Source organism: Pseudoalteromonas sp. SR41-1 (assembly GCF_014164015.1).
Lineage (GTDB): Bacteria > Pseudomonadota > Gammaproteobacteria > Enterobacterales > Alteromonadaceae > Pseudoalteromonas > Pseudoalteromonas distincta.
The window spans coordinates 83,212-170,731 of record NZ_JACJEK010000011.1; the positions used below are offsets into that span (position 1 = coordinate 83,212).

Sequence of the window (87,520 nt, forward strand, 5' to 3'; positions counted from 1 at the left end):
GATGGGCTATTCATAAATGCAGTAGGAAAAACTAACGTAACCCCTTTTGGGTTGATTATTTTTTGCCACGCCTGAAGCTCTGGGCAATTAAGCGCGGGCCAGTTATTTTTAATTTTTGTTTTTAGCCATTTATAGCGTGCTGGAAACCGACAGCGAGATTGTGTTGTTTTTGGGTCAGTATTTTTACCACTAAATGCGGCTATAGTGGCTTCAAGTTCGTCCAGTGGACTTGTTTTACCTATAGGAGATAAAAAAAACTCAGCACTATCTACTTCACTTTTCCAACCACCTAATGTGGCCCCACGGTAATGACCTAATTTGAGCCAGTAAGGGTCGGTTGCTAAGGTGTCATTTTTAAAACTTTGAGCGTTTACGTAAGTACTAAACAGCGCAATTGATAAAACAAAGAATATTTTTTTCATAATCACTAAACAATAAAAGCCGCTAGAGAAATACTCCAGCGGCTTTATTTATACGTATAAAACCGGCTAATTTAGCTGATTAAGAAAGAGTATAAGAAGCAAGTTGTGCGTTACTTGCAAGAACAGTGTTTAGGTTTTCTAAAACTGTTTGCGAAGTTACGTTTTCAGAAGTAAATACTGAAGAAAACTGTGCTTGAGCAAGCGCGTTGAATGCTGCTTTATCTTGATCTGCAACACCCCAAGCTTCAGCTAGAGTAGCTAAAGTTTCGCCTTCACCTTTTGACATATCACGAGCAAGTTGCTCCATGTTACCGTCAATGAATAAAGCAATTTTTTCTGAAGAAGTTACTGTACCAGTACCATCACAACCTAAAGTACCAAAAGTGATACCAAAAGTTTGGTTACCAGAAGTACCGTTTGTTGTAGCGCCTAAAATTTTAACGCCTTTACCTTGCTGACCTGCAAATAACATAGAACCAAGACCACAACCAATATCTTGGTCAGCCATAGCATTTGAGAAAGGTAGTAAAGATAGTGCAGCTACTGCGATTAGTTTTTTCATTTTCATAAATCCATATATGATTGTCTTTATTTAGGGTAAATAAAGTTCGCGAAAGATTCTAACAGACTTGCAGAGAAAAAGAACAGCTTAAAACATGAATATTTTACACTCTAATTTCTCTACTATATTAAAGCGAAAGCTGGGAGAAACTAGACCAGCTCAATAATTTTTTATTGAACTGGTGGTGGTTTTTTACTTCTTGGGGCACCTAACAAAATACAGGTATGGCAAATACATACAGATAAAAATGCACTAATACCTAGTGCACCACCGTAGCCGTCAAGTTTTGGTACAAGAAATTCAAATAATATTGAAAATAAAACAGATGAGCTTGCTACCGTATAAATACCAAAACGATGCGGGGCGCTCATGCCAATAAATGTACCGCCAAAAAATATAATCGCGTATAAATCGGGGTTTAAATTCAATGCGCTAAAAATTAAGTAAGCAATAATAGAAAGTGAAGAGGATGCTCTTATACCATCAAAGCGACTATGTTTAGCTAAGTAAAACGTTAAAAAAGCACCAAGCAGTACAAGTAATGGGTATTCAATACTCATAGTACGATTCCTTTAGCTAATACAAAAAGTGCCACGCTTGCAAAAGCGACACTGCCAAGTTTGCCACCAAAGCCTGTAAACATATTCATAGTAAGCACATACAAACTTGAGCCAATAAGCGAAATAATAGCAATTTCCCAGTAACTGGTAATTAAATGGGTTGAACACATACCGGCAAAACTACCAGCATAAATTGCAGCATAAGGATGGTTTTTATAACGCGCAGGAAAAGGAATAAAAGAGCCAATAAGCCCCGTTAGCGCGGCAGAAATTACTAAAGGCAGTGCAAAAGTAGTGTGCATAGCAAAGCAAGCTACAAAGCCTAAAAAGAAAGTAATGAATTTTAAAAGTAAGAATTTAATCATAGCGGCGCATTTTAAACTAATCCTTTTGCGCTTTCTAATACTCTCTAACAAATAAATGTTATAAGTAATTACACATTTAAAAAGCGTGTTTTTTAAACGACTCTTAGGTATTAAATATGCTTAATAGCGTTGCTGTTAATGTTCTATAAATCACAAATTATGTATAATGGCGATAATTTAATGTATTAAAGTGTTAACCAAGGGTTATTTATGTCTAACTGTTTGCATCTGGCTATTCCGGCTGGCGATTTAAAAGTGGCTAAAGCGTTTTATTGCGACGTACTAGGCTGTAAAACGGGTAATAGTGAAGAAGGTCGCTGGGTAGATATAGATTTTTGGGGCAATGAACTTACCTTACACCAAAGCGTTGAGCGCCTACCAACAGTTCGCCATGATGTTGATATGGGAGCCGTAGCAGTACCTCACTTTGGTATTCACTTATCTGAAGATGAATTTAACGGGTTAAAAACACGTATTGAAGATGCGGGTATTGAATACCTAGATAAACCATACCGCCGTTTTATTGGTGATGAGTTTGAGCAAGAAACGTTTTTTATTGAAGATCCAAATGGCAATGTGCTTGAAATGAAAACCATGGTAAACCCAGAGGTTTTATTTAAAAAAGTATAAATGCTGTTGCTTAAGTTAAGCTAAAAAACCACTTCAATAAGTGGTTTTTTTATAACTATTAATCAGTGTTTTGATAAATTAGTTAATATTTACAGGTAAAAAAATTACGCTACATACATGATTTTTATTCACTCTACAATATAAGTATAGACACCTAGACTTAATTTCAGCTCTCATATTTTATTGTTATTTATGCTGCTTAAACTCATAATTGCACCTTTGCTTATTTTACTAATAACATTCGCCCAAAAACGCTTTGGTAGTTTTGTTAGCGGCATAATTCCTGGTTTGCCTATTACCTCTGGCCTATTTCTTATTTTATAGCATTAGAACAAGGTAAATTATTTGCAGCTAACTCAGCGGTGGCCTCTCTTTATGGTATGAGCGGTATAGGCTTATTTTGTTTTAGTTACTTGGTTGTTTCACAAAGATTTGGAATGCTTAAATCGCTTTTTACAGCGTTGAGTATTTGGTGTGTATTTAGCGTTATTACTTTATTTTTACCAGTGAATATTATTGTGGCGAGGGTGATTTCGCTTTGTATTTTACTCGGTTTAGCTATTATCTCTACAAGGCTAAATATATCAGTTGATGCAAAACCATTAAATGCCCGCTGGGAGCTTTTGGTAAAATGATATTAGTGACGGGCTTTATCGTACTTGTTACGTTTATATCACAGCATATAGGGTCTGCGTGGAGCGGTTAATCTCTACCTTTCCGGTTATTTTAGCGGTAATGGGTAGTGTTGCCCACTTTATTGGCAAACAAGCCTCAACGTTATTTACTATTATTTTTAGCCACTATATAAACCGTAAGCAGTTTGCTAAGCCAGCTACGGTTTTAAATACTTAAAGCTAGCTATCAACTAAAGTGAGCGGCTTTACTTTACGCTGTAGTTTTTCATGATACATAGCGGTGTCGCCGGCTTTTAAAATTTCGTCAATATTTTTAGGAGGCTCACTAAATACGCTGCTACCAATGCTTGCCTTTATAGCAATAGGCTGGTCGTTATGCGTGATGGCGAGTTTATCTAACTCTATTTTTAGATGGTGTGTTTTTGGGCTTACTTGCGCTTTGCTGTAAAAGTGGGCAAGTACTACAAATTCATCGCCGCCTAAGCGGCCGACTGCATCGCTGGTGCGTACAATACTTTTTAAACTGGCGGCTACTTTACATAAAGCTTCATCGCCTACGGCATGCCCATAATTGTCGTTTATCTGTTTAAAGTCATCTAAATCTATATACATTAAACATAAAACTCCGCCTTTTTTTGCATGCAGCTCAATCAGCTCTGATGATTTTTTACCCCAGCCACGGCGGTTTAAAATGCCACAAAGGTGATCGTAATCGGCTTCGGTTTCGGCGCGTTTTTGTGCGATTCGCATACGGCTAATACGCCTAGAAACAGCTACTGCTAGTAAAAATGACTCCACAGCGAAAGCCAAAATAAATCCGTAACGTTGCATAAATGGGCTTTGATTAATAAGTAATACTCTAAATATCATGCTTACGAGCACCAAGCTCAATGCTACAAAAACAAGCGTTGCTTCGCGTATTCCTTTGCGAGCCTGTTGTGCCGCTAAAACAAAAATAACAGTCACAATAATTAATGAGCCGTAAGCCATGATGTTGCCAGCTATTTGCCAAATCAAAGTGTTACTGAACAATATTTTTATTAAAGAAAAGCACATAACAATACCGGCCATAATTTTTAAAATCTTACTTGTTTTTGGCCATCTATTGTTTAGTTCAAGTAATGCGCACATAAACCATGTAGCACTGAGTACTGTTAAACCTATGCTGAGTAAGTATAAATCAAATAGGAGTGATGAAACGTGGTCAGTTATAAATAAATAGAGTTGGCCTTCTTGAAGCAAAATAAAGCTGCCAATACAAAAAATATAAGCGCTGTATAGCTTAAATATCTTGTCGTGAAGCCTGTAGCCCATTATAAATACGTAAAAAATGAGTGTGATACACAGCCCATAAAAAGCACCCATAATGAGATTATGTTGCTGTGTTTCTTTAAAAAAAACTTGTGTATTTTGCCACTTAAAGCGTGGTGTATAGTTAAGTTTTGACTCAACTGTAATAATGGCTGTAAAGTTTCCTGAGTCCATTAAAAATGCCACTTGTGCCGATTTTAATGGCTGCTTTATTACACCGTTTTGCTGCCATGTAAAATCATCAAGACCTGGGCGCAAAAACGAAAGTACGCCGCCACGCTTTAACAAGCAGTTAAGCTGAAATTGGTTTGTACCGCGTTTTGCCTGAAGTTCAGAAGTTGTATTAGGTTGTAAAGATGATGGAGGGGACTGACTATTTAAGGGGGTAATATCGCAAAAATCGCCTGCATTGCTATTAAATGCTATTAAGTAAATAAAAAAAAGAAATACGTATTTAGCACCTCCGTGTAAAATATTAGGAACTGTATTTTTATGATGTTTTTTGTCAGCCATAAGCACTTCCAAGCTCAACTACATTTTTTTATACTAGCAGAGCCCACCTATTTAGCTATTAGTTAATTAGTTAAATTAACTGTGTAATTGAGTTAATACTTCGCTAGGTGTTTTATTAAAGTGGCGTTTAAATTCGCGGCTAAATTGCGATGGGCTGGTATAGCCAACCTTTAATGCAGCTTCGTTGGCTTTACTTCCACTAGTGGTTATAAGTTCTTTAGCCTTAGCTAAGCGTACTTTTTTTAAATACTGTAGAGGGGATTCAAACGTTACTTGCCTAAAAGCACGATGAAACGACGATACGCTCATGTTTACATCTTCAGCTAACCCTTCAACCGTAATTTGATTGGCATAACTACTGTGCATAGTTGAGAGCGTGCGGGCGATACGTGCATAATGCCCATCATGCATAGCAAGCCCTATTAAAGTATGTCCTTGTGGACCACAAAGTACGCGATATACCAATTCTTTTACTATATCCTCGCCAAAAATGTCAGCCTCAATGGGGTTATTTAAAACAGCTAATAACCGGTGAGTAACGAGCTCCATTGCTGTATCTAAAGTTGCCGACTGTACTGCGCCAATTTGTGCAGAAGACGATGATGCTGAAAGAGGCTTATGCTGCATTATTTGATTAACGAGTTTGTGTAGCATTGCAGGGTTTATATCTATGGCAATGCCCATAACAGGTAAGTCGTTATCAGTAAATGCTTCACACTCTAATGGCACCGGTACGCCAAGGACTAAGTAGTCGCCTGCGCCGTATTTTATTTGATGTTCAGGAAAGTGAATTATTTTATGACCTTGCCCAACAATAATAATACCTGAGTTATATATAAGCGGCTGGCGCGGCGAGCTTTTAGTTGCTCGATGAAAATACACGCCTGGAATGATAGTTTCCATGGTGCCTTCAAAGCTGAGTAATTGATTATGCTCGGCGTATTGTTGCAACATATTGGCTATGGTGGGCATAAAAGGCATCTTTAATTGAGTGTATTTTACGTAAAATAACAATGTTAGTAGTTTTAGGCAAGCTTTTGCGAGTTATTGGGCTTTTTTTATGTTTGTTTTGCTACTAATATGCACTCATTGGAATTTAGCTTAGCTAGTGTCTAAGCATTCTATTTAGTATTTAACCGTCACCTAGGAGCAAAATAATGAAATTTAGCTACGTAAATCCAACTCTTATCCAATTCGGTCAGCAACAAATTGCGGCACTATCTGATTTGATCGCAAAAGATCAAAAAGTACTTGTAGTGTACGGCGGCGGTTCAATTAAAAAGAACGGCGTGTACGACCAAGTTGCAGCAGCACTTGAAGGCTTTGACTGGGTTGAGTTTTCGGGCGTTGGCGCTAACCCAACAATTGAAGTGCTAGACCAAGCAGTAAAAATTTGTAAAGAACAAGATATTGACTTCGTATTAGGCGTAGGCGGCGGTTCAGTGATCGACGGCGTTAAATACATTGCCGCATCAGCCGTTTATGATGGCGAAGGTTGGGATATTCCTACTGGTAAGCATACTATTACTAGTGCATTACCAATCGGTGCAATATTAACATTGCCTGCAACGGGTTCTGAATCTAACCAAAACTCAGTTGTGAGCAAAGAAGCAACGAAGCAAAAACTACCGTTTGCATCACCAGAAGTACTTCCTAAATTTGCGATTATGGACCCTGATGTAATGAAAACATTACCGCAGCGCCAACTTGTGAATGGCTTAGTAGATGCATGGGTTCATACATGTGAGCAGTACCTAACATTCCCTGAAACGGCATTAGTTCAAGAAGGTTACGCTGAAGCACTTTTAAGAACGCTTAAAACATTAGGCGATAACTTTGAAAACCAAGATGACGCATGGCGTGCAAACCTTATGTGGGCTGCTAACCAAGCACTTAATGGTTTAATTGGTTCTGGTGTATCGCAAGATTGGGCAACACACATGATTGGTCACGAGCTTACAGCGGCTTACGGTGTTGATCATGCACGTTCACTTGCTATTGTTCAGCCTTCTTTATTACGTAACCAATTTGCAGTTAAAAAAGCAAAGCTTGAGCAAATGGGTAAAAACGTATTTGGTCTTGAGCAATCTGAAGATTTAGCAGAGAAAACAATTGCAGCAATTGAGGCGTTTTACCATAGCCTCGACGTAGCGACCCAGCTTACTGAACATGGCGATGATAAAGCCGCTGCTATTGACAATATTATTGGTAAACTTGAAGCTCACGGCATGGTTGCTCTTGGCGAAAACCAAGCTATTACGCTAAAAGAAAGCCGCGAAATTTTAGAGCAAGCGGTTGCTTAATTTTCAAAGCTAAGCGCTTACTTAAATATACTAGGGCGTGTTGATCTTTGGTGGGTGAATTTGCAGCAGTATGTTTGGTTTTTAGGCAAGGCGGAGCCTATGTAGTGTGGTTATTCCCCATGAATAGGCGATAACGCAGCATAAATACCAAACATGCGCTGCCCTTTGGGTTCTTTCTAGGGACGATTAACTCTTTGTTGCTCGGTTTTTACTTAGCCCACTAGGTTACAAACCTCGCGCCGCGATTTAATCGCCCCTAGATTGAACAAATTTCAATCCACAAAGATCAACACGCCCTAAGTAATACGTTAATAAAAAACCGTCAACCTTTGGGTTGGCGGTTTTTTTATGGATTATTATAAATACTGCGTTGCTAATTAACCAATAAATTTCGTATTAATGTTTTTTAATGATGATAGTAAACTGTGCTCAACGGTTAGGAAAAACCTAACGATTAAATAAATTTAAACAGGACTAAAACTCATGAAATTACTAAACACATTACTTAGCTCAAAAGCAGGCGTAGCAGCATTAATTTTACGAGTACCAGTTGGCCTTATTTTAGCGGCGCATGGTGCACAAAAGCTATTTGCTTGGTTTGGCGGTTACGGGCTTGAAGGTACAGGCCAATGGATGGCGAGTATTGGTTTAGAGCCTGGCTATTGGTTAGCAATGATGGCAGGTAGCGCTGAGTTTTTTGGTGGCATTGCATTAGCAATTGGTTTGTTAACTCGCCCAGCTGCTGTAGTTGCCGGCTTTACTATGCTGATTGCTATTTTTAGCGTACATATTAGTAATGGCTTATTTATGGCAAACAATGGCTATGAATACGCATTAACTTTACTAGTAGTAACTGTAGTTTTAGCAATTCAAGGAGCGGGAAGCTTTTCTCTTGATAACGTATTAGCTAAAAAGCTCGCTAATAAATAGAGTGTGTTAATTAAAAAAATAGCGGCCAATTTGGCCGCTATTTTTGTTTAAATTATTCAGCAGATAATGTTAAAGAATAACTGTACTGCTTTTGCTCAAGTAAATATTCTTTATGGGTACTTGGGCTCCATGAATCATCGCCACCAACCCCCATATGTTGATGATCAATGTGTACATGTACGCAATCATCAGCAATGAGTTCGTTAGTGTGTTTCGCTTGCGTTAACATACTTTGCGAATACTCACTGGCGGCAAATAAAAACGCACCGGTTACGGTTAAATTATTAATACTCAGTAATTGGCAATCACTACGCAGGCCATTATCAGTTGGGAAAATATACGGGGTATGTAGCTCATTTAAACTTAAGCTGTAATAACCTAAACGTGCTGCGGCTTTGCGATCTGGGTAGTTTTCAAAAGGCCCTAAACCACGCCAGTTTACTTTTGTATCGCTTTGCTTGTTAAGCGTTGTACTTAGCCCTATACGCGGCATTGGCGGAAGTGTATCGTTTAAGTGCACATCAACATTTAAGCTAATATTGCCGGTATTATTTAGTGTATATAGCCATTGTGTTTTTGCTTGTAGCACGCCGTTAAATTCATAATTAAATACACAAGTAATACGTATATCAACGCTTGATTGAACTGCGTGAATTGAGCTACATGTGCGCTGCCATTGCCCTATACCTGCACGTAACCAACGTGCCTCCCATGCATTAGGGTCTAGGTTATCTACTTCGCTTACGCCTATGTCGTTATCAAGCGGGGCGCGATAAAAGTTATCAACCAGTGGGCTACTAATAACCTGAGTATCGTTTTGTAACCACTGCTCTATAAGCCCTGATTGCTTGCTAAAAACAAGTTTAAACTTATCGTTTTCAATACATAGGTGGGAGTCGGTTTCGTTAACACTTATAGCGCTTTGCTCTGTAGTTGATGCAAATGATTCACTGTTTAAATTATTACTATTTATAAGCTTAAACTGCTCGGTGTTTAATACATGCTCGGCACTTGCAAAGCTACAATCGTTAATTAGTGCTACATCTAAATTAAGGTGGTATTGCGCACCTTGCTCAAACGTTGTTTTAGTTTTAATTGTTAACGTGTGTGTACTTTGCGGAGCAATATTAAGTACATGCTCGCCTTGTTCAACACAGATGCCATTTTGCATTAACTGCCAAACGAGCTTTTCGTTATCTGTGTGTCTAAATACGTAATCGCTAAATATATCAATGGTGTATTGATTTTTAGTTTGCTCGCGCAGCGTAAATTGTAAATGCTGCTGGCTGTATTTTGCTTCAAACAGGCTAGGGTGCGGCGTGCGGTCAGGGAATAATAAGCCGTTAATACAAAATTGGCGGTCATTTAGTTCATCACCAAAATCGCCGCCGTAAGCCCAATAATGCTCACCATTTTCATCAGTTTTAGATAAACCTTGGTCTACCCAATCCCAAATAAAGCCACCTTGCAGGCGAGGGTATTCTCTAAATGCTTGCCAGTAATCGTCAAAGCTACCTAGGCTGTTACCCATTGCATGGGCGTACTCACATAAAATAAGCGGGCGCGTTTCACCCGGTAGGCTTAGCCATTTTTTTATTGAATATTTTGGTACGGCGTCATCGGCAACATGTGTATCTACACGGGCATACATAGGGCAAATAATGTCGGTTGCTGTGGTATTTGCGCCGCCACCTTCGTATTGCACTGGGCGAGAAGGGTCAAAGCTTTTTGACCATCCGTACATAGCATCGTGGTTGGCGCCGTGTCCGCATTCGTTACCCAGTGACCAAATAATAATAGAGGCGTGGTTTTTATCGCGCTCAACCATTTGTGTATAGCGCGACATAAATGCGCCAGCCCACTGCGGATCGCTTGCCAAACGCCCCATAGGAAACATGCCGTGGGTTTCTATGTTTGCTTCGTCCACTACGTATAAACCTAGCTCGTCACACAGCTCGTAAAAACGCGGGTGGTTAGGATAGTGAGCAGTACGCACGGCGTTAAAGTTATTTTGCTTCATCAGCTTAATATCTTCAATCATATCGGCGGTAGTAACTGTATGGCCGTTTTCTGGGTGATGCTCGTGGCGGTTAACACCGCGAATTAGTAGCGGTTTGCCGTTTAAGCAAAGCTGCCCGTTAAGCATTTCCACTTTTCTAAAACCAATGTTATAGGCTTCAACATCTACTGTGTTGCCTTGCTCATCTAGCAGGCTTACAACGCAGCGGTATAAGTATGGGGTTTCGGCGGTCCACTTTTTAGGGCTTTGTATATCAATTGTTTGAAATACAACATCGCTCCAGCCGCCTTTTTCATCAACGCGTTTATTGTTAGTGCTTTGTATGTCTGGCTCGCAGAGTGCTTGCTCATTATCAAAAACCTGTACTGCTACTTGGTAGTTATTTGGCGCATTTATCGCGGTTTTTATATGTAGCGTTGCATCGCGATAGCAAGCGTCTAAATCGGGGGTTATAAACACATCACGTATTTGGTTTTGTGGTTTTGTAAGTAAGTTAACATCGCGAAAAATACCGCTTAGCCACCACATGTCCTGATCTTCTAAATAACTGCCATCGCTCCAACGAATAACCATAACCGCAATACGGTTGGTGCCTACTACTAACAGTTCGCTTAAATCAAATTCGCTTGGTAAGCGGCTATCTTGTGAGTAGCCCACCCACTGACCGTTACACCAAAGGTGAAACGCCGAGTTTACGCCTTCAAAAATAATATGGTTACGCTGCGCTAATTGATCCGGTGTAATAGTAAACTCAGTGCGGTAGCAACCTGTTGGGTTATCGCTTGGTACAAATGGCGGGTTAACTGCAAATGGGTATTTAACATTACAGTAAATTGGTTTATCAAAGCCGTGTAATTGCCAGTTAGAAGGCACTGTAATGCTTTGCCAGTCTTTGCTTAGTGTTTCACTTAGTAATGACTCATCAACCGCTTCGGGTTTATCAAATAATTTAAAATCCCATTGGCCGTTTAAACTTTGTTTTTGTGATTGTGTGTTAGTACGGGCATGGTCAACGCTTTTAAATCCATTGAGTGGGCTGTGCGCTTTTACTTGATTAACTTGTACTGAAATTGGGTTTTCCCAATCACGGCGATTAATTATGTGTTGTAGTGAGTTCATTAGTGTCCTATTGCATGTATGGCAATTATAGTGGCTTAAATATAGCTAAAATAATGCGTTGGGGTTATGCTTAAAGCTCTCTTTTATTTGTCCAAAACTATCATTTTAAATTATGCGCAACACTATTGTAGATGTACTCGATATTGGCCCAGAGTGTACAGAGCGGTTTATTGATTTAACGACGCTTTCGCAAATGCCAAACCTTGAAATAGAGCTGGCAGGTTGCTCTAATTTATTGGGTGGCTATTGTGTTGCACGTACTAACCCGCTCGAACACACTCTTTTTTATACTTTGGCTGGTCAGGGCACACTTAAAACAGTTAATAACCAATACTCATTAACTGAAAATAGCTTAGCTATATTGCCTGCAAGGCAAAGTTTTGAGGTTAAAATAGCAAGCGAAAAGTGGGATGTTATTTGGCTAAACCTTGCAAACACTAAACGCTGGCAACACTTGAATTTAGCACAGGCTAAGGTATTAACTAATCAGCAATTAGCGCCATTACATTTAGCTATGGAGCTTTTATATAGCGAAAGTAACGCTACTTTGCGCGAAGGTGTTATGCCTATTTTAAGCCACTATTTAAACACTACGCTTCAAAGCGAGCCGCAAATAGGTGGGCAAAACAGATTAACCAGCTTGTTTTTAGAGGTAGAAGAGCGCTTACAGTTTGATTGGACAATAGAAGTTATGTGCGAGCACGTGCATTACTCAGCACCGCATTTACATAGGTTATGCCAAGCGCAATTTGGTAAAAGCCCTATGCAGCAGCTTATTTATTTACGCATTAAACGAGCTAAAAGCTTACTACTAAATACCCGCTGGCCTGTTGCCCATATTGCTGCTTACGTGGGGTATCCTAATATATTTAATTTTTCTAAACGGTTTAAAAAATCAGTGGGTGTATCACCAAGTGAATTTAGAAAATAACGTAAGCGGCTCTCTACATTTGAATAAATTTAAGGTATTGTGCGATTTCTTAAATTGCATTTTAGAGTTTTTAGGTAGGTAATGCGCTCAAACTACTTTTTAGTCGTGATACTTTTAGTGCTTGTGCACAGCTTTATTAGCTGTGATGCGGCGGCGTATCACCTGCAAGAAGAAGTTGATCACGTTACGCATGTTCATTCTCAAACAAATGCAAACGATGAAGATGCGCAATCACCTACTGAAATACATGCCCATCAGCATTGCCACTGTGGTTACTACAGTACGCTAAATCACTCTATAAGCCCTGAGCAAAGCCAAGCTACACTGCCTGCGTGCTATAGCGGTTTAAACTATCCACCAGATGTTCCGCCACCAAATTTTTATAGCTAGTTTTTAATTTTAAACACTTTGTAAATAACTGCCTGCGCCTGTGCGCTATAAGGCTAGTTATGTACATATTTAGGTTGCTTAATTGCGCTTGTTTTTAAAATAGGCGTAGTGATTAAGTCAACTCTGTTTGTTAAAAAACGGACATGCTATATGAATAAAAAACCACTTATGCTGGTGGCGCTACTGTGCGCATTACCTGCAATGAGCGTTTTGGCAAAAAATGAGCCTCAAAACGTATTAACGCTAAAGCAAGCGCTTAAAAATACCGAGCAGCAAAATGCTGAACTTAAACGCTACCCGTATCATCAAAAAATATTAACGGCGCTTAAAACCCAAGCTGCGCTTTCACCTAATCCTGAGCTGAGTTTTGAAGCTGAAAATTTTTTAGGAACCCACGGCTCCCATGCGTTTTCGGGGGCGCAGTACACGCTGGCTTTAAGCCAATTAATAGAGCTGGGTAATAAACGGCAAAACCGCATTAACTACGCCACGGCAAATATAAAAGCGCAAACAATTGAGTATAAAAATACTCGGTTAGCACTTTTAGCAACCACCGCTGAGCGCTATTACCAAATACTTAAATTTCAGGCGTTAATTGCTTTAAATAGTGAGCGTAAAAACACCGTTAAGCAGGCACTTAACGCAATTGAAAAACGCGCTAAAGCGGGTGCAGCCTCAAGTGCTGATGTAACCCGCATGCGTTATGCATTAAGCCAAGTAGATTTAAATACGCTGATGCTAAATAGCGAATTTGAGCGTGCGCGCTTAGCTCTAACCGAGCTTTGGCAAGAGCCGCAAGTGAGTGATTACTATGCTGGCGATTTATCACAAATAGCTGCTGTTAAAAGTGAAGCAGTGCTACTTGATGCGGTAAATACAGCACCTGAATTTGCACTGCTGCAGCAGCAATATATGCAGCAAACGGCTAATTTATCGCTGCAGCGCTCAAGCGGGCAAAGCGATTTAACCCTGGGTGGTGGCGTGCGATATAACCAGCAAACTAATGCCAGCTCGTTGGTGTTTTCTTTTTCAATGCCACTGCAATTAAGCAATTCTAATAGCGGTAATATTGAGGCTGCAAAGCATCAACTTACGCTACTTAATGAGCAACAAGGGCAATTACGTGTTCAGCTACGCCAGCAAATACGCACGCTCTATGCGTATTACCAAGGTAAAACTGCGCAGGCACAGCTATTAACACAGCAAGTTATTCCACAAGCACAAACGCTTATAAAACAAAGTTTAAAAAGCTATCAACAAGGGCAAATATCGGTGTTGCAATTACTCGACGCACAGCAAGCTTTATTTGATTCTAAACGCGCACTTATCAACATCCATAGCGAGCTATATCAAGTGCTGCTTACCCTTGAGCGTTTAACTGGCCAACCTTTAATTGAGACTCATCAATCATGAATAACACTCTTATCGCATTATTTATAACGCAATTATTTACATTCCCATTTTTAAGTAGCACGGCTATGGCATCTGATAGCCATCACGAAAAAGGTCACGAAGAAGGCCACAAAGACGAACACACACAAAAAGGCCCACACGGCGGATTTTTACTAACCAATAACGCCCTTGATTTAGAGCTTAAGTTAACCCAGTTTGCAGGTAATACCGAGCTGCGAATATATGGCTTTAATAACAATAAAGCCATTGATATAAACCAGTTAGACGTAACCATAAACGTGCAGCGTTTAAGTGAAGAGCCACAGCTTATTCGTTTTAAAGCTGAAGATGACTATTTAGTAAGTACCGTGAGCGTAAACGAGCCGCATTCTTTTAAGCTTGATGTAATGGCACGCTATAAAGGCGTTGAAATAAATTATCATTATGAGCAAGAAGAAGGGCGTACAACGCTAAGCTCCCAAGCAATTGAACGCGCAGGAATTAAAACCGACATTGCAAAAGCAGGTAGCGTTGAACTAACAGATACTTTATTTGGTGTTATAGCACCCACCGCGCACGGCACCGTTGAAGTAATGGCGCCTTATACCGGCTTAGTTAACGATATCTTTGTAAGCATTGGTCAAAACGTTAAAAAAGGCGATAAACTTGCCAGTATTACCAACCGCGAAACCCTACAAAATTACACCATAAAAAGCCCAATTACAGGCGTTATTACCGAGCAATATTTAAAGCGCGGTGAGCTTGCCAACAGCGCATTAATGCAAATAGTAAACCTTGAAACCGTATGGGTCGAGCTCTCGGCTTTTCCTGAAAATATTGAAAAGCTCGCCATAGGACAAAGCGCAAAAGTGTACGATTTACATCATCATTTAAATGCGCAAGGTGAGGTGTTTTACATAGCCCCGATGATGAGCGGCGGGCATATTGCGCGTGCGCGAATCGAGCTTACAAACCCTGATGGTCATTGGCGTCCTGGTATGCATGTTAATAGCGACATTAGTACTGCAAAAGTAGATGCTGCAGTGCGAGTAAAGGCTACAGCTGTGCAGGAATTTAACGGCAAACCTAGTGTGTTTATTAAAAGCGGCAATGTATTTGAAGTACGCCCTGTAAAGCTTGGTGCTAAAAACAGCGAGTGGGTAGAGGTACTTGAGGGGCTCTCGCCAAATAGTGAGTACGTAACGCAAAACAGTTATGTAATTAAAGCCGATATTTTAAAAAGCGGCGCAAGCCACTCACACTAGGAGGCAGCATGATTGATTGGATAGTTTCTTTTGCGGTTAAACGCCGAATGATGGTGCTTGCGCTCACGCTTTTATTTGCTGGGTTTGGTGTATACAACACACAAAATTTAGCCGTTGATGCCGTACCCGATATAACTAATGTGCAAGTACAAATAAATACAAAAGCGCCTGGGTTTACCCCGCTTGAAGCAGAGCAGCGCATTACCTATTTAATTGAAACCGCTATGGCGGGCATACCAAAGCTTGATTACACTCGTTCGATTTCGCGTTATGGACTTTCGCAAGTTACCGTTATTTTTAACGAAGGCACCGATATTTACTGGGCGCGCCAGCAAATATCAGAGCGCATTCAAAGTATTCGCTCAGACTTGCCAGCCAATATTGAGCCAAACTTAGGGCCAATTGCCAGCGGGCTAGGGGAGATTTTTACTTACTCTGTGCATGCAAATAAAGGCGCATCAAAAGACGATGGCACGCCATTTAACGCAGAGGATTTACGTACTCTGCAAGATTGGGTTATTCGCCCGCAGCTATTAAAAGTAAAAGGCGTTACCGAAATAAACAGCCAAGGTGGCTTTGAGCGCCAGTACCAAGTAGCGCCCATGCCTGAAAAACTACTCGCTTATAAGCTCACGCTAAGCGATGTAATTACTGCACTTAAATTAAATAACAGTAATCAAGGCGCAGGGTTTATAGAACGTTTTGACGGACAATATTTAGTGCGCTCGCCAGGGCAATTAAAAACCATTGATGACATCGCTAACACGGTTATTGCTAAGCGAGATGATGCACCGGTACGGATTAAAGATGTAGCAAATGTGCGTTTAGGTAAAGAGCTTAGAACCGGCGCTGCTACTTATAACGGTAAAGAAACCGTGCTCGGCACCGCCATGATGCTAATTGGCGAAAACAGTCGCGTAGTGGCAAAAGCCATGGCTGATAAACTCAAAGACGTACAGCTAAGCTTGCCTGAAGGTGTTGTGGTAGAAGCAGTTTATGACCGCACAACCCTTGTTGATAAAACCATAGCAACCGTAAAAACCAACCTGTTCGAAGGCGCGGTGCTAGTGATTGTTATTTTGCTGCTGTTATTAGGTAATGTAACTGGTGCGCTTATTACGGCAATGGTTATTCCGCTTAGTATGTTATTTGCCGTTACCGGTATGGTAGGTAATCGTGTATCGGGTAACCTAATGAGCCTAGGCGCAATCGACTTTGGTTTAATCGTTGATGGCGCTGTAATTGTGGTTGAAAACTGTTTAAGGCAACTTGGCCTTGCGCAGCATAAACATGGCCGGCTACTTACATTAAATGAGCGTTTAAGTGTTGTAACCGCCGCTACTAAAGAAGTATTTAGCCCAGCGGTGTTTGGCATTTTAATTATTATGCTGGTTTATTTGCCGCTGTTTGCGCTTAGTGGGGTTGAGGGAAAAATGTTTCAGCCAATGGCATTTACGGTTGTAGCCGCACTAGTTGGCGCACTTATTTTTGCTGTTACCTTTGTACCTGCCGCTATTGCGGTATTTGTGCGAGGAAAAGTAAGCGAGAGCGAAAATGCCGTTATGCGGGGTATTAAAAAAGGCTACAAACCACTGCTTGGTTTATCGCTTAAGTTGCCGTGGGTGATGTTAAGCATTGCTGCTGTGCTTGTAATTGCACTTGGCTTTAAAGTTAAAAATATGGGCGCTGAATTTTTACCGCAGCTTGATGAAGGCGATATAGCCATGCACGCACTGCGCATTACCGGCACCGGTATTGAACAATCGGTAAAAATGCAAAAAGAGCTAGAGCAAGCCATTTTAGACATACCTGAAGTTGAAAAAGTATTTTCAAAAATTGGCACCCCAGATGTAGCAAACGATCCTATGCCACCTAACGTTGCCGATACCTTTTTAATGTTAAAGCCGCGTGAACAATGGCCTGATCCCGCTTTAAGTAAAGAAGAGCTGGTTAAGCAAATTCGCCATTTAGTAAATGAAGTACCAGGTAATAATTATGAGTTTACGCAACCTATAGAAATGCGTTTTAACGAGTTAATAGCAGGCGTGCGCGCCGACGTTGCGGTGCGTATTTATGGCGATGATTTATCAACATTAAAACAGTATGGCGAAAAAGCCACAGCCTTGGTGCAAAACATTACAGGCGCAACTGATGTACGCCTTGAGCAAATGGAAGGTTTGCCTACACTTTCGGTAACGCCGCTTCGCGATCATATGGCGCTGTTAGGTTTAACAGTAACCGATATACAGCAAAGTGTAAGTGCTGCGGTAGGCGGTGTACAAACCGGGCTTATTTATGAAGGCGATAAACGCTTTTCGTTATTAGTGCGTTTAGATGAGCGCTGGTCAAACGATGTATCACAGCTTGCGCGTTTGCCAGTGGCCGTGCCCAAAAGTGCCAACCCAGACCTTGCATTTGTTCCGCTTGGCGAAGTAGCAAATATTAGTATTGATAAAGGGCCTAATCAAATAAACCGTGAAAGCGGTAAGCGTAATGTTGTTGTTACTGCAAATGTAGAAGGGCGTGATTTAGCAAGCTTTGTAAGTGATGCACAAGCCGCTTTAAATTCAGATCTTAATTTACCAAGTGGTTATTGGATTGAATACGGCGGTACATTTGAGCAATTAGAATCGGCAAGTAAGCGGTTATCGCTGGTGGTGCCAGTTACTTTATTGCTTATATTTGGCCTGCTTTACAGTGCGTTTAATTCACTTCGTGATTCGTTAATTATATTTAGCGGCGTACCACTTGCACTGACCGGAGGTGTGCTTGCGTTACTATTACGCGATATGCCGTTATCAATATCGGCAGGCGTGGGGTTTATAGCGCTAAGTGGTGTAGCGGTATTAAATGGCGTGGTTATGCTGTCGTTTATTAAACAATTAAGAGCCGATGGGCTCAGTTTAATCGATGCGATACAAACAGGTGCACTTTCGCGCCTGCGTCCAGTACTTATGACCGCTTTAGTGGCAAGTTTAGGGTTTATTCCTATGGCGCTAAATACAGGCACCGGCGCTGAGCTACAAAGGCCGCTGGCTACGGTTGTGGTTGGCGGGATTATTTCATCAACCTTACTTACGCTATTAATATTGCCTGCACTTTATAAATTAGTGCATGCAAAGTTTAATAGACATCAAGCAGCTTAGCCAGTTGAAGCTCAATACATAACGTAAAAAGCAGCTGAAATTTCAGCTGCTTTTTGTTGTTAAGTAAACTTTGCAGGTTAATTATATTGAAAAAGGTTATCCCAGCGCTCATCCAAAATAGTTTTTGCGTGTTCCAAATTTGTTGCGCTATACACATCATTAGTGCACGTTACTAAGCGCATACGCTCCAACTTTTCAAGCGCATCGCTAATTTCAAAATCAAGATCGCACTGGTATTTGCTTTTAAACCAATGCTCTATTTGTTCATCAAGCGTTTGGGCGGTTAAGCCGTTTTCTGATTTTAGTAAAAACGTATACGCAAGCAGCGCTTCTTTTATGTCTTCCTCTTCGGCGGCGTCTATAAGGGTGTGAAAAACACCGGCGTTATTATCAAGGTTTTTAAAGTAGAGGTTATCGCTAAGCGCTTTCATAAATTTAATTTTACGGTTTTTAAACTTACTCCACTCTTTAAAAATAAAGCTGCCAAATACTCCCATGCCAATAGCAAAGGTAATAAAGTGTTGTTGCGTCATTTCGACAGCTTCACTTCTAAAGCCCCCCCAAAAAGCAAACAGAGCAAGCAATAATACGATTGATGCGCCAAGTTTAGTTATAAGTACCACTGCACCGCCAACTAAAGCCGATGAGCCAATAATTGCTTTATCAATAGGGCGCATACGTACTTCACTATTAGGAAATAGCATTTCGAGATCGGCCTTTGGCACATTTTGAAACAGCTTAACTATGGTCGAACTTGGCTCAAACCCTAAAGGCATTTTATTTTTAGCTTCAAAATAAGCGCTGTCTTTAAAGCGAATAAACACGGCTACTCGGTCGTAATTAGTAAAGTGCAGCGGTTTTTTACGAAGGCCCCAAAAGCTGGTTATGGTTTCAGTGAGTTGCGACTCGCCACGGCGATAAAAAACCACTTCTTCAAAGTCATCAAATTCAACCTCAAGGCGCACCTTAAATAGTGACTCTTCGTTCAATGCATCTTGTAAGTCTTCATTGGTGATCACTTCAAAGTTAGCTGCATTAAGTACCTTAGCAAAATCTTTAGCAAAATCTCGTTGGCACTGCGCTTTTTGATCCTCCGATACTGGCGCTAATGATCGCGTGTCACTATTGGGATCAAAAGGGGCGTAGTTGTTTTTAAGTGATTCAAGTGTTGCGTGGTAATCGTAATGAATAAGGCTTGCTAGTAAATCGCAAAATTGTTTAAACGATGTTTTTTGTGTACTGCTTTTAAGCTCTTCGCTACACATATCGACAATATCTTGCTTTCTAAAGGGAATAAAACGCGCACTTTGCATAAGTTTTTAACTGCTTTGGTAGGTATTTAACTGCATTGACACATAATAAAATATTCTTATGGATATTACTAATTTGTTAATGCAGTAGGGCGTATTGATCATTGGTGGTTGAATTTGCAGCTGTGTGTTTGGTTTTTAGGCAAGGCAGAGCCTATGTAGTGTGGTTATTCCACATAAATAAGGCGATAACGCAGCATAAATACCAAACATGCGCTGCCCTTTGAGCTCGATCTAGGGACGATTAACTCTTTGTTGCCTACATGGATGTAGGTAAGGGGGTGAGCATGACGCGGAAGCTTTGCTCGATTTTTACTTATTCTTACATGGATGTAAGCCAGTAGGGTAACGCAGGAGCAGTTACCGAGCCCACTAGGTTACAAACCTCGCGCCGCGATTTAATCTTCCTTGGATTGAACAAATTTCAATCCACAAAGATCAATACGCCCTAGGACCTGATAAATTTACTACACTGTTTTCAGCGTGTATTAACCTAAATGTGTAACTATTGGCTTATTGAATACTCTTGTTCTTACAGATAAGTGAAAAGGATTTACTATGGCAATTCAAAAAAAGCTAAAAGAAAAAACGCGTAATTTTATTGACTCTAAGCATATGCTTAGCGGTATTACAGTGGCGTCGTTTTTAGAGTCAACCATAGTGCCTATTCCACTTGAGGCTGTATTAGTACCGCTAATGCAAGCTCGTAGAGAGAAGCTATGGCTTATCGCCTTAATGGCGACTTTAGGTTGCATAGTGGGTGCATTGTTTGGTTATGCGTTGGGTTATTATTTATTTGATGCGGTTGGTGATTGGATTATTAATACGTTTTCGAGCCCTGAGCAATTTGAAAACGTTAAGCAGCAAATGCAAGATCAAGGTTTTTGGTTTGTTATAACGCTTGGCATTGTGCCAATTCCGTTTCAAATAGCGATGCTTGCAGCAGGCGCGACTAAGTATTCTATTTGGCTATTTTTATTGGCCTCAGGTATCGCGCGTTCTATTCGTTACTTTGGTCTGGCTATTATTGTTTATTATGCAGGTAATGAAGCTGAGCGAATCATTAGTAAACACAAAACTAAGGCAATGGTTTTAATAACGTTACTTGTGTTAGGGGTTTGGGGATTAAGCTTGGTGATTTAAGCTCATTATTAAAGATTATTAACCACCTTATTCTAATAAGCCTTTTTGGTAATGTGCTATAGTTTTTTAATATAGTATCGAAAAGCTTAGGGTTAATATGATTGAAACTGTAAAGCTCACTATCAGGCTTTCTAATTTTTTTAAAATGAGCTGGAAAAATAAAACTGTAAGCCTATTTTTATTAGCTTATATTGTTATTTTTTCAGCCTACTCCCTAACTAACTTTCCTCCCTTACAAGTTCAAAATAATGTTTACGGTTTTACAACTGATTTTATTAATTTAATTGTTCTTATTTTTTTATTTTGGATGGTTCAGTGCTCCAAACTTTCAAAGCTTGCATATACATTTTCGACTCTCGGATTAATGCTCTGGTCCATGGGTAATACAGCTGATTTAATCGATGAGATAGTGATACAGCCTTACTGGGTAAGTATTTATTTTGAAGATTTATGCAGAACCAGCGGCATGCTTTTAACTTCCTATGGTTTATTTAAAACTATGCGCTTTGTACAAAGTATTAATAACCGATTAGCGCGTGAGCTCATTATTGACTACATAATAGACGTTATTTTTATCAGCACGCTAAAGGTGCTCAGCACTCACCTTACGTTATTTTAATTATCGATATAGACCACTTTAAAGCAATCAATGATGAGTTTGGTCATGATGTTGGTGATGTAATGCTTAAAGAACTAGCAACTAAATACGACAATGCTTTTACGCACCAAAACAAATTTGCTCGCCTCGGTGGTGAAGAATTTGGTGGCTACTTGCCTACAAATAATATGACGCAAGCGTGTGATTTTTCGCAGCAATTAATTGACCTTGCGCACACCATAAATATTCAAAACTCTCGTCACTTAACAGTAAGTATAGGTGTTGCAATGCAAACGCCTAATGAGCCTTTAGATAAAGTAATGAAGCGCGCTGATCAAGCTTTATATTTAGCTAAGAAGAGTGGCCGAGATCGTTTTGAAATTGCCCCATAAGCGTTTTAATTATATAAAAACACGTCCTTATTGTTTGCACATTTACTACACTTTTTAACGTTTTCGTAAGGAAGTGTCAGTGAGGGTAATGCTTTGTAAATCATGAAATTAAAATAGAATGTTTGGGTCATAATGGGGATATTAATAATAAGGAATAACCTTAATGACTAACTCCCTTTTAAAAGCTGCATTACCCTTAAGTCTAATTACTATTTTGTCGGGCTGCGGCTCTGACGATAGCTCAAGCTCTACAGGTTACATCCAATTGTATAACGGCTCTTACAATAGCCCATACACACGTTTGTTTGTCGAAGAAACAGAGCGCTCAGGCGCTGATTTTGCTGATGTAACTACTCGCCATAACTACACCACAGACACTTATGATGTAAGTTTTGAGTACCTAGATGCTAACGACAGCTATATAACAATTAGCGATCAAGAAATTTCTATTAAGGGTGACAAAACACAGTTAATAGTAATGAGTGGTAACTTTGATGAACCTACATTTACAGAGCTTAGCGTACCTATTACAAGCGATACGGGTGAGTTTAACTTAGGGTTTTATAATATTGCAGGAGAGGACACTAACTACGATATTTACTTAGCAACTGATGATGGTGTATTTGAAAGCGCGACACTTTTTTCATCGGCTCAATATTTAAGTGAGTTAGATCTGCAAAGCGTTGATGAAGGTTATTACACTATTTACATAACAGAAGCGGGCAGCAGTGATGTTGTGTACGAGTCGTCATCTGTTTATTTATACGATGAAGCAAGTTATGTAGCAATGATCCGCCCAAGTTATGCAACAGAAGAAGGCGGCATTACGCTTGATGTAGTAACCGATAATAACTACGTTACTGAGCTTAAACATCAATCTGCCCTAGGGCAATTACGTTTTATAAATACGGTTGATGACTACTCGCCAGTAAGCTTTTCTGCTACACGCGGTACAACTGTAAATACAACAAATACAGTCGCTAGTGACTCTTATACCGATTATGTTGAACTTTCGCCTAATAGTTACAGCGTAGCGATGTACGATGAAGAAGGTACAAAACTAGCTGATAACTTTTTAATGACGCTAGAGCGCGAGCAAAGTGCGGTGGGTATTTTCTATAACGACGCAGATAACGGTTTACGTATGATGAGCGTTGAAGAAAATCTAACACCAAGCAGTTACAGCCATACGGTATCGGTTGTAAACCTAATTGAAAGCTACGCAGGGCAGTCGGTTTCAGATGTAGATGTGTACTTTACACTTAACGGCGAAACGGTAGACGACACTAGTAACGTAGTCGATGGCCTAGATAAGTATGACCAAGAAGAGCAGGTTGTAGATAACGAAATTTACACGATTTATGTTGTTTACGAAGACAACGGCCAGCAAATTGTGCTTATTCAACAAAGCGATATGGACTTTACACAAGAGGGTAACTACATATTGATTTTAGAGCATGATGAAACAACAAGCTCTGGTTATAAGATGACCCTAGAGCGCACTATTACCGATAGTGTTGAATAAACCTAAACATATTAAGTAGCATAAAGCCTAAGCACTTTAAGTACTTAGGCTTTTTTATTGAACAAAATTTACCTACTCATTAATAATTAGGTACACTCAGGGCATAATAATTAATAAGAGTGTGCCATGGATGATTTAGTTGGGTTAGCCGTCATAGTAATACTGGTTGTAGTTGCCGGTGCTATTTGCGGCTTAATAGCGCTAGTGCAGTTAAATGCATTAAAACAAGAAGTTGCTGTTTTAAGGGCCAAAATAACACATCTACAAACACATAAATCGATATCGCAAAGTGAACCTCAAAGTGAAGCATCTACGGCTCAGGCAGCGCTTTCAAGATCAGAGCCAATTGCTCATAAAGCACAGCCAAGCTTAACGTCCCAAAACGCGTCGCCACCTGTAATAAATCAGCTATCAGCGCCTCCTAAAAAAGCCAAACCAGCTGAAGCATCAGCCATAGAATTACTATTTAATAAATTGCGCGCAGGGTTTGAAGAGAACTGGATGACCTGGATAGGCGCAATAGCGCTTGCGTTTGGGGGCATCTTTTTAGCTAAATACAGCCTAGAAGCGGGATTATTATCGCCTGTAATGAGGTTGAGTTTAGGCGGCTTATTTGGGCTTGGCCTAATTGCAGCCGCAGCTTATTTACACCATAAACGCATTGTATTTGAAGGCTTTAATAATTACATACCCGCAGCGCTTGCAAGCGGCGGGTTTATTACCTGTTTTGCTTTAACGCTTTTAGCTTACAGCAGTTACGACATGCTGAGCCCTACCGTGGCATTTTTTGCACTGGCAGTTATTGCAATTAGCGCAAGTGCTATGGCGCTTAGGTTAGGCCCGCTATTGGCCGTGCTTGGTATTATTGGCGCTTACAGCGTACCAATATGGGTTAATACAGGCAGCGGTAACTTGTTTACGTTATTTATGTATGTTGGTTTTGTAAGTTTGTCGGCTGCGTTAGTTGCACATAAAGTGCAGCGAGCTTGGTTGTGGTATTTATTATGGGCAGGGCACATTGGCTGGTATTTAGTTGGTTTTACGCTACTTAAAGTTAATACCGTTTGGTTAATGGGGGCATTTGCTTTACTTAGTATTGTAGGGTTAATTGCTATACCGCGCTTAGGTCTAAAACTGAATGTTATTGAACATCGCCCGCACAGTTTAAAACGTTTACTTAAAGTGCTTCCAGATCATGCATTACTACTCGCTTTTATAGCGCCCTTAATATCTACTATGTTGATCAGTCACTTTGATATGCAGTGGCAAGCAATCGGCGTGTTAAGTATTGTATTGGTGTTATTTTTAGTCCTTAAAAATAGCCGTTGGGATATTTGGCAGGGCGTAGCGTTAGTTATTTCAACGCTATTAGTATTAGGCGCTCAGCGCACGCATCTTTCGCCAAATCTATTTGATGACGCCCTCTTTATATTCAAAAATGAGTATGGTTTGGGTTTATTACTCGGGTTGTTACTTACCGCTTTTGGGCTTTATTACGGTAAAAAACAGATTAAGCGTTTAGCGTTTCATATTACGGGGGCATTTAGTGCATTTGTAATGATAGCGACTTTATATACGCATATTCCTAATTCTGCGTTAAGTACTGCATATCCACTTTGGGCCGTTGCATTGTTTGTAGTGGCGGCTATTTTAATAAAGTGTGCGCAACATAATACAACGCTTTTTCAGCGTTTTACTTATTGGGTAGGGGCTAATGCCAATATTACGTTAGCAATTACCATGCTACTAAGTGACAGCGGCCTAACCATTGCACTTGCTGTACAAGTATTACTTATAAGCGTACTTATTAAACGCTATAACGTGCCTATGCCGCATTGGCCTATAAAAGCCTTGGTTGCTGCGTTATTACTGCGCTTAACGCTCGCACCTTGGACACCAAGTTCCGATGCACTTACGGTATTTGGCTTACATTGGAGCATTGTGGTTTATCCGTTATGTATCGCGTTATTTTTTGCCGCAGCTAAGTGCTTTGACTCATCAAAACTTAAAATATGGCTCGAAGGTGCAGCTCTTCATTGTTTAGCGCTTTTTATTACTACCGAAACAAGTTATCAGTTAGTAGGGCATTATCCGCAATTTGATTCACTTAACTTTTACGAACAAATACTCCTTACCTGTAACTGGCTGGCATTAGGGTGTGTGTATTTACACAGAGCAAAACTTGCCGGTACTTTAGCTAAGTTATATAAAGTGGCGGGTTTTGCACTTGCGGGGTTAGCAGGGTTTTTTGCTATTAAAACACTACTTGACGATAACCCATTATTTGAATCACTTTACATAGGTGAGCTGCCAATATTTAACTGGTTATTACTATTGTGGTTAGTTCCTGCAGGATTAACGCTTTGGCTGGCCAAGCTTGTAAAACCAATAAATGCTAAAGCTACGCCATTTATATTGGCCGTTGCAGGTGGCTTTATATTATTGGCAATAAACAGCTTTATTCGTCAGTACTGGCAAGGTCCTTATATGTACTTATCCAAAGGCGCAAGCAATGCAGAGCTTTATAGTTACTCTGTTATTTGGTTAGTATTGGGGGCGGGTACTGTTATTTTTGGGCATTTAAAAAATCAATTATTAATACAAAAAGTAGGCCTGGGCATACTAGCTGCCGTTATTGTTAAAGTGTTTTTAATTGATATGGCTAACTTGGAGGGCTTACTTAAAGCGCTTTCGTTTATTGGATTAGGGCTTTCATTGGTGGGGTTAAGTTGGTTGTTCCAAAAGCTTAGAAGCCGAGTAAATCCAGTTTAATTTTATGAACACTTTATAAAGCAAAGCCCAGTGAAGATACTGGGCTTTTTGTTTTACGCTATTACTTGATAGCTTTTAACTAGAACACTTTTAACTAGATCACTATGTACTGTGATTAAGCAGTGCCTTTAGTTTGCCCGGTTTAATTGGCTTACTTAAATAATGAATATTAGCGGCTTTGGTTTCCTGTTTAAGCTCGGTGTCGCGCACTGCGGTAATTAAAATAGCAGGGACTTGGCTTTGCCAAATTTCGCGCAGGGTTTTAATTAGCGTTATCCCATCGCAGTCGCTACCTAATTGATAGTCCATTAAAATAACATCGGGTGCACCGTTTTGCTTAGCATGCGCCAGTACATTATCTACGTTATCAAAAAGGGTGTAATTAGCTTGCCACTTTTTAAGTAAGCTTGCCATTGCTGCTAAATTTTCAGGGTCGTCGTCTACGGCAACAATATTAATTGCTGCACGGTTTTCTATTAAGCTGTTTTTAGTACTTTTTTGTTGTACAAACTGCTCGTCACCATAAGGTACCTCAATGCTAAAACGGCTACCTTTATTTGGTTCAGAATGCACATCAAGCGGCAAACTTAATAAGTCAGCCATACGTTTTACAACACCTAAGCCTAAGCCTACGCCTTTGTTATCGCCCGACTCAACACGGTAAAAGTCGTTAAATATTTTAGCTTGCTCTACTTCGCTAATACCTGGGCCTGTATCCCATACTTCTATTCGTAAATTGTGCTTCCGGTTCCTGCAGGCAATTAATACACGACCATTATCGGTGTATTTAACTGCATTAGAGACCAAGTTTTGAATAATTCGGCGCAGATAGGTTATATCGCTGTGCACAATTTGCTGGTTTGAACGCACACTAAGTTTAAGACCTTTATCACTTGATAAAATAGCGTATTCACTTTGCAGTGGCGCTAAAATATCTTCAATATAAAAGTGGCGAGGGGTAGGGGTCATAGCGCCTTGCTCAAGCTTAGCTATTTCAAGCAATGCCGACATTAAATGCACGGTTGAATCGAGACTGTCGCCTAACTTTTCAAAGCTGTTTTGGTTAGTGCTGTCGAGTTGCTTTTCGTCAATGGCGGCAAGGTATAAACGTGCTGCATTTAACGGCTGTAAAATGTCGTGGCTTGCCAGCGCTAAAAAACGCGTTTTACTGTCGTTGGCTTGCTCTGCTTCTCGTTTAGCTAAAGTAAGTGCTTGCTCGGTTTGTACACGGCTATCTATTTGAGCTTGTAAGTCTTTATTAATAGTTTGCACTTCTTGAGTACGTGCTTCTATGCGGTTTTCAAGATCCATGTTTACTTCTTCAAGCGCATTTTGCGTACTTATGTGGTTTGTAATATCTGAAAAGCTGGTAACAAATCCGCCATCGGGCAGCGGATTACCAATCATTTCGTATACTTGGCCATTACGACGGTGGCGAATAAAATGATGCGAGCTGCCATATTTTAAATGCTGTACACGTTTTTCTACTTGGCGTTCTATTTCACCAGGGCCACATTCACCACGGTTAGCGTTGTATCTAATAATGTCTTCTATGGGTTGGCCTACTTCTAAAAAGCCTTCAGGGTAGCCAAACATTTCATTGTAGCGTTTGTTCCATGCAACGAGTTTTAAATCTTTATCAACAACTGAAATACCGTGGCTTAAATTTTCGAGTGAGGTAAATAACAGATTTTGATTAAATTGCAGCGCTTGTGTGGTTTCGTCAAAAAAGTTTACAACTTCTTCAAACGCCATACGCTTACCCGACGATACCGTATGTATTAATGCTTGCGCTGACGATGCGCCAAGCACGCCTGTTAATGCGCGTTCGCAGTAGGCTATAAATTCAGGCTCTGGGTGTGCGTTGTTATCGCTTAAATGATGGGCGAGTGCGTAATGGGCCAATACTTGTTGGCTGCGCTGAATCCCTAGAAATGTTTGCAGTAGTATTTTAAAGTCGTAAACGGTGGCTTTTACGTCTTTATTTAAGCGCCTTGATAAAATAGCCTGATCTTTAGGGTTAACAAAAGCAGCGGCCTGAATTTTATCAATTAAGCGCTCCTCAGCCCCAAGTGAAAAACTAATATAACAACCAATATTGGCAAACAAAGCTATCAAGGTTCCACGCGTTATAAGCGTTTGTTGCAGCTCGCTATCAAGGGTTGTGCCGGCATCGAGTATTGGCAGCATTAAAAATAGTATCCAGCAAATAAAGCCTGCTACTAAACCTGCATACACCCCATAAGCATGACCTTTTCGCCAATATAAACCACCCACAATAGAGGGCAGCAATTGGGTAACAAGTGAAAACGCCACCAAGCCCATACTGGCCAGTGCGCTACTATGGCCAAACCATTGCTGATAGAAATAGGCCAAAATTAATATGCCTGCAATAGCAAAGCGCCTTACAAGTAATATGCGAGACTTATAACTGCTGGTAATTAAGTTACGTTTAAACTTTCTACGCAGCATTAACGGCAGTACCACATCGTTTGAAATCATCGTGCTTAATGTAAGCGTTGCTACCACTATCATTGCGGTGGCGGCAGATAGTCCACCTATAAATACAAAAGTGGTTAAGAATGCATTGTCGTTAATTAGCGGTAGGGCAAGTACAAAGCTGTCGGGTGAATAACCGCTGCCAATTTCAGGATGAATGGCCGCAGTCGCAATAGGTAAAATCATTGCGGCTGTTAGTAGTAAATACAGCGGAAAAGCCCAGCGAGCGGTAAGTAAGTGGCGTTTGTTTTGGTTGTCGACCACGGTTACATGAAACTGGCGAGGCAAACATATAATAGCCGCTGCAGCCATTAAAGACTGGCCAATAAAGTTAAAGCTAAAAAAGTTAAAATCGCTCCAGTGACCCCAAATAGACTCAGTTACTTTGTTCGTGGTGGCTTCGGGTAAATTAAAAAGTGTAAATACTGCAAGCCCCGCAACGGCAATAAGAGCAATAAGTTTAATCATAGATTCAAATGCAACAGCGAGCATTAAGCCAGAGCGATATTCAGTTACATCAACTTTGCGAGTACCAAAAAATATAGCAAATAAAGCCATAATTAGTGTGGCAGAAAGCGCGAGCATATCGCCGGATATTTTATTACTGTTTTGCAAAAGTAAAAAGCTTGTACTAAGCGCTTTTAATTGCAGTGCAATGTAGGGAATGGTTGCCAGTAATGCGATTACAGTAACCATTATTGCTGTAGTTTGACGTTTGCCGTAACGAGCTGAAATAAAGTCAGCAATAGTCGTTATATTTTGTTTTTTACTTACCAGTACCAGCTTACGTAAAAATCCTTGGCCGAATAAAAACAGCAACGCAGGGCCTAATAATATTGGCAAGTAACTCCAACTGCTGGTGGCGGCTGTTCCTACCGAACCGTAATAAGTCCAAGAGGTACAGTAAATCCCAAGTGAGAGTGAATACACAAAAGGGTGATGGCTAATACGCTTTGCTAAAGGGGTTGTTTTATCGCCCCAATTGGCAAGCCAAAACAGCACACCTATATAACTTAAAGCAACAATAATGAGTACGGCAGTCATGTTGTTATTAAACCTTATTATTTTAAATAATCCCTCATCCCTATGAGGGATTAACACAATACCAGAACTGAGGTTAAGTGTGAGGGTTGAATTTAAAATAAAACTTTTATTTTATTTATATCTTACTGAATATTAACAGTAAAAATAAAACACCCTTGAGCATTAGACTAATGTCGCATTAATGACCAACTTATCAATTTAATCATAAAGCCAGCTAACAAAAACAGCCTAAGTAATTGAAATAATATAAAAATATATAAAACACGCTTGAATGACAAATACAGTTTACGTAAACGTTAACAATCTGTTACGACTATGGTCTCAATTCAATATGTAACCAGCGTTGCTAAATTGGTAAGCGAAGATAAAAAACCACTCATCGCGATATTGCGGTGCTTAAAGGGGAAAACAAAAATGGCTTTTAAAGATGAAGAACAAGCAAAAGCTTATTGGGCAGAAAACATTTCGCTGTTATTTAAACTGTTAGCAGTGTGGTTTGTCGTGTCTTTTGGCTTTGGCATATTACTGGTTGATGTACTTAATGAAGTACGTTTTTTTGGGTTTAAACTTGGCTTCTGGTTCGCCCAGCAAGGCGCGATTTATACCTTTGTTGCTTTGATTTTTGTGTACGTTTTCAAAATGAATACGTTAGATAAAAAATACGGCGTAGACGAATAGGAGCTAAGCAATGGATGTTCAAACACTCACGTTTTTAATTGTTGGTTTAAGCTTTGCGCTTTATATCGGCATAGCAATATGGGCCCGAGCGGGTTCAACCAAAGAGTTTTATGTAGCGGGCGGCGGCGTACCTCCTCTTGCTAATGGTATGGCAACAGCTGCCGATTGGATGAGCGCCGCGTCGTTTATTTCAATGGCGGGTATTATTTCGTTTGCAGGTTACGATGGCAGTGTTTACTTAATGGGGTGGACAGGTGGTTATGTACTATTAGCCATGTGTTTAGCGCCTTACTTACGTAAATTCGGCAAGTTTACTGTGCCAGACTTTATTGGCGACCGTTACTATTCACGTACCGCGCGTTTAGTTGCTATTTTTTGTGCCATATTCATTTGTTTCACTTATATAGCAGGGCAAATGCGTGGCGTAGGCGTGGTATTTTCACGCTTTTTAGAAGTAGAAATTGAAACCGGTGTTTACATTGGCATGGTGATTGTATTCTTTTATGCGGTACTTGGCGGCATGAAAGGCATTACCTACACACAAGTAGCGCAGTATTGTGTACTTGTATTTGCCTACCTTGTACCAGCCATTTTTATCTCGATGATGATGACGGGTCACTTCTTCCCACAAACCGGTTTTGGTGCCACATTAATTGGCAGCGACGGCGTATACGTACTTGATAAACTAGATGGCTTAAGCGCTGAACTTGGTTTTGCGCAATATACCGAAGGCTCTAAGAGCATGATTGACGTGTTCGCTATTACTGGTGCGTTAATGGTAGGTACTGCTGGTTTACCACATGTAATTGTACGCTTTTTCACTGTACCTCGCGTAAAAGACACACGTATTTCTGCTGCATGGACTCTTGTGTTCATCGCGATTGTTTACACAACAGCACCTGCGGTTGCAGCCTTTGCTCGCGTAAACATGGTTGATACTATTAATGGTAAAGACGGTAGCGGTACAGCTTACGCAGAAGCACCAGGATGGATTAAAAACTGGGAACGCACAGGTTTAATTACATTTGATGATAAAAACGGCGATGGCAAAATGTTCTACACGGCGGGTAAAATCACCGATCCGAACAGTGCTAACGAAGTAAATGTAGACCGCGACATTATGGTATTAGCAAATCCAGAAATTGCTAATTTACCAGCATGGGTAATTGCACTCGTAGCTGCTGGTGGTATTGCCGCTGCATTGTCTACAACAGCAGGTTTACTACTGGTTATTTCGACCTCCGTTTCGCACGATTTACTCAAGCGAACCCTCAAGCCCGATATTACCGACAAGCAAGAGTTACTTGCAGCGAGGTTGGCAGCCATGGTCGCTATTGTTATCTCCGCGTACTTTGGTATTAACCCGCCTGGATTTGTGGCATCGGTAGTGGCATTTGCATTCGGCTTGGCGGCAGCGAGTTTCTTCCCAGCAATTATTATGGGTATATTCTCTAAAACAATGAACCGAGAGGGCGCAATTGCAGGCATGGTAACGGGTATTGGCTTTACCGCTGCGTATATCATCTTCTTCAAGTTTGTAAGCCCTGAGCTTAATAATCCTGAACATTGGTTTTTAGGTATTTCGCCTGAAGGTATTGGCTTAATTGGTATGATTATTAACTTTGTAGTAGCTGCAGTTGTTCTTAAATTTACTCAAGCTACACCTATTGAAATTCAAGAAATGGTAGAAGGTATTCGTAACCCTAAAGGGTCAGCTGAAGCGCACGATCACTAGGCAACATTTATAGATATAGTAAAAAAATATAAAGCACCCAAAGCCCGACTTTAGTCGGGCTTTTTATTTGTTTAATAAATAAGTACATTAGATTGGTACATCACCATTTAAAGAGCGAATACAATGAGTGTAGAACAACAAGAAATAGCCCAATACGTTTGTTTGCAAGCGCCTTTTACTATGCTTGATAGCAGCGCATGCGAATACTTTGTAAATCATCTTGATATTATTTACCTTACCCGCGAAAACCAAACTCAGTGGTTACAAAGTGAAAACCCTAAACTATTTTTAATTCGCTCTGGTTTGTACGACCTAGTTGATGGCAAGGGCGATGTTGTTACGCGCTTAGCGCAAGGTGACTATTTTGGTTTTCCGTCGCTATTAACCGGTGAGGCAATTCAAAATAGGTTAGAAGTACAAAAAGAGGGGATAGTGTATATGCTCTCTCAAACGCACTTTGATTTTTTACGCAGAGAATATAAATCGTTTGAGCAATACTTTGTACGCGCTCATGCTAACCGGTTGTTGTCATCGCATTATAAAAGTAAAAACGATAGCTGGTCGGAACGTAAAATATCAGAGCTGATGACGCGCACAGCAATTACGCTTACGCCCGATGCAAGTATTAGGCAAAGCGCTAAAAAAATGAAAGAGCATGGCGTATCGTCAATAATGATAACGCAGCACGCGCACTTAGTAGGGGTTGTGACCGACCGCGATTTACGCAACCGAGTACTTGCCGACGAGGTAGATCCACAAGACGCAGTAAGCAGTATTATGACCGCAAAACCTAAGTTTATATTTGAAAATAACCGGGTGTTTTCGGCGCTGCACTTAATGCTTAAATACAATATTCACCATTTGCCCGTGCTTGACGAAAACCATAACCCGATAGGGATGATAACCAGCACCGATTTACTGCGCCAACAAAAAAGTGACCCCGTACAGCTTATTGGGCGCATATATAAAGCGCACACTGTTACTGATTTAAAACGCTACGCTAAAGAAATTCCCGAACTTTTGCGTAGTTTTTCGTACAACATTGACGACATATCGCTAATTGGTAAATTACTCAGTGGTTTAACCGATGCGCTTACATCGCGCCTGATTCACTTATTTCAAGAAGAGCATGGCGCAGCGCCAACCAGCTTTAGTTTTATTTGCTTTGGCTCGCAAGCACGCGAAGAACAAACCCTGCATTCAGATCAAGATAACGGCTTATTACTCCCTAACGACTTAACCACCGAGCAACACGCTTACTTTAAAAGTATGGGCGAGTTTGTATGCGAGAATTTAGTTGAGTGCGGCATTAGGCGTTGCCCAGGTAATATTATGGCAAGCAGTGATGAGTGCCGTATGAGCGTAAACGACTGGAGCGAGCGCTTTTTTAAATGGATAAAAAGCCCCACACCCAATGCAATGCTTAACTGTAAGATATTTTTTGACCTGCGATTTATTGAAGGTTCAAACGCTTTATACACGGCTTTTTGTGAGCAACTAATTCGTATATCGCGTAACGACTTATTCTATGCCGCAATGGCAACCGACATAAGCAGCAACAGCGTGCCAATTGGTTTATTTAATAAATTTAAAACAGAAAAAACAGATCAAAATAATAAATACATAGATTTAAAAAAACGCGGTGTCGTAATTATAAATGACATAGTGCGATTATACGCTTTAAAAGCGGGTATTAGGCGCGCCAACACGCAAGAGCGATTAGACGCACTACTAAAATATAAACTGATCAGCAAAGAAGATATATACAACCTAAAAGACTGCTGGCGGTTCTTAACGCAGCAGCGCTTGAGTACACAAATAAACGAAGAGGGCTTACCGAGTAATTGTATTAATCCTAATAAATTAAACTCACTAGAGCGCCATCAACTAAAAGAAGCGTTTTATCTTGTTAAACAAGCGCAGCAAGCCGCTGCGTTTAAGTTTGCTCGCGGCAGTTTATAATGATGGATTACTAACATGGTAAAAAAGCTGCTCACTCGGTATTTAAAGCGCCGTAAATTACTAGGCAAAAATGCCTTACAACAACGTTATTTGGTGATTGATTTAGAGCTAACTGGCCTTGATGCAAAACAGCACGAAATTGTATCACTAGCGTGGGTGGTAATAGATAACCAATGTATAAAAATGAGCGAGTCGCAGCACCTTATAAATAAAGACGTAAAAAGCCTTGAGCAAAGTCCTGTTTTTCATGGGATTAGCGATGATGCTATAGCAAAGGGGCTAAGCCTAAACAGTATATTAATGCAATTAAGTAACCATTTTAGCGACTGTATTTTAGTGTTTCATAATGCCATGCTCGACTGGGGCTTTTTAAAAATAGCGCTTAAAAATGCCAATATAACAATACGGCCTAAACTCATAATCGACACACTGCATATTGAGCAAAAGCGCTTACTCCATCATTCAACTGAAATAAAACAAGATGATTTAACCCTTAATGCTTGCCGCACACGTTATGAGTTACCAAGCTATCATTGCCATCACGCACTGACCGATGCACAAGCCACTGCCGAGTTACTGCTAGCCCAGTGTCATCAAATAAGCCGTGGCAAAGAGTTAAAAGTAGGCGAGTTGATGTAGGTTGGCTGAAGGCGGGGCTTTATGCCGCGCGAGATAAACTCCCGCCTACAATAAAGAGCAGTTTACTTTTATTGTTATCTGTATAACTATAGCTACAGTTACGTAATCATTATCTAACTAATCACTTCAAGGACGATCATGAAACTCATCACTGCCATTTTCTTAACCTTATTCCCACTCATCACTTTTGCTAATTCAGGCTTACCTACAAGCCGTCAAATTTCGGTTCAAGGGACTGCAGAGGTGCTTGCCGTTCCTGATATAGCTAAAATACTATTTCAAATTATAAGTATTAAAAACGAACCTTTAGCAGCTAAGAACGATCTTGATAATAAAGTTAATTTACTAATTGACGGACTAAGTCAATTTGAAATAACTGCCGATGATGTAGTCGCCTCAAGTGTTAAAGTTGAAAAAACGGGTATGGATTACATTGAAACAGGGCATCAGGCTCCCGCTGAATACGCAGCTATAAGGATTTTTGAAGTAACACTAAAAAATATTGAAAGAGTGAATGATTTAAGTGATTTTTTATTGAATTTAAAAGTAAATGCGATTCAAAGTACTGAGTTTTTATCTTCAAAAGCTGAGCTGTTACAAGCACAAGCTACACAACAAGCACTTAATAACGCAAAAGAAAAAGCAAATATGCTTGCTAACTCCTTTGATACAAAAGTGGGTGAAGTACGCACTATTAGCTCAACTCAAAAAAGTGTTTACAGTGGTTTTGGTGCAGCGGTTAAAAAAATAGATAGAGTAAATCCAATAAGCGATTCCTTTCCTAAAGCTCGCAAAAATTATCTACAACAAACGGTAAGCTTTAAATCATCAATAAACGTGGTGTTTGATTTAGAAGTAAATGATTAAGTTAAAATTTTCATTTCAAATACATTTTCATAATGTAAGCTGGCTTTAAGTTTTTGATTAATTTGAAGGTAGCCATATTATGAGCGATGAAAGCAACACGTTAAAAGCACAAACTGAGGCAAAAGTAGCAGCAGGGCGCAAAGGTAATCCTGATTTTATGAAAGGTGTTGATGAAACGATTGCACAAGCAAAAGCGTTTCAACAAGGTGCTAATGCACTTGATTTAAACCAAATTGCACCAAGTTTTGAGTTACCAAATCAACATGGTCAATCGGTGCAGTTAACTGAGTTACTTGCTAAAGGGCCTGTGGTTGTTACTTTTTATCGTGGTAGTTGGTGTCCGTACTGTAATTTACAACTGAAAGCACTGCAGTCACGTTTACCTGAAATTCATGCTTTAGGTGCGCAGCTGGTGGCTATTAGCCCGCAAGTACCCGATGGCTCAATGAGCGAAAGCGATATAAGTAACATGGATTTTTTAGTGCTGAGTGATAAAAATGCCGATGTAGCAGCAAGCTACGGCGTAGCATGGCAAGTGCCCACATTTTTACTCGAGCATATGCGAGTAGACCGAGGCCTAGATTTAGAGTCGGTTAACAATGGCAATAGTAGTGTTTTACCGATCCCTGCCACCTTTGTTTTAGATAAACAAGGTAAAGTGACTTGGCGTTATGTTGATGTTGATTATCGTACTCGTTCTGAGCCAGAAGATATAATTAACGCCTTGAAAAATTTAGTATAAAAAACTTAATTTTAAAAGTCAGACCCCTTGAAGAGCTTGCAATGCCTAAGCTCTTCAACGTTAATTTAAAGTTTCTAATGCTTCCCTCTTATAATCAGATGCAAGGTCGATTACAATACAGACATCTAAAAGGCGTATTGCCTTTATCTGCACGCTAAAAGAGTGGATTTTATATTTCATGGCAATCAAACTTGCAATTAATGGTTTTGGTCGTATTGGTCGAAATATTGTCCGCGCGTTATACGAGTCTGGTTTGAGCGACGATATAAAAATTGTTGCGATTAACGAACTTGCTGATCCTGAAGCTATTGCTCATTTATTAAAATACGACACATCCCACGGTCGTTTTTCTTTTCCTGTAAAACTTGGTGAAGACACCATTAGTGTTGCAGGCGATACCATTGCACTTTTTTGTGAAGAAAACCCAATTGAATTACCTTGGCAAACGCTCGATGTAGACGTTGTACTTGAATGTACGGGTGTTTACCACTCGCGTGAACATGCGCAGTTACATATTACCGCAGGTGCTAAAAAGGTGTTGTTTTCGCATCCGGCCGATAACGATGTTGATGCTACGATTGTGTATGGCATTAACGACGATGAGCTTAAAAGCGAGCACACAATTGTTTCTAACGGATCGTGTACAACTAACTGTGTTGTGCCGGTTATTAAAGTATTAGATGATGCATTTGGTATTGAGTCGGGCGCTATTACAACGATTCATGCGTCGATGAACGATCAACAAGTGATTGATGGTTATCATCATGATTTACGCCGTACTCGCGCTGCAAGCCAATCAATTATTCCAGTTGATACAAAGCTCGCTCGTGGTATAGACCGTATTTTACCTAAATTTAAAGGCCGTTTTGAAGCCATCGCCGTACGTGTACCTACTATAAATGTCACGGCAATGGATTTAAGTGTAACGGTTAATACCGATGTAGATTTAAATGCAGTAAATAATGCACTTAAAGCACAAGCAAAAGACCGCTTAGAAGGTATTTTAAGTTATACCGAAGAGCCGCTTGTATCGGTTGATTTTAATCACGACCCACATTCTTGTATTATTGATGGCACACAAACACGTGTTAGTCACAAACGACTGATAAAGTTATTAGTATGGTGTGATAACGAATGGGGTTTTGCTAATCGTATGCTCGACACAGCGCGTGCTATGATGGCAGTGAATAAGTAATTTATTAATATAATAATTTTAAACGTATTTTTCAGGTTCAGTATCGTTAACTAAGGAGATGTTCATGTCGGTCATAAAAATGGCAGATTTAGATTTAAACGGCAAACGCGTATTAATTCGTGAAGATTTAAATGTACCAGTTAAAGCAGGTAAAGTGACGTCAGATGCGCGTATTCGTGCAGCACTACCTACTATTAAACTAGCCCTTGAGAAAGGCGCTAAAGTAATGGTTATGTCACACCTTGGCCGTCCTACGGAAGGGGAATACGATGAAGCGTTTTCGCTTGCACCTGTAGCTGATTACTTAAACGATGCCCTAGAGCAAACTGTACGTTTAGAAAAAGATTACCTAAACGGTGTTGATATTGCTGATAACGAAGTGGTTGTTTTTGAAAATGTGCGCTTTAACAAAGGCGAGAAGAAAAACGACGAAGCGCTATCTAAGCAACTAGCAGCACTGTGTGATGTATATGTAATGGATGCATTTGGTACGGCTCACCGTGCACAAGCGTCTACCCATGGCGTTGGTTTATTTGCTGATGTGGCATGTGCAGGTCCATTGTTATCGGCTGAGCTTGAAGCGTTAGGAAAAGCACTTGATAATCCAGCGCGTCCATTAGTAGCGATTGTTGGTGGTTCTAAAGTATCTACTAAGCTTACCGTTTTAGATTCACTTTCTAAAATTGTTGACCAATTAGTTACCGGCGGCGGTATTGCAAATACCTTTATTGCTGCATCAGGTAGCCCAGTTGGTAAATCGCTTTACGAACCTGATTTAATGGATGAAGCGAACCGTTTATGTGCAGCAGCGATTGCTAATAATGGTGAAATTCCGGTACCGACTGACGTAGTGGTTGGTAATGAGTTTTCTGAATCTGCTGTAGCTACACTTAAAGATGTAAGCGAAGTAACAAGCAATGATATGATTTTTGATATTGGCCCTGATACAGCGAGCAAGCTTGCAAAAATTATTGCAAATGCAGGCACTGTTGTATGGAATGGTCCAGTTGGCGTGTTCGAGTTTGACCAGTTTGGTAATGGTACTCGTGCTATTGCACAAGCAATTGCTAACTCAAATGCGTTTTCAATTGCGGGTGGTGGTGATACCTTAGCCGCAATCGATAAATACGGCATTGCCGATAAAGTATCTTATATTTCTACTGGTGGTGGTGCGTTCTTAGAGTTTTTAGAAGGCAAAAAACTTCCAGCAGTTGAAATGCTAGAGTCGCGCGCTAAGTAATTTTAGTGGCGTAAGGTGAGGGGGTAATAGCCCTCACCGACAATTAATTACTAAATACCTCTCACCCTAATTTAGTCGTTAATTTAGACGGAATATTACTGCAAAGCAGTGGTTTTTCGTGGCGTTGTTATAACGCCAAACTAACACATCCGTTCAAACTAGATGGTAGGGAACTACTGTCGATAAATTGGAGAATACCCAATGGCTTTAATCAGTATGCGACAACTTTTAGATCATGCAGCAGAGCATGGTTACGGCGTACCTGCTTTTAACGTTAACAATCAAGAGCAAATGCGCGCAATAATGGAAGCGGCTGACAAAACAAACAGCCCAGTAATCGTTCAGGGATCAGCTGGTGCACGTGCTTATGCTGGTGCTCCATTTATTCGTCATATGATTTTAGCAGCCGTTGAAGAATGGCCACATATCCCCGTTGTTATGCACCAAGATCACGGCACATCGCCAGGTGTATGTCAGCGTTCAATTCAGCTTGGTTTTTCATCAGTAATGATGGATGGCTCGTTAATGAGCGACGGTAAAACCCCTTCAAGCTACGAATACAATGTAGAAGTAACGCGCGAAACTGTTGCTATGGCGCATGCCTGTGGTGTATCGGTTGAAGGCGAGCTAGGTGTACTTGGTTCACTTGAAACAGGTGAAGCTGGCGAAGAAGATGGCGTTGGCGCAGAAGGGTTATTAACAACTGATCAAATGCTAACAGACCCTGAAGAAGCGGCTGATTTTGTAAATAAAACACACGTTGATGCACTTGCAATTGCTTGCGGTACTTCACACGGTGCTTATAAATTTACTCGCCCACCAACAGATGACATTTTAGCGATTGATCGCATTAAAGCGATTCATGCCCGTATTCCTAACACGCACTTAGTGATGCATGGCTCATCTTCAGTTCCTCAAGAATGGTTAGAAATTATTAATCAGTACGGTGGCGAAATTCCAGAAACTTATGGTGTACCAGTTGAGCAGATTGTTGAAGGCATTAAGTTTGGTGTTCGCAAGGTAAATATTGATACCGATTTACGTTTAGCATCTACCGGTGCAATTCGCCGTCATATGGCGCTTAACCCATCTAACTTTGATCCACGTAAATACCTAGCTGAAGCGACTAAAGCAATGACAGAGATTTGCGTTGCACGCTATAACTCGTTTGGTACTTCTGGTCAGGCTAGTAAAATTAAGCCAATTTCACTTGATGAAATGCACCTTAAATACTTAAGCGGCGAACTAGACCCTAAAATTAGATAATAGATCAATTTATAATTGATCATTATTAGGGCCTGTTTATCTTTCGAGGTTGAATTTGCAGCAGTATGTTTGGTATTTAGGCAAAGCAGAGCCTATGCAGTGTGGTTATTCCCCATAAATAGGCGATAACGTGGAATAAATGCCAAACATGCGCTGCCCGAAGGGCTCTGCCTAGGGGCAATTTACTCTTTGTTGCCTACATGGATGTAGGTAAGGGGCGTGAGCAGGACGCGGAAGCTTTGCTCGGTTTTTACTTAGCCCGCTAGGTTACAAACCTCACGCCGCGATTAAATCGCCCCTAGATTGAACAAATTTTAATCATGAAAGGTCAACAGGCCCTAAGCCAGTAAATTTGTTGCTGGCTTTTTTAATGTCAGCCCTTTTTATATTACAGATTACGGTTTTTTGATCAGATCACTGCATTACCAACGCGGAATTTTGGGATCACGCATTTACTAACACAGCCTTTTTCGGATCATTACTTTACTAAGCCAAATACACTTTAATGCTATATATGGGTTCTGAGATAATTTGATCGTTATTTATTTGTACAAACAATCAACAACTTATGGCTTTGACTAGGTACAACTCTGATCTGAGGGTTGATCGGCTTGGTAAAAATCTGATCCTTTATTTGGAGCTTAGTAAAATTTAGATCTATTTTTGAGCGTATTGTTTGTTACACAGGCGGGTTTGTTGATTTTAAAAGGGCTTTAAAGCTACTTTTAAACGATCGATCTGTAAAAATGTCTTGGTTAGTAAAACAATGATCCCAGCTAGTTTAATATTGTTTAGTGGTTTAAATAGCGATACAAAAAAGATAATTTTAAAAAGTTAGCTATTACATAAATTTATCGTAAATCTCTTTTTATTACGTTAAATATTAAAAAGGTTTTAAAAATATGACGTTAATGAGGTTTTTTGTCACTAATTTGTGTTTTTTTTACCACCATTTTAATTTACACGTTACACTTTCATAAAAATGTCATACTTAGTCATAATAATGAAAACTAATTCGATAGCGTAAGAGATAAATTGGAATGTCACGTAAAGTACTAGTCGTAGATGACGAAGCTCCTATCAGGGAGATGTTGGTTTTTGTTTTAGAGCAAAATGGATTTCAAGCAATTGAAGCAGAAGATTACGACTCTGCTATTGCAGCTATGGTTGAACCTTACCCAGATATGGTTTTACTTGATTGGATGTTACCAGGTGGAAGCGGTATTCAAATTGCTAAAAAGTTTAAGCAAAACGAACACACCCGCCAAATCCCAATTATTATGCTTACAGCTCGCGGCGAAGAAGAAGACAAAGTACGCGGCCTTGAAGTAGGTGCAGATGATTACGTCACCAAGCCGTTTTCTCCTAAAGAGCTTATGGCACGTATTAAAGCGGTTATTCGCCGTGTATCGCCAACCTCATTAGAAGAAGCTATTGAAGTACATGGCCTGCGTTTAGACCCTATTTCTCATCGTGTTACCTCAGAAGGTAACGAGCTTGATATGGGGCCAACCGAATTTAGATTACTGCACTTTTTTATGACTCACCCAGAGCGTGTTTATAGCCGTGAACAACTGCTTGATCATGTGTGGGGAACTAACGTTTACGTAGAAGATCGCACTGTTGATGTTCACATTCGTCGCCTGCGAAAAGCAATTGGCCCACTTGGACATGACCGTTTGGTGCAAACAGTACGTGGCGCTGGGTATCGTTTTTCAAGTAAGCTGTGATCAGCTTAAAGCTTAGCTAATGTGTAAAATACGCATGTATTACTACTCTAAGGTAAAGTGAGTGTATGTATCGAGTTGTTAATAAGCAGGCGTTAGTAAAGCGCCTGTTTATCTATTTTTTACCCTTACTATTAATTGGTGTGCTGGTTGGCGCGCCATTTTTGCTTTTATTTTTAGGATCTTTTTCCCTCCTTATTTGGCACTACCATCAACTTTATCGTTTGAGCGATTGGCTACTTAATCAACGCAGCTTTAATCCACCAGAGGGTGAGGGTGCATGGGAGCAAGTGTTTGAAGGTATTTACCATCTCCAGCACCGTAATCGTAAAAAACGTAATGAGCTTGCAGATTTAATTCGTCGCTTTCGCGATGGGGCTGAAGCGGTACCTGATGCGGTTGTGGTATTACAAAATGATTTAAGTATTGTGTGGTGTAATCAACTAGCCCTTAAAGTGCTTGGTTTGCAGTGGCCTACCGATCATGGTCAGCGCCTTGATAATTTAATTCGCGAACCTAAGTTTGCTAAATACATGCACAAAGGCGAATTTGACGACGCGCTTGAGCTGGATAACGGTCACACTATTGAGCAGGTGCTTGAGTTTAGGGTAATGCCATATGCAAGTACTCAACTTATGGTTGTGGTACGTGATGTAACGCGCTTAAAACAGCTTGAACAGATGCGTAAAGACTTTGTAGCCAATGTGTCGCATGAACTACGTACACCGCTTACAGTGGTTACAGGGTATCTTGAGATGATGGATGGCGACATGATGCCGCCGCCAGCAATGTGGAACAAAGCGCAAAATACTATGCTTGAACAATGCAAGCGCATGGATAGCTTAGTCAGCCAATTACTATCGCTTTCGCGTATTGAAGGTGCTCGTCGCCAAGACAACGATAAAGCTATAAATGTGCCGCAACTACTTGGTTATATTCACACTGAAGCAAACTCGATTAATCAAGACAAAGGCCACGAACTTATTTTTGATATTGATAAAACCCTTGATATTAAAGGCTCTGAGGATGAACTGCGTAGTGCGTTTTCTAATTTAGTATTCAACGCGATTCATTACACAAAACCAGGCGGTAAAGTAGAAGTATGCTGGCAGCGCAAAAACAATAAAGCGTGTTTTAGTGTTACCGATAATGGTGATGGTATTGCGCCTGAGCATATTAACCGATTAACTGAGCGTTTTTATCGTGTAGATAAAGCTCGCAGTAGAACAACAGGTGGCTCAGGCTTAGGGCTCGCTATAACAAAACATGTGTTAACTCGCCATGATAGTAAATTAAATATTCGTAGTGAAGTTAATAAAGGATCGTGTTTTTCTTTTGAATTTTCAATAGATAAGATAGTTTCGCTGACTAAATAATTAAGCTAATAGGTCAAGTCATAAAAGTGTCATTTAAGAGTAATGTAACTGTCATGTACTCACTTTAGAGTGGGCAGCAGTTAGAAAATGGAACGAACAAACCGGAGAACTCTACATGAAATTTAAAAACTTAGTTGCCGCAATGGGTGTGGCTGTTACAACTTTCGTATCTGCACAAGCAGTTGCTCTAGACCAAAATATTCCTGAGTATCAAAAAATTAGTGGTGTTTCAGGCAACTTTTCATCAGTAGGTTCTGACACTTTAGCCAACATGATGACGTTTTGGGCTGAAGAGTACAAACGTATTTACCCAAATGTAAATATTCAGATTCAAGCAGCAGGTTCTTCTACTGCTCCACCGGCACTTACCGAAGGTACAGCTAACCTAGGTCCAATGAGCCGTAAAATGAAATCTAAAGAAATCGAAGCGTTCGAAAAACGTTACGGTTACAAGCCAACAGAAGTTCGCGTAGCTATTGATGCACTTGCTGTATTTGTACATAAAGACAACCCAATTGAAGGTCTTCGTATTGACCAAGTAGATGCTATCTTTTCATCTACTCGAAAATGTGGCGCACCAGAGCAAGTTAACCGTTGGAGCGATGTTGGTCTAACAGGTGATTGGGCAGCTAAAGATGTGCAACTTTACGGACGCAACTCAGTATCAGGTACGTATGGTTACTTTAAAAAGAAAGCACTTTGTAAAGGTGATTTCCGTAATAACGTAAATGAGCAACCGGGTTCTGCATCAGTAGTACAGTCAATTTCATCTTCATTAAATGCAATTGGTTACTCAGGTATTGGTTATAAAACATCGGGCGTACGTACAGTACCGCTAGCTAAAAAAGGCGATAACTTTGTTGATGCAACACTTGATAACGTTGCACAAGGCAAATATCCATTATCTCGCTTTTTATACCTTTATGTGAATAAGCACCCAAACAAGCCGTTGTCTCCAATGGAAGCGCAATTCTTAAAAATGGTACTTTCAAAAGATGGTCAGCAAATTGTAGAAAAAGATGGTTATGTACCACTTTCTGCAAAGCTAGTAGAAACAGAACTTAAGAAGCTTGGTTTAAATTAATAAACTATAAGCAATAAAAAACCGCTCATTGAGCGGTTTTTTTGTGCCTAAAACTAAAAACTTTAAGGAATTAAATATTACCTAATTTTTCGGCTTGTGCTTTACATTGATTATAGCTCTCAACACATTTGCCAGAGCATACTTGTTGCTTTAAGCCCTCAGCAGTTGTTTGCTGTTCACAACTACTTTCACACTGGTAGTTTTGTTGAGCACACTGATTCATTTCAGGGTTTTCAACTTGGTTTTGACAACCTGCCAATAGTGCAAAAGTAAGGGCGACTACGCTTGTTTTTATTAAAGTGTGCATGCTTCTTATCCTTAAAATGGAGTCGCAATAATATTAAATTTCGACTTGGATATTGTCGATCAATCTAACACCACCAAAATAGGCTGCGGCTAAAATAACAAATTGAGTATCTTCGATTGTAGCAGTTTTTAATGTATCTCGTTGAGCAATCTCAAAATAGTCTGGTTTTAGGCCTGCTTTCTCTAAACTTTGTTTAGCTAAGCTTTCAAGTTTTACAAAGTCTTTCTCGCCACTTTTAAGTTGCTCAGCGCACGTATTAAGGGCTTTAAATAATACGGTTGCAGTCGCTTTTTGATCATCAGATAAGTAACCATTACGTGAGCTCATAGCAAGGCCAGAAACTTCTCGCATTGTAGGTACACCAATGACTTCAACCGGAATTGATAAGTCGCGTGCCATAGTTTTGATTACTTGTAGTTGCTGAAAATCTTTTTCACCAAAGCAGGCGTAATCTGGTTGCACTAAGTTAAATAATTTAGTTACGATTGTTGCAACACCTCTAAAGTGACCTGGACGTGAGCCACCGCAATAGCCTAATGAAATGTCAGGTACATCTACAAAGCTTTGTGCACCCAGTCCGTTAGGGTAGATTGTTTCTACACTTGGGGTAAATACAATATCAGTGCCTAGTTCAGCAAGGCCTTGTTTGTCTTCGTTTAGCGTACGAGGATAGTTATCTAAATCTTCGTTAGCACCAAATTGCATTGGGTTTACAAAAATACTTACAACGACTTTGTCGGCCAAGTTTTTTGCTTTTTCTACTAGCGAAAAATGCCCACGGTGCAAGTTGCCCATTGTTGGCACAAGCGCCACGCTAAGACCTGCTTGGCGCCATGCTTTAATTTGACTACGTAACGATCTGATTTCAGTTATTGATTGCATTATTTAAACTCATGTTCAGCGCTTGGAAATGCGCCACTTTTAACATCTGTACAATACTTTTGAACGGCTGCAGGCATATTGCCTGTTTCGAGCAAAAAGTTTTTAGAAAATTTAGGAATGTAACCTGCCGAAATACCAACTAGGTCATGCATTACCAGTATTTGGCCGTCAGTTAAGCTGCCTGCACCAATACCAATAGTTGGGATACTTAAAGCGTCTGTAATGCGTTTTGCCAGGGCACTTGGAATACACTCAAGTACTAATAATTGCGCGCCAGCGGCTTCAAGTGCTTTCGCATCATCAATCATTTTTTGTGCTTTATCTTCTTCGCGACCTTGTATTTTAAAGCCACCAAATACATGAACTGACTGTGGTGTAAGGCCTAAATGCCCGCAAACTGGGATACCTTGTTGAGTGAGTGCTTTAATGCTCTCGTAAAGCCACTCTCCGCCTTCAAGTTTAATCATGTTTGCGCCAGCGCGCATAAGCTCAGCTGCATTTTTACAGGTATCACTAACGCTTGAGTAGGTCATAAAAGGTAAGTCAGCAATTACAAATAATTCGCGGCTACCAGCGCGTACACAGCGGGTATGATATGCAATATCTTGATTTGTTACGCCAAGGGTGTCATCGCCGCCTTGTAGTACCATGCCCAATGAGTCGCCCACTAAAATAACTTCAACGCCGTTATCATGAAATAACTTTGCAAAACTAGCGTCGTAGGCTGTTAATGCAGTAATTTTGTTATTTTCTGCTTTCATTTTATTTAAAGTAGAAACGGTTATTTTAGACATAATATCCTCGCAGGCAAAAGCCTAGGTTAATTACAGAGGTAATTGTTGTAAGTCGTTGAGCGGTAAGTTATTTGCAATGGTTTTTAATGCAATGCCGCTAGGTAAAATAAGTTCAGGTGCAAGCTCTAATAGTGGGTAAACCACAAACTCGCGATCACTCAAACCATAATGAGGCACGGTTAAGCGCGCCGTATTTATAATTTGATCATCAAATAATAGGGTATCGATATCAAGTGTGCGTGGACCCCAACGCTCAGCTTTTCTTACTCGACCATGCTCAAGCTCAATACTTTGTGTTAAATCAAGTAATTGCTCTGGATCAAGGGTCGTTTTAATACAGGCTACGGCATTGATATAGTCTGGTTGATCTTGTGGGCCCATAGGCTTACTTGCATAGTAATGCGATACGTTTACAAATTCACAATTAGGCAGCTTTTTAAGCGCAATTATCGCGTTATCAAGCTGCTCTTTTGGTGAGTTTAGGTTGGCACCTAAACCCAAATAAACACAATGCATGTTATTACTCAGTTGGCTTTTTAGTAGGGCGACGGCGCTTTCGCGGCTTAGGACCACCTTGATGGCCTAAGCTTTTAACCATCTCTTTTTGGCCGTTTATATCTTTACTTAAGTATTGTGTCCACCACTGAGCAAGCTCTGTATGCTGAGTTTCGCCTGCATCTACGCGTAATAATAAAAAGTCGTAAGCGGCTTTAAAGCGAGGCTGTTGCGTTAGCCTGTATGCACGTTGGCCAGCACGTTTATCTAAGCGGTGCTGAATATGCCAAATATCGCGAGCACCTAAAGTAAAGCGCTTAGGAACAGCTATATGCTGTGAATTATCGCTTAGTACTTTATTCATTGCTTGTGCGAAAGCATCGTATTCAGATAGTTGCTCTTGGCTTTGAATTTTTTTAGTGCGCTCAAGCAGTGGGAACCAAAGTAGGGCAGCAAAAATAAACGCCGGTGTTACTTTTTTATCGGCATTAATACGCTTGTCGGTATTTTGAAACATTTGCTGAATAAGCGTGTGCTCTAAGCCACTTGGGTTTTTATCTAAAATTTTATCAAGTTCAGGAAAAAGTGAGCGGAATAAGCCGTATTTACGCAGCATTAAAAAGTTAGCTTCGGCCTTGCCGTTTAAAAACAGTTTAAGAATTTCTTCAAATAAACGTGCTGGCGGAATGTTATCAAGCAAGCTTGCAAGCTCGCTAATTGGCTTTTCACTTTTAGGCGCAATGCTCATATCAAGCTTAGTGGCAAAACGTACTGCACGTAACATACGAACAGGGTCTTCGCGGTAACGCGTTTCAGGGTCGCCAATAAGCTCGATTTGTTTAGCTTTAATTGCCGCTAAGCCGTTGGCGTAATCGTGAATACTAAAATCTTTAATTGAGTAATAAAGTGCGTTGATTGAAAAGTCGCGGCGCTCTGCATCTTCTTCAATACTGCCAAATACGTTATCACGTAGTAGTTGGCCCTCATTGCTTGATTGGCTTATTTGATTTTTGTCTTCTTGCGCTTCGTGGTGGCCACGCATTGTTGCCACTTCGATAATTTCACGGCCAAATACAATGTGTGCTAGACGAAAGCGACGACCTATCAGGCGACAGTTTCTAAATAGTTTTTTTACCTGATCTGGAGTTGCATTAGTAACTACGTCAAAATCTTTTGGCTGTTGGCCTAACAATATATCGCGAATACAACCACCAACAAGGTAGGCATCGTAGCCACCGTCTTTTAAGCGGTATAATACTTTGATTGCATTTGGGCTAAATTGTTTGCGAGAAATACCATGCTCACCACGAGTGACAACAATAGGTTCACTGCTTACAGAAGCGCTTTCGGCACTGGTATTCGGGCCGATTATTTGTCGGCAAAATTGAAAAAGCTTGGAAATAATAGTCTGTCTCCTAGAAGGTGTGATTGACTCTGCATCGCAATCAAAAGTTACAGCAAATAGGGCGGTTATAACCCAGTACAAGCTGTTTGACGTAATTAGCATATATTTAGGCGGCTATCATATACCAGCAGGGTTTAAAAATTAAGTTGATGTGTTGAAATTAAGCCGTTTTTAGCTATTTTATTTACTTAAATGTGTAAATTGGACTTTCTGGCTATGTGGATGTTGAGAAATTTGTATTTCGGATACTTGGGGGACCTGTTTTAAGCTAAAGTTTTTAATTCCCCAATCGATTAATTGTTCTATATTTAAGTCGCTTAAATCAGCTATAACAGGTAGCCCTAAAAATTCAAAAGCGCTAATTAAAGCAGGCTTTGGATTTTGCTTACAAATGGCGGGGGCATAATTTTGTTTAGATAGTTTAAAACCGGGTTTGGCAACCGCTAAAGGTAAATGAGCAAATTCAGGTACAGGGCTGTCGAGTTGTTTAAACAAACTAATTTGCCGAGCTGTTGGTTCAATTAAATCTGCGCCTCTTACAATTCGATTTATCCTTTGATCGATATCATCGACGACCACAACAAGTTGATATGCAAATAAACCGTCACTGCGTTTAATTAAGTAATCTTCGTGGGATAATGCACTATTTACCGATATATCACCTTGAATTAAATCACTAAATTGGGTCGTTGGATGTTGCTGAACTAAACGAAGTGCGCCGGATTGAGTATGATGATTAAGTGCTTTGCAATGCCCCTGATAAATACCGCCAATGGCTTTTATTTGCTTTCGAGTACAGGTGCAACCATAAACAAGGTTTTGCTCTAAAAGAGAGTGGGTAATATCTTGATATAAAGACAGGCGCTGTGTTTGGTATACAACAGGTTCATCCCAATAAAGGGCGTAGGCTTGTAAGGTATTTAGAATATCGGAGTCGGCGTTTTTAACCACGCGCGTAGTGTCAATGTCTTCTATACGAACTAACCATTTTCCTTGATTAGCTTTTGCATCTAGGTAGCTACCCACAGCCGCTACAAGTGAGCCAAAATGTAATGGCCCAGAAGGAGACGGCGCAAAACGACCGCGATATTTACGCATAGGCGCAGTAACGGCTGTAGGAGACATAACTAACTAATAAGTTTTAATTAGCCGCGTCCAGATTGCTTTTCTTTGATTTCTGCAAGTGTTTTACAGTCTACGCATAAATCGGCAGTAGGACGTGCTTCTAAGCGACGTATGCCAATTTCGATGCCACAAGACTCACAAAAGCCAAAATCATCTTCTTTAATCAAATTAATTGTTTTTTCAATTTTTTTGATTAATTTACGTTCGCGGTCACGAGTACGAAGTTCTAAAGAGAATTCTTCTTCTTGTGCAGCGCGGTCAACTGGGTCAGGAAAGTTAGCAGCTTCGTCTTGCATGTGCGATTTAGTACGATCAACTTCGTTACGTAAATCGTTACGCCAAGTCTCTAAAATTGCTCTAAAATGAGCACGTTGTGCATCATTCATGTACTCTTCGCCTGGTTTTTCTTGGTATGGTTCTAAACCGGCTTGAGCCAATAAACCATGTTTCTTTTGGTCTGGCATAACTCTCTCCTAAATCCTTAATTTAATGCCTCAGCATTAGCCGGCGGTATAAATAACAGAATCTTATACCCTAGGCAAATTTATTTTTAATTAATCGAATTAGCTTCAACCATGCTTACTGAGTAAAAAAGTGTATTAATAGTTTATTTACACTTTTAATTAATTCACATATTCGCTTTCTAAAACTTGCCTTGTTATATGGGCAAAAGCTTCAAAAGCAAGTTAATTTTTATAATTCACTTTTTACCACTTTCTATAATTAGAGTGCTTTGTAAATTACGCTTAGTTCAATCTCTTGGTTTATTACACTATTCTATAAATGCTATTCTTTTATGAAGTAAGACTCCATTAGCTGAAATTTTGGCTTTGTATGCTAATACTTCAACACCGGCTATTATTGCTTGGTTTAATAACGTGGCGTATTTTTTATCAATATGCGCAGCTGCACTTACGGTATTTATTCCTTCATGCAAAACAGCGAACAGTAATACTGCTCGGTGGCCTTGTTCGATCATTTCTATTAGTTCGCGAATATGCTTTTGTCCACGCACTGTTTGCGCATCAGGAAAGTAGCCTTGCCCGCTTTGTGGTGTATCTTCGCTTAATAATGTGACTGATTTAACTTCTACATAACAATTGGGCTTATTTTCGTCTGTGAGTAAAAAGTCGATACGACTGTTTTCGCTGCCGTACTTAACTTCGCTTTGCAATTGACTGTAGTCGAGTAGTTCGCTTATCACATTATTGTTTATTGCTTCTTCTACTACTTTATTAGCCACCGCTGTATTTACACAAATAAGCTGCGATAAGTTATTTTGCGTAAGCTCTAATGAATGCGGGTATTTTCGTTTTGCGTTATCGCTCTTTGAATAAAAAGCAGTAAAGCCTGGCTCAGCGCATCCCGTCATTTTACCTGTATTTGCACAGTGGGCGGTAAATTCGCTGCCATCACTTAATTGTAAATCAGCTAAAAAGCGTTTGTAGCGCTTTAATAATATGGCTGGTTGCAGCGCTGGCGTGTACTTCATAATAACTTCCAAAGCGTAAACACTGCTCAGCAGTGTGATTTATGTTATTTATCTCAAGCTGTTGGGAACTTAAGCGCTCTATAGTAAACTCGGTGGCACATTTAAGTGCAAGGGAATTCTAACATGAGTGAAAAATTTGTTGTTCAACTAAGCGAACAAGCAGCAGCGAGTCATTGGGGCGATAATGCGTCATTGTCTTTTAACGAGCGCGGTGCAACTGTTCATTTATCTGAGCAAGACACATTAAAAAATGTTCAAAAAGCAGGCCGTACTATTGCAAGCCAAGGCGTTAAAAATGTTGAATTAGCAGGTGATACTTGGTGTACAGAAAGCCAGTGGGCTTTTTACCAAGGCTTTGTAACACCAAAATCGTTAAACGGTGTTGAGTTTGTTGATAACGCACAATCAGATATTAAAGAACTTGCTCACTTAAAAACGTCAGCAATTTGGGCACGTGAAATGGTTAACGGTACTGCCGATGACATTTACCCAGAAAGCCTAGCTGAAAAAGCAGCTGAGTTTATTCAATCATTAGCGCCTGAACATGTAAGTTACCAAATTATTAAAGGTGATGCGTTACTAGAACAACAGTGGATTGGTATTCATGCAGTTGGTCGCGGTAGTGTTCGCCCACCAGTATTGCTTGAGCTTGATTACAACCCAACAGGCGACGAAAATGCACCAGTAAGTGCTGCGCTTGTAGGTAAAGGTATTACGTTTGACTCAGGTGGTTACTCAATTAAATCAAGCGAAGGTATGCTTGGTATGAAGTGCGACATGGGCGGCGCTGCAACAGTAACAGCAGGTTTAGCATTGGCTATTAACCGTGGTATTGAAAAACGTATTAAGCTGTTTTTATGTTGTGCTGAGAACTTAATTTCGGGTCATGCATACAAATTAGGTGACATTCTTACTTACAAAAATGGCACAACAGTTGAAATTGTAAACACGGATGCTGAAGGTCGCTTAGTACTTGCTGATGGCTTAATGGCAGCAGGAGAGACTGGCGCTCCACTTATCATTGATGCAGCAACACTAACTGGAGCAGCGCTTGTTGCTGTTGGCCAAGAGTACAATGCATTATTTGCACTTGATAAAGAACTTGCACGTGAAGTTGAAAGTTTTGCATCTCAAGAAATGGAAGCTGCTTGGCCACTTCCTCTTGAAAAATGGCATCAACAAAACTGCCCATCTCCTTATGCTGATACGGCAAATAGCCGTGCACAAAAGGGTGGCGGTTACGGCGGTGCATCGAATGCTGCAGGCTTTTTATCACGCTTTGTGCCAAACGATGGCAAAGGCTGGGTGCACATAGATTTAGCTGCTGCTTTTAACATGGGCAGTACAAGCCAATGGGCAGCGGGCGCAACAACTCAAGGTATGCGTACGGTTGCTCGTACCCTACAAGAAAAAGCATAATATTTACTAAATTATGCTTTTTACACTAAAAATAGGCACCTTTGGGTGCCTATTTTTTAATTTACAGGCAAGCAATTTTATTTCATTTGCGGTAAAATCCGTCGCCAATACCTGTTTGAGTTTAATTTTTGCTTAACTCTAAGCTGCGCTCAAATCTTATATCCACCACTGGGGTTTCTAATTATGTCAGATAAGTGCTACATCACAGCTCAACAGCTGCTTGAAGATTCGTTCCGCGTAGCGGCACAAGTATACCAAGATGGCTTTCGTCCTGATTTTATTATTGGTATTTGGCGAGGTGGTGCACCGATCGGTATTGCTGTTCAAGAATATTACGATTATAAAGGCATTGAGACTGACCACATTGCAGTACGTACATCGTCTTATTACGGTATTGGTAAACAATCTAAAGAAATTAAAGTCCACGGTTTGCATTACATTGTTGAGAACGCAAATGCAGGCGACTCATTATTAATTGTTGATGATGTATTTGACTCTGGTCGTAGTATTGTTGCATTAAAAGAAAAGCTTTCAGAGCTTATGCGCTTAAACTTGCCACGTGATATTCGTATTGCATGTCCGTACTACAAGCCAAAAAACTCAAAAGTAGACACTGTTCCAGATTATTATATTCATGAGTCTGAAGAGTGGTTAGTGTTCCCGCATGAACTATCGGGTTTAACACCGGATGAAATTATTGCAGGTAAATCTGATCTTGTGAAAATTCATGACATTTTGCTAGAGAAGTAATCAGTAATTTGTATAAATAAAAAAAGGCCGTTAAGGCCTTTTTTTATGGGTAAATTTTAAATAACTTAAAGTTGAGCAAAGCTATCTACGTATTCACTTAGCTTTGGTATATCGACTGCTTGTAAGCCATCGTTACTTCTAAGTACCAAGCCTTTTTCGACAAGTTCTGTAACAACACGTCTGTAAGCTCGCTCAGTGGTAGCAAAGCGTTCGGCTTCAGCATTTACAGTTGGATAGGCTCTAAGTAGCGTAGGGTTGTTGTTCTCGGCCCTTAGTAAGCAATCTTTGGCTATGTTGTAGCTCAATGGTAGTAGTAGTTTATCTAAATTGATTTTTTGGTTTTCCTGAAATTTAGCCGCAATAGTTTGTGCGGTGTATAAACTCAGTTCTGGTTTTTCAAGCAGCAGAGCACGCCAATGTCTTAATTCAATAAGATTATAAGTTACATCGCTAAAGCACGTTACCGTATAAATACACGGATTATTATTTAGCGCTTCTATTTCACCAATAAGGGTGTTGTTACAATCCAATTGTCCTAACAGCAGGCGTCGTCCATTACCTACGTCGTAACTAAACGACACAGTGCCACTGCGTACAAGCACAAGCTTGCTTAAAGGCTGATCTTGATGGATCAGAACTTCTTTTTTTGATTGTTGATAGCTACTACCGGCAAAGGTTAAAAGCTGATCAACAAGGTAACTAGAAAAATGGTATTGAAACATCAATGTGCTCTTCGGACATTTGTCCTATTTATTACATCTTAATGACGTTAGCATTAAGACACTAAGAATTTACGCTAACTTGCTACTAATATTATTAGCTTTGCTAATAGTATTATTTTACCTTCATTTCCCGTGTAATGATTTAAGAATTTGCTGGTATTTTCCGGCAAACTTTTTCAGGTTTTTAAGCAAGTTAGCTTTTTTATTTTGTTGTAACTTTGCAATACTTATAAGTGCCATAAGTTAGCAGTACATGTAATGCTAACCTAAAGGCTAGGAGAGAACAATTGAGTTGGGAATATTTAGGCTATATTGCATCAGCTTTATTGGTTGCATCGTTAACAATGACAGATGTAGTAAAACTGCGTTGGTACAACATGTTTGGTTGTATTGTATTTACTGCATACGGTTTTGCCATTGGCGCAGTACCTGTTATTTTTACCAACGGCTTATTGTCGCTTGTAAATTTATACCACATTATAAAAATATATCGCCAACCTAAAGTTGAAGACGCTAAAAGCTAAAATAAGTTATCTGCACAAATAAGTTAATGATTTCAATTAAAATCAAAATTTCAGTTTTTGTGCATTCCGGCTTGAAGTGAATACAGATAATCTCATATCACTCTACATAACTTTCCTTTGAACCTTGCTGTAAGCTCTTACTTAAAAGATGATTACATTAGGTTTTAATACGCCGAACGTTAGCTAAATTCTGTTCGCGGATAACAAATATATAAATAAGCGCTTCTAAAAATTCCATTAAAAAATCCGATAGCAGTAAACTGCTATCGGATTTTTTATCTGTTATACCAACCTGCTTATATGTGGGTCTATTTAATGCTTCAAAGCGCTTAAATATTTATGTAGGTTGTGGTATTTACGCTTTTTCTAAATCTTCAACGTCACCTAAGCCAGCAGTTAGTTCTTCAAGTAATTGCTTTATTTCCTCAGAAGCTAAAATAAAGTCAGCATCAAGTTTTAAAGCCATATCTTCTTTAGGAATATCTGCGTTCTCTTCTTTTAGAGTTTCAGAGTAGCTTAAACGCTTGATAGAGCCATCGTTTTGCAGCATAAACTTGAGGCGTTCTTGCCAATCAAGTGCCAGTTTAGTTACGCGTTTACCACTTTCTAAGTGCGATTTAACCTCATCACATGCCAGATCATGGCCTTTTAGTTTTACTTGTGCACCGCTGTCGTCAGCTTCTTCAAGCTCAGCGTCAGAGCCAATAGCAAAGCCTTCTGGTGTACTAAAGTTAGTTAACCAATCAGTTAAGAATACATCTAGGTCGTAGTTAGCAAACGCAGGTACAACTGGGAGCGTTCCTAACGATTTACGAAGTAGTGCCAGTAGCTCTTCAGCTTTATTAAAGCTGCCACTATTTACAACCACCCAGCCATTTTCTTGGTCAATAAAGGCAAATTGTAAGCTCGACTTTTTAAATGCCTGGGGTAGAAGAGTATGAAGAATGTTTTCTTTTAATTCGTCTTTTTCTTTCTTTTTAACCGGGCGGTTTTCTTCGGCTTCTATCTGATCAATTTTCTCAGCAACTAGTTCGTTGATAACAGAAGCTGGGAGTACTTTTTCTTCACGTTTTGCGCAAACTAAAATACTTTTTTGAGAAAAATGCGATAGTGTTTCGCCATGCTTTCCAAACGCTTTCGTCCAACCAAATGTTGCAAGCTCTTGACCAGTACATGGGCGAAATAAATCTTGCTCTAATGCTTTATCAAAATCTTCTTGGGTGTATGAAACGTCTTGCTTAAAGCGGTAACAAATAAGGTTACTAAACCACATAGGGGAATTGATCCATTTGAAAAATTTGTCCAATCATAGCAATAAAAACAGCATCTCGAAATGACTGATTTGTTACTAGGGCGTGTTGAATTTTATGGATTGAAATTTGTTCAATCCAAGGAAGATTAAATCGCGGCGCTAGGTTTGTAACCTAGTGGGCTCGGTAACTGCTCCTGCGTTATTCTACTGGCTTACATCCATGTAAGAATAAGTAAAAACCGAGCAAAGCTTCCGCGTCCTGCTCACGCCCCTTACCTACATCCATGTAGGCAACAAAGAGTTAATCGTCCCGAGATCGAGCTCAAAGGGCAGCGCATGTTTGGTATTTATGCTGCGTTATCGCCTACTTATGGGGAATAACCACACTACATAGGCTCTGCCTTGCCTAAAAACCAAACATATTGCTGCAAATTCAACCACCAAAGAACAACACGCCCTAATAATTTAATGCATATACTTTTTTATTCATATTTATCAAAAATAGGCATTGGCTTAGCCATGTTCTTTGGAAATTGAATATAGTAACGCAGACCTTTACCAGGTTCACTCGTTGCATCAATAGATCCACTAAGAGTTTGTTTAACTAAGTTAAACATTATATGGGTACCTAATCCGCTTCCGCCCTCATCGCGTTTAGTCGTAAAGAATGGGTCAAACAATTTTTTCAATTGCTCACTGGTAACTCCGTTACCGTCATCTTTGTAATCAATCGTTAAGTTAGTGTCATCTGCGCTTATTTTGATATCCATCACACCGTTGCTTTTACCTTCAAAGCCATGAATGAGTGAATTCATAATTAAGTTAGTAAAAATTTGGCTGATGGCGCCTGCAGGTAAATTTAAAACTAAGTCATCAGGGCATTCTAATTTTATTGTATGGGATGTCTTTTTTAGTTTTGGATGCAGTGAGCGTATTACTTCGTTAGTGTAATCTTTAAAGTTAATAGTTCTTACAGCTTCACTGGCCTGATCGACCGCTATTTGCTTAAAGCTAGCAATAAGCTCTGAGGCTCTATCTAAGTTAGTGGTTAACAAGCTTGTACTTTGTTTTGCTTCGTTAATAAATTCTTCTAGTGCTTTTGGTGAAAGTGTTTTTTCACTATAAGCACTTTCGAGTTTATTTAAGCGTTCTTGCAAAAACGATATTGCCGTTACACCTATCCCAATAGGGGTGTTAATATCATGCGTAATACCCGCCACAAGCCCGCCTAGTGCGGCCATCTTCTCTGTGCCCAATAAACGTTCCTGTGCAAGGCTTAATTCCTCTATATAACGCTGAGATTCAGTTTGTTTTGTAATTAGCTCTTGCTCTGTGCTGCGGCGTAAGTCTATTTCTTCAGTGAGCACAATTTTTTGCTTCTCAAGTTCGTATTTTTGCTGTTGTAATTCCATCATTGCTTGGCTTAAGTTTGATGTTTTACGGGCTACGTCTTGCTCAAGTTGTATGTTGTGATGATCGAGCTTTTCGTTACTAATAATAAGTTCTTTTTGGGTGTGCTCAAGCTCTTTTCTGTACTGAACCACTTTATCTATTAGTTTGTTAAACGACTGCTCCATTACTTTTAGTTCGTTATGCTCCTCTGTTTCTATTTCTATGTGTTGTCCTTCTAGCTCATCTAATTCTAGGTTTTCTAGTTGCTCAGTAAGCTCAGCTAAGGGATCTGTAAGAAGCTTTCTAAATGCCATTAAAAATAAAATGATTAAAAAGGTAGTTTTAATCATCGCATTACCAATCAAAAAGTAGATTGATACCATAATTCGGCTTAAAACAACTTCTCGGCTAGAGAACAAGGTAACGTCGCCCACTTGGGTAGCACGGCCAGAAAATTCAAAAATAAGTGGAAAGGTGTAACCAAACAGACCGGATTTCGCGTCTTCTAAAATAGCTTCTTCTTGTACTAACTGTTGGTTATATAGCTTATGTATGTCGAGCGAGCGCCCTAACTGTGAAATAATTTCGCCGCTGTCGTCTCGAACAATAATCCCTTCAATCATGGGAATGGCGAGTAAACCTTCTGCTGTTGTAATTGTTTGCTTGGTATTAAGCTCCCAAATTGCACGTGTTAAGCTACGACTAAAGGTTTTTTGTAATGTACTTAATTCATCACGTATATAGTCTTTAGTATTGAGATATTCAGCAAGCACCTGTCCGCAAGTCACTACGAAGGTAAGCAAAAAATAAACGGATAAAACGCTTGTTAGCAGCTTCTTAGAAAGGCTTTTTTGTAACATGAGTGACTTGTTCATCCTTTGTTATTTTTGTAACGTTACTATTGTAATTTAAAAGTTAGTCAATAAACCTCTAAAAATAAATAAAAAAGTTAAAATTTAATAAGATAAATCTAATTAAGTCGGTATGTAGTATTAATGTAATTAAACTCAGCTATGAATTAGTAAATTTGCTAGACGTTAAGTTTTGTAAGTTTGATTAGAATTTAGTTTCGTTAATCATATTTAAATGAGTTAATTCTATATTTATCATTGCATTGAATTATTAATGCGCTAAGTATTTAGATGCGTGTTAAAGTGTCCTGAGTGCAAAGAAAGATGGTCTTTTAATAACTTTGATGGTTGTGTAGTAGTAAACATGATGAAATTTTCGATATTAGTCTGTGATGATTCTGCTGTTGCTCGTAAACAAGTCGTGCGGTGTTTAAATGAGTGTATAGACGCAGATATACAACAAGCTATAAATGGAGCAAACGCCCTCGATCTTTTAAGAGCACAAAACTTTGATTTACTGTGCCTAGACCTCACCATGCCAGAGGTTGATGGTATACAAGTACTTGAAACTATAAAAACAGAAAAAATAGAGTGCTTTGTGTTGGTTATTTCTGCTGATATACAGGAAAAAATGAAGCAACGAGTCGCCCAACTTGGCGCAATTGATTTTATTGATAAACCTATTAATAAATCAAGCTTGAATGAAATATTGCATAAATTTGGCATTCATTAGGTTTTTTCATGTTAAAAAAGGCTGTTTTATCTTTTAATTTAGGGTTGACAGCATAGCCTTTGTTAAGGCAGTCTTAACATATGAAAACAATTAATCGCGTACTGACCATTATTATTACAACCATCATTCTTACTGGATAGTGGCATAGGTCGGTGCAACAAATTTAAAGGCCTGTGTTCACTTAGAACACAGGCCTTTTTTCGTTTTATGGGATGAGGAACATAAACAATGCGAGTTTTAAAATTTGGTGGGTCTTCACTTGCCGATTATGCATGCTTACAACAGGTAGCTCAGTTAGTTAAAGCACAGTTAAAAGATGAAATGTTATTGGTGCTTTCTGCTCCAGGTGGAATGACCGATTCGCTAGTTGCACTTGCAAGTGCTGCAGAGCAAGGCTTAGATTTTTCGCAGCAATGGCAAGCATTAGCGAGTCGTTGTGAGGGCTTAAAAGCTGACGTTGAAAAAAGTGGCGTAGTAGTTACAAGCTGGCCAGACCTAGGCGAGCTTAAAAATAAATTAGATGGCGTGTCGCTTATACAGTGTTGCCCTGATCAAGTTCGCGCATTTGTAATTAGCTTTGGAGAGCGCGTTAGCGTTTCTTTAATGCAGGCTTTATTGAGCTCACAAGATGCAAGGTACTTAGAAGCAACAAGCTGTATTGCTTCAACAGGTGGCTACATTGATGCAGAAGCTGATTTAGTGGCAAGTAAAGCTCGCTTTCAAGCTGTGCTTAAAGAAAACCCTGCAACTATTTATATTATGCCTGGTTTTACGGCGAGTAATGATAAAGGTGAGCTTACGACGCTTGGCCGTAATGGCTCAGATTACTCAGCAGCTATTGCTGCGGCATGTTTAGAAGCTGAGATTTGCCAAATTTGGACTGACGTTGATGGCGTATATAGCGCTGATCCTCGTTATATTAAAAAAGCCACTAAAGTAGATTTTTTATCTTATAAAGAAGCGATGGAGCTTTCTTACTTTGGTGCAAAAGTACTTCATCCAAAAACAATTTTACCGTGTGCTAAAGCAGGCGTGCCATGTGAAATTAAAAATACGCATAACCCAGACGCACAAGGCTCATTAATTGGTAACGATTATTCATCTGATGAGCCCGTAAAAGCGCTTTCTAGCTTACAAGACCTTGCAATGTTAACTGTTTCAGGCCCAGGCATGAAAGGTAAAGTAGGCATGGCATCTAAGGTATTTAACGCGCTTGCTCACGATAACGTATCAATTGTATTGATCACGCAATCATCATGTGAATTTAGTATTAGTTTTTGTGTGCACGAAACAGACCTAGCGCTTGCACTGGATGCGCTACAAACTGCATTTGAGCTTGAATTACAAGCAGGGCTTATTGAGCCTGTACAAGTACAGCGTAATTTAGCCATTGTTACTTTAGTGGGCGACAACATGCGCGCACACCGTGGCTTAGCGGCTAAGTTTTTTGCATCGCTTGCACAAGCGCAAGTAAATATTGTGGCAATTGCACAGGATTCTACAGAAAGTGCTATTTCTGCGGTAATTGATGGTGAGTTATGTAATGACGCTGTAAAAATATGCCATGAAAACTTTTTCACGCATGTGCCGTCAATTGATGTGTTTTTACTAGGTTGTGGCTTAGTAGGGCAAGAGCTTATTAATCAGCTTGAGCGCCAGCAAGCTTGGCTTGAAAAGCGTAATATTAAACTTAACTTGTATGGTGTTGCTAACTCTCGTCAATTACACCTTGATAACGAAGGCATCGCTTTTAGTGATTGGCAGCAAAAATTGGCCTCATCTGAGCAAGCATTTGATTTAAAATTAGTAGAGCAATTTGTTAAGCAAAACCACTTAGTGAATCCGGTATTAGTAGATTGTACATCTTCAGATGCACTTGCTGCGCAGTACGTAGACTTTTTAAATGCAGGTTTTCATGTGGTTGCAGCTAATAAAAAAGCGACAACAAGCTCATACACGTATTACCAAGATTTAATAGCTGCTACGCAAAAGAATAATCGTAAATTTTTATACGAAACTAACGTTGGTGCAGGTTTACCAGTAATCGATAACTTGCAGTCATTATTTGGTGCCGGTGATGAGTTACTAGAGTTTAGCGGTATTTTATCAGGCTCACTTTCGTATATGTTTGGCGCACTTCAAGATGGTTTATCACTTTCTGAGGCAACTATTAAAGCCAAAGAAAGCGGTTTTACTGAGCCAGATCCTCGTGATGATTTATCGGGTACTGATGTAGCACGTAAGTTACTGATCATTGCTCGCGAAGCCGGTATGAAGTTGGAGCTAAGCGATATTGAAGTTGAGTCAGTATTACCACAAGGTTTTGCACAAGGTGATAGTGTTGATGAGTTTATGGCAAAACTACCAAGCCTAGATGCTGATTTTAATGACCGCATTCAAAGTGCTGCGAGCGAAGGAAAGGTACTTCGTTATGTAGGTACAATTAAAGAAGGTCACTGTAAAGTAGGTATTGAGGCTGTTGATGAAAAACATGCGCTTAATGTAATTCGCGATGGCGAAAACGCGCTTGCTATTTTAAGCCAATACTACCAGCCACGTCCGTTTGTAATTCGTGGTTATGGTGCCGGCTCTGAAGTAACAGCAGCGGGTGTATTTGCTGATATTTTAAAAACACTATCGCGCTAGGAGCTCGTTATGATTGAAGTATATGCTCCGGCGTCTATTGGTAATTTTGCAGTGGGTTTTGATGCACTTGGCGCAGCGCTTGCGCCAATTGATGGTAGTTTATTAGGCGATGTAGCCGTTGTAAGTGCAGCACCAAGTGACGAATTTATTTGCACTGGCGACTACGCTCACAAGTTACCAAGTGATGCGAATGAAAACTTAGCGTACCAGTGTTTAGTACATTTTAGAGCGCATGTTGCGCCTGATATGCCAAGCGTAAAGCTCGAGCTTAAAAAGAATTTACCAATTGGATCTGGACTTGGTTCTAGTGCATGCTCGGTCGTGGCTACCTTTGCTGCCCTTGATAAGTTTGCGCAAACTAACTTAAGTCAGGTTGAGCTTATTGAGCTTATGGCTGACTTTGAAGCTGTAGTGAGCGGTGGTCGTCATTACGACAACATCACGCCATGCTATTTAGGTGGTTTGCAATTAACAGGTGATTTAATCCCTGATAAATCGATTGCACTGCCTGTTGATGAAAATTGGTACTACGTTGCTGCGTTCCCTGGTTTTTCACTCAACACTGCTAAAGCGCGCTCGGTTTTACCAAAAGAGTTGAGCATGCATGCAAGTGTTGAGTTTGCACAGCGTTTATCGGCATTTAGTAGCTTACTGTTGACTAATCGTTTTGACGATGCACTGAGCATAATGAAAGATGAAATAGCAGAACCTTACCGCGCACCGCTTATTAAAGGTTTTAGTGAAGCCAAAGCAAGCTTACCAGCGTTGGGCGCTGAAATAGTGAGTATTTCGGGCGCAGGACCTACCTTGTTTAGTGTATGTAAAACACTTGAAGCTGCAAAGCAATGCGCGCAGTGGTTAGAGGCAAATTACATTAACGAGCAAGGCTTTTGCCACATTTGTAAATTAGATAACGACGGCACGCGTCAATTAACAGTTTTATAGGATAGGTAGTCATGCAATTACATAATTTAAAAGATAGCTCACAAAAAGTGTCGTTCGTTGAAGCCGTAAAAACAGGTTTGGGTCGTAATCAAGGTGTGTTTTTCCCTGAATCCCTTGCCCCACTGTCCGATGTTCATGCTTTGCTTGATATGGACTTTGTTACACGCAGTGGCAAAATATTATCTCACCTAATTGGTGATGAGCTGCCTAGCGACACTGTGGCACAAATGGTTAAAAATGCATTTAACTTTCCAGTTAAGCTGGTGGAAGTTGAAGAGAATACTTACTGCTTAGAGTTGTTTCATGGTCCTACGCTTGCGTTTAAAGACTTTGGTGGTCGCTTTATGGCTGAGTGCTTAGCGCAATTTAATAAAGATGAAAAAGTAACTATTTTAACCGCAACATCGGGCGATACTGGTGCAGCCGTTGCACATGCTTTTTATAACAAGCCGAATATCGATGTTGTCATCTTATATCCTAAAGGCAAAATTTCACTTGCTCAGCAAAAGCTATTTACTACGTTAGGTAACAATATTCATTGTTACGCAGTTGATGGCAGTTTTGATGATTGCCAAGAGTTGGTTAAAAATGCCTTTTTAGATGAAGAAGTTAAATCAACACTTGGGCTTAATTCTGCTAATTCAATTAATATTAGCCGTTTAGTTGCTCAGGTTTGTTATTACTTTGAGGCCATTGCACAACTACCAAAAGAAAAACGCGCAACAGCGCATATATCAGTGCCAAGTGGCAACTTTGGTAATGTATGTGCTGCAATGATTGGTGCGGTTATTGGCTTACCTGTAGGTAAATTAAGTGCAACCACCAACCAAAATGATACTGTGCCGCGCTTTATGCTTGATAAAACCTGGACGCCAAACGCAACACTTGAGTCGCTTTCAAATGCAATGGATGTAAGTAAGCCAAACAACTGGCCGCGTGTGCAAACAATGTTAGATAATAACTGGTTTAGCTACGATAATTTTTATTCAACTAGCGTAAACGAGGAAGACACGCAATCGGTGATGAAAAAAATTCAACAAACGGGTTATGTTGCAGAGCCTCACACTGCTATTGCGTACCAAGGTCTTGTTGAAAATCGAGCGCCTGGTGCAGCGGGCATCTTTTTAGCCACAGCTCACCCTGCTAAGTTTAAAGAAAGCGTAGAGGGTATTTTAAATATTGAATTAGGTATGCCAAAACCACTTAGCGACGCACTAGCAAAACCATGCCTAGCAAGCGATATAAAGGCCGATTACGACGCATTACGTACAGAAATACTTGCTAAACTTGGCTAAGTTAATTAATTCAAAAAGGCGGTTAAGCCGCCTTTTTTTATAACTTTAGGCTTTTAAATCTAGTGAGTTGCATTTACTAATTAAATGTAGGAAATAGCATTCATTTAAAATCGTTATGGTTTTATAAGAAAATATCATCTTAAAAAGTCTGTGAAATAGTTTCAATCCCTGTTTAAATATCCTCAACTTAAGAGCGTAGGCAAAGAGTCGTTTAAAGCGTACAATAAAGCCTCTAAAAAACACCATACACGTTGCCCTAGGAGACCCCAATGTTAGAACGTAGCATGAATATTTCGGATTTTGATCCAGAGTTATTTGACGCGATAAACAAAGAAACTGCTCGCCAAGAAGAGCACATTGAACTAATCGCTTCAGAAAACTACTGTAGCCCACGCGTACTAGAAGCGCAGGGTTCACAGCTTACAAATAAATACGCAGAAGGTTACCCTGGCAAACGTTATTATGGCGGTTGTGAGCACGTTGATGTTGTTGAGCAATTAGCAATTGACCGTGCTAACGAGTTATTTGGTTCTGACTACGCAAACGTACAACCACATGCTGGTTCGCAAGCTAATGCTGCTGTTTTTCTAGCGCTATTAGAAGCAGGCGACACTGTACTTGGTATGAGCTTAGCTCATGGTGGTCACTTAACTCACGGATCACACGTAAGCTTCTCTGGTAAGCTTTACAATGCAATTCAATACGGACTAGATGAAACAACGGGCGAAATTGATTACGCACAGGTTGAAGCACTAGCACTTGAGCATAAACCAAAAATGATTATTGGTGGTTTCTCAGCGTACTCAGGTATTGTTGATTGGGCTAAATTCCGTGAAATTGCTGACAAAGTAGGTGCTTACCTGTTTGTTGATATGGCTCACGTTGCAGGTTTAATTGCGGCAGGCGTTTACCCAAGCCCAGTTCCTCATGCACATGTTGTAACTACAACTACGCATAAAACACTTGCTGGTCCTCGTGGTGGTTTAATTATCTCTGCATGTGGCGATGAAGCAATCTATAAAAAGCTTAACAGCGCAGTTTTCCCTGGTGGCCAAGGTGGTCCTTTATGTCATGTTATTGCAGCAAAAGCAGTGGCATTTAAAGAAGCGCTTCAACCAGAATTTAAAGTATACCAAACACAAGTTGTTAAAAACGCAAAAGCAATGGTTGCTGTAATGCAAGAGCGCGGCTACAAAATCGTATCTGACAAAACTGAAAACCACTTATTCCTACTCGATTTAATCGATAAAGATATTACTGGTAAAGATGCAGACGCAGCCCTTGGTAACGCTAACATCACAGTTAATAAAAACTCAGTGCCAAACGATCCACGTTCTCCGTTTGTAACATCTGGTTTGCGTATTGGTTCTCCTGCAATCACTCGTCGTGGTTTCAAAGAAGAAGAATCAAAAGAGCTTGCTGGCTGGATTTGTGACGTACTAGATAACATCACTGATGAATCTGTACAGGCGCAAGTTAAAGAAAAAGTAAAAGCAATTTGTGCAAAATTACCTGTTTACGCTTAATTGCATAAGCAGCAGTAATTTAGATCACATAGGCTAGGGGCCTGTTTATCTTTCGAGGTTTAATTTGCAGTAGCATGTTTGGTTTTTAGGCAAGGCAGAGTCTATGTAGTGTGGTTACTCCACACAAATAGGCGATAACGCAGCATAAATGCCAAACATGCACTGCCCTCGGGTTCGTCCTAGGGGCGATTTACTCTTTGTTGCCTACATGGATGTAGGTAAGGGGCGTGAGCAGGACGCGGAAGCTTTGCTCGGTTTTTACTTAGCCCACTAGGTTACAAACCTCGCGCCGCGATTAAATCACCCATAGATAGAACAAATTTAATCCTGAAAGGTCAACAGGCCCTATTTTTTTGCTAAGATAAAAGACCGCTATTTAGCGGTCTTTTTTGTTTTAAAACGGAAGTACCGAGCTATGCATTGTCCATTTTGTACCGCAAAAGATACTAAAGTTATTGACTCACGCCTTGTTGGTGGAGGCCATCAAGTTCGCAGGCGCCGTGAGTGCAACGACTGCCATGAGCGCTTTACTACATTTGAAGGCGCTGAACTGGTTATGCCTCGTGTTATTAAACAAGACGGCAGCCGCGAACCATTTAACGAAGATAAATTATTAAATGGCTTAAATCGCGCACTCGAAAAACGCCCAGTGAGCACAGAGCAAGTAGACGAAGTTGTGAATATAATAAAATCGCAGTTGCGTGCTACAGGCGAGCGAGAAATTTCAAGCCATTTGGTTGGTGAATGCATTATGGAAGCCCTCAAAAAGCTCGATAAAGTAGCGTATGTAAGATTTGCCTCTGTTTATCGCTCGTTTGAAGATATACGCGAATTTGGCGAAGAAATTGCCCGCTTAGGGGAGTAACAATGCAAAGCCAAGTTCCTTTTACTGAACATGATGAAATGTATATGGCACGCGCCATAGAACTTGCCAAAAAAGGCCGCTTTACTACCACACCTAACCCTAATGTTGGCTGTGTTTTAGTTAAAAATAATCAAATAATTGGTGAGGGTTTTCATCAATTAGCAGGTCAAGGCCATGCAGAAGTAAATGCACTGGCTGTCGCTGGAAAAAATGCACAAGGTGCAACGGCTTATGTAACGCTTGAACCGTGTAGTCATTATGGCCGTACGCCACCGTGCGCCGAAGGCTTAAAAGCTGCCGGTGTGGTAAAAGTAATTGCTGCTATGGTTGATACAAACCCACAAGTTGCTGGCAAAGGCCTTAAAATACTGAGCGACGCGGGTATTGACGTTGCTTACGGGTTACTCGAATCACAAGCTCGCGCACTTAACGTTGGCTTTTTTAAGCGTATGGAACAAGGCTTACCTTATGTGATTTGCAAAATGGCAGCGAGTATTGATGGTAAAACGGCGCTTAAAAATGGGCAAAGTAAGTGGATCACAAGTCCTGCTGCTCGACAAGACGTACAATTATACCGAGCGAAAAGCTGCGCTATTTTAACCGGTGCCGATACAGTGCTAGTAGACGATGCTAAACTTAATGTGCGACTAAGTGAGCTGCCTTGCACACTGCCTACTGATTTGCCGCTTCGCCAGCCCGTGCGTGTTATAATTGACTCTCAAAACCGTTTAACACCTGACCTTGCTTTATTTGAAATCCAAAGTGATGTAATAATATTTACGACTAAGGTTGATAAATCATTGCAATGGCCGCATTTTGTAAAGCATATTGAAGTCAGTGAAAGTAACGGTAAAGTTGATTTACAAGCCGTTTTAGAAAAACTTGGGCAACTGCAGTTTAATAATGTTTGGCTTGAAGCTGGCGCAACACTTGCTGGTAAAATGACAGAGCTTAATTTAGTTGACGAGTTTGTTTTTTATTTAGCGCCTAAACTAATGGGCCATGATGCAAAAAGTTTAGTTAATTTTCCTGAATTGACGAGTATGCAAAACACCGTTGATTTAACATTTAATGAATGTGCGCGCATTGGTGACGATTTACGTATCACCGCGTCAAAACTCATTAAAATCACTTAATAAAAAGAGTAGTGCTATGTTTACTGGGATAATAGAAGCCACAGGCAAAATTGCTTTATTACAAAAAAAACAAGGCGACTTAGCCATTCGTATCCAAAGTACTGATCTTGATATGACAGACGTAAAGTTAGGTGACAGCATTGCAACTAATGGTGTTTGCTTAACTGTAGTTGATAAACATATTGATGGTTTTAGTGCGGATTTATCTAATGAGACGATTAGTTTGACCGGTTTTGCTCACTATGCTTTAGGACAAACGGTGAATCTTGAAAAAGCCATGCAACCTGTTTCTCGTTTAGGCGGTCATTTAGTGTCTGGCCATGTTGATGGTATCGCAACAATTACAAGTATTACAGCAAACGCCAGAGCAACAGAATATTGGCTTACAACTGACGAAAATTTAATGAAATACATTCCTTACAAAGGTTCGGTATGTATTGATGGTATAAGCCTGACAGTAAACGCTGTAGAGGGTAATAAATTCAAATTAACAATTGTCCCACACACGAGTGAGCAAACCACAATTGCTCATTTTAAAGTAGGTACCCAAGTTAATTTAGAAGTCGATCAAATTGCACGTTATTTAGAGCGCCTTATAAAGGGTGCAGAGCAACCAACGGGCTCTGATATTTCGATGAGCTTACTCGCTAAAGCGGGTTTTATTAAATAACGAAACTGACAACTTACACGAGCAAATTTATGAATTTACACAGCGCGCAAGAAATCATCGACGATATTAAAGCCGGTAAAATGGTTATTTTAATGGATGATGAAGATAGAGAAAACGAAGGCGATTTAATAATAGCTGCTGAGCATATTAGCGCAGAAGCGATTAATTTCATGGCTACCCATGGCCGTGGTTTAATTTGTTTAACCATGACGCAAGAGCGTTGCGAGCAACTTGATTTACCGTTAATGGTTAAAAACAATGGTGCAGCATTTTCGACTAACTTTACAATGTCGATAGAAGCATCAAAAGGTGTTACAACCGGTATTTCAGCAGCAGATAGAGCGCGTACAGTGCAAGCGGCTATAGCTAAAGGCGCAGTCCCAAGTGATATTGTTCAGCCTGGACATATTTTTCCTATTATGGCGCAACCTGGTGGCGTATTAACTCGCGCAGGACACACTGAAGCTGGCTGTGATTTAGCGCGTTTAGCTGGGCTTGAAGCATCATCTGTTATTGTTGAAATACTTAATGCTGATGGCACTATGGCACGCCGCCCTGATTTAGAAGTTTTTGCGAAAGAGCACGATATTAAAATTGGCACCATTGCTGATTTAATAGAATACCGCAACTTAAACGAAACAACAATTGAGCAAGTAGCAAAATGTAAGTTACCAACTGTTCATGGTGAATTTGATTTAGTTACTTACAAAGACACAATTGACGGCCAATTACATTACGTATTGCTCAAAGGCGATATAAAAGATCAAGAGCCGACAAATGTACGTGTACATTTGCAAAGTACCTTTAACGATATTCTACTTTCAGACAGAAGTGCTGACCGTAGCTGGGGCCTTTCAGAAGCAATCGCTTATATCGCTAAAAATGAAGGTGCTTTAGTTATTTTAGGTAAGCAAGAAAGCACTGAAGAGTTAGAGGCAACTGTGAAAGCATTTGCAGCAGCTGATGCCGGCGAAAGCGTTACGCCACGTAAATTCAAAGGTACATCTCGTACTGTTGGCGTAGGCTCGCAAATACTTGCCGATCTTGGAATTAAACAAATGCGATTAATGAGTCGCCCTAAAAAGTACCATGCACTTTCGGGCTTTCATTTAGAAGTTGTTGATTACGTTGAGCCACAATAAGCATCACGCTTAAACTAGGCTATTATTTTATTTTTATGGTATGATGCGCAGCAATTTTTGCGCAATCGCAACCGCTTGAACTTATTTTTAGGGTTATCAAATGAAAATTATTGAAGGTAATAAGTACGCTCCAGGCAAAAAATTTGCCATTGTCATTTCTCGTTTTAATGACTTTATTGGTAGCAGCCTCCTTGCAGGTGCTGTTGATGAGCTAAAACGCACAGGTGGCGTATCAGATGACGACATTACCGTTATTTATGTGCCAGGCGCGGTAGAATTACCTTTAGCGGCTAAACGCGTTGCGGCAAAAAAAGAGTATGATGCAATCATCGCATTAGGCGTAGTGATCAGAGGTGGTACACCACACTTTGACCTAGTTGCTGGCGAATCAAACAAAGGTCTTGCGCAAGTATCACTTGAGTATGATATCCCGGTTGCATTTGGCGTATTAACCACAGAAAGCATTGAACAAGCAATTGAGCGTGCTGGCACCAAAATGGGCAATAAAGGCGGCGAAGCTGCTTTAGGCGCGCTTGAAATGGTTAATGTGTTAGATAAAATTTAAGTTTAAGGAATTTTTGTGAAACCAGCAGCAAGACGTAAAGCACGTATCTTAGCACTCCAAGCCGTTTATTCTTGGCAAATAAGTGGCAATTTAATTGCCGATATCGAACAACAAATGTTGATCGAAACAGACGTTACTAAAATTGATGTTGAATACTTTAAAGATCTAGCGACGGGTGTTGCTGTAAATTACAAGCAACTAGACGAAGCTGTATCACCACATTTAACACGTCCGTTTGATGACTTAGATATGGTTGAGCGTGCAATTTTACGTTTAAGCAGCTATGAGCTTAAGTTCCGTGAAGACGTACCTTATAAAGTTGCTATTAACGAAGGTATTGAGCTGGCCAAAATTTTTGGCGCTGAAGACAGCCATAAATTTGTAAACGGTGTACTTGATAAAGCTGTTAAGCATTTACGCAAGTAAGTAAACCGTTAAAGAGGGGAGCCGGCATAGGCCGGCTTTTTTGTGTATGAAGGAATTTGAATTAATTAACCGCTACTTTAAAGGTCGCGGTATCACCCGTCGTGATGTAAACCTAGGTATAGGGGATGATTGCGCTTTAGTAACCGTTCCACAAAACTGCCAACTTGCCGTTACAACAGACACTCTTGTTGCTGGCGTACACTTTTTTGATGATATTTCCCCTCGTGCATTAGGTCACAGAGCGCTTGCTGTTAATTTAAGTGATTTAGCGGCCATGGGTGCTGAGCCAACTTGGGTTTCAGTTGCGTTAACTTTGCCAAGTATTGACCCACAGTGGATTGAAGAGTTTACTGATGGCATGCATGAAATTGCTGAATATTTTAATGTGCAGATTATAGGTGGCGATACAACTCAGGGCCCACTAACCATCACTATTTGTGCGAAAGGGACTGTACCCGAAGGTACTGCACTTCGTCGTAGTGGCGCAAAAGTGGGTGATTGGATTTATGTTACGGGTCCGCTAGGTGACGCTGGACTTGCAATTGAGTCTCGCAAACAAGGTATAAGTATTGAGCCAGAGCATTTAAAGTACGTAAATAAACGCTTTGACTTTCCAACCCCACGTGTTGCTGCAGGGCAGGTATTACGAGGCCTTGCATCATCGGCTATCGATGTGTCGGACGGCTTAATCGCTGATTTAAGTCATATACTCGATATGTCACAAGTAAGTGCAGTGGTGAATATTGAAAGTATTCCAACTTCAGATGCGATGCAAGCAAGCCTTGATTTTAATCAGCAGCTGCCATTCATTCTCAGTTACGGTGATGATTACGAATTAATTTTTACGGTCCCTGATAGCAATAAAAGTATGTTAGAAATAAAGCTACGCCAGTATGGTGTAGATGCAACATGCATTGGCCAAGTTAAAAGTGGCGATGGCCAAATTGAGCTTTTACACAACGGTGAAAAGTTTGATTTTGAACCGCAGGGTTTTGAGCACTTTGCAAAGGAGCTGGTTTGAACAATAACCGCAAGTTTAATTTAAAGCGTCCACATCAGTTTTTTGGTCTGGGCTTTGGGACTGGGCTTGCCCCTAAAGCGCCCGGTACATTTGGTACATTTGCTGCCTTGCCATTCATTTTTATGACCATGTATTATCCGTTATGGCTGCAAATTGTATTTGCCGTTGTGATCAGTATATTTGGTATATGGGCGTGCGGTAAAACGGCTGATGATTTAGGCGTGCACGATCATCCTGCTATTGTATGGGATGAAGTGGCGGGTTATTACATCACTATGATTGGCGCAGCACTTAACTGGCAAACATTACTCGTAGGTTTTTTGTTATTTCGCTTTTTTGATATAGCAAAACCCGGCCCAATCCGTATGCTAGACAAACGAGTACATGGCGGTTTAGGTATAATGGCCGACGATATACTTGCGGGTATTTTTTCGCTTATATGTTTACAAGCGTTAATAAAAGTGGGTTTACTGCCCTTTTAATTTTTATATTTGATTTGTTTAACTAGGTGGCAGCAATATGATGCGATTTTTACTGGTTTGTGTACTTATGTTGTGCGCGACGCCAAGTTGGGCTTCAATTACTGATTACGTAGTTAAGCAATGGAATATAAAAGATGGCCTACCGTCGCAATCACTTAAAAGTGTTGTGCAAGATCAGCAAGGCTATATGTGGCTTGGTACGCAATTTGGTTTAAGCCGTTTTGATGGTACAACATTTACAAATTACAACACGCAAAATAGTCCATTCTTGCCTAGTAATGGTGTTAATAAGCTTTTAGTCGATTCTAGTGGTTTGTTATGGGTAGGCACTAAAAGTGGTTTGGTAGTTATTAACCCAGCCACATTTGCAGCACAAGAATTTAATATTAAAGGTCCAGTAAGGGATATTCTTGAGGACTCTAAAGGTAGCATATGGATTGCGGCCAACGGCTTATACTATGTAGATAGAGGGCAAGTTGATTTACGCACTGAAGTAAATGGTCCTCTACCTATTGTTAATGCTACTGTGATCACACAAATAGTTGGCTCTGTTAGCCAAATGGCACTCTCTCCTGAAGGCATTTGGCTGGTTAATGATCGTCATTTATTACGCCTTACAAAAAACTCATCAGATTTTTCTAAACTACGTTTAGAGCTTACCGCAAAAATATCTTTACCAGAGCGCCTAGCGCAAACCATAGTGCACGATTTATCATTTTTAAATGGTAATTTGTATATAGCTTCTGAGCTAGGTGCATACTTTTTAGATTTAGATGACGAGCTAAGACCTTTTCCTCTACCTAATGCAAATAACTCAGCCGTTTATAAGTTTATGAGTGATACCGATGGTGGCTTGTGGGTTTCGACCTATGGACGCTTATTATTCAGAGATAAAACCGGTGAGTGGCAATGGGTAGAGCCTAGCCAACTCGATCAAAGTATATGGTTTGCTGATATTTTTAGAGATGATAAAAATAACGTTTGGTTAGCAAGCTTTAGTGAAGGCTTGTGGCTTGCTCATGAAGGGCGAGTCGAAAGGCATTCAGCAGTTTCAAATATGACCGAATCTGTTATGGCTATTAGCCAAGCACCCGATGGTAAACTGTGGGTTGCGAATAAAAGCGGCATTGGTTATTTCGATTTAGATAAAAGTTTTATTAATTTAGTCCCAAGTAGTAAATATGGATACGCATCAGTACACGATCTACAATTTGATGGTGAGCGATTATATATAGCCACAGGGCGCGGCTTATTTGTTTTTGAAAACAAGACACTTTACACCGTCCCTGGTCGAGCACTTCGCGATAATCCGGTATTTGCAATAAGTCGCTCTAGTAAAGGCGGCTTTTGGATTGGTACCGGACGCGGTTTATATCGATTAAATTATGCTGGTTTAACGCCTTTTGCCTATAACGCTTTTTTAGGTAGTAAGTTTATTACCTACGTATTAGATAAAACAAACTTTGGTGTGATTGGTACTAGTAAGGGCGCATATTACTTTACAGACCGTGGCATTGAAAAAATTGGCGACCAAACAACACTTGAAAGCGCATACGTAACTAGCGTGCTACATATAGATGGCGTGGGTATTTTAATAGGCTCTCTTAACGATGGGCTTTTTTACAGAAGTACGCAAGGGCAATGGCGTCAGCTCGATGCAGCTAATGGTTTACCGTATGGTTCTATATTTAGCCTAGAATATGATGAAAAGTTAAAGCATGTTTGGGTAAGCACCATGAAAGGTGTTTACAGAATGCCTGTAGAGCAATTTAAAACAGAAATAAAAAGCTTAAAAGTTGAAGAAGTAATTTCATCTTTTGACCGTCAACTTGATGGTAAAGCGAATCAATGTTGTAGTGGACTTGGGCATGATGCGGTAGCAGACACCGGAAATTCTATTTGGTACCCAAGCTTACAAGGTGTTGTTGAAATACCTAAAAATGTAGAGCTATTTGGTGTGCTTGCATTAAAGCCAACAATAGAGACAATAACAACGCCACTTCGTCATTTAACTACCGCTGCGCTTGGTAAAAAACCATCATTAGAAACAGACGAGCGTGATATAACGCTAACTTACACAGCTATTGATTACTATGCACCAAACAGCATTGAATTTAGATATAAACTAAGTGGCTTAGATAGTGACTGGCGCTATGCAAATACGCGACGTGAAGCTATTTATACTAACTTGCCTCCTGGCTCGTTTTTGTTTCAATTAGAAGCTAAGCGCCAAGGTGAAGACTGGGCTAAAGCGCAAGATGTAGAATACGGTTTTGTAGTGCCTGAGCGCTTTGACGAAACAATTTACTTTAGGCTTTTAATTACCAGTGGTTTTATTTTGCTTTTTTATCTCATTTTTTGGGTGTTTAGAGCACAAGAACGCAGAAAGCAAGAAGCATTAGAGGGCTTAATCACTGAGCGTACCTTAGAGCTTCGCCAAGCTAATGATAAATTAGGCCAAGTGAATTCACAGCTTAAATTAGTGAGTCACTCAGATGAGCTAACAGGGCTACGTAGCCGCCGCTTTTTGTTTGATCAACTCCCTAAAGATATTGAGCACTTTCAACGTAATTCACAGTCGCTGCAGGCACAAGGTAAGTCACTGGTGCTGGTAATTATTAACTTTGATAACTTCAGCCGTATTAACGATGCGTATGGCCCAATTGCAGGTGATAGCTGCTTACAGCAAATGGCTGCATTGTTAAATTCGCGTACGCAGGGCTCTGACTATGTGGCACGTTGGAGTGGTGATGAGTTTTTATTATTATTACGTGACTTTAAATGCAATAAAATAGATAGCTATGCCTCAGAACTTTGTAAAGTAATAGCGGCTAATTCGTTCCAATTACCAAATGGAAAAACAACTAATATCACGGCATCAATTGGTTGGTCATTTTATCCATTACCTTTACTAGGCGGACAGGTAATTAGCTGGGAAACCTCTATTAACTTAGCAGATATAGCACTGCATCAAGTTAAAAAGCGCGGTGGTGATGGTGTGGCTAATATTACGTTTGATGATCAGCTCGATGCATTTGAGTTTGAACAAAACTCTAATGTTGATCAGCAATTAGGTATTTTACAAAGTAATGGCTTGGCAGATATAAAAGTGTGGATGCGATAATGCCCGACCAAGGTTATTGGTCAGGCATGGTGAGGTTAACTCTATTTGTTAAGCCAAGCTGGTAATATTGCAATCGACTCAGGGGCTGTAAATGCCGTACTGGTATCGGCGCTTATATCACCGCCTGCACTGCTTAAAATATTATTAAATCGCATAACCACATTATTTGACTTCTCAGCTACGTATAAATCTGTTCCGGTATACATAATATCAACAGGGTTACCCAGTAGGGTATTTGGACCGCTAATAGTGGTACTTATGTTTACCAAGCCCGATGCAGTTGCTACGTTATTCAATACGTATATTTTGCCATCGTCAGCAACTGCTGCGCTACCAACATCAGAGAGTATTAGCGAGCCACTTAGCGAGTCGTAGTCGATGCCGTGCATGTTGCTTGGTGCTGCTACTGCTGTACCTGCATTTGCTGGCGTTATAAGCCTATCCTCAACTGCAATATTAGTACTACCAGCCATTAGTTTGCTTTTAACTTCGTCAAATACAGCAACGGTTCCATTTGTTAGTGCTACAAAAGCTCGATCAGTGTTTGCATCGTAATCAACATCCCAAGGGCGAGCATCGTTTGCAAACGTAAGCGTCATTAATGGGCTTGCATCCCCTGTGGTGCAAGTTGAAAATATTGAAATGCTTGGAGTATCTGCATTATTTTCTGCAACTAAAATCATACCGCTATCAGAAGCCACATCAAGACCTTTAGGAGATATAAGGCCTGTATTCGAACCAGTAATAATGCTGTCTTGGTTCGTATTATAAGTTTGCCCATCTCTGTTTATTGCCACTTTATTTGAAATAACAATACCGCCAATTGAGGTTGTACTGTTATCGAACGTTGTATAACTATTACCCGCTTTATCAAAAGTTACACTTTCGATAGTTTGACTTGCATTATAGTTGCCAATTTCTGTGTTAAGTTGTGAACTTAATCGACTAATTTGCCCAGTTGTTTCACCTGCAGTGCCCGGATTACTACTTACAGCAACACCTAGCAGCGCCATATTAGCGGTATCACTATCTGAAATATCAGCCATCTCATTTTGTATACCCAGTTTAGTAATTGACTCAGGTTTAATTGTTGAGGTAACTAAATCAGGAGTGATATCGCCGCTCTCACCTGAAAATATATTGCTGAACACAAGAACAGCATCATTTGATTTTTCAGCTACACGTAAGTCACTACCTTCAAGGCTAATATCAACTGGGTTACCAAGCATTGTTGCTGGACCGGCAATACTTCGTGCAACGCTTACTAAGCCCTCTGCAGTTGAAGCATTATTAATTACAAATAACGAACCATCGGTTGCGTCTGAGGCACTGCCTACATCAGACAAAACAAGTTTATTAGTATTTGAGTCATAAACAATGCCGTGAATATTTACAGATATTTGCGTGCCATCATTATTACTTGGAGTAATTGTGCGGCTTGGCATTGCGGCAAATTCACCACCAACAAAATTATCATAAACGGCTACATCACCATTTGTTAGTGCTACATAAAGGCGGTCGTTAGATTCATCATAATCAACATCCCACGGCGCCGCTTCTGTAATAGTTGTGCCTAAAGGCGCTGCATCGCCCGCGGCTGTAGCGCCAAAAGTCGTTACTTGCATAGCGCCAAAGTCAGCAATAAAAACAAGGCCACTCTTTTGTGCTACAGCTATTCCTTTAGGGTTTACCAGTGTTGTGTTAGTACCTGTTATTTCGCGATCTGTATTAGCTGTATAGGTTGCGCCGTCACTACGATTTGCAAGCTGGCAAATAGTTTTAATACTGCCATTTTCGCTGTCGCTTGCTTGCAATAAATTACCTAAGCTATCAAATGCAACGCCTTCGTTAGCTGTTGTATTAAAGGTTTTTAGTTTAGAGGCGTTTTGGTTAATTAAATCGATAGTGCCTGTATTGCTCTCGCCATTGTTTGCCAAAATTAATGTGGCTGATGCAAAACCAGGGTTGCCATTTGTACCGTCGGTACCGTTTTGTCCATCGGTGCCTGCAATACCATCTACGCCGTTTTCACCATCGTCTGAGCTACAGCCTGTAATGCCGATTAATACTGCAAGTGTTAAAGCTGAAAAACTAAGCGTGTGTTTAAGTGTGTTTTTTTGTGTTGAATGAGTTGTTAAATTAGCTTTATTCATCATTTTTACCTTTTAAATATTCCATCAAATGTAGGTAAATAACGCGCTTGCTCATAAGGCATAGACTAAGCGGCACCGATTATTTACATGTTAACCTCATATCAATAACGGCTATAAAATGAAACTGGATGCAAAAAAGTTAAAATTAAAAACAAAAAAAGGAGCCTTGAGGCTCCTTTTTAATAGACTAAGTAAATAGCTTAAGCGATAAACGCCTTAATAGCGTTTAATATTCCTTGCTCGCCTAATCCCATTTCATCGTGCATTTCATCTTGCGTGCCGTGTTTAATAAACTCATCAGGAATACCTAAGTTAAGGATATTAATATCAGCTTTTTGCGTTGCCAAGTATTCATTAACTGCAGAGCCGGCACCGCCAGCAATCGCGTTATCTTCAAGCGTAACAAAGGTATCGTGGCTAGTAGCAAGCTCATTTAAAAGTGCAGTATCAAGTGGTTTAATAAAACGCATATTAACAAGCGTTGCATCTAATTCGTTAGCTGCAAGCTGGGCGTTTTCAAGTAATGTACCGAACGATAAAATGGCAATTTTACTGCCTTTCTTAATTGTATCTGCCTTACCTATTTCAAGCAGTTGCATAGTGCTTTCAATGTCTGCAGTACCTGCGCTACCTCGAGGGTAACGAACTGCAACAGGGCAGTTTTCTTTATAACCGGTGTATAGCATTTGGCGGCATTCGTTGGTGTCGCTTGGTGCCATAATTACCATATTTGGAATACAGCGCATAAAGCTTAAATCGTACGCACCTTGGTGAGTTTCACCATCGGCTCCAACAATACCAGCGCGGTCAATGGCAAATAATACAGGTAAGTTTTGCAGTGCAACATCATGTATTAATTGGTCATACGCACGTTGTAAAAAGCTCGAGTAAATAGCAACAACAGGTTTTAAACCTTCACAAGCAAAACCAGCTGCTAAAGTAACAGCATGCTGCTCTGCAATGGCCACATCAAAGTATTGATCTGGAAACTCTTTAGAAAAACGTACCATGCCAGAGCCTTCGCGCATTGCTGGCGTAATAGCCATTAACTTGCTGTCTTGCTTTGCCATGTCGCATAACCAATCGCCGAAAACTTTTGAAAAAGTAGCAGCGCTAGGTTTAGATTTAGGCAGGCTAGTTGTGCTCGGATCGAATTTTGGTACACCATGGTAGCCAATAGGATCGGCTTCAGCCGGTTTGTAGCCCTTACCTTTTTGCGTTTTTATATGTAAAAGCTGTGGGCCTTTTAAATTACGCATATTACGCAATGTATCTACAAGCATGTTTACATCGTGACCATCAATTGGGCCTATGTAATTTAGGCCTAATTCTTCAAAGAAGGTCCCCGGGATCATCATGCCCTTAATGTGCTCTTCCATTTTACTGGCAAGTTGCTTTACCGGAGGCACACCTGAGAGTAACTTTTTACTGCCTTCACGAATGTTAGTATAAAAGCTACCTGATAAAATTCGGGCAAAGTGATTAGTAAGTGCGCCAACATTTTCTGAAATCGACATTTCGTTATCATTTAAAATAATAAGCATGTCTGATTTTACATCGCCTAAATGATTCATCGCTTCAAATGCCATGCCTGCGGTGATAGCTCCGTCACCAATAATGGCTACAGATTTTCGACCTTTGCCTTCTTTTTGGGCGGCAATAGACATACCTAAGGCAGCTGAAATAGAGGTGCTTGAATGACCTACGCTAAACGTATCGTATTGGCTTTCATCGCGAAAAGGAAAAGGGTGCAAACCGTCTTTTTGGCGAATAGTGTGCATTTGGTCGCGACGACCTGTAAGGATTTTATGTGGATAAGCTTGGTGACCCACATCCCAAACTAGGCGATCGTCTGGAGTGTTATAAACATAATGTAGCGCAACGGTTAGTTCAACCGTCCCTAAACCAGACGCTAGATGACCGCTACTTTGCGATACTGAGTTGAGTAAATAATCGCGCAGCTCATTGCTAAATGCAGGGAGTTTGTCTTGCGCTAAGTCACGCAATTGGGCTGGCTCGTCAACCAAATTAAGTAATGGATACTTGCTACTATCAAGTGTCATGGTTTTATATATATCCTTCGCTAACATTAATTCATTCAAAGCTTTTACGAATAATTAATGTTGAGTAATAATGTCAGTGCTAATTGCAATACGTATGAGCAAAAATTAGTGGTCACGCTCAATTAGGTAATTTGCTAGCGACGCAAGAAGTGTTGTGTCAGCATCTATATTTGCCAACGCTTCATGGGCTTGTTGTATTAAATTTTGTGCCTTTTCTTTAGCGCCTAGCATACCTAATAACGCCGGATATGTCGCTTTATTCGCGGCAATATCGGAGCCTTGTGGTTTACCTAAAGTAACCGTATCGCCTTCAACATCTAAAATGTCGTCGTGTACTTGAAACGCCAGCCCTATAGCATACCCAAAAATGCTTAAATTTTCTAAGGTTTGTTGATCTGCCTTTTCACTGCACAGTGCACCAAGTGTAATTGCACAATTAATTAAAGCTCCGGTTTTTAGCTTATGTATTCGCTCAAGCTCTTGTACGGTAATTACTTTATCTGTTGCTGCTATGTCAAGACCTTGTCCGCCTACCATGCCCTCAAGGCCTGATGCGTTGGCAAGCGTAGCAATCATTTTTACTTGTGTTTGCGACGAGCATGTAAATTTGTGATTCGCAATAAGCTCAAAGGCGAGTGTTTGTAGGGCATCACCGGCTAAAATTGCATTTGCCTCGCCAAATTCTATATGGCAAGTAGGGCGGCCACGGCGTAAGTCGTCATCGTCCATAGCGGGCAAATCATCATGAACTAGCGAATAGCTATGGATACACTCAATTGCAGCTGCAAGTACATGTAAGTCTTGCTGGTTTGCACCGAGCATTTTACCTGTGGCATAAACTAAAAATGGACGTAATCTTTTACCGCCATTAAATAATCCATACTGGGTGGCGTTCTTGACTGTTTCTTCAGTATCGAGAGGCTGTTTAAAATGCTGTTGTAAGGTCGCTACTACATCTTTTTGAGCACGTTCGATATAATTATTTATGCTCACAGCAATTCCATATCATTATCAAAATTCGTAAGAACTGACTTTTCGCCATTCCCCATCAAAATTGATACTTTTTGTTCTGCTTGCTGTAATTTACCTGATGAAGCACTTGCTAATGCAATTCCACGCTCAAATTGCTTTAACGATTGCTCAAGCGATAAGTCACCTTGTTCCATGTCACTAACGATTGTAGATAATTCTTCTAGTGCTTGTTCGAAACTTAAGTTTTCAGGTTTTTTAGTCGCCATCTTTATTTCAGCTTACATAATAAATTTAGGGGTCAATTTTAGGGGGAATGCTAAACTAGGTCAAAGGATGATATTGGTTTTTTACCTTTATAACGTTAAATTATATTTCAAGTGTATTAATAAAGCCTTAATAGCGGTCTGTTAGTTTAATAAATCAATTGATAATTAGGTAGCCCTTATAACTTGATCTAAAATAGTGCTAAAGGCTGCTTTTTATGTTTATTTATAAAAATGGCTTAAGCAATTCAATATGTTGCCGATAAGCAGTTAATAATAAAAGTTTATGATAAGGCCATTAAGCATGAAACTTCTGGAGGAAATGTGGATTTAGCAACCATAATCGGGATCCTAGGCGCAATTGGCTTAATTGTCATGTCTATGTTTATGAGTAGTAGCGGTGAAATGGCTATGTTTGCCGATGCTCCTTCTAGTGTAATTGTATTTGGTGGTTCACTTTTCATTGTTTTATCAAATTTCACCATGTCGCAGTTTTTGGGTATAGGTAAAGTTGTTGCTAAAGCGTTTATGTTTAAAATTGAAACGCCAGAAGAACTTATTGAAAAAGCAGTAGAACTTGCTGATTCAGCTCGTAAAGGGGGCTTTTTAGCACTCGAAGAAGCTGAAATCCCAAATCCATTTATGCGCAAAGGCGTCGACATGCTTGTTGATGGCCATGACGCAGATGTTGTTCGCGCCACACTTCAAAAAGACATCTCTTTAACCACTACTCGACATGAAATGGGTGCAGGCTTATTTAAGTCATTAGCCGATATTGCACCAGCAATGGGAATGATTGGTACTCTAATTGGCTTAGTTGCAATGTTATCTAACATGGATGACCCAAAAGCAATTGGCCCGGCAATGGCGGTAGCGCTTTTAACAACTTTATATGGTGCGTTTTTAGCCAATGTTGTGGCAATTCCTATTCAGGTAAAACTTGAACTGCGTAAAGACGAAGAAGCTATGAATCAGCGTTTAATTTTAGATGCTATTTTAGGTATACAAGATGGCCAAAATCCAAAAGTTATCGAAGGTATTTTGAAAAATTACTTAGCTGAATCTAAACGCAAAGTAGATACCGAGGAGTAATTATGTCTGATCAAGAGTGCAAATGCCCACCACCAGGCCTACCAGCATGGATGGGAACGTTTGCCGATTTAATGTCACTGTTAATGTGCTTTTTTGTACTCTTGCTTGCGTTTTCAGAAATGGATGTACTTAAGTTTAAACAAATTGCGGGCTCTATGAAGTTTGCTTTTGGTGTGCAGAATAAAATTGAAGTAAAAGATATCCCTAAAGGTACCTCTGTTATTGCTATGGAGTTTACCCCAGGCAAACCAGAGCCAACCCCAATAGAAACCATTCAGCAGCAGACAGTCGAAATGACTCAACAAATGTTAGAGTTTCAGGCTGGAGATGAAAGCTCAGCTGGCGGCAGGCAAGAACAACGCGGGGATAAACGTGGTGGCGAATCTCGTAGTACTTCTCAAGAGCAATCGTCAGAGCAAGCAACTTCAGCGGCCGATCAGGAACAAACTAACGAGCTCGTTAAAAAAATCGCGCAGCAGCTTGAAAAGCAAATAATAGATGGTGCAATTGAGCTTGAATCTTTAGGGCAGCAAATAATTATTCGTATTAGAGAGAATGGTTCATTTCCTTCGGGTAGTGCATTTTTACAACCTAAGTTTAAACCCATAATTCAAGATATTGGTGTACTGTTAAAAGATGTACCTGGCGAAATAACTGTATCTGGCCATACCGACGATTTTCAGGTATCGAATGAGCTATATATTAATAATTGGGACTTATCGTCAAAGCGAGCTGTAGCTGTAGCAAGCGAGCTGCAAACGGTGCAAGGGTTTGATAAAAACCGCATGATGGTAGTGGGGCGAGCTGATACTCGTCCACTTGTTCCAAACGATTCAAATGAAGATCGCCGAAGAAACCGTCGAGTAGAAATATCAATCCTGCAAGGTAAGGCTAAAGAGTCTACTCCTATTGATGTGCGCTAAGTTATTGCTTGTGTTATATTTCACTATGTTTGTTTTGATTTAAGGTACTTAATTGCCTTAAGTATCTTGGCAATTTCGTCATTTTAGCTTACAGTACATTTCCTTAACATATGTAATGGAGTGCCTGTGAAAATAATCAATAAATATTGCGACATGCCGGGTAATGGTGATGGTACTGATGACGATAAAAAAACAAAATAGGGCAGAGTATTTTGCCTGAATGGTTTTTATATATTGTTAGTATTTTAAGCAAAAGCTGGGTTTTAATGCTAAGTCCGGCTATTTTTATATTTTTTGTATTTAAAGATCGCCTAGCCTTTCGATTTGTATTACTTACCGCAGCTTTTTTCCTCTTTGGTAACCTAACTGCTTCAAGCCTACGAGCGTTTGATGACATTTATATTTATCGTTATTTAGTTTGGGCGATCACAGATATTATTTGGATGGCACTTATAGCTTACTGGGGTATAAAGGATAAAGTTTATTTATGGCAATGTGTTATTGGGCAACTAGTTGTTATTGGCGCACCTATATTACAACTATTCCGATTAGTTGACCGCCATTTGTGGGATTTAGCTTACAGTACCGTTATTTATCAGACCCTAATGCCATTTATCAATATTGCCACGGTGGTTGTATGCTATTTACCTTTAATTATCCTTTTCACTAAGCAAGGTAGTGTAAAGTCAAAAATAGAAAACTCCCCACCTTCAAAATAGCTGTGCTAAACTACTGTTTATATAGACAGTGAGTGAGCGACTCCCATGAAACTCTACATTGCAGAAAAACCATCACTAGGCAGAGCAATTGCTGATGCCTTACCAAAACCACATAAAAAACATGATGGTTATATAGAAGTCGCTAATGGCGATTGTGTATCGTGGTGTATTGGGCATTTGCTAGAACAAGCAGAACCCGATGACTATGATGAGCGCTTTAAAAAATGGCAGTTTGAACACTTACCTATAATACCTGAACAGTGGAAGTTAAAAGCCAAAACCAAAACTCGCAAACAGCTCACTGTTTTAAAAAAATTAATTAAACAGGCCTCGCAACTTATTCACGCTGGCGATCCAGACCGTGAAGGCCAGCTTCTGGTCGACCAAGTAATAGAAGAAGCTAAAATAAGTCAGGCTAAAAAGCAGAGTACGCAACGTTTACTCATTAGTGATTTAAACTTATCGGCGGTAAAGAAATCATTGGGCACAATGCGTTCTAATCGAGATTTTATTCCGTTAAGTGTATCTGCTTTAGCGCGCTCTCGTGCTGATTGGCTATTTGGTATGAATTTAACACGTGCATACACACTAGCTGGGCAAAAAGCAGGGTTTGGTAATGTGCTTTCGGTAGGGCGAGTGCAAACCCCTATTTTAGGTCTTGTTGTTAATAGAGATAACGAAATAGCGAACTTTGTATCTAAGCCTTTTTACGATGTATTGGCGCATTTGCTTACTCCTGATAATCAACCATTCATAGCTAAGTGGGTTCCAAGCAAAGCATGTGAGCCACATCAAGATGAAGAAGGGCGAATACTTAACAAAGCTCTTGCAGAAAATGTTGCTTCACGTATTACAAGGCAAAGTGCTGAGCTTATTTCACTCGACCAAAAACAAAAAAAGCAAAGTGCTCCATTACCTTATAATTTATCTGCTCTGCAAATAGATGCCGCTAAAGCATTTGGTATGCCAGCTCAAAAAGTATTGGATATTTGCCAAATACTTTACGAACGTCATAAACTAATTACTTACCCACGCTCAGATAATCGTTATTTACCCAAAGATCACCATCAAGAAGCATCTGCTATTTTAAAGGCAATAAGTGCAAATGGGGGGCAAAGCAGTGAATTAGTAAACGGGGCTGATGTAAAAAAGCATAGTAAATGTTTTAACGATTCAAAAGTAGCTGCCCATCATGCCATTGTGCCTACGGCTAAGCAGTTAAAGTCAGCGAGTTTGAGCGGTGACGAAGCAAAGGTATATCAATTAATAAGCCGTCATTACTTAATTCAGTTTTATCCCGACTATATATATAACGAAACTAAAGCTGAGGTAATTATTGCTGGTGGGCTTTTTAAGGCAAATGCAAAGCAAGATGTAAGCTTGGGTTTTAAGGTGTTAATGGGTAAATCTGAATTAAAAGATGAAGCCTCGCTACCTCCTTTAACAAAAGGTATGCCTCTTTTTTGCGATAAAGGCGAAGTAGTCGAAAAGCATACATCACCCCCTGCTTATTTTACCGATGCCACATTGTTGGCTGCGATGACGGGCATTAGCCGTTATGTTAAAGATCCACAAATTAAAAAAGTATTAAAAGACACTGATGGTTTAGGTACGGAGGCAACACGTGCGGGAATAATCGAGTTGCTATTTAAGCGGCGTTTTTTAAAACGTGAAGGTAAGTCAATTAGAGCGACCGAAACGGGACTTGCTCTTATTAGCGTATTACCACAAGGTTTAGCGAGTCCTGATTTAACCGCAAAGTGGGAGTCGAGCTTAGGTGATATTGCACAGCAGGCAATGAGTTATCAGCAATTTTTACAGCCTTTACTTGCTGACCTAAATGGGTTTGTTCAATTAGCAGCAAACTGCGATAGCAATGCATTTGCGAAGTTACCAAAAACCTCACCTAAAAAACGTTTTGCTAAACGAGGTGGAAAAGCGACCTTTAAAAAGTCGAGTTATAAAAAAAGCTCTGTTGCTAGTTAGCAACAGAGCTTTTTTATTAAACGATATTACTCAACCTGAACTCTGTTTGAGATAGATTTATTATCCAGAATTCAGGTTACTTATTAAATAAAGCAACAGCAGCGTTACTCATTGCTTTTATTCCAGTAGGAATAGCAACTTTATAATCTGGTGCAAATTTACTAGAGTGTAGAGAAGGGAGTACCTCACCTGTTTTTATTGAATCTGCATATTGTGCTTGGTTTACGCCTCCTAGCCAAAAGAGGGTGATAGGGATATTTTCATCGGTGCGCCCGTATAGGCCAAAATCTTCACCCGCCATTACAGCTTGTGTTTCAAGTACATTAGTATCGCCAATTGCGCTGGCAATAGAGTTTCTAACAATGTCTGTTTGTGCAGGGTTATTATAAGTAGATGGAATCGATTCATCTTCATGTACATATATTACAGGGTAGTTAGATTCATTTAAGCCAGCACTTTGTGCAATACCTGCGGTGATTCGTTTTATTGCTGCTATTTGAGCGCTTCTTACATCGGGGTTATAGCTTCTAAGAGTGAGTTGTAGTTTTACTTCATCCGAAATCACATTATGTTTTGAACCACCATGAATAGACCCCACTGTAATCACAGAAGGCTCAAGCGGTGAAAGCTCTCGGCTTGTGATTGTTTGCAAAGCAAGTACAGTGCGTGCAGCTATAACCACTGGGTCTATAGTTGTATGAGGGTAAGCACCATGACCACCTTTACCTTTAATTGTAATATCGACAGAATCTACACTTGCCATCGTGTATTCATTTTTCATTGATACCTTACCAGCGGGGACGCTAGCGCTTACATGTAAAGCAATTATATGATCAGGTTTTGCATATTTACTAAATAGTCCTTCGCTTAACATCGCTTTAGCACCCCCACCTACTTCTTCTGCAGGCTGTGCAACCATCATTAATGTACCTTGCCACTGTTTTTTATGAGCAATTAACTGCTCTGCAGTTCCAATAAAAGAGCTCATGTGGATATCGTGGCCACAGCCGTGCATTACACCTACTTTTGCACCGTGCTCGTCTATTACTTTGACTTTTGAGGCATAGGATTTTCCTGTTTGCTCAATAATAGGTAAGCCATCAGTATCAGTGCGGATCATTACTGTCGGCCCCTCACCATTTTTATAAATACCAACTACACCAAAGCCACCTACATTACTTGTTACTTTAAAACCCAGCTGAGTTAATCTATCTGCTATCTTTTTACCTGTTTTTTGTTCGTGATAAGAGAGCTCTGGGGATTGGTGTAAGTCGAGGTAAAACTTTTCAATAGCTGGCATGGCTTTGCTTAAATTCAAATCGAGTCCATTTGCTTGTACTAATGGGCTTGCTAATAAAAGTATTGCACTTAGGTAAGTTAATTTCATATTTTCCCTTATTGTTGAATATGTATACCGAGTGATTTAGGTATATGACTTGTAATTATTATGTTCACCACCATATAAAAACCTAAATAGACGAATATGGCAATCAATTCAATGAGCAACATAGTTAGTATTAATGCGCAAAACCTTCAACAAGTACTCGGTGAAACATCACAACAAAAATTGGTGTTGCTTAACTTTTTCTCTCCTCAAAGTCCTGACTGCATCGGACAGGCTGCAATTTTAGATAAAGTAGCAGCAGAAAATGCAAGCTATATAGTAGTAGCAAACTTAGATTGCGATGCAGAACAAGCACTCGCTTCTCAACTTGCGCAACAAGTTGGTCTGCAAACACTGCCTACGCTTGTATTATTAAAAGACTCCGCACCAGTAGATTTACTTGCAGGTGTTCAAAGCGAAGCGCAAATACGCGAAGCCCTAGCAAAGCATTTACCTGCGCAACAAGACTTACTATTAGAGCAAGCAAAGCAAGCGTTATTAAAGTCAGATTTAAATGCTGCATTTAATTATGCAAAGCAAGCTTATGAAATAGACAGCGGTAATGCACGTATCAAGTTAGTGCTAGCAGACATATGTATTCAAATTCACAAGGTAGATGAAGCGCAAGCGCTTATAAATACAATAGATGCACAAGAGCAAGATGCTTACTTTAATAATATAAAAGCAAAATGCGAAGCCGCGCTTGAGGCAAAAGATTCACCAGAGATTAAAGAAAAGCAACAACAAGTAGAAAAGTATCCAAATGACTTAGAATTAAAAGAAGAGCTCAGTATTTTACTTAATGAAGCAGGCAGAAAAGAAGAAGCATTGGATGTACTGTTTACAGTTCTACAAAAAGATCTGAACTTCAACGAAGCAAAACCAAGCTTTTTAGCCATTATTGCCTCTTTACCTGATGGCGACGCACTCGCAGCTAAGTATCGTCGCAAGTTATATAGTATTTTATACTAGGGTCTGTTGCTCTTTGCGGATTAAAATTTGTTCAAACTAGGGGGTGTTTAATCGCGGCGCGAGATTTGTAACCTAGTGGGCTAAGTAAAAACCGAGTAACAAAGAGTAAATAGCCCCTAGGAAGAACCCTTTGGGCAGCGCCTGTTTGGCATTAATGCTACGTTATCGCCTATTTATGGGGAGTAACCACACTACATAGGCTCTGCCTTGCCTGAATACCAAACAGGCTGCTGCAAATTTAACCTTGAAAGATAAACAGACCCTAGATTCTAATAACTATTACTTTTAAGAAGTACCTACATAAGGTGCTTTTTGCATTTTTAAGGTTTTAATTAATAGCTTTAGTATGGTTTAGCTATGTAAAAAGAAGAGTTATCAACAGGGTTTTGTGAGTAACTTGTGCTTATCGTGTGTGCTTGCTTGGGGCTTAATTTTAATTACTATTTTATGCAAATAACGCTTGCGTAAAATCCGCCGCTCCCTATAATGCGACCCCACTGAGACGGGAAACAGCAACGCATAGCGAGGCACGAACAACTCAGGGTGTTAAGTAAAACTTAGAGTGAATCTTTTTAGAAAGTTTAAATTTAAGTATTGACAAAAAAATAGGAAAGCGTAATATGCGCAGCCCTAGCGAGATAAAGTTCAACTTTATAATCGCAACGTTCTTTAACAATATAAAGCAATCATCTGTGTGGGCACTCGTACAGATTGAGTTC

General features: G+C 40.0%; 74 protein-coding genes (1 of these 74 cut by a window edge). 49 read left to right on the forward strand and 25 right to left on the reverse strand.

Going from position 1 to position 87,520, the window contains the following annotated elements:
- The 4 genes from H5118_RS11400 to H5118_RS11415 form a co-directional block, all read right to left on the reverse strand.
- On the reverse strand, positions 1–422 hold the 5' end (the start) of the coding sequence (locus H5118_RS11400; protein ID WP_182748876.1) for a DUF4105 domain-containing protein. It extends 1,417 nt beyond the left edge of the window; the window shows 422 of its 1,839 coding nt (coding positions 1–422); its start codon is at positions 420–422; its stop codon lies beyond the left edge, outside the window.
- A gap of 79 nt (positions 423–501) precedes the next feature.
- On the reverse strand, positions 502–984 hold the full coding sequence (locus H5118_RS11405) for a DUF3015 domain-containing protein (protein WP_002962856.1): 483 nt from the start codon (positions 982–984) through the stop codon (positions 502–504).
- Between the two features lie 170 nt (positions 985–1,154).
- Positions 1,155–1,544, reverse strand: a complete 390-nt coding sequence (locus tag H5118_RS11410; RefSeq protein WP_002962855.1) for a hypothetical protein — start codon at positions 1,542–1,544, stop codon at positions 1,155–1,157.
- The gene (locus H5118_RS11415) at positions 1,541–1,846 is read right to left on the reverse strand and encodes a hypothetical protein (RefSeq protein ID WP_002962854.1); all 306 of its coding nucleotides are present in this window, start codon (positions 1,844–1,846) and stop codon (positions 1,541–1,543) included. The genes H5118_RS11410 and H5118_RS11415 overlap by 4 nt, the downstream gene beginning before the upstream one ends.
- A 273-nt stretch (positions 1,847–2,119) precedes the next feature.
- On the opposite strand from H5118_RS11415, the gene H5118_RS11420 reads away from it, so the two are divergent.
- The 3 genes from H5118_RS11420 (at position 2,120) to H5118_RS20640 (ending at position 3,391) form a co-directional block, all read left to right on the forward strand.
- A complete protein-coding gene (locus tag H5118_RS11420; protein ID WP_010554617.1) occupies positions 2,120–2,539 on the forward strand; it encodes a VOC family protein in 420 nt (139 codons plus the stop codon).
- 437 nt (positions 2,540–2,976) lie between these two features.
- Entirely contained in the window at positions 2,977–3,174 is a 198-nt protein-coding gene (locus H5118_RS20635; RefSeq protein WP_240915878.1) for a hypothetical protein, read from the forward strand.
- Between the two features lie 58 nt (positions 3,175–3,232).
- A complete protein-coding gene (locus H5118_RS20640) occupies positions 3,233–3,391 on the forward strand; it encodes a hypothetical protein (RefSeq protein ID WP_240915877.1) in 159 nt (52 codons plus the stop codon).
- Between the two features lie 2 nt (positions 3,392–3,393).
- Here H5118_RS20640 and H5118_RS11430 read toward each other — a convergent pair whose 3' ends face one another.
- Both H5118_RS11430 and H5118_RS11435 read right to left on the reverse strand, forming a co-directional pair.
- Positions 3,394–4,998, reverse strand: coding sequence for a diguanylate cyclase (locus H5118_RS11430; RefSeq protein WP_182715586.1), 1,605 nt, complete (start codon positions 4,996–4,998; stop codon positions 3,394–3,396).
- 75 nt (positions 4,999–5,073) lie between these two features.
- Positions 5,074–5,970: an AraC family transcriptional regulator gene (locus H5118_RS11435; RefSeq protein ID WP_182696153.1), complete on the reverse strand. Its 897-nt coding sequence runs from the start codon at positions 5,968–5,970 to the stop codon at positions 5,074–5,076.
- A gap of 185 nt (positions 5,971–6,155) precedes the next feature.
- Between H5118_RS11435 and H5118_RS11440 the strand changes: the two genes are divergently transcribed.
- Both H5118_RS11440 and H5118_RS11445 read left to right on the forward strand, forming a co-directional pair.
- Positions 6,156–7,301, forward strand: coding sequence for an iron-containing alcohol dehydrogenase (locus tag H5118_RS11440; RefSeq protein WP_002962851.1), 1,146 nt, complete (start codon positions 6,156–6,158; stop codon positions 7,299–7,301).
- A gap of 483 nt (positions 7,302–7,784) precedes the next feature.
- On the forward strand, positions 7,785–8,231 hold the full coding sequence (locus tag H5118_RS11445; RefSeq protein WP_039490309.1) for a DoxX family protein: 447 nt from the start codon (positions 7,785–7,787) through the stop codon (positions 8,229–8,231).
- A gap of 52 nt (positions 8,232–8,283) precedes the next feature.
- On the opposite strand, the gene H5118_RS11450 is transcribed toward H5118_RS11445, so the two are convergent.
- A complete protein-coding gene (locus H5118_RS11450) occupies positions 8,284–11,370 on the reverse strand; it encodes a beta-galactosidase (RefSeq protein WP_182748878.1) in 3,087 nt (1,028 codons plus the stop codon).
- A 112-nt stretch (positions 11,371–11,482) separates the two neighbouring features.
- On the opposite strand from H5118_RS11450, the gene H5118_RS11455 reads away from it, so the two are divergent.
- The 5 genes from H5118_RS11455 (at position 11,483) to H5118_RS11475 (ending at position 18,494) form a co-directional block, all read left to right on the forward strand.
- A complete protein-coding gene (locus H5118_RS11455; RefSeq protein WP_182748880.1) occupies positions 11,483–12,301 on the forward strand; it encodes an AraC family transcriptional regulator in 819 nt (272 codons plus the stop codon).
- A gap of 81 nt (positions 12,302–12,382) precedes the next feature.
- Positions 12,383–12,691: a hypothetical protein gene (locus tag H5118_RS11460; RefSeq protein ID WP_039490315.1), complete on the forward strand. Its 309-nt coding sequence runs from the start codon at positions 12,383–12,385 to the stop codon at positions 12,689–12,691.
- Between the two features lie 150 nt (positions 12,692–12,841).
- A complete protein-coding gene (locus H5118_RS11465) occupies positions 12,842–14,104 on the forward strand; it encodes a TolC family protein (RefSeq protein WP_182748882.1) in 1,263 nt (420 codons plus the stop codon).
- Positions 14,101–15,348: an efflux RND transporter periplasmic adaptor subunit gene (locus H5118_RS11470; protein WP_182748884.1), complete on the forward strand. Its 1,248-nt coding sequence runs from the start codon at positions 14,101–14,103 to the stop codon at positions 15,346–15,348. Before H5118_RS11465 ends, H5118_RS11470 begins: the two co-directional genes overlap by 4 nt.
- Positions 15,349–15,356: 8 nt before the next feature.
- Positions 15,357–18,494 (forward strand): efflux RND transporter permease subunit, encoded by a 3,138-nt coding sequence (locus H5118_RS11475; RefSeq protein WP_182748886.1) that lies wholly within the window; start codon positions 15,357–15,359, stop codon positions 18,492–18,494.
- A 77-nt stretch (positions 18,495–18,571) separates the two neighbouring features.
- Here the strand turns inward: H5118_RS11475 and H5118_RS11480 are convergent, their stop codons facing one another.
- Positions 18,572–19,807, reverse strand: coding sequence for a TMEM143 family protein (locus H5118_RS11480; RefSeq protein WP_182748888.1), 1,236 nt, complete (start codon positions 19,805–19,807; stop codon positions 18,572–18,574).
- A 555-nt stretch (positions 19,808–20,362) separates the two neighbouring features.
- Here H5118_RS11480 and H5118_RS11485 point away from each other — a divergent pair.
- The 5 genes from H5118_RS11485 (at position 20,363) to H5118_RS11500 (ending at position 26,234) form a co-directional block, all read left to right on the forward strand.
- Complete coding sequence (locus tag H5118_RS11485) at positions 20,363–20,947, forward strand: YqaA family protein (protein WP_010554604.1); 585 nt, start codon at positions 20,363–20,365, stop codon at positions 20,945–20,947.
- 376 nt (positions 20,948–21,323) lie between these two features.
- Positions 21,324–21,566, forward strand: coding sequence for a hypothetical protein (locus H5118_RS20830; RefSeq protein WP_310736097.1), 243 nt, complete (start codon positions 21,324–21,326; stop codon positions 21,564–21,566).
- On the forward strand, positions 21,560–21,937 hold the full coding sequence (locus H5118_RS20835; protein ID WP_310736098.1) for a GGDEF domain-containing protein: 378 nt from the start codon (positions 21,560–21,562) through the stop codon (positions 21,935–21,937). The genes H5118_RS20830 and H5118_RS20835 overlap by 7 nt, the downstream gene beginning before the upstream one ends.
- Before the next feature lie 163 nt (positions 21,938–22,100).
- Positions 22,101–23,462: a hypothetical protein gene (locus tag H5118_RS11495; RefSeq protein ID WP_182748889.1), complete on the forward strand. Its 1,362-nt coding sequence runs from the start codon at positions 22,101–22,103 to the stop codon at positions 23,460–23,462.
- A gap of 126 nt (positions 23,463–23,588) precedes the next feature.
- Positions 23,589–26,234 carry a DUF2339 domain-containing protein gene (locus H5118_RS11500; RefSeq protein WP_182748891.1) on the forward strand — a complete coding sequence of 882 codons (2,646 nt, stop codon included), beginning with the start codon at positions 23,589–23,591 and terminating at the stop codon, positions 26,232–26,234.
- A gap of 102 nt (positions 26,235–26,336) precedes the next feature.
- On the opposite strand, the gene H5118_RS11505 is transcribed toward H5118_RS11500, so the two are convergent.
- A complete protein-coding gene (locus tag H5118_RS11505) occupies positions 26,337–29,777 on the reverse strand; it encodes a PAS-domain containing protein (protein WP_182748893.1) in 3,441 nt (1,146 codons plus the stop codon).
- 414 nt (positions 29,778–30,191) lie between these two features.
- Between H5118_RS11505 and H5118_RS11510 the strand changes: the two genes are divergently transcribed.
- The 12 genes from H5118_RS11510 (at position 30,192) to H5118_RS11565 (ending at position 44,288) form a co-directional block, all read left to right on the forward strand.
- Entirely contained in the window at positions 30,192–30,455 is a 264-nt protein-coding gene (locus H5118_RS11510) for a DUF4212 domain-containing protein (RefSeq protein ID WP_002961535.1), read from the forward strand.
- A 10-nt stretch (positions 30,456–30,465) separates the two neighbouring features.
- Positions 30,466–32,190: a sodium:solute symporter family protein gene (locus tag H5118_RS11515; protein WP_002961534.1), complete on the forward strand. Its 1,725-nt coding sequence runs from the start codon at positions 30,466–30,468 to the stop codon at positions 32,188–32,190.
- A 123-nt stretch (positions 32,191–32,313) separates the two neighbouring features.
- A complete protein-coding gene (locus tag H5118_RS11520; protein ID WP_182692794.1) occupies positions 32,314–34,152 on the forward strand; it encodes a DUF294 nucleotidyltransferase-like domain-containing protein in 1,839 nt (612 codons plus the stop codon).
- Between the two features lie 15 nt (positions 34,153–34,167).
- Positions 34,168–34,791, forward strand: coding sequence for a 3'-5' exonuclease (locus H5118_RS11525; RefSeq protein WP_182748895.1), 624 nt, complete (start codon positions 34,168–34,170; stop codon positions 34,789–34,791).
- 138 nt (positions 34,792–34,929) lie between these two features.
- Entirely contained in the window at positions 34,930–35,658 is a 729-nt protein-coding gene (locus H5118_RS11530) for an SIMPL domain-containing protein (protein WP_182748897.1), read from the forward strand.
- Positions 35,659–35,737: 79 nt separating this feature from the next.
- The gene (locus H5118_RS11535) at positions 35,738–36,400 is read left to right on the forward strand and encodes a peroxiredoxin-like family protein (protein WP_182748898.1); all 663 of its coding nucleotides are present in this window, start codon (positions 35,738–35,740) and stop codon (positions 36,398–36,400) included.
- Between the two features lie 178 nt (positions 36,401–36,578).
- Positions 36,579–37,595: an erythrose-4-phosphate dehydrogenase gene (gene epd / locus H5118_RS11540; protein WP_002961528.1), complete on the forward strand. Its 1,017-nt coding sequence runs from the start codon at positions 36,579–36,581 to the stop codon at positions 37,593–37,595.
- Between the two features lie 64 nt (positions 37,596–37,659).
- The gene (locus H5118_RS11545; protein ID WP_002961525.1) at positions 37,660–38,835 is read left to right on the forward strand and encodes a phosphoglycerate kinase; all 1,176 of its coding nucleotides are present in this window, start codon (positions 37,660–37,662) and stop codon (positions 38,833–38,835) included.
- Between the two features lie 201 nt (positions 38,836–39,036).
- Positions 39,037–40,101: a class II fructose-bisphosphate aldolase gene (gene fba / locus H5118_RS11550; RefSeq protein ID WP_002961523.1), complete on the forward strand. Its 1,065-nt coding sequence runs from the start codon at positions 39,037–39,039 to the stop codon at positions 40,099–40,101.
- 1,040 nt (positions 40,102–41,141) lie between these two features.
- A complete protein-coding gene (gene phoB, locus H5118_RS11555; RefSeq protein ID WP_006791869.1) occupies positions 41,142–41,831 on the forward strand; it encodes a phosphate regulon transcriptional regulator PhoB in 690 nt (229 codons plus the stop codon).
- Between the two features lie 65 nt (positions 41,832–41,896).
- Positions 41,897–43,204, forward strand: a complete 1,308-nt coding sequence (gene phoR, locus H5118_RS11560; protein WP_182748900.1) for a phosphate regulon sensor histidine kinase PhoR — start codon at positions 41,897–41,899, stop codon at positions 43,202–43,204.
- Positions 43,205–43,319: 115 nt separating this feature from the next.
- On the forward strand, positions 43,320–44,288 hold the full coding sequence (locus H5118_RS11565) for a PstS family phosphate ABC transporter substrate-binding protein (protein ID WP_002962686.1): 969 nt from the start codon (positions 43,320–43,322) through the stop codon (positions 44,286–44,288).
- 70 nt (positions 44,289–44,358) lie between these two features.
- On the opposite strand, the gene H5118_RS11570 is transcribed toward H5118_RS11565, so the two are convergent.
- The 8 genes from H5118_RS11570 to sfsA all read right to left on the reverse strand — a co-directional run bounded on the left by H5118_RS11570 (position 44,359) and on the right by sfsA (position 50,788).
- Entirely contained in the window at positions 44,359–44,595 is a 237-nt protein-coding gene (locus H5118_RS11570) for a hypothetical protein (RefSeq protein WP_024597166.1), read from the reverse strand.
- A 33-nt stretch (positions 44,596–44,628) separates the two neighbouring features.
- Positions 44,629–45,477, reverse strand: a complete 849-nt coding sequence (panC, locus tag H5118_RS11575) for a pantoate--beta-alanine ligase (RefSeq protein WP_024597167.1) — start codon at positions 45,475–45,477, stop codon at positions 44,629–44,631.
- Entirely contained in the window at positions 45,477–46,271 is a 795-nt protein-coding gene (gene panB, locus H5118_RS11580; protein ID WP_002962679.1) for a 3-methyl-2-oxobutanoate hydroxymethyltransferase, read from the reverse strand. Before panB ends, panC begins: the two co-directional genes overlap by 1 nt.
- Before the next feature lie 30 nt (positions 46,272–46,301).
- The gene (gene folK / locus H5118_RS11585) at positions 46,302–46,787 is read right to left on the reverse strand and encodes a 2-amino-4-hydroxy-6-hydroxymethyldihydropteridine diphosphokinase (protein WP_002962677.1); all 486 of its coding nucleotides are present in this window, start codon (positions 46,785–46,787) and stop codon (positions 46,302–46,304) included.
- Positions 46,788–46,791: 4 nt separating this feature from the next.
- On the reverse strand, positions 46,792–48,273 hold the full coding sequence (pcnB, locus tag H5118_RS11590; protein ID WP_002962675.1) for a polynucleotide adenylyltransferase PcnB: 1,482 nt from the start codon (positions 48,271–48,273) through the stop codon (positions 46,792–46,794).
- Between the two features lie 78 nt (positions 48,274–48,351).
- Positions 48,352–49,296: a tRNA glutamyl-Q(34) synthetase GluQRS gene (gene gluQRS, locus H5118_RS11595; protein ID WP_002962673.1), complete on the reverse strand. Its 945-nt coding sequence runs from the start codon at positions 49,294–49,296 to the stop codon at positions 48,352–48,354.
- Positions 49,297–49,316: 20 nt separating this feature from the next.
- Entirely contained in the window at positions 49,317–49,760 is a 444-nt protein-coding gene (dksA, locus tag H5118_RS11600) for an RNA polymerase-binding protein DksA (RefSeq protein ID WP_002962671.1), read from the reverse strand.
- A 308-nt stretch (positions 49,761–50,068) separates the two neighbouring features.
- Positions 50,069–50,788, reverse strand: a complete 720-nt coding sequence (gene sfsA / locus H5118_RS11605) for a DNA/RNA nuclease SfsA (protein WP_182748902.1) — start codon at positions 50,786–50,788, stop codon at positions 50,069–50,071.
- A gap of 123 nt (positions 50,789–50,911) precedes the next feature.
- Here sfsA and pepB point away from each other — a divergent pair, with 123 nt between their 5' ends.
- Both pepB and H5118_RS11615 read left to right on the forward strand, forming a co-directional pair.
- Positions 50,912–52,207 (forward strand): aminopeptidase PepB, encoded by a 1,296-nt coding sequence (gene pepB, locus H5118_RS11610; protein ID WP_002962668.1) that lies wholly within the window; start codon positions 50,912–50,914, stop codon positions 52,205–52,207.
- A 183-nt stretch (positions 52,208–52,390) separates the two neighbouring features.
- The gene (locus tag H5118_RS11615; protein ID WP_002962666.1) at positions 52,391–52,957 is read left to right on the forward strand and encodes a phosphoribosyltransferase; all 567 of its coding nucleotides are present in this window, start codon (positions 52,391–52,393) and stop codon (positions 52,955–52,957) included.
- A gap of 65 nt (positions 52,958–53,022) precedes the next feature.
- On the opposite strand, the gene H5118_RS11620 is transcribed toward H5118_RS11615, so the two are convergent.
- The gene (locus H5118_RS11620) at positions 53,023–53,679 is read right to left on the reverse strand and encodes a Crp/Fnr family transcriptional regulator (RefSeq protein ID WP_002962665.1); all 657 of its coding nucleotides are present in this window, start codon (positions 53,677–53,679) and stop codon (positions 53,023–53,025) included.
- Positions 53,680–53,966: 287 nt separating this feature from the next.
- Here H5118_RS11620 and H5118_RS11625 point away from each other — a divergent pair, with 287 nt between their 5' ends.
- A complete protein-coding gene (locus H5118_RS11625) occupies positions 53,967–54,203 on the forward strand; it encodes a YgjV family protein (protein ID WP_024596297.1) in 237 nt (78 codons plus the stop codon).
- A 355-nt stretch (positions 54,204–54,558) separates the two neighbouring features.
- On the opposite strand, the gene rdgC is transcribed toward H5118_RS11625, so the two are convergent.
- Together rdgC and H5118_RS11635 are read right to left on the reverse strand one after the other, a co-directional pair.
- Positions 54,559–55,476, reverse strand: coding sequence for a recombination-associated protein RdgC (rdgC, locus tag H5118_RS11630; protein WP_002962662.1), 918 nt, complete (start codon positions 55,474–55,476; stop codon positions 54,559–54,561).
- Positions 55,477–55,937: 461 nt separating this feature from the next.
- Positions 55,938–57,707 carry a sensor histidine kinase gene (locus tag H5118_RS11635; protein WP_024596296.1) on the reverse strand — a complete coding sequence of 590 codons (1,770 nt, stop codon included), beginning with the start codon at positions 57,705–57,707 and terminating at the stop codon, positions 55,938–55,940.
- 355 nt (positions 57,708–58,062) lie between these two features.
- Between H5118_RS11635 and H5118_RS11640 the strand changes: the two genes are divergently transcribed.
- The 14 genes from H5118_RS11640 to H5118_RS11705 all read left to right on the forward strand — a co-directional run bounded on the left by H5118_RS11640 (position 58,063) and on the right by H5118_RS11705 (position 74,274).
- Positions 58,063–58,431, forward strand: a complete 369-nt coding sequence (locus H5118_RS11640; RefSeq protein ID WP_024596295.1) for a response regulator — start codon at positions 58,063–58,065, stop codon at positions 58,429–58,431.
- 228 nt (positions 58,432–58,659) lie between these two features.
- Positions 58,660–61,077, forward strand: coding sequence for a bifunctional aspartate kinase/homoserine dehydrogenase I (thrA, locus tag H5118_RS11645; protein ID WP_138489567.1), 2,418 nt, complete (start codon positions 58,660–58,662; stop codon positions 61,075–61,077).
- A 9-nt stretch (positions 61,078–61,086) separates the two neighbouring features.
- On the forward strand, positions 61,087–62,022 hold the full coding sequence (gene thrB, locus H5118_RS11650; RefSeq protein ID WP_024596294.1) for a homoserine kinase: 936 nt from the start codon (positions 61,087–61,089) through the stop codon (positions 62,020–62,022).
- 11 nt (positions 62,023–62,033) lie between these two features.
- Positions 62,034–63,317: a threonine synthase gene (thrC, locus tag H5118_RS11655; RefSeq protein ID WP_182720671.1), complete on the forward strand. Its 1,284-nt coding sequence runs from the start codon at positions 62,034–62,036 to the stop codon at positions 63,315–63,317.
- A 269-nt stretch (positions 63,318–63,586) separates the two neighbouring features.
- Positions 63,587–64,843 carry a serine hydroxymethyltransferase gene (gene glyA / locus H5118_RS11660; RefSeq protein ID WP_002961763.1) on the forward strand — a complete coding sequence of 419 codons (1,257 nt, stop codon included), beginning with the start codon at positions 63,587–63,589 and terminating at the stop codon, positions 64,841–64,843.
- Positions 64,844–65,258: 415 nt separating this feature from the next.
- Positions 65,259–65,708 (forward strand): transcriptional regulator NrdR, encoded by a 450-nt coding sequence (gene nrdR / locus H5118_RS11665; protein WP_002961761.1) that lies wholly within the window; start codon positions 65,259–65,261, stop codon positions 65,706–65,708.
- 2 nt (positions 65,709–65,710) lie between these two features.
- Entirely contained in the window at positions 65,711–66,844 is a 1,134-nt protein-coding gene (ribD, locus tag H5118_RS11670; RefSeq protein ID WP_024596292.1) for a bifunctional diaminohydroxyphosphoribosylaminopyrimidine deaminase/5-amino-6-(5-phosphoribosylamino)uracil reductase RibD, read from the forward strand.
- A gap of 16 nt (positions 66,845–66,860) precedes the next feature.
- Positions 66,861–67,514 (forward strand): riboflavin synthase, encoded by a 654-nt coding sequence (locus tag H5118_RS11675; protein WP_024596291.1) that lies wholly within the window; start codon positions 66,861–66,863, stop codon positions 67,512–67,514.
- 29 nt (positions 67,515–67,543) lie between these two features.
- A complete protein-coding gene (gene ribBA / locus H5118_RS11680) occupies positions 67,544–68,656 on the forward strand; it encodes a bifunctional 3,4-dihydroxy-2-butanone-4-phosphate synthase/GTP cyclohydrolase II (RefSeq protein ID WP_182748904.1) in 1,113 nt (370 codons plus the stop codon).
- A 100-nt stretch (positions 68,657–68,756) separates the two neighbouring features.
- Entirely contained in the window at positions 68,757–69,221 is a 465-nt protein-coding gene (gene ribE / locus H5118_RS11685) for a 6,7-dimethyl-8-ribityllumazine synthase (RefSeq protein WP_002961753.1), read from the forward strand.
- Between the two features lie 15 nt (positions 69,222–69,236).
- Entirely contained in the window at positions 69,237–69,647 is a 411-nt protein-coding gene (gene nusB / locus H5118_RS11690) for a transcription antitermination factor NusB (RefSeq protein ID WP_002961751.1), read from the forward strand.
- A gap of 46 nt (positions 69,648–69,693) precedes the next feature.
- On the forward strand, positions 69,694–70,668 hold the full coding sequence (thiL, locus tag H5118_RS11695) for a thiamine-phosphate kinase (RefSeq protein WP_024596289.1): 975 nt from the start codon (positions 69,694–69,696) through the stop codon (positions 70,666–70,668).
- Positions 70,665–71,150, forward strand: a complete 486-nt coding sequence (locus tag H5118_RS11700; protein ID WP_182196916.1) for a phosphatidylglycerophosphatase A — start codon at positions 70,665–70,667, stop codon at positions 71,148–71,150. The genes thiL and H5118_RS11700 overlap by 4 nt, the downstream gene beginning before the upstream one ends.
- 37 nt (positions 71,151–71,187) lie before the next feature.
- A complete protein-coding gene (locus H5118_RS11705; RefSeq protein WP_002961745.1) occupies positions 71,188–74,274 on the forward strand; it encodes a ligand-binding sensor domain-containing diguanylate cyclase in 3,087 nt (1,028 codons plus the stop codon).
- Positions 74,275–74,315: 41 nt separating this feature from the next.
- On the opposite strand, the gene H5118_RS11710 is transcribed toward H5118_RS11705, so the two are convergent.
- The 4 genes from H5118_RS11710 to H5118_RS11725 form a co-directional block, all read right to left on the reverse strand.
- Positions 74,316–76,427: a hypothetical protein gene (locus H5118_RS11710; protein WP_154903652.1), complete on the reverse strand. Its 2,112-nt coding sequence runs from the start codon at positions 76,425–76,427 to the stop codon at positions 74,316–74,318.
- Between the two features lie 200 nt (positions 76,428–76,627).
- Entirely contained in the window at positions 76,628–78,490 is a 1,863-nt protein-coding gene (dxs, locus tag H5118_RS11715; protein WP_024603572.1) for a 1-deoxy-D-xylulose-5-phosphate synthase, read from the reverse strand.
- A gap of 105 nt (positions 78,491–78,595) precedes the next feature.
- Positions 78,596–79,483 (reverse strand): (2E,6E)-farnesyl diphosphate synthase, encoded by an 888-nt coding sequence (gene ispA, locus H5118_RS11720; protein ID WP_024597198.1) that lies wholly within the window; start codon positions 79,481–79,483, stop codon positions 78,596–78,598.
- Positions 79,480–79,728, reverse strand: a complete 249-nt coding sequence (locus H5118_RS11725; protein ID WP_182748906.1) for an exodeoxyribonuclease VII small subunit — start codon at positions 79,726–79,728, stop codon at positions 79,480–79,482. Before H5118_RS11725 ends, ispA begins: the two co-directional genes overlap by 4 nt.
- A gap of 321 nt (positions 79,729–80,049) precedes the next feature.
- Here H5118_RS11725 and pomA point away from each other — a divergent pair, with 321 nt between their 5' ends.
- The 4 genes from pomA to H5118_RS11745 all read left to right on the forward strand — a co-directional run bounded on the left by pomA (position 80,050) and on the right by H5118_RS11745 (position 84,445).
- A complete protein-coding gene (gene pomA, locus H5118_RS11730) occupies positions 80,050–80,817 on the forward strand; it encodes a flagellar motor protein PomA (RefSeq protein ID WP_024597197.1) in 768 nt (255 codons plus the stop codon).
- Positions 80,818–80,819: 2 nt separating this feature from the next.
- Positions 80,820–81,740 (forward strand): flagellar motor protein MotB, encoded by a 921-nt coding sequence (locus tag H5118_RS11735; protein WP_182748908.1) that lies wholly within the window; start codon positions 80,820–80,822, stop codon positions 81,738–81,740.
- Positions 81,741–81,952: 212 nt separating this feature from the next.
- Positions 81,953–82,459 carry a hypothetical protein gene (locus tag H5118_RS11740; RefSeq protein WP_182696310.1) on the forward strand — a complete coding sequence of 169 codons (507 nt, stop codon included), beginning with the start codon at positions 81,953–81,955 and terminating at the stop codon, positions 82,457–82,459.
- Between the two features lie 45 nt (positions 82,460–82,504).
- Positions 82,505–84,445 (forward strand): DNA topoisomerase III, encoded by a 1,941-nt coding sequence (locus H5118_RS11745; protein ID WP_182737222.1) that lies wholly within the window; start codon positions 82,505–82,507, stop codon positions 84,443–84,445.
- 76 nt (positions 84,446–84,521) lie between these two features.
- On the opposite strand, the gene H5118_RS11750 is transcribed toward H5118_RS11745, so the two are convergent.
- Positions 84,522–85,832, reverse strand: a complete 1,311-nt coding sequence (locus H5118_RS11750) for a M20 family metallopeptidase (protein ID WP_149606414.1) — start codon at positions 85,830–85,832, stop codon at positions 84,522–84,524.
- Between the two features lie 111 nt (positions 85,833–85,943).
- Between H5118_RS11750 and H5118_RS11755 the strand changes: the two genes are divergently transcribed.
- Positions 85,944–86,801, forward strand: a complete 858-nt coding sequence (locus tag H5118_RS11755) for a tetratricopeptide repeat protein (RefSeq protein WP_182715561.1) — start codon at positions 85,944–85,946, stop codon at positions 86,799–86,801.
- The last annotated feature ends 719 nt before the right edge of the window (positions 86,802–87,520 follow it).

Bases quoted from the DNA above. Each gene is read 5' to 3' on its own strand.
- H5118_RS11745 (WP_182737222.1), top strand. From the start codon at position 82,505: ATGAAACTCTACATTGCAGAAAAACCATCACTAGGCAGAGCAATTGCT.
- H5118_RS11675 (WP_024596291.1), top strand. From the start codon at position 66,861: ATGTTTACTGGGATAATAGAAGCCACAGGCAAAATTGCTTTATTACAA.
- H5118_RS11615 (WP_002962666.1), top strand. From the start codon at position 52,391: ATGTCAGATAAGTGCTACATCACAGCTCAACAGCTGCTTGAAGATTCG.
- H5118_RS11520 (WP_182692794.1), top strand. From the start codon at position 32,314: ATGAGTGTAGAACAACAAGAAATAGCCCAATACGTTTGTTTGCAAGCG.
- H5118_RS11570 (WP_024597166.1), bottom strand. From the start codon at position 44,595: ATGCACACTTTAATAAAAACAAGCGTAGTCGCCCTTACTTTTGCACTA.
- pepB (WP_002962668.1), top strand. From the start codon at position 50,912: ATGAGTGAAAAATTTGTTGTTCAACTAAGCGAACAAGCAGCAGCGAGT.
- H5118_RS11405 (WP_002962856.1), bottom strand. From the start codon at position 984: ATGAAAAAACTAATCGCAGTAGCTGCACTATCTTTACTACCTTTCTCA.
- H5118_RS11535 (WP_182748898.1), top strand. From the start codon at position 35,738: ATGAGCGATGAAAGCAACACGTTAAAAGCACAAACTGAGGCAAAAGTA.
- H5118_RS11705 (WP_002961745.1), top strand. From the start codon at position 71,188: ATGATGCGATTTTTACTGGTTTGTGTACTTATGTTGTGCGCGACGCCA.
- H5118_RS11485 (WP_010554604.1), top strand. From the start codon at position 20,363: ATGGCAATTCAAAAAAAGCTAAAAGAAAAAACGCGTAATTTTATTGAC.
- H5118_RS11545 (WP_002961525.1), top strand. From the start codon at position 37,660: ATGTCGGTCATAAAAATGGCAGATTTAGATTTAAACGGCAAACGCGTA.
- sfsA (WP_182748902.1), bottom strand. From the start codon at position 50,788: ATGAAGTACACGCCAGCGCTGCAACCAGCCATATTATTAAAGCGCTAC.
- gluQRS (WP_002962673.1), bottom strand. From the start codon at position 49,296: ATGTCTCCTACAGCCGTTACTGCGCCTATGCGTAAATATCGCGGTCGT.
- H5118_RS11470 (WP_182748884.1), top strand. From the start codon at position 14,101: ATGAATAACACTCTTATCGCATTATTTATAACGCAATTATTTACATTC.
- H5118_RS11530 (WP_182748897.1), top strand. From the start codon at position 34,930: ATGAAACTCATCACTGCCATTTTCTTAACCTTATTCCCACTCATCACT.
- H5118_RS20830 (WP_310736097.1), top strand. From the start codon at position 21,324: ATGGGTAATACAGCTGATTTAATCGATGAGATAGTGATACAGCCTTAC.
- nrdR (WP_002961761.1), top strand. From the start codon at position 65,259: ATGCATTGTCCATTTTGTACCGCAAAAGATACTAAAGTTATTGACTCA.
- glyA (WP_002961763.1), top strand. From the start codon at position 63,587: ATGTTAGAACGTAGCATGAATATTTCGGATTTTGATCCAGAGTTATTT.
- dksA (WP_002962671.1), bottom strand. From the start codon at position 49,760: ATGCCAGACCAAAAGAAACATGGTTTATTGGCTCAAGCCGGTTTAGAA.
- H5118_RS20635 (WP_240915878.1), top strand. From the start codon at position 2,977: ATGCTTAAATCGCTTTTTACAGCGTTGAGTATTTGGTGTGTATTTAGC.
- thrB (WP_024596294.1), top strand. From the start codon at position 61,087: ATGATTGAAGTATATGCTCCGGCGTCTATTGGTAATTTTGCAGTGGGT.
- H5118_RS11420 (WP_010554617.1), top strand. From the start codon at position 2,120: ATGTCTAACTGTTTGCATCTGGCTATTCCGGCTGGCGATTTAAAAGTG.
- dxs (WP_024603572.1), bottom strand. From the start codon at position 78,490: ATGACACTTGATAGTAGCAAGTATCCATTACTTAATTTGGTTGACGAG.
- H5118_RS11725 (WP_182748906.1), bottom strand. From the start codon at position 79,728: ATGGCGACTAAAAAACCTGAAAACTTAAGTTTCGAACAAGCACTAGAA.
- epd (WP_002961528.1), top strand. From the start codon at position 36,579: ATGGCAATCAAACTTGCAATTAATGGTTTTGGTCGTATTGGTCGAAAT.
- H5118_RS11445 (WP_039490309.1), top strand. From the start codon at position 7,785: ATGAAATTACTAAACACATTACTTAGCTCAAAAGCAGGCGTAGCAGCA.
- panB (WP_002962679.1), bottom strand. From the start codon at position 46,271: ATGTCTAAAATAACCGTTTCTACTTTAAATAAAATGAAAGCAGAAAAT.
- H5118_RS11465 (WP_182748882.1), top strand. From the start codon at position 12,842: ATGAATAAAAAACCACTTATGCTGGTGGCGCTACTGTGCGCATTACCT.
- H5118_RS11755 (WP_182715561.1), top strand. From the start codon at position 85,944: ATGAGCAACATAGTTAGTATTAATGCGCAAAACCTTCAACAAGTACTC.
- H5118_RS11565 (WP_002962686.1), top strand. From the start codon at position 43,320: ATGAAATTTAAAAACTTAGTTGCCGCAATGGGTGTGGCTGTTACAACT.
- H5118_RS11620 (WP_002962665.1), bottom strand. From the start codon at position 53,679: ATGTTTCAATACCATTTTTCTAGTTACCTTGTTGATCAGCTTTTAACC.
- thrA (WP_138489567.1), top strand. From the start codon at position 58,660: ATGCGAGTTTTAAAATTTGGTGGGTCTTCACTTGCCGATTATGCATGC.
- H5118_RS11635 (WP_024596296.1), bottom strand. From the start codon at position 57,707: ATGTTACAAAAAAGCCTTTCTAAGAAGCTGCTAACAAGCGTTTTATCC.
- H5118_RS11505 (WP_182748893.1), bottom strand. From the start codon at position 29,777: ATGACTGCCGTACTCATTATTGTTGCTTTAAGTTATATAGGTGTGCTG.
- H5118_RS11410 (WP_002962855.1), bottom strand. From the start codon at position 1,544: ATGAGTATTGAATACCCATTACTTGTACTGCTTGGTGCTTTTTTAACG.
- ribE (WP_002961753.1), top strand. From the start codon at position 68,757: ATGAAAATTATTGAAGGTAATAAGTACGCTCCAGGCAAAAAATTTGCC.
- H5118_RS11440 (WP_002962851.1), top strand. From the start codon at position 6,156: ATGAAATTTAGCTACGTAAATCCAACTCTTATCCAATTCGGTCAGCAA.
- thiL (WP_024596289.1), top strand. From the start codon at position 69,694: ATGAAGGAATTTGAATTAATTAACCGCTACTTTAAAGGTCGCGGTATC.
- H5118_RS11430 (WP_182715586.1), bottom strand. From the start codon at position 4,998: ATGGCTGACAAAAAACATCATAAAAATACAGTTCCTAATATTTTACAC.
- phoR (WP_182748900.1), top strand. From the start codon at position 41,897: ATGTATCGAGTTGTTAATAAGCAGGCGTTAGTAAAGCGCCTGTTTATC.
- pcnB (WP_002962675.1), bottom strand. From the start codon at position 48,273: ATGCTAATTACGTCAAACAGCTTGTACTGGGTTATAACCGCCCTATTT.
- H5118_RS11460 (WP_039490315.1), top strand. From the start codon at position 12,383: ATGCGCTCAAACTACTTTTTAGTCGTGATACTTTTAGTGCTTGTGCAC.
- phoB (WP_006791869.1), top strand. From the start codon at position 41,142: ATGTCACGTAAAGTACTAGTCGTAGATGACGAAGCTCCTATCAGGGAG.
- H5118_RS11455 (WP_182748880.1), top strand. From the start codon at position 11,483: ATGCGCAACACTATTGTAGATGTACTCGATATTGGCCCAGAGTGTACA.
- H5118_RS11500 (WP_182748891.1), top strand. From the start codon at position 23,589: ATGGATGATTTAGTTGGGTTAGCCGTCATAGTAATACTGGTTGTAGTT.
- H5118_RS11515 (WP_002961534.1), top strand. From the start codon at position 30,466: ATGGATGTTCAAACACTCACGTTTTTAATTGTTGGTTTAAGCTTTGCG.
- H5118_RS11525 (WP_182748895.1), top strand. From the start codon at position 34,168: ATGGTAAAAAAGCTGCTCACTCGGTATTTAAAGCGCCGTAAATTACTA.
- H5118_RS11750 (WP_149606414.1), bottom strand. From the start codon at position 85,832: ATGAAATTAACTTACCTAAGTGCAATACTTTTATTAGCAAGCCCATTA.
- H5118_RS11495 (WP_182748889.1), top strand. From the start codon at position 22,101: ATGACTAACTCCCTTTTAAAAGCTGCATTACCCTTAAGTCTAATTACT.
- H5118_RS11435 (WP_182696153.1), bottom strand. From the start codon at position 5,970: ATGCCCACCATAGCCAATATGTTGCAACAATACGCCGAGCATAATCAA.
- folK (WP_002962677.1), bottom strand. From the start codon at position 46,787: ATGCATTGTGTTTATTTGGGTTTAGGTGCCAACCTAAACTCACCAAAA.
- H5118_RS11415 (WP_002962854.1), bottom strand. From the start codon at position 1,846: ATGCACACTACTTTTGCACTGCCTTTAGTAATTTCTGCCGCGCTAACG.
- H5118_RS11640 (WP_024596295.1), top strand. From the start codon at position 58,063: ATGATGAAATTTTCGATATTAGTCTGTGATGATTCTGCTGTTGCTCGT.
- thrC (WP_182720671.1), top strand. From the start codon at position 62,034: ATGCAATTACATAATTTAAAAGATAGCTCACAAAAAGTGTCGTTCGTT.
- H5118_RS11480 (WP_182748888.1), bottom strand. From the start codon at position 19,807: ATGCAAAGTGCGCGTTTTATTCCCTTTAGAAAGCAAGATATTGTCGAT.
- H5118_RS11735 (WP_182748908.1), top strand. From the start codon at position 80,820: ATGTCTGATCAAGAGTGCAAATGCCCACCACCAGGCCTACCAGCATGG.
- H5118_RS11450 (WP_182748878.1), bottom strand. From the start codon at position 11,370: ATGAACTCACTACAACACATAATTAATCGCCGTGATTGGGAAAACCCA.
- rdgC (WP_002962662.1), bottom strand. From the start codon at position 55,476: ATGTGGTTTAGTAACCTTATTTGTTACCGCTTTAAGCAAGACGTTTCA.
- panC (WP_024597167.1), bottom strand. From the start codon at position 45,477: ATGCAATCAATAACTGAAATCAGATCGTTACGTAGTCAAATTAAAGCA.
- fba (WP_002961523.1), top strand. From the start codon at position 39,037: ATGGCTTTAATCAGTATGCGACAACTTTTAGATCATGCAGCAGAGCAT.
- H5118_RS11510 (WP_002961535.1), top strand. From the start codon at position 30,192: ATGGCTTTTAAAGATGAAGAACAAGCAAAAGCTTATTGGGCAGAAAAC.
- ribBA (WP_182748904.1), top strand. From the start codon at position 67,544: ATGAATTTACACAGCGCGCAAGAAATCATCGACGATATTAAAGCCGGT.
- H5118_RS11475 (WP_182748886.1), top strand. From the start codon at position 15,357: ATGATTGATTGGATAGTTTCTTTTGCGGTTAAACGCCGAATGATGGTG.
- ribD (WP_024596292.1), top strand. From the start codon at position 65,711: ATGCAAAGCCAAGTTCCTTTTACTGAACATGATGAAATGTATATGGCA.
- H5118_RS11710 (WP_154903652.1), bottom strand. From the start codon at position 76,427: ATGAATAAAGCTAATTTAACAACTCATTCAACACAAAAAAACACACTT.